The sequence below is a fragment of the Actinocatenispora comari genome (assembly GCF_017312725.1).
Taxonomy (GTDB): Bacteria; Actinomycetota; Actinomycetes; order Mycobacteriales; family Micromonosporaceae; genus Actinocatenispora; species Actinocatenispora comari.
Map to the genome: position 1 here is coordinate 1 of NZ_BOPO01000024.1, position 115,343 is coordinate 115,343.

Below are 115,343 nucleotides of genomic sequence, written 5' to 3' on the forward strand. Positions count from 1 at the left end.
GTGCGTGACGACCGACGTTCAGCCGACCCGGCACCGACACACCGACCCCGGCGCACACCGGCCCGGGTGCGTGGCGACCGGCGTTCAGCCGGTCGCCACGCCCATGGTGACGTCGGCGCCGAGCTGCACGGTGCGGCTGACGGTGCAGAGCCGGTCGTGCGAGGTGCGGATCGCCTCCGGCAGCAGCGCCCGCGCCTTGTCGCCGCCCTCGCCCGCCGGGAACGTGACCCGGAACGAGACCTCGATCCCGGTCAGGTGGTTGCCCTGCGCGTCACGCACCTTGTCGCCGCTGGACTCGATGTCGAACGAGGTCGGCTCGGCCCGCCGCGAGGTCAGGATGTCCACATCGATCGCGGTGCATCCGGCGATCGCGGCGAGCAGCAGCTCCACCGGGGTGAAGTCGGTGTCGCCGCCGGCGCCGATGCTGATCTGCCCGCCACGCTCGTTGCGGACCTGGTAGGTCTGGCTGCCGGTCCGATGCAGGGACACGGCGCGTTTCGTCTCGTCTGCCACCCCGCCAGCCTGCCACGCACCGGCCGGTACGCCACCCACCGGCGCCCGATTCAGCACGGCCGGTGCAGGACGAACGGTTCGGTGTGGGCGTAGACGCCCCATTCACCGCCGGACACGCCGAGGCCGGAGTCCTTCACCCCGGCGAACGGGTCGTCGAACGACATCGCCAGGTGCCGGTTCACCCACGCGGTACCGACCTCCAGCCGCGCCGCGACCTGCGCCGCGCGGTCGACGTCGGTACCCCAGACCGAGCCGCACAGGCCGTACCGGGTGTCGTTGGCGCGCTCGACCGCCTCGTCGACGGTGTCGTACCGCAGGACCGGCAGGGCCGGGCCGAACTGTTCCTCGGCCACGATCGGGTCGCCGTCGGTGCCGCCGGCCAGCACCGTCGGGGCGTAAAAGTACCCGTCCCGGTCCAGCGGCCCGCCGCCCGCCACCGCGCGGGCACCGCCGGCCAACGCCGCCGCCACCAGCTCGCCGACCCGCTCGTACTGCGGCTTCGTGGCGAGTGGGCCGAGCCGGGTGCCGGGGTCGGTCGGGTCGCCGACGACCACGTGCCGGGCCCGGTCGGCGAGCGCCTCGACCAGCTCGTCGTGCCGGGAGGCCGCGACGTAGACCCGCTTGACCGCCATGCAGATCTGGCCGCAGTTGGCGAACGCGGACCAGAACAGCGCGTCGGCGAGGGCCGGTACGTCCGCGTCGGGCAGCACGATCGCGGCGTCGTTGCCGCCCAGTTCCAGCGTGACCGGGCGCAGCCGGGGCGCCGCGGTGGCGGCGACCCGCCGGCCGGTACCGACCGACCCGGTGAACGTGACCTGCCTGATGCCGGGATGCTCGACCAGCCGCTGCCCCAGCGGTTCCGGCCCGGACACGACGTTGAGCACGCCGGACGGCAGCACCCCGGACAGCAGCCGGCCCAGCGCGAGCGTGGTCAGCGGCGTGTACGGCGAGGGCTTGAGCACCACGGTGTTGCCGGCGGCGAGGGCCGGTGCCAGCTTCGCCGTGGCCAACTGCACCGGGAAGTTCCACGGCGCGATCGCCGCGACCGGGCCGACCGGCCGCCAGTACACCTCGACCCGCTCGGTGCCGTCGTCGCGCAACACCCGCGGCTCGGCCCGCAGCGTGCCGGCGTGCCGCAGCCGGTCCGCGGCGCGCCGCAGCTCGGCCCGGGCGTCCGCGAGCGGCTTGCCCTGCTCGGCGGTGAGCAGCGGGGCGAGCCGGTCGGCCGCGTCGCGGACCGCGTCGGCGGCGGCGACCAGCGCGGCGGACCGCTGGTCGGCGTCGGCGCGCCAGCCCGACCAGGCGTGGTGGGCCGCGTCGACCGCGGCGTCGAGTTCGGCGTCGGTGCAGGCCGGAGCGGTCGCGAAGGCCCGACCGGTCGACGGGTCGACCACCTCGAACCGGTGCTCGCCGGCGACTGCCGCGCCGCCGATCGTCATCGGCTCGAACGTCGGCTCAGGCATCGAGCAGCCGTCCCGGGTTGACGACGCTGATCTGGTGCACCTGCTCGTCGGTGAGGCCGAAGGCGCGCATGTGCGCGCGGATCAGCCGCATCGCCTCCACCGTGTTCGGGAACAGCGGTTCGCCGGCGTCGCTGGACAGCGTCACGTGGTCGGTGCCGATCCGCCGGATGGCATCGGCCATCCGCTTCGGGTCGACCCCGAGCAGCGGCGAGATCTCGTCGTAGGTGAAGTTGAGGTACACGCCGGCGGCGGCGAGCTGCGTCAACTGCGCGACGGACAGGTCGATGAACGGGCTGAACGGGTGGTCCACCACCGCCCGGGTGATGCCGAGATCGCGCACCGCGTCGGCCATCGCGAAGATCTCCTCGTGCGTGCCGTGCGCGAAGGACACCATCACCCCGGCGTCGGCGGCCATCCGGAACACCTCGCGGTACTCGGGCTTGAGCCGGCCGCGCTCGTCCAGGGTGTACTCGCCGACGGCGAGCGCCCGGTCCCACGGCAGCGGGTCGCTCCAGTCCCCGGCCTCGCCCCACCAGGCCGGCGGGCCGCCGACCTTGCTCAGCGTGTTCGCGCTGCGAAACACCGGCATCCAGACGGCGGAGACACCGTCGTCGAGGTTGGCCCGGCAGGCCTCGAGCATGCCGCGACCGCGGGTGAAGCTGGTGATCCAGCCGGACCACAGTCGGGTCGGCGGCACGCCGGTCGACTCGGACCAGGCGGCCAGGTCCCGCTCGACCTCGCGGACCACGCCGGCGGGGCCGACCACGTCGGTCCGATCCCGGCCGACGATGCTCTTGAACAGCAGCCCGCCCATGCCGGACGCGGAGGCGAGCTGGGCGACGGCGAGCGCGTCCTGCTGGCCCTCGTGCGCGTGGCAGTGGATGTCGATCGCACCCTCGACGTCGGTGATCGCCGGCGGCGCCAGCGGTTCGGCGCGGTAGCCCATCCGGGCCCGGTACGAGGCGACGAACCGGTCGTGCGGCGCCCCGTTCGGCGCCCGCAGCGACGCCTCGGCAGCCAGCTCCGGATCCATTCCGTCCACCCTGCACACTCCTATCGGTTCGATTCGGCGGCGGCCTCGACCAGCGGCCGGCCGGCGGTCTCGGCGCCGGCCCGCCACAGCACCACCGCGGCCACCACCACCGGTACCGCGGAGACCAGGGCGAGGCCGGCGATGCGCGGTGCCGAGGTCAGCAGCAGCGGGCCGAACAGCCCACCGGCCTTGCCCGCCGCGGCCGCGACGCCGCTGCCGGAGGCGCGCAGCTCGGTCGGGTACACCTCCGTCGCGTACGGCGCGAGCAGCGCGATCATGCCGCCGGCGGCGGTGAGCAGCAGCGCGGTCAGCGCGATCAGCACCGCACCGGCGCCGGGACGTTCCGGCCGGGCGGCGGCGAAGCCGAGGAGCACCACGGCGGTGGCGAGCGCGTAGCAGACCATCGTGCGGCGCGAGCTCCACCGCGCGTAGAGCACCGCGGCGAGCAGCGTCGCCGGCACCGCGAACAGCGACGAGACGAACAGCAGCGTCGGGGCCCGGGTACCGGCACCGGCGGCGGTCAGGAACGTCGGCAGGAACGTGATGAAGCCCCAGTTGACGATCCCCCAGCCGAGCCCGAACAGCACGATCGCCCCGGTCTGCACCCGGTACGCGGCGGCGAACACCGCGGCGAGCCCACCGCGCGGCACGACCGGTACCGGAGCCGGCCGTTCGGGTGCCGCCGGTGCGGTGCGGATGCCGTACCGGGCCATCACCGCGGCGGCCTCGTCGGCGCGCCCGGTGGCGAGCAGGTAGCGCGGCGACTCGGGCACGAAGCGGCGCAGTACCAGCAGGATCAGCCCGGTGGGCACGCCGAGCAGCCAGAGCGCGCGCCAGCTGTAGGTCGGTACCAGCAGGGTCGCCGCACCGCTGGCCACCAGGTAGCCGAGCGCGGCGCCGATGCCGCTCTGCGCCACCACCAGCGCGCCGCGGCGCGAGGCCGGCACCGACTCGCTCATCAGCGCGTACACGGTCGGCAGCATGCCGCCGGCGGCCACGCCCATCGCCGCGCACATCACCAGGTTCCAGCCGAACGACGGCATGAACCCGCAGACCGCGGTCGCCACGTACAGCAGCGCGGACAGCAGGATGGTGGCGCGCCGGCCGTACAGGTCGGCCAGGGCTCCCCACAGCAGCGAACCGGCGACCGTACCGGCGATCGCGACGAGCGGCAGCACCGCGGACTGCCCGGCGGTCAAGCCGTACTCGGCGCGCATCCCGGGCACCACGAACCCGAGCGTCGCCGGCTTCATCGTGTCCACCACCAGCGCCACCGTCAGCACCGCGAGCAGTCGCCGGTGCGCCGGCGACAACCGGGCGGTGTCCAGCGCGGCGTAGCGCACCGCGGCGTCGGCGGCCCCGGCCCCACGGTGCACCGCCCCGGACGGCAGCAGACCCCAGGCCGCGGCGGCCAACCCCACCACCAGCAGCACCATCCCGACGTCCATCCGGGCGCTCATCGGCATGCCGACCATCCGGTACCCGTCCGACGCGGTCGTCAGGTAGTCCGGTACGTGCAGCGCCACGCCGGCGCAGACCAGCACGGCACCGAGCCAGTACGCGAGGCGCTTCATCGTTCACCTCCGGTCACCGGGCAGCCGCCGGCGCGCGGGCGGCCCTGCGTGTCGTGCGTGGCGAAGTAGGTACGGGCCAGGCCCTGCCGCCGCGCGTCGGCGACCAGGTAGCTGCCCAGTACCAGTTGCACGAGGCTGCGGGACACGTCCTCCCAGCGGTCCCGCAGCCGCATCAGCGCCAGCCGTGCCCGGACGCCACCGGGTACCGGGCCGTCGACCGGCACGGCGGGCGAGTCGTGGCCGGGCCGCACCGCCCGGTCGCCGGACCCCGCGGTGCCCGGCGCGCCCGGCTCGGCGCCGCGGGCGGCGAGCCGGTCGCGCGACACGAGCAGGCAGGGGCCGCGGTTGGGCACCGAGCGGGTGTGCGCGGCGGACGAGTACGGCAGGTACCGGGCCAGCACCTCGCGCACGACCACCCGCATCGTCACCGGCGCCACTCCGCGGGCCGGGCAGGGCCGGTTCGCGGTCACCCCGAACGGCAGGAAGTTCATGCTGCGGGCCGACTCCCGCTCCCACCGGTCCGGGTCGAACACGTCGGCGTCGGTCAGCCCGGCGGCGTGGAAGTCCGGGTAGCTGAAGCACAGCACGCTGCCGGCGGGCACCGTGCTGCCGGCCCGGTCGATGTCGGCGCTGGTGATCCGGTGCGCAATGCCGAACAGCGGGTACCGGCGCAGCGACTCGTCGATCACCCGGTCCAGGTAGTCGTCGTCCTCCGGGTCGGCGACCAGCCGGCGCCGGACCGCGGGGTGCTGCGCGATCGCCAGCAGCAGGTGGGCCATCGCCTCGGACATCTGCACGATCGCGGTGTTGAAGAACGCGCCCTGCAGGTAGCGGGCCTGGTCCAGCTCGGACAGCCGGTCCGGCAGCGGCTGCGCCGGCGGGCGGTGCCGGACCCGGTCGAGCAGGTAGTCGGTGAGCCGGTCCCGGCGGTCCAGGTGCCGCAGCCCGCAGCACTTCAGCGCGGTGATCACGTCGTCGGCGTTGGCCACGATCGCGTTCCGGACACCGGGCGGGCACGCCTCGTCGAACACCAGCCGGTGGTACACCTCGGCCCAGATCGGCATCATCGTGTCCCGCAGCCGTACCGTCGCGACCGGGCCGCCCACGCCGGACAGCACGGACTCGGCCGCGGCGCGGGTGATCTCGACCAGTTCCGGCTTCGGCCGGGCCAGGAACCGCCGGGTGGTCCGGGCCACCTGCTCGTACCGTTCCCCCGGTTCCAGGTGCTCCTGGTGCACCTCGGGCCCGGGCGCGAGCCAGTACCAGAACAGGTCGGACAGCCCGGCCCCGCGGCTGCGGCCGTCCGCCGCGGGATGCTCGTACAGGGCGCGCCAGTCGGTTACGTCGAACTCCGGCCCCGGTACCGGGATGCCCTCCGACCCGTTGATCCGGGCGAAGATGCGCATCCGCAGCGCGACCACCACCCGGGGCAGCCAGTACGGCAGGCTCACCACCAGCGCGACCGCCGCCACCACGATCCCGACGGTCACCATCGCGGGCCCGCCGGCAGCAGGTCACGGGACACCTCGGCCGGGCTGCCGCAGCCGCACAGCATCAGGGTGTGCGCGAGCTCGTCGCGCAGGATCTCCAGTACCCGGGTCACGCCCGCCTCACCGCCGACGGTGAGACCCCACACCACCGGGCGGCCGACGGCGACCGCGGCGGCCCCGTACGCGAGCGCCTTGACGACGTCGGTGCCGCGCCGGATGCCGCCGTCGAGCAGCACCGGCAGCCGGCCGGCGACCGCGTCGACGACGTCCGGCAGCGCCTCGATGCTCGCCATCGCGGTGTCCAGCTGCCGGCCGCCGTGGTTGGACACCACGATGCCGTCGATGCCGGCGTCCGCGGCGATCCGGGCGTCCTCCGGGTGCAGCACGCCCTTGAGCAGGATCGGCAGGTCGGTCAGCGACCGCAGTCGCTCGACGTGCCGCCAGGACAGCTCCGGCGACAGGTCCACCTGGCGCACGTGGCCGGGTTCGCCGGCGCGCAGCTCGCGCAGGTTCTCGCAGCGCATCCCGGCCGGCAGGTCGTGGAACCCGTGCCGGTCGTTGCGCTCGTGATGACCCAGCGCCGGCGAGTCGGCGGTGACCACCAGCGCCCGCACCCCGGCCGACTCGGCGCGGCGCACGACGGCCTCGGTGAACCCCAGGTCGCGCTGCAGGTACAGCTGGAACCACAGCACCGGGTCAACGGCGACCTTGCGCGCCTCGGCGGCGATGTCCTCGATCGCCACCGTGGACAGCATCGCCGCGATCAGCACCGTACCGGCCGAGGCGACCGCCCGCGCGGTGGCCCGCTCGGCATCCGGGTGCGCGAGCCGGTGGAACGCCGTCGGCGCGACGAGGATCGGCATGCTCGCCGGCGCGCCGAGCACCGCCGTTGCCAGTTCCGGCGTGCCGCGGCCCCGCAGGATGCGCGGCCGCAGCCGGATCCGGGCGAACGCCGACTCGTTGGCCGCCAGGGTGATCTCGTCGCGCGCGCCACCGGCGAAGTAGTCGTAGTGCACCGGGTCGAGCGCCGCGCGCGCCGGCGCCTCGAAGTCCGCGACCGTGAGCAGCTCGTCCATCGCGCAGCCCTACCGGCTCTGCGCGGCGAGCTGGTCGGTCAGGTACGACACCAGCGGCGCCCGGTGCGTCACCGGGTCGGTCCACTCGTTGTCGAGGTTCTCCTTGATCCGGTGCACCGCGACCTCGGTGCCGTCGACGAGCAGCCGGACCACCGGATGCAGGTACCGGTCGTCCCGGCCGTGCTGTGCCTCCCACGCCCGACCCGCCGCCACGTCGAACGGGTCCAGGTCCTCGTGCCCCGGCCCGTACTCCATCGTCAGGGTCAGTACCGTCGCGGCGTCCTCGATCCCGCCGTCGGCGAGGTAGTCGCGCGGCACCTCCTCCAGGTAGCGGGCGCCGTCGGCGGACAGGCACACCACGTCGGCGAGGAAGGTGAACTGCTGCCACAGCCCCGAGGTACGGTTCGCCCGGGCCAGCAGCGCGTCCGCGATCGCCGCCGGATCGCGCGGCACCGGCCGGCCCGGCCACGGCGTCCGCTCGTACCGCTGGTCGAGCATCCGGCTCAGCGCGCGCACCCCGTACCGGAAGCCGTGGATGAAGGCGCTGGTGAACTCCTTGAAGTCGCGGGACTGGGTGAGGGTGCCGGCGAAGTACAGGTCGGGCACGCTGACCGACTCCCACGCCGAGGTCAGCGCCGGGAACCGGTCGTTGATCGTGGTCGCCGGCCGGCAGTCCGGCGCGAAGAAGCTCGCGTCCATCCGGAACCCGGTGCAGCACAGCACCGCGTCGTAGCGGAACCGGACGGTCTCGTCCCGGCGGGCGTAGCTCATCGTCACCCAGTAGCCGCGCTCGTCCCGCTCGATCTTGTCGACGGTGGCGTCCAGCACCGAGTTCTGCGTCTTGAGCTGGTAGGTGTCCAGGAAGTTGTTGTTGACCGCCCGCAGGTGTCCGATGAAGTGCGTCTTCCAGGCCATCTTGAGCGAGTGCGGGCCGACCACGTGGATGACCGCGGCGCGTTCGGTCAGCGCGTCCGCGGTCTCGAACGCCGAGTTCGCCTTGCCGATGATCAGCACCCGCTGGTCGGTGTAGTCGTCCGGGTCGATGGACATGTCCGCGTACTGCCGGGCCAGCTCGATGCCCTCGATCGGCGGCACGTTCGTCGCACCGAACCCGATCGCGGCGATCACCCGGCGCGCCCGGTACTGCCCGCCGTGCTCGTCGGTGACCAGGAACCCGCCGCGGTCGTCGCCGGCGCGTGCCACCCGTACCACCCGGGTGTGGTAGCGGATCGCGAGGTCGAAGCGGCGAGCGAAGTCGGCCAGGTAGCGCAGGTAGTCGTCGGCGTCCGGGAAGTACCGGTCGGTGTAGCCGGTGAAGCGGAACCCGTCGTCGTCGCACAGCAGCGAGTTCCAGTCGACCCGCAGGTTCAGCTCCGGGTCGGCGCTGCCGGTGTGCGGCTTGTTGATCGAGATCATCTGCCGGTGCCGCGGCTGGTCGACGAAGAACGCCCCGGGCACGCCGCCGGCCTCCAGCACCAGGTGGTTGCGGCCGGCCCGGCCGAGCAGGTACGCCAGCTGCAGGCCGGCCGGGCCGGCCCCGATCACGAGATAGTCCACGTTCTCCGGCAACGGACACCTCCGAGACGTTCCGCTCCGGACGCCGACGCGACCACCTGTGCGTGCCCAGGCGCGACCGCCGCCGTCTCGGACCACTGGGGAGCAACCGCTCGGAGGAAATGGTGGCCGGCAAGTCTCAGAAAATTCTCAGACCACGCAGACAGCGGCAAAAGCCGCCTGACACGGCGGGTCGGGTTTCGCCGATCCCGGCGTTGCCTCGGCCGCGGTGCTTTGCTGACGGGGTGGCAGGCGGGTGTGTCCGGTCGGGGCGATCGGCTCCGACGTCTGTGGTGACGGCGGCCGTCGGGGCCGCCACGCACGTCGGGAGAAGACGATGAAGTACATGATCTTGCTGTTCGGCTCGCAGCGGGACTACGACGCGATGGCCGGCCGGCCCGGCGCCGAGCCCGCCTGGACCGGCGAGGACGTCGGCAAGCTGGCCGAGTTCATGGAGTCCTGGTGGGCCGAGGTGGTCGAGTCGGGCGAGGCGGTGGACGCGCAGGGGCTGACCGCGCCGGTGCACGCCCGCCGGGTGCACCTGGTCGACGGCGTACCGGTCGCGACCGACGGCCCGTACGCGGAGACCCAGGAGGTGCTGGCCGGCTACAACATCGTCGACTGTGCCAGCTTCGACCGGGCCGTCGAGATCGCCGCCCGGCTGGCTGCCACGCCGCACCCGGAAGGCGCCCTGGCCGGCCGCGAGTGGTACGTGGACGTGCGGCCGGTGGCGTCCGGCGCCGAGGAGTCGCTGGCCTGAGCCGGCACCGACAGGGTCGAGCCCGTGCCCGAGCGGATCGAGGACCTGCTGCGCCACCAGGCGCCGCGGGTCCTCGGTGCGCTGGTCCGCCGGTACGGGCACTTCGACCTCGCCGAGGACGCCGTGCAGGAGGCGCTGCTCGCGGCGGCGACCCGGTGGCCGGCCGAGGGCGTACCGGATCGGCCCCGCGGCTGGCTGCTGACGGTGGCGTCGCGCCGGCTCACCGACCTGCTGCGCGCCGAGTCGGCCCGGCGCCGCCGGGAGGATGCCGTGGCCCGGCGGGTGCTGCCGGACGAGCGGCTCGCGCCGGCCGCGGACCGGCCGCCGGCCGCCTCCGACGACACGCTGGTGCTGCTGTTCCTGTGCTGCCATCCGGCGCTGCCCCCGGCCGGGCAGATCGCGCTGACGCTGCGCGCGGTCGGCGGGCTGTCGACCGCCGAGATCGCCCGCGCCTTCCTGGTCCCCGAGGCGACGATGACCCGCCGGATCAGCCGGGCCAAGCAGCGCATCGCGGCCAGCGGCGTGCCGTTCGCCCCGCCGGTAGGCGCCGAGTACGCCGCCCGGCTCGGCGCGGTGCTGCGCGTGCTGTACCTGATCTTCAACGAGGGCTACGCGAGCACCGCCGGCCCACGGCTGGCCCGGACCGAGCTGACCGCTGAGGCGATCCGGCTGACCCGGCTGGTGCACCGGCTGCTGCCGACCGACGCCGAGGTGGCCGGGCTGCTCGCGCTGATGCTGCTCACCGACGCGCGGCGACCGGCACGCACCGGGCCGGACGGCGAGCTGGTACCGATGGCCGAACAGGACCGCGCTCGCTGGGACGCCGCCGCGATCGCCGAGGGGGTCGCGCTGGTCACCGCGGCGCTGCCGCGCGGGCCGACCGGGCCGTACCAGCTGCAGGCGGCGATCGCGGCGGTGCACGACGAGGCGGCGAGCGCCGCGGACACCGACTGGCCGCAGATCCTCGCCCTGTACGAGGTGCTGCTGCGCATCGACGACGGCCCGGTGGTGCGGCTCAACCACGCCGTCGCGGTGGCGATGGTGCGCGGCCCGCGGGCCGGGCTGGACCGGCTCGACGCGATCGACGCGCGCGGCCGGCTCGGCGACCACCGCCCGGACGCGGTCCGCGCGCACCTGCTGGAGCTCGCCGGCGACCGGGGCGCCGCGCGGCGGTACTACCTGGCCGCCGCGGCGCGCGCCACCAGCCTGCCGCAACAGCGGTACCTGCACGCCCGTGCGGCCCGCCTGCCGGCCCCGGCCGACCCCGGCACGGAGGCGTAGCGCGGCACCCCGCGAGCCGTACGGTGGGGGTCCGGCAGGTGACGGATCTCGCCGGGAGCCGGCCCCGTGCGCAGCGTTTCGACAGGTCGCTAGATTGGGCAGAAGATCACACCGGACGTACCCGGCCAGCCGAGTAGCGTCGAAGTTACTGGCACGTAACAGCGATTCGGGGAGCGGACCCCAGCAGGACCTTTACCGCCACAAGTGGTAGAGAGCGGATCGACGGACGCACACTCCCCGTCTTGAGGACGAAAGGCCTTCCATGACTGACCAGAGCAGCACCGTCCTTCGGTACCCGGACGGCGAGCTCGACATGCCGATCATCCCGGCGACGGAGGGAAACTCCGGGATCGACTCCTCCAAACTCCTCGCCACGACCGGTCTGGTCACGCTCGACACGGGGTTTGTGAACACGGCGTCGTGTAAATCGGAGATCACCTACATCGACGGCGGCGCCGGCATCCTGCGCTACCGCGGTTACCCGATCGACCAGCTGGCCGAGCAGTCGAGCTTCCTCGAGGTGACCTACCTGCTGTTGCACGGTGAGCTGCCGACCGCCGAGCAGCTGGCCGAGCTGGACGGGCAGATCCGCCACCACACCCTGCTGGACGAGGACCTCAAGCGGTTCTTCGACGGCTTCCCGCGCAACGCCCACCCGATGGCGGTGCTGGCCTCCGCGATCAACGCGCTGTCCACGTTCTACCCGGACGACCTCGACCCGTTCGACGCCGACGCGGTGAACCTGTCCACGATCCGGCTGCTGGCCAAGCTGCCGACGATCGCGGCCTACACGTACAAGAAGTCGGTCGGCCAGCCGCTGCTGTACCCGGACAACTCGCTGGACATGGTCTCCAACTTCCTGCGGATGACCTTCGGCGTGCCGGCCGAGCCGTACGAGGTGAACGAGACCGCGCGGGCCGCCCTCGACCTGCTGCTGATCCTGCACGCCGACCACGAGCAGAACTGCTCCGCGGCCACCGTGCGTACCGTCGGGTCGGCCCAGGCCAACCTGTTCGCCTCCATCGCGGCCGGCGTCAACGCGCTGTCCGGCCCCTCGCACGGCGGCGCGAACCAGGCGGTGCTGGAGATGCTGCGCGGCATCCACTCCTCCGGCGACGACGTCGCGGCGTTCGTGCGCAAGGTGAAGAACAAGGAGGCCGGCGTCCGGCTGATGGGCTTCGGCCACCGGGTCTACAAGAACTACGACCCGCGCGCCGCCCTGGTCAAGAAGATGACCGACGACGTGCTGACCAAGCTCGGCATCTCCGACCCGCTGCTTTCCATCGCGATCGAGCTGGAGCAGGTCGCGCTGTCCGACGACTACTTCGTCGAGCGCAAGCTGTACCCGAACGTCGACTTCTACACCGGCCTGATCTACAAGGCGCTGGGGTTCCCGGAGTCGATGTTCACCGTGCTGTTCGCGATCGGCCGGCTGCCCGGCTGGATCGCCCAGTGGCGCGAGATGATGAGCGACCCGAAGCTCAAGATCACCCGGCCGCGGCAGATCTACACCGGCCCGACCGCCCGCGACTACGTCGCGGTCGAGAAGCGCTAGTCTCGGCACCCTTCGATGCCCCGTCGGCCGCCCGGCCAGCGGGGCATCGTCGTGCCCGGCCCCGCGCGGGTGCCGGCGCGCTCGGGACCAGTGGGTCCGGCCGCTCACCTCGGGACCGGCACCCGCCGGCCCGTCAGCCGCGGTCGACGGCGAGCAGCCGGCGCTCGGCCGGCTCGGCCAGCGCGGCGTCGACCAGCATCGTCTGCGCGCCCCGGGTCGCCGCGAGCAGCACCGGATCCAGGTCGGCGACCAGTACCGTCTCGCCGGTGTCCGGCGCCCGCACCAGCGCCCGGCCCTCCGGGTCGTACACCGCCGAACCGCCGTTGAACCGCCACGGGTCGGCACCGCCGACCGCGTTGGAGAACACCACGAACATCGTGTTGTCCAGGGCGCGGGCCGGGTAGTAGAGGTCGCGGCGGTGCTCGCCCCCCACCACGTACGCGGTCGGGTAGAGCATCGCGTGCGCGCCGGCCCGGGCCGCGGCCCGGGCGTGCTCCGGGAAGCAGCCGTCGTAGCAGATGCCCACGCCCAGCCGCCAGCCGTGCACGGTCAGGGTGGTCGCCTCGGTACCGGGCACGAACAGGTCGGTCTCCTCCACCCCGCACAGGTGCCGCTTGTGGTACGCGTCCCGGATCGAACCGTCCGGGCCGACCAGCAGCGCCGCCAGGTAGCGACCGCCGTCCGCGGCCCGTACCGCGGCGCCGACCAGCACCGCGACCCGGTGCGTCGAGGCCGCGGTGGACAACCCGTCCAGCCGCGGATCGGTGACGGCACCGGCGTCGTCGGCGGCCACCTCGCACCGGCTCGGGTCGGCGGCGAGGGTCGGCGGGTGGTACCCGGGGAGGAACAGCTCGGGCAGCACCAGCAGCCGCACCCCGTCGGCGGCAGCGGTCGCCACCAACCGGGCCGCGGTGGCCGCGTTGCCGGCAAGATCTCCCGGCTCGGCGGCGGCCTGGCCGGCCCCGACCCGCAGCACGGTCTCCGGCAGCGCCACCGCCGGCTCGTTGGGCTCCGTCATCCGCACGCTCCGCTCCGCTCGCTCACCCGCCATGGTGCCAGCCGGCGCGCGGTGCGGTCGCGGGCGCCGGGCAGGATGGCGGTCTGGACGCGGATCGGGAGGCATTCGGATGCAGGGACCGTTGGCGGGATTCCGGATCGTGGAACTGGCCGGGATCGGCCCGGCGCCGTTCGCCGGCATGATGCTGGCCGACCTCGGCGCCGATGTGGTGCGGGTCGACCGGCCCGGCGGCCAACCGGTCCCGCTCGCGGCGGGCCACCAGGTGCTCGCCCGCAGCCGGCGCTCGCTCGCGGTCGACCTCAAGCAACCGGACGGGGTGGCCGTGGTGCGCCGGCTGGTGGCCGGCGCCGACGCGCTGATCGAGGGGTACCGGCCGGGTGTCGCCGAGCGGCTCGGCCTCGGCCCGGACGAGTGCCTCGCCGCCAACCCGCGCCTGGTGTACGGGCGGATGACCGGCTGGGGCCAGACCGGCCCGCTGGCCGACCGGGCCGGGCACGACATCGACTTCATCGCGCTGGCCGGGGCGCTCGGGCTGGTCGGGGACGCCGACGCGGCGCCGACCGTACCGCTGAACCTGATCGGCGACTTCGGCGGCGGCGGCATGCTCCTCGCGGTCGGCGTGCTCGCCGCGCTGCTCGGCGCCGGCCGGACCGGTCGCGGCCAGGTGGTCGACGCGGCGATGGTGGACGGCGCGGCGGTACTGCTGTCGATGACGCTCGGGATGCGCTCGGCCGGGATGTGGGGCGGCCGCCGCGGCCGCAACCTGCTCGACGGCGGCGCCCCGTTCTACGCCGTGTACCGCTGCGCGGACGGCGGCTACGTGGCGGTCGGCGCGCTGGAGGACCCGTTCTACGCGGCGCTGCTGGACGGTCTGGGGCTGGCCGACGACGAGACCGTCCCGGACCGCACCGATCGGTCGGCGTGGCCGCGGCTGCGGGAACGGTTCACCGCGGCATTCGCCGGCCGCACCCGGGACGAGTGGGCCGACCGCTTCGCCGGTACCGACGCGTGCGTGGCGCCGGTGCTCGACCCGGACGAGGCCGCCGCGCACCCGCACCTCGCGCAGCGCGGCACGTACCGGCGGGACGGCGGGGTGCTGCAACCGGCCCCGGCCCCACGGTTCTCGGCCACCCCGGCCGGTACCCCGACGCCGGCGCCGGCGGCCGGCGCGCACACCGACGAGATCCTCACCGAGCTGGGCTACCCGGATGCCGAGCGGGCCGCGCTGCGCGCCGTCGGCGCCGTCGCCTGACCTCGTCCGGAGCGCGCGGCGGGCCGGTGGCGGGCGCTCCGGACGGAGCGCGCGGCGGGCCGGTGGCGGGCGCCGGGCGGAACCCCACTGTCGCGCCGCACCGCCTAGGCTGGGCGGATGCACGAGACGGGATCGCTGGTGCCCTCCGACGACGACGCGACCGCGGTGCGGCAGCGGGCCTCGGACACCGACCGCAGCCGCTACGCCGAGGTGGTCCAGGCGGCGGTCGGCGACGGCCGGCTGGACCTGACCGAGGCCGACGAGCGGCTCACCCGGGTGTACGCGGCGCGCACCATCGACGAGCTGACCCGCATCGTGGCCGACCTCGGGGCGGCGCCGGGCCCGGGGGCCTCCCGGCGCTCGGTGCTGGAGCTGCGCACCCGCAGCGCCCGGGTGCGCCAGGACGGCCCCTGGGAGGTGCCGCCGCACGTGATCGCCGAGGCGGCCAGCGGTCAGGTCCGGCTGGATTTCACCGCCGCGGTGTGCCCGCACCGGGAGGTGCGGGTCGACGCGACCTGCCGCTCCGGCAGCATTCTGCTGATCGTGCCGCGCGGCTGGGAGGTCCGGATCGAGCAGCAGGAGACCCGCAGCGGCGCGGTGCGCAACAAGGTCACCGAGCCCTCCCGGCCGGGCGCCCCGCTGATCCGGCTGTACGCCAGCACCACCTCGGGCCGGGTGGTGGCGCGCCACCCGTACGGGCGGAAGGGGCGGGTCGGCCGGTGACGGTGCCGACCCTCGGCTAGCAATCCGTACGTACGGATTGCGATCGGCCGGATCGGCTGGCACGATCGACTGGTGCCCCGGGTCAGTCAAGAGCATCTCGACGCCCGCCGCCGGCAGATCCTCACCGGCGCGCGGACCTGCTTCGCCCGGCACGGCTACGAGGGCGCCACGGTGCGCCGGCTGGAGGACGCGATCGGGCTGTCCCGCGGCGCGATCTTCCACCACTTCCGGGACAAGGAGTCGCTGTTTCTCGCCGTCGCCGAGGACGACGCGGCGAACATGGTGGCCACCGTCGCTGACAACGGCCTGGTCCAGGTGATGCGGGACATGGCCGCGCACGCGCACGAGCCGGAGGTCAGCGGCTGGCTGGGTACCCAGCTGGAGGTGTCCCGGCGGCTGCGCACCGACCCGGAGTTCGCCCGCCGCTGGGCGCAGCGGTCCGAGGCGATCGCCGCGGCGACCCGGGACCGGCTGCTGCGCCAGTACGAGGCCGGGGTGCTGCGCGACGACGTACCGATCGAGACGCTGCAGCGGTTCCTGGAGCTGGCGCACGACGGGCTGGTGCTCTACCTCGCGATGGGCAGCTCGGTCGACGACATCGAACCGGTGCTCGACCTGGTCGAGGAGACCGTCCGCCGCCGCTGAGCGCCGGTCTCGCTGAAGGTTTCTGACATCCCATGCTGCGATGGGTGCATATTTCCGTGCGATTTCGCTAAGGTGCTCCCAACTCGCACGGAGGTGATCATGAACCACCCACCCCAGTGGTCTCGTCGGCGCGTCCTGATCGGCGGCGCGGTGGCCACCGCCGCCGCCACCGGGCTCGCCGCGCTCGGCACGCCCGGTGCCGCCGCGGCGGCGACCTACCCCGCCCCGGTACGGCTCGATCCGGACGCGTTCCGCCTCACCGCCGGGCCGCGCAACGACGCGCTGCTGCACGGCCTGGACCGCGACCTGCCCCGCGCCTCGGTACGGGAGGTGCTCGCGGCCGCCGACCGGGTCGGCGCCGCCGCCACCCCGCACGCCACCGGCCTGGCTGCCGCGTTCACCTGGAACGACGAGGACGGCGCCACCGCGGACTGGTACCCGCAGGGCATCTCCACCAGCGGCGACGCCTCCCCCAGCGGCCGGTACGACGGCAAGCGGATGCTGTTCTGCAGCTGGTACTCCAAGAGCACCGCCCCGGACAAGGGCTCTCGGGTGTCGTTCATCGACTACACCGACCCGGCCGCACCGCGCTACCGGCACGTGCTGCTGGTCGAGCCGTACGTCGGCGACGACGGCCGGCCGGACTTCCGCGCGGTGCCGGTGCACGCCGGCGGCATCGTCGTCTACGGCCACCTGCTGTTCGTGGTGGACACCTGGAACGGCTTCCGGGTCTTCGACCTGCGGCACATCTGGCGGGTGGACGACTCGGACGGCAACGCGGTCGGCCGCGCCGCCGACGGCAGCTACCAGGGCTTCGGCCACGCGTACGTGCTGCCGCAGTCGACCGCGTACCTGTCCTCGACCACCGGCGACGTGCCGCAGCTGCGGTACTCGTGCTGCGGGCTGGACCGCAGCGGCGAGGCACCGAGCATCGTGGTCGCCGAATACAACGTGGACGGTGAGGACACCACCGGCGCCGGCGCCCGGGTCGTGCGCTTCCCGCTCTCCGGCCCGACCTTCGCCACCGCCGGCGACGGGCAGGTGCACGGCACCGAGGCGTACCAGGTGTTCGTGCGCAGCATCCAGGGCGGCGTGGCACACGGCGACCGGTTCTTCCTGTCCCGCAGCAACGGCACCACGCACTACAGCGGGCTGGTCACCTTCACCGCCGACACCGCACCGGTACTGGCCGACGAGTCGATGCCGATCGGCACCGAGGACCTGTCGTACTGGCCCGGCCGCGACGAGGTGTGGACCCTGTGCGAGCATCCCGGCCTGCGGTTCGTCCTCGCGGTCGAGGCCGCCGCGTTCTGACCGGCCGGCGGCCCGGCCCGGCACCGTCCGGGCCGGGCCGGGCCGAGCCATTCGACGGCCGGGCGCCGGACCGAGCCCTCGACGGCCGGACCGCCGGTCGAGCCTTTCCACGGCCGGGCCGCCGGACCGAGCCTCTCGACGGCCGGACCGTCGCCCGGATCGCAACTGTGCGCCGGGCCGAACCCGACCGGTACCGGGCAGCGGCGTCGACCGGGATCTAGGCTCAGCCCATGGATCTCGGACTTTCCGGCCGGGTGTACCTGGTCACCGGCGGCAGCGCCGGCCTCGGCTTCGCGACCGCACGGGCGTTGGTCGACGACGGCGCCCGCGTCGTCCTCTCCTCCCGCGCGCAGGACAAGGTGGACCGGGCGGTGGCCGACCTCGGCGCCGACCACGCCGTCGGGCTCGCCGCCGACCTGGCCGACCCGGTCACCCCGCAACGGCTCATCGACACCGCCACCTCGACGTACGGGCGGCTCGACGGCGCGCTGCTGTCGGTCGGCGGGCCGCCACCGGCCACCGCCGCCGGCGCCACCGACGAGCAGTGGCGGCAGGCGTTCGAGACGGTCTTCCTCGGCGCGGTGCGCGCCGCCCGCACGGTCGCAGCGGCGCTGACCGACGGTGGCGCGATCGGCCTGGTGCTGTCCTCCTCGGTGCGCTCCCCCATCACCGGGCTGGGCGTCTCCAACGGCCTGCGGCCCGGCCTCGCCATGGTCACCAAGGACATGGCCGACGAGTACGGTCCGCGCGGGGTGCGGCTGGTCGGCCTGCTGCCCGGCCGGATCGCCACCGACCGGATCCTGGAACTCGACCACGGCACGCCGCAGTACGGCGGGATCCCGTTGGGCCGTTACGGAACGCCGGCGGAGTTCGGTGCGGTCGCCGCGTTCGTGCTCTCCCCCGCCGCGAGCTACCTGACCGGCAGCCTCGTCACCGTCGACGGCGGCGCCCTGCGCTGCCTCTGAGCCGCGCCGCGCCGCGACCGGGCGCGGGAAGTTGCGCGGCCGCCCCGACGGTACGGACCGGGGCGGCCGCAGGTACCCGGGCACAGCCGGACAGGCACCCGGGTAGCGCCCGTGAGGTTACGACCGCCACCGTTGCATCCGGGTTGCGCGCCGCGCGACACCGAGATCTGCGTCCAGCCGGGCCAACCGCACCGCGTACTCCCGGCGACGCGGCGAGTCCGCCGGCAGCGCGGCGAGGGTGGCGCGGACCACCTCGGTGTCGCCGACACCGAGGTCGCTGTCGGCGAACCGGACCAGCGCCGTCGCGTCCCGGCTGGCCAGGACGGCGGCACGCAGCTGCGCGGCGAGATCGGCCCGCAGCGCCACCACCTCCGGCGCCTGCGACCCGGCCAGTACCGGCAGGCCGGCCAGGGCCAGCGCCCGGCGCCAGGAACCGCGCGCGAGCAGCGCCCGCGCCTGCGCGAGGTCGGTGCGTACCGGCCGGCCCAACCGGTACGGCCGGGAGCGCAGCGCGAGCTCGGGCAGCAGGGCCCGCAGCCGGGACAGCTCCGCCCGCACCGTGACGGTCGCCGTGCTGTCGGGATACAGCGCGACCGCGAGCTGCTCGGCGCTGCGGCCGGCGGGGTGTTCGCTGAGTACCAGCAGCAGCTCCGCGTGCCGCGGGCTCAACTCGACGGTGCGGTGCGGCAGTCGCAGCCGGCCGCTCTCCCCGCACACGGTCAGCTGGGCCGGTTCCGGCGCCACCACCGGCCGCGGCCGGGCCAGCCGCTGCACCCGCAGCTCGGTCTCCACCGCCACCGCGGTGGCACGGACCAGGGCCAGCGTGTGCGGCGCAGCGACCTGGTCGCCGCCGGTGACGTCGACGAAGCCGAGTACCGCACCGGTGTCCGGGTCGTGGACCGGCGCGGCCGAACAGCTCCACGGCACGACCCGGCTGGCGAAGTGCTCGGCGCCGAAGACCTGCACGCTGTGGTCGACCGCGAGCGCCATGCCCACCGCGTTGGTACCGGCGTGCCGCTCACCCCAGTTCGACCCGGCCAGGAAGTGCATCGACTCGGCGCGGGCGCGCAGCTGCCGGTCGCCCTCCACCCACAGCAGCCGGCCGGCCGCGTCACCGACCGCGACGATCAGCCCGTCCACCCCGGCGCTGTCCACCAGCAACCGCCGCACGACCGGCATCGCCGCCGCGAGCTGGTGGTCGGCCCGCAGCTCGCGCAGCGCGTCCTCGGACAGCTCGACCGGCGTCTCGTGCCGGTCCGGGTCGATGCCGCTCGCCGCCGATCGCCGCCACGACTCGGCGACCACCCGCCGCACCGGCCCGGCGGCCGTACCGGTGCCGAGGAACCGGTCGCGGGCCCCGGCCAGCGCCCGACCCAAGACCCCCGGATCCGCCCCCACCGGCCACGCCAACCACTGCTCGACCATCCGCTGCTCACCCATCTGCGCCCCGCCCGCCGCATGAGCGTCCCCGTCGGCACGATCAACCAGCCTCGGCCCCACCAGGACATGCCCCGAACAGGTGACCATGTCCGCAACGACCCGACAATGCCGGCCAGACGCACCCGTTACCTGCGCAGTGTCCGGGAGAGGCAGGAACCGGTCAACGCGCGGCTACCCGTCCGGGTGCTGACGGATTTCCGTCACGTCCGGGTGGCGACCCGGCCGGACCCCCACGATCGCTACTCGCCGCGCCCGGCGAGATCGGCGATGCGGCGCACCTGGGCCTCCCGTTCGGCCGCCAGCTGTCCGGGCAGGTCGTTGCCGATCGCGGCCCGCAGCAGCGCCTTCGTCTCCACCGAGGCGGCGCGCGGTGCCGCTCGCAGCGCCGCGACCAGGTCACCGGTGGCGGTGTCCAGCTCGGCGAGCGGCACGCTGAGCGTCGCCAGACCCAGCCGGTACGCCTCGGCGGCGCCGACCCGCCGGCCGGTCACGCAGATCTCCAGCGCGTGGCTGTAGCCGACCAGCTCCACCAGATGCTTGGTGCCGCCGAGGTCGGGCACCAGCCCCAGGCTCGTCTCGGCCATCGTGAACTGCGCGTCGTCGGCGACGATCCGCAGGTCGCAGGCCAGCGCGAGCTGGAAACCGGCGCCGACCGCGTGGCCCTGCACGGCGGCGACCGACAGCAGGTCGGGCCGGCGCAGCCAGTCGAACGCCTGCTGGAACTCGGCGATCACGTCGGCGCACTGGTCGGCCGGCAACTCCGCCAGCCCGAGCAGACCGGGATCGTCGGGGGCGGAGCCGGCCAGTACCGCGGTGTCCAGGCCGGCGGAGAAGCCGCGGCCGGCGCCGCGCACCACCACGACCCGGACGTCACCGGCGAGCTCGCGACCGATCTCGCGCAGCTGCGCCCACATCTGCGGGGTCTGCGCGTTGTAGACCTCGGGGCGGTTCAGGGTCACGGTCGCCACGTCGTCGACGACCGACCACAGCACATCGCCGGACGTCGAGGGATCCTGCTGCGCGGGCACGCTCGTCCTCCAGCCGTCGGGAGTGTGTCACGCTACCGGTCGGCCGGCCTGCCGGACACCGGGGGCGGTGCGCAGGCTGACGGCTCGCGCCGCCGGCTGGTCGGAACGACGACCGACCAACCGGCTCCGCTCAAGAGGTCCCGGCACGAAGGCGCTGGACGACCGTCGAGGCTCAGGCGGGCTGCCAGGGCGGAGTCTCGAGCGCACACCGGTGTCGGGTGCACCCGTGCCGACGACGCGGGCAGCATCGTGCCGAGTCCGGCAGACGCCAACAGCCTCTCTGTCGGGACCGCTCAGGACTTCTTGCGGCGGCGGGCCCCGCCGCGCTGACGCAGTTGGACGCCGGACTCGGTCAGCACACGATGGATGAATCCGTACGAACGGCCCGTCGAGGCCGCAAGAGAACGGATGCTCTCCCCGCCGTTGTAGCGCTTGACCAGGTCCTTCGCCAGCGTCTGACGTTCGGCGCCGACGATCCGCCGCCCCTTCTCCGTGCTCGTGCTGGTGCCGGTGGCAGCCATATCGATCCCTCACGTTTCACGGTGAGTGGTCCAACGGCCCCCGTTGGACCGTCACAACGATCATGCGGCACGACCACCACTCTCGCCAACCGAACAGCCACCACCTGTCGCCTACCCGATACCGTGTCGGCCGTGACGGACAGCGAACGCCCGGGCCGGCGCGACCGGACGGCGACGGATCTGGGCGGTTGGCTGCTGCTCGTCGCAATCGGGCTCGCCGCGGTCGCGCTCGCCGGTACCCCGGCCGGCGGCGCCGTGCCACCCTTCCTCGACGGGTACCGGTTCGCCCCGTCGCCGTGGCTCGCCGCCGCGGTGGCGCTGGCCGCGGCGGTCGTCGGTGGCCAGGCGGTCCTGTCCCGGCTCGCGCGGCGGCCGCCGTTCGTCGCGGTCCAGGCGGTCGCCTACCTCGCCGCACTCGGCTGGGCGCTGGCCCTCGGGGCGGGCCGGCGCAGCGCGCCCGCCGACCCGGTCACCGGCGGCCCGGTCGACTACCTGCACGAGTTCGTCGACCGGCATGCCGCCGGTGGGCGCCCGCCCGGTGCCGGGCTGTTGCTGTGGGCGATCGACCGGCTCGGCCTGCCGGGCACCCTGACGCTCACCGCGCTCGGCGCGCTGGCGGTACCGCTGCTGCTCGGTGCCGCGCGCAACATCTGCGGTGAGACGGCGGCCCGCGGGTTCGCGCCGGTGCTGGTCCTCGCGCCGTACGGGGCGTTCTTCGCCGGCGGCACCGACGGCGTCGCGGCCGCGCTCGGCGCCGGGCTGGTCGCGGCCGGCGCGCGGGCGAGCGACCGGGGCCGGACGGGTTGGCGGGCCACCGGCTGGGCGCTGCTCGCCGGGCTGTTGCTCGGGCTGGCCGCGCTGCTGAGCTACCCGACGGTCTGGCTCGGCAGCTGCGTGGTGCTGCTCTACTTCGCTCGCCGCCGGGCCTTCCTGAACCTCGCCACCGGGCTGGGTGCGCTGGTGCTGCCGGTCGTCGCGACCGCCGGCGGGTACGCCTGGACCGCGGGGCTGGTCGCCGCCCGCGGCCGCGCCGTTCCGGCACTGTGGTGGGGCGCGATCGGGCTGGTCACGCTGCTGATCCTGACCGGGCCGCCGGTCGTCGCGAGCCTGCGCAAGGTGCGCAACACGCCGGGCTGGCCGGGGCTGGTCGGCGCCGGCGTCGCGGTCGCGTTCACCGTGCTCGGCGGGTTCGCCGCCGACGACGTGGCGACCGCCTGGCTGCCGTTCTTCGGTTGGTCGACGATCGCGGTCACCGCGCCGCGCCGGCAGGCCGGGCCGCCGGTGCCGGTACCGCTGCTGCTGACCGGTTCCGGCGCGCTGGTCGGCCTGCTCGTCGCGGCCGGCACCACCGCCTGACCGAACCCGGCGCTGCCTGAGCGAACGGCGCTGCCTGAGCGAACCCGGCGCTGCCTGCGCGGGCCGGGCGCGCGCTGTCGAGCTGCCGTACCCGGCGGCGCGGGCCCGCGTTCCGCCGCCGAGCCAACGGTGGCGGCAGGGTGTCAGGGCGCGGCGCCGGTCGGTACCACCGGGTCGGCGAGCCGGTCGCCCAGGGTGGTGCGGGTGTAGAGCACGCTGCGACCGCTGCGGGCCCGGGCGACCAGCCCGGCGGCGTGCAGGACCGACAGCTGCTGGCTGACCGCCGCCGCCGTGACGCCGAGCCGGTAGGCGAGCTCGGTGGTACTGGCCGGGTGGCGCAGCAGCGCGAGCAGCCGGGCCCGGGGCGCGCCGATCAACCGCGCCAGCGCCGCCTCGGTCGGCGGCGCCGCGGCCTCCCACAGCGTCGAGCGGCCGCGCGCCGGGTACGAGATGACCGGTGGCACGGCCGGGTCGACGACGGTCATCGCACCACGCGCGAACACGCTGGGTACCAGGGCGAGGCCGCGACCGGCGACCTCCACCGCGCTGTACTGGGGACGGCTGGCCTGCCGGATCGTGAGCACCCCGGCGGACCAGGACAGCCGGTCCTGCAGGTCGGCGAACAGCGCCCGGGCACCGCCGGCGGCGAGCCGCCGGCTGCGGTACACGATGTCGGCGTCCAGGATCGCGCGCAGCCGCGGCCACCAGGGCCGCACGCAGCGCCGCCAGTACCGGTCCAGCACGGTGGCGATCCGCTCGACCAGCGCGTCGGGGTCCGCACCCCCGTCGGCCAGTACCGGCGGCAACCGGTCCGGGCCGTAGACGGCGAGGATGTCGTGCCAGCCGAGCGCGCCCGGGGTGGCTCGGACGGTGGCGAGCTGGTCGGCGAACCGCGGTCCGGGCGCCTGCGGGCGCGGGGTGAGGAAGTCGGGCAGCCAGCGCCGCGGCGGCATCATCGCGTACAGCAGCTCCACGTCCTCGGGGTTGAGATGCTCGGCGACGTCGTCGTGCCAGGGCAGCCGCGGCGCGTACACGCCGGGCAGCACCAGCGCCCGGATGCTGTACACGGTCTCCTGCAGCGGCGAGTACGCGAACCACATCGACGCGAGGTCGGTCACGCCCAGTCGAAGCTCCAACATTAAGCGCCAGTCTAAATCCATTGGCCGGGTGCCCGGGGTGACATGGACTGGGAGCATGTTCAGCGCGGCACCGGACACCCGGGTCAAGACCACCGTCCGCCACCGGATCGCCGGCCTGGTGCCGGACGACACGGTGACCCGGCGGCTGGCCGTACAGACGCTGATCAACACGCTGGGCAACGGCCTGTTCATGACCGTCAGCGCGGTGTTCTTCACCCGCTCGGTCGGGCTGTCCGCGGTGCAGGTCGGGCTCGGCCTCACCATCGCCGGCGCCTGCGGGGTGGCAGCCGGGATTCCGCTGGGTCAGCTGGCCGACCGGCTCGGCGCGAAGCGGCTGTTGATCGGGCTCTACCTGGCCCAGGCGGTCGGCCTGAGCTGCTACGCCCTGGTCGGCTCGTTCCCGGCGTTCCTGGTGGTGGCCTGCCTGGTGACCGCGCTGGACTCCGGCGGCCGGTCGGTGAAGAACGCGATGCTCGCGACCGCGCTGCCCGCCGAGAGCCGGGTACGCAGCCGGGCCTACCTGCGCGCGGTCACCAACGTGGGCATCGGCGCCGGCTCCGCGCTCGCCGCGGTGGCGCTGTCGATCGACACCCGGACCGGCTACCTGAGCCTGATCGCGGTGGACGCCGCCACGTTCCTCGCCACCACGCTGCTGCTGCGCGGCATCCCGGCCGGTACGCCGGCGCCGCGACAGCCCGACGCACCGCGCGGCCGGCGGCTCGGCGCGCTGGGCGACCCGGCCTTCCTCGCCGTCACCGCGCTCAACGGGGTGCTGGCCATCCAGTTCAGCCTCATCGACGTGACCGTGCCGCTGTGGGTAGTCGGGCACACGCACGCGCCCGCCGCGGTGGTGTCCGCGATCATGATCACCAACACCGTGCTGATCGTGCTGTTCCAGGTGCGGGCCACCCGCAACATCGCCGACCCGGCACCGGCCGCCCGGGTCGCCCGGCGCGCCGGCCTGCTGCTCGCCGCCGCCTGCGCGGTGTACGGTCTGGCGCACGGCGTCGGCCCGCTGCCCGCGGTACTGATCCTGCTCGCGGCGACGGTGTTGCAGGCGGTCGCCGAGATGCTGTCGTCGGCGGCCGGCTGGGCGCTGAGCTACGAGCTCGCCGATCCGGCCGCGCCCGGCGCGTACCAGGGGCTGTACAACACCGGGTTCGCCGCGGCGAGCATGCTGGCACCGGCGCTGACCACCAACACCGCGATCCGGTTCGGGCTGGGCGGCTGGCTGGTGCTGGGCGCGCTGTTCGCGGTTGCCGGCGTGGCGCTGGTACCGGTCACCCGCTGGGCCCTGGCCACCCGACCGTCCACAGTGGAGGAAACGGCATGACTGACCTGACCGTACGGCGCGCGACCCGTGACGACGTGCCCGCGCTGGTGGCGCTGATCGCGGCCGACCAGCTCGGCGCCGGCCGGGAGACGCCGGACGACCCGACGCCCTACCTCGCCGCGTTCGACGCGATCGACGCCGATGCGAACCAGTACCTCGCCGTCGCCGAGCTCGACGGCGCGCTGGTCGGCACGCTGCAACTGACGTACCTGCCGGGGCTGTCGCATCGTGGCGGCTGGCGGTCCCAGATCGAGGCGGTCCGCATCGCCGAGCCGCACCGCGGCAGCGGCCTGGGCAGCGAACTGATCGGGTGGGCGATCGAGCGGGCGCGCGAGCGCGGCTGCCGGATGGTGCAGCTGACCTCGAACGCCAGCCGGGACGGCGCGCACCGCTTCTACACCCGGCTCGGCTTCGCACCCAGCCACGTCGGTTTCAAGCTCGCGCTCTGACCCGCAGCGCCGGGCCGGCGGCGGGCGCGGCTCGACGATCCGACCCGCACCCCGGTCCGACCGAGCAACCACGCCGGCCGATACCTCGGTGTACGGCGTCAGGCCAGCTCGACGAGCTCCAACAGGTCGTCGCTCCAGGCGTCCTCGTCGCCGTCGGGCAGCAGGATCGCCCGGTCCGGCCGCAGCGCCTGCACCGCGCCCGGGTCGTGGGTGACCAGCACGATCGCGCCGGGGAACCGGGAGATCGCGTCCAGCACCTGCTCCCGGCTGATCGGGTCGAGGTTGTTCGTCGGCTCGTCCAGCAGCAGCACGTTCGCGCCCGAGGTCACCAGGGTGGCCAGCGCCAGCCGGGTCTTCTCACCGCCGGAGAGCACCCCGGCCGGCTTGTCCACGTCGTCGCCGGAGAACAGGAACGCGCCGAGGATCTTGCGCAGGTCGGTGTCGGTCTGCTTGCCGCCGTTGGCCGAGTCGGCGGTGCGCATGTGCTCCAGTACCGACCGGTCGACGTCGAGTGTCTCGTGCTCCTGCGCGTAGTAGCCGATCCGCAGGCCGTGCCCGGGCACCAGCTCGCCGGTGTCGGGCTGCTCGTACCCGCCGATCAGCCGCAGCAGGGTGGTCTTGCCGGCGCCGTTGAGGCCGAGGATGACCACCCGGGAGCCGCGGTCGACGTTCACGTCGACGTCGACGAACACCTCCAGCGACCCGTACGACTTGGACAGGCCGCGGGCGGTCAGCGGCACCTTGCCGCACGGCGCCGGGTTGGGGAACCGCACTTTCGCCACCTTGTCGGCGACCCGGACCTCCTCCAGCCCGGACAGCAGCTTCTCCGCCCGGCGGGCCATGTTCTGCGCGGCGGTCGCCTTCGTCGCCTTGGCGCCGAGCTTCGCCGCCTGCGCCTGCAGCGCGCCGGCCTTGCGCTCGGCGTTGGCCCGCTCCCGGCGCCGGCGCCGCTCGTCGGTCTCCCGCTGCTCCTGGTACTTCTTCCAGCCCATGTTGTACGCGTCGACCACCGAGCGGTTCGCGTCCAGATACCAGACCTTGTTGACCACGTCGGCGAGCAGCTCGACGTCGTGGCTGATCACGATCAGGCCGCCCTTGTGCCCGGATAGGAAGCCGCGCAGCCAGGTGATCGAGTCCGCGTCCAGGTGGTTGGTCGGCTCGTCCAGCAGCAGGGTCCCGCCCGCGGCACCTTCGGAGAACAGGATCCGGGCCAGCTCGATGCGCCGGCGCTGACCGCCGGACAGGGTGCGCAGCGGCTGGGCCAGCGAACGGTCCGGCAGGGCCAGGTTCGCGCAGATCCGGGCGGCCTCGGCCTCCGCCGCGTACCCGCCGAGCGCGGCGAACCGGTCCTCCAGGTTGCCGTACCGGCGGACCAGCTTGTCGCGCTGGCCGTCGTCGGCCGCCTCGGCCAGCGCGGTCTGCAGCTTGGCCATCTCGGTCAGCAGGGTGTCCAGGCCCCGGGCGGACAGCACCCGGTCGCGGCCGGTGACATCGAGGTCGCCGGTACGGGGATCCTGCGGCAGGTAGCCGATCGGGCCGCGGCGGTCGACGGATCCCGCGTACGGGGTGGCCTCGCCGGCGAGCACCTTCAGCGTGGTGGTCTTGCCGGCACCGTTGCGGCCGACCAGGCCGATCCGGTCACCGGGTTGCACCCGCAGCGCGGTGTCGGACAGCAGGATGCGGGATCCGGCACGCAGTTCCAGACCGGAAACGGTGATCATGGGATGACGCTGCCTCTCTGAGGGAAAGGGGACCGACCGCGGGCACACGAAAGCACCGGCTGAGCGATCTCAGTCGGTGCTGGGCTGGTCAGTCTTCGCAGAGGAGCACTCGTCAAGTGTAGCGGAGCACGCCGGGTGAGCTGCCAGTGATTTACGGCAAGCCGGCCCCGCCGCCAGTACCGTGTGCACCGTCAGTCAGATCAACACCGCCGGGTCCGGCACGAGCGTCGGGCCCCGGGCTGTCCCAGCGACCAGCACGCGAGCGACCCGGAGCGCCGATGGGAATCAACGACGACGCCGACCTCGACACCGGGCAGGTGCAGGACCTGCGCGGATCGGGCGGGTCGGGCGCGTTCGGCCGGCTGCCCGGCGGTGGGTTCACCGCCGGCGGCGGCATCCTCGGGCTGATCGTGGTGATCGTGCTCGGCGTCCTCGGCGGAACCGGACATCTCGGGCTCGGCGGCGACGGCGGACAGGGGTCCGGCGGCGATCTGGCGAAGTCCTGCTCGGCGGCCGATCCGGACCGGTTCGAGCGCACCGACTGCCGCAACGTGCTCTACGTCAACTCGGTCCAGGCGTACTGGCGGGGCGCGCTGCCGGCCAGCTTTCACACCACCTACCGCACCGCGCCCACCCGGTTCTTCTCCCAGGTGGTACGCACCGGGTGCGGCCAGGCCGACTCCGGCGTCGGACCGTTCTACTGCCCCGCCGACGAGGCCGTCTACATCGACCTGAGCTTCTACGACCAGCTCGCCGGCCGCCAGTTCGGCGCACCCGGCGACTTCGCCCAGGCGTACGTGCTGGCACACGAGTACGGCCACCACGTGCAGACGCTGCTGGGCACCGAGCAGAAGGTGCGGGCGGCACAGCAGCGCGACCCGGGCAACGCCAACCGGTACTCGATCGCGCTGGAGCTGCAGGCGGACTGCTACGCGGGCGCGTGGGCCAGGCACGCCGCGCAGACCACCGACGAGAAGGGCAACCACCTGTTCACCGCAGTCACGCCGACCGAGATCGACCAGGCGCTCACCGCGGCCCAGGCGGTCGGCGACGACACCATCCAGTCCCGGTCCGGTGGCGGCATCCACCAGGAGTCCTGGACGCACGGGTCCGGCCAGCAGCGGCAGCACTGGTTCGCCACCGGCTACGACAGCGGCGACCCGACCGCCTGCCGCACCTTCGACTGACCGCTCGGATCGGTCGCCTGGCTCGACGAGCCGGGCCTCGGTCGCCCGGCCCGGTCCGCCGGACACGGACCTCGGTCGTCCGGCTCGGCCAGCCGGAGCCGGACGTCATCCGCCCGGCTCGGCCAGCCGGACACGGACCTCGGTCGTCCGGCCCGGTCAGCCGGATCCGGACGTCATTCGCCCGGCTCGGTGAGCCGGATCCGGACGTCGCGGTACCGGCGGGCCACCTCGACCAGCGTCGCGCGCCGCGGTTCCGGTACGTCCGGCAGCTCCACCCGGGGCAGCGCGGCGAACTGCCGCAGCCGGGGGTCGTCGAGCACCGCGGTCAGCAACGCCCGGTCGCCGCCCACCACCAGGCCGGACAACGACGTCTCGACCGACAGCAGCCGGGCGGCGTGGTCGGCCGCGGCGCCGGTCGACTCGCGGGTCTGCTTGTCCCGGCGGCGGGCGAACCGCTGCTGCGACCAGCCGCCCGCGGCGGTGCGACCCTGCACGTACCGGGTGTCCACCTTCGAGGCGACCAGCCGGTCGCCCGCCGCGACGCCGACCGCGTGCGCGCCGCGGCGGACCAGCAGCAGGCCGACCCGGCGGGTCGCGCCGGCGGCGGCGACCAGCGCCGCGCCACCGGCACCGGGCTCGGCGGCAGCAGCGCCGGGCGCCACGGGGGCGACTTCGGCGTCAGGTTCGGCGACAGCGGAGCCGGCACCGGGCTCGGCCGGCCAGCCGAACGGGAGATGGCACTCGGCGCGGGCGCCGTCCGGTGCCGAAGCGACCGCGCCGTCCGGAATGCCCGACCAGGTCAGCGGCGTACCGTGGCGCTCGCCGAACCCGGCCAGCCAGCGCGGCAGCCGGGCCGGGTCGAGCGGGATCCACCGGCCACCGCCCGCCGCCGGACGTGGTTTGGGCACCCGCGACCTCCCGACACGCCGATCCGACGATCTTCGCTTCCTGCCCGCCGACGGTACGCGATGCTGGATGCGTGGCCGACACCACGAGCGGGACCGAGCTGGCCGAACGGGTACTAGACCGGCTCGGCACCCTGTACGAGCCGGCGCGCGACGAGACGCGGGCGGCCGCGATGACCCGGTACATGCGCGGCGAGTTCCCGTTCCTGGGCATCCCGGCTCCGCGCCAGCGGATGCTCGCCCGGCAGGCCATCGGCACCCTGCCCCGGCCGGCGGAGCCGGACCTGGCCGCGGTCGCCGCCGCCTGCTGGGACCGCCCGGAGCGCGAGTACCAGTACTTCGCCTGCGGGTACCTGCGCCGCTACGTACGGCTGTGCTCCGCCTCGTTCGCCGGTACGGTGCAGCGACTGATCACGACGAAGTCGTGGTGGGACACCGTCGACCCGCTCGCCGCGCACGTGGTCGGCGGGCTCGTGGCGCGGCATCCGCGGCTGGGCACGCTGATGGACGACTGGGCGCTGTCCGACGACCGCTGGCTGGTGCGCACCGCGCTGCTGCACCAGCTGCACTACCGGGAGAACACCGACGCGAAGCGGCTGTTCCGGTACTGCACGGAACAGTCCGCGCATCCGGACTTCTTCGTCCGCAAGGCGATCGGGTGGGCGCTGCGCGAGTACGCGAAGACCGACCCGGGCGCGGTCCGCCGGTACGTGGCGGCGCACCGTGGCCGGATGTCGCCGCTGTCGGTGCGCGAGGCGCTCAAGCACTTCGCCGGCTGACCGCCTGCCCCACTCCCCCGGCTCCGCGCGCCACAAGGGGTCGGCGACGCCGAACCCGGCCGGCGGCCTGGGACGTCCAAGCACGGCCCGGTGGCCGGAGACGCCGCGACCCGGCCCGCACGGAGGCGGACCGGGTCGCGGTGACGGCGTCGACTCAGACGTTGAAGCCGAGCGAGCGCAGCTGCTCGCGACCGTCGTCGGTGATCTTGTCCGGCCCCCACGGCGGGATCCACACCCAGTTGATCCGCACGCCGCCGACCAGCGGGCTCGGCCCGCCGCACAGCGCCTGCTGCGCCTGGTCCTCGATCACGTCGGTCAGCGGGCACGCCGCCGAGGTCAGCGTCATGTCCACGATCGCGGTGTTCTCGTCGTCCACGTACAGGCCATAGATCAGGCCGAGGTCGACCACGTTGATCCCGAGCTCCGGGTCGACGACGTCCCGGAGCGCCTCCTCGACATCCTCGATCTTCGCCTTGGCGCCCGCGTCGGCGGCGGCCGGCGGGTCGGCCGGGGCCGGCTGCGGCGCCTGCTCGGTGGGTTCCGGCTCGGTCGCGCCGGCCAGTCCGGCCGGGTCGGCCGTGCGCGTCTGTTGCTCGCTCATCAGTTGCCTCCTGCGGTTTCCGCGGTGGCCCGCGCGGCGGCGTCCTTGAACGCCATCCAGGACAGTAGTGCGCACTTGACCCGGGCCGGGTACCGCGCGACGCCGGCGAACGCGACCGCGTCCTCCAGCAGCTCCTCGTCCGGTTCGACCTGACCGCGACCGGTCATCAGCTCGTTGAACGCCTCGTGCAGCCGCAGCGCCTCGTCCAGGGTGCGGCCCGACACCAGGTCGTGCAGCACGCTCGCGGACGCCTGGCTGATCGAGCACCCCATCCCGTCGTACGACACGTCGGACACCCGCGCCTTGTCGCCGTCGCCGGTCAGGTGCACCCGGACGGTCATCTCGTCACCGCAGGTCGGGTTGACGTGATGCGCCTCGGCCACGTGCGGCTCGGCCTGACCGGCCGCGGTGTCCGGCTCCCGCAGGCCACGCCCGTGCGGGTGCTTGTAGTGATCCAGGATGATCTCCTGGTAGAGCGAGTCAAGCTGCATCTCGGGTCATGATCCTCGGGTCGGTCTGGTCGGGTGAGACACGCTCAGGAAAACAGCTTCCGGACGCTGCCAATTCCTCGGACCAGCGCGTCGATCTCCTCGGTCGTCGTGTACAGGTAGAACGAGGCACGGGTGACCGCAGGAACGCCGAACCGGGCACAGGTGGGCCGGGCGCAGCCGTGACCCACCCGAACCGCGACCCCCTCGGCGTCCAGCACCTGGCCCACGTCGTGCGGGTGGATGCCGTCCAGCGCGAACGAGATCGTACCGCCGCGGCCGACCGGGACCTCCGGGCCGAAGATCCGCAGCCCCGGGATCTCGGTGAGCGCGTCCAGCGCGTACGCGGTGAGCTCCTTCTCGTGCCAGCGCACCGCGTCCATGCCGATCGAGGTCAGGTAGTCGACCGCCGCGCCGAGCCCGACGGCCTGCGCGATCGGCGGCGTACCCGCCTCGAACCGGGCCGGTGGCGGGGCGAAGGTCGAGCCCTCCATCTTCACCGTCTCGATCATCTCGCCGCCGCCCAGGAACGGCGGCATCGCGTCGAGCAGCTCCGCGCGGCCCCACAGCACCCCGATGCCGGTCGGGCCGCACATCTTGTGCCCGGTGAAGGCGAGGAAGTCGACGTCCAGGTCGACCACGTCGACCGGCGAGTGCGGCACCGCCTGGGAGGCGTCCAGCATCACCAGCGCGCCGACCTCGTGCGCCCGCCGGACGATCTCGCCCACCGGGTTGATGGTGCCGAGGATGTTCGACTGCAGCACGTACGAGACGATCTTGGTCTTCTCGTTGACCAGCTCGTCCAGGTTCGACGTGTCGAGCCGGCCGTTGTCGGTGATGCCGAACCAGCGCAGCGTCGCGCCGGTGCGCTGGCACAGCAGCTGCCACGGCACGATGTTCGAGTGGTGCTCCATCTCGGAGATCACCACCTCGTCACCGGGGCCCAGCCGGAACCGCGGATCGACCTCGGCGCCGGCATGGCCGAACGAGTACGCCACCAGGTTCATCGCCTCGGACGAGTTCTTGGTGAACACGATCTCGCCGGCGGTACTGGCGCCGATGAACCGGGCGATCTTCGCGCGGGCCCCCTCGTACGCCTCGGTGGCCTCGGTACCGAGGGTGTGCACGGCCCGGGCCACGTTGGCGTTGTGGTGCTCGTAGTGGTCGGCGAGCACCTCCAGCACCTGGCGCGGTTTCTGCGAGGTGTTGGCCGAGTCGAGGTAGACCAGCGGGTGACCGTCGATCTCCCGGGTCAGGATCGGGAAGTCGGCCCGGACCTTCGCCACGTCGAAGCGCGGCACGTCGGCGTACTGCGGCATACCGGTGTGCCGGCCCGCCGCGCGCGTGTCGCTGGTCATCTCGATCATCGCCTCATGCACCCACCTTGTTGACGAACCGCTCGTAGCCGGACGCCTCCAGGTCCTCGGCGAGCTCCTTGCCGCCCTCTTCGACGATCCGGCCGGCGACGAACACGTGCACGAAGTCGGGCTGCACGTACCGCAGGATCCGGGTGTAGTGGGTGATCACCACCAGGCCGGTCGAGCCGGCGTCCTTGACCCGGTTGATGCCCTGGCTGACCTCGCGCAGGGCGTCGATGTCCAGCCCGGAGTCGGTCTCGTCCAGGATCGCCATCTTCGGCTTGAGCAGCTCCAGCTGCACGATCTCGTGCCGCTTCTTCTCGCCGCCGGAGAAGCCCTCGTTGACGTTGCGCTCGGCGAACGCCGGGTCCATGCCCAGCTTCTCCATCGAGGTGCGCAGCTCCTTGACCCAGGTACGCAGCTTCGGCGCCTCACCGTCGATCGCCGTCTTCGCGGTACGCAGGAAGTTCGCCACCGACACGCCCGGCACCTCGACCGGGTACTGCATGGCGAGGAACAGGCCGGCCCGGGCGCGCGCGTCGACGCTCATCGACAGCACGTCCTCGCCGTCCAGCGTCACGCTGCCGCTGGTGATCTTGTACTTCGGGTGGCCGGCGATCGCGTACGCGGTCGTCGACTTGCCCGAGCCGTTCGGACCCATGATCGCGTGCGTCTCCCCGGACCGGATGGTCAGGTCGACGCCGTGCAGGATCGGCTTCAACTCGTCCTCGGACACCTGCACCGATGCGTGCAGGTCGCGGATCTCCAGAACGCTCACGTCAGTCCTTGCTCTTTCGTCGTTCGGCGGTCAGCCGTCTGGTCTCGCCGGCTGCTGCCGGCCGTCTCGTCTCGCCGGCAACCGCCGGCCGTGCCGTGCCGCCGGCTGCCGCCGGCCGTGTTCACTTCTTCGGTTCGGGGCACACGTAGATGTCGTCGTCGCGGATCTCGACCGGGTAGACCGGCACCGGCTCGGTGGCCGGCAGCCCGGTCGGCGCACCGGTGCGCAGGTCGAAGCGGGAGCCGTGCAGCCAGCACTCCAACGTGCAGCCCTCGATCTCCCCCTCGCTCAGCGGCACCTCGGCGTGCGAGCACACGTCGCGGATCGCGTACACCTCGCCGTTGTCGGTGTGCACCACCGCGATCGGCTCGTCGTCGATGTCGACGTGCACCGCGGTGCCCTTCTCGATCTCGTCGAGGCCGCAGATGCGCAGGTAGTCGGCCATCTCAGGCACCGGCCCTGGTCAGCCGCTGGTCGATCTCGCCCTCCAGCCGCTCGCGCAGCTCGCCGGCCGGGATCTTCTCCAGCAGTTCGACGAAGAAGCCGCGGACCACCAGCCGCCGCGCGGACAGCTCGTCGATGCCGCGCGACATCAGGTAGAACAGGTGCTCGTCCTCGAACCGACCGGTGGCGCTGGCGTGCCCGGCGCCGACGATCTCGCCGGTCTCGATCTCCAGGTTCGGCACCGAGTCGGCCCGCGCGCCGTCGGTGAGCACCAGGTTCCGGTTCACCTCGTACGTGTCGGTGCCGGTGGCGTTCGCCCCGATCAGCACGTCGCCGACCCAGACGGTGTGCGCGTCGGCGCCCTGCAGCGCGCCGCGGTAGGTGACCCGGCTGCGGCAGTCGTTGACCTGGTGCTCGACGAACTGGCGGTGTTCGAGGTGCTGCCCACCGTCGGCGAAGTAGACCCCGTAGGCCTCCAGGTCGCCACCCGGCCCCGCGTACTCCACCGAGACGTACTGCCGGACCAGGTCACCGCCGAGGTTGACGGCCACGTGCACGGCCCGGGCGTCCCGGCCCAGCCGCAGCTTCTGGTGCTGCGCCTGCACCGCGTCGCCGGCCCAGTCGGCCACCCACACCAGGGTCAGCCTGGCGCCGTCACCGACCACCACCTCGACGTTGTCGGCGTGGGTGGTGCTGCCGGTCTGGTCCACGATCAGGGTCACCTCGGCCAGCGCACCGACCTCGATGAAGGTGTGCCCGAACGACGCACCGTCGGCGCCGGCACCGGTCAGCCGCACCGTCACCGGCTCGGCGACCACCGCCTCGGCCGCCACGTCGACGACCAGCGTCTCGGTCGACCGCTGGTAGGCCAGCGCGCTGATCCGGTCGAACGGGGTCAGCACGGAGCCCTTGCGCGGTTCGTCGGACACCCGGCGGATGGTCACCCCGGCCGGCGGCTCGTCGAACCGCGCGGCCGGCGGCGTGCCACCGTCGGCGAAGGTGTCGTCGGTCAACCCGCGCAGCCGCTTGATCGGGGTGAACCGCCACTCCTCCTCGCGGCCGGTCACCGCCGGGAAGTCGGCCACCGCGAACGAGCGCAGTGCCTGTGCCTTGGTCTCCGCCGGCTTGGTCGCGGCCACCGCCGCCTCGCCCCCGTGGCTGTGCGGGCGCGACACGACGGGTACGTCAGTCGTCATCGTGCGAGTGTTCTCCTGCAATTCGTGGCCCGTACGGGCTCAGCTGGTCAGCATGGGTCGCGCCGGAGGCACCGCACCCCCGGCCGGCACGGCGCGCGGCGCCGACCGGGGCATCGGACCGGTCAGCCGACGGCGCCTTCCATCTGCATCTCGATCAGCCGGTTGAGCTCCAGTGCGTACTCCATCGGCAGCTCCTTGGCGATCGGCTCGATGAAGCCGCGGACGATCATCGCCATCGCCTCGTCCTCGGTCATGCCCCGGCTCATCAGGTAGAAGAGCTGGTCCTCGCTGACCTTGGACACCGTCGCCTCGTGGCCCATCTGCACGTCGTCCTCGCGCACGTCCACGTACGGGTAGGTGTCGGACCGGGAGATCGCGTCCACCAGCAGCGCGTCGCACTTGACCGTGCTCTTCGACTGCTCGGAGCCCTCCAGCACCTGCACCAGCCCGCGGTACGAGGTGCGACCGCCGCCACGCGCGATCGACTTGGAGATGATCGTCGAGGACGTGTTCGGCGCCTGGTGCACCATCTTCGCGCCGGCGTCCTGGTGCTGACCCTCGCCGGCCATCGCGACCGACAGCACCTCGCCCTTGGCGTGCTCGCCGAGCAGGTAGACCGACGGGTACTTCATCGTCACCTTGGAGCCGAGGTTGCCGTCGATCCACTCCATCGTCGCGCCCTCCTCGCAGGTGGCGCGCTTGGTGACCAGGTTGTAGACGTTGGTCGACCAGTTCTGGATGGTGGTGTAGCGGCAGCGGGCGCCCTTCTTGACGATGATCTCCACGACCGCCGAGTGCAGCGAGTCGGACTGGTAGATCGGCGCCGTGCAGCCCTCGACGTAGTGCACGTAGGCGTCCTCGTCGACGATGATCAGCGTGCGCTCGAACTGGCCCATGTTCTCGGTGTTGATCCGGAAGTAGGCCTGCAGCGGGATCTCCACGTGCACGCCCTTCGGCACGTAGATGAACGAGCCACCGGACCACACCGCCGTGTTCAGCGCGGCGAACTTGTTGTCGCCGGCCGGGATGACGGTGCCGAAGTACTCCTCGAACAGCTCCGGGTGCTCCTTGAGGCCGGTGTCGGTGTCCAGGAACAGGACACCCTGCTCCTCCAGGTCCTCCCGGATCTTGTGGTACACGACCTCCGACTCGTACTGCGCGGCCACACCGGCGATCAGCCGCTGCTTCTCCGCCTCCGGGATGCCGAGCCGGTCGTAGGTGTTCTTGATGTCCGCCGGCAGCTCGTCCCAGGTGGTCGCCTGCTTCTCGGTGGAACGCACGAAGTACTTGATGTTGTCGAAGTCGATGCCGGACAGGTCGGCACCCCAGTTCGGCATGGGCTTGCGGCCGAACAGCTTCAGGCCCTTGAGCCGCCGGGAGAGCATCCACTCCGGCTCGCTCTTCTTCGCCGAGATGTCGCGCACCACGGCCTCGGACAGACCACGCTTCGCCGCCGCGCCGGCCGCGTCCGAGTCGGCCCAGCCGTACTGGTAGCGGCCGATCCGCTCGAGCTCCTCGGCCTGCGCGGCCATCGGGTCGAGCACCTGCTCCGGCGCCTGGTTGGTCGTCTCTGCCGTCATCGCATCCTCACCGGATTCGGATCATCACTGTCGGGTTCGGCCACACCGTCGGCGCGGCCTGCTGGTTCGACCGCGGCGCGGCCGGATCGTTCTGGTGCCACGACCGCCGGACGGTCTGGTGGTTCGACCGCCGGGCGCTCTGGTGGCACCGGGTCCGCGAGCGTGCGGGCACGGCGCGGATCGGGAATGTAGGTGGTGCAGACCCCGTCGCCGTTGGCGATCGTGGCCAGCCGCTGCACGTGCGTGCCGACCAGGCGGCTGATCACCTGTGTCTCGGCCTCGCACAGCTGCGGGAACTCGGCCGCCACGTGCGCCACCGGGCAGTGGTGCTGGCACAGCTGCCCGCCGGCGGCCAGGGCCGAGGCGCTCGCCGCGTACCCCTCGCCGGACAGCGCGGTGGCCAGCGCGTTCGCCCGGGCGAGCGGATCGTCACCGGCGTCCTCCATGGCCGCGCGGCAGCTGTCCTCCAGCGCCGCCACCTGCTGGGCGACGAACGCGGAGACCGCGTCGGCGCCGCCGGAGGCGTAGATCCAGCGCAGCGCGGCGGCGGCCAGGTCGTCGTAGGTGTGCGGGCCGCAGCTGCCCCGACCGGAGTCGGTGAGCACGAACTCGCGGGCCGGCCGACCGCGCCGGCGCCGGCCCCGGATCACCCGGTCCCGGTCGGCGACCAGGCCGTCGGCGAGCATCGCGTCCAGGTGGCGGCGGATGGCGGCCGGACTGACCCCGAGCTCGGCGCCGAGCTCGGCGGCGGTCAGCGCGCCGCGCTCCAGCAGCAGCCGGGTGACCGCGTCACGGGTGCGGCCGTCCCGGGCGCGTGCGTCACCGACGGTGTCGCCGGGCCGACCGGCAGACCGTGGCTCCGGCACACCGCCCGCACGCGCCCCGAGATCCGGGGTCGAGCTGGCCGCGTTTTTCACAACATCAGTGTGACGTATTTCAGGGGGCCGGTGCAAACAGGGGTGGCGGTGAAACATGACACGAAGCCGAGCCTTACCTCAATTCACGCTCATCCGGCCGGCGACCAGCGCGCACACCCCGTCTACGACGCGTAGAACGTCCGCGCCTACGATGGCCGGGTGAGTCTGGAACGGGTGCGGGTCTCGGCCGCCACGGTGCGTCGACTGGCCCTCACGACGGTGGCACTCAACGTCGTCCTGGTGGTCACCGGCGGGGCGGTGCGGCTGACCGGTTCCGGCCTCGGTTGCCCGACCTGGCCGAAATGCACCGATGCGTCCTACCACAACACCCCGGCGTACGGCATCCACGGCTACATCGAGTTCGGCAACCGGCTGCTCACCTTCGTTCTGGTCGCCGCGGTGGTGCTGACGTTCCTCGCGGCGCTGGTGGCCAACCCACGGCGGCGCTCGGTGATCTGGCTGTCGGTGCTGTCCGGCGCGACCATCCCGGCCCAGGCGGTGCTCGGCGGCATGACCGTGCTGACCGACCTCAACCCGTACGTGGTGGCCGCGCACTTCCTGTTCACCGTGCTGATCATCGCCATCGCGTACTGGCTGTGGAAGCGCAGCCGGGAGGGCGACGAGCCGGCGCAGACGCTGGTCCGGTCGCCGCTGCGCGGGCTGACCATGCTGCTCGCCGGGCTGACCGTCGCGGTGCTCACCATCGGCACCGTGGTCACCGGCTCCGGGCCGCACGCCGGCGACCAGCACGCCCGCCGTACCGGGCTGGACCCGGGCATGGTGGCCCAGCTGCACGCCGACTCGGTGATGCTGCTGATCGGGGCGAGCGTCGCGGCCTGGTTCGCGTTCCGGGCGACCCGCGCGCCGGCGGCGGTGCAGCGCGCCGCGGTGACGTTGATCGCCGTCGAGCTGGCGCAGGGCGTGATCGGGTTCGTGCAGTACTTCACCCACCTGCCGATCGTGCTGGTCGGGCTGCACATGGCCGGCGCGGCCGCGGTGTGGCTCGCCGCGCTGGTCCTGCTGTTCGCCACCCGCAGCCGCGGCCCGGCGCCGGAGCCGGTGACGGTGACCGGCCCGGAGGTGGTCCCGCCCGACTCGGTGCCCGCCTGAGACAGGCCGACACCGCAGGTCATCGCGGCGTCGCGGTACGAATCGAGGCATCGTCACCCGGCCTGGAACACCGCGGGTGGCAACGTATAACGTGTCGGAGCCGACGGGATCGGCCGGCGACTGCCGGTACCGGGCCGCGGTGATGGCGATCGATCTGCCGGGGAGGGCGCAGGTGGCGGACGACCACAGCGGCGAGCACGTCGGTACGGGCGGGGAAGCTCGCCGGTTGGCCGGTGCGCACGTCTTGCTCACCGGGGCGACCGGCTTCCTGGGTCAGGCGACCCTGGAGAAGCTGCTGTCCGACTATCCGGACACGCGCGTCTCGGTGCTGATCCGGCGCAAGGGCAGCACGCCCGCCGTGGCACGGCTGGACAGCATGCTGCGCAAGCCGGTGTTCAACACCTGGCGCGAGCGGGTCGGCGAGGACGAGGCGGCCCGGATCGCGGCCGAGCGCGTCGACGTGGTCGAGGGCGACCTGGGCGGCAACCCGCCGAGCCTGCCCGACGACCTGGACGTGGTGATCCACTGCGCGTCCACGGTGTCGTTCGATCCGCCGATCGACGAGGCCTTCCGGACCAACGTGTCCGGCGTGGTCAACCTCTACCAGGCGATCGCGGCGACCGGCACCAGCCCGCACGTGGTGCACATCTCGACCGCGTACGTGGCCGGCGCCCGCAAGGGCGTGGTGCCCGAGGCGTCGCTGGACCACACCGTCGACTGGCAGACCGAGCTGGCCTCGGCGCTGGCCGCGCGGGACGAGGTGGAGCGCGACTCGCGCCGGCCGGAGGCGCTGCGCAAGGCGCTCGCCGAGGCCCGCGAGGAGCACGGCAAGGCCGGCCCGCAGTCGGCCGCGCTGGCCGCCGAGGAGGCCCGCAAGGAGTGGGTGTCCAAGCGACTGATCGACTACGGCCGGCTGCGCGCGCAGAGCCTCGGCTGGCCGGACGTGTACACGTTCACCAAGGCGCTGGGCGAGCGCGCCGCCGAGCAGCTGTGGGCCGGCGCCGGCCACCGGCTGACCGTGGTGCGGCCGGCGATCGTGGAGAGCGCCCTGAAGTACCCGTTCCCCGGCTGGATCGACGGCTTCAAGATGGCCGACCCGATCATCCTGGCGTACGGGCGCGGCGTGCTGCAGGAGTTCCCCGGCCTGCCGGACGGCGTGCTCGACGTGATCCCGGTCGACCTGGTGGTCAACGCGACGCTGGCCGCCGCGACCGCGCCGACCGAGCCGGGCGAGGCACAGTACTTCCACGTCGGGTCCGGGCACTCCAACCCGCTGCCGATCCGGGAGATGTACCGGACCATCCGGGAGTACTTCGAGGCGCACCCGATGCCCGACGGCGGGCGCGGCGAGATCAAGGTGCCGCTCTGGACGTTCCCCGGTTCGCAGGCGGTGGAGCGGCTGCTGCGCACCGGCGAGCGGGCGACCGGCTTCGCCGAGTCGGCGCTGTTGAAGATGCCCGCCTCGCCGCGCACCCGGGACTGGATGACCAAGGTCCACCGCAAGCAGCGCGAGCTGGAGTTCCTGCGCAAGTACTCCGACCTCTACGGGGTGTACACCGAGGCCGAGGTCATCTACACCGACGACCGGCTGCTCGCGCTGCACGAGTCGCTGCCGGCCGACGAGCGGGAGCGGCACGGCTTCGATCCGCGCGTCATCGACTGGGACTACTACCTCGAGGACGTGCACTACCCGGCGATCACCGCGGCGATGCGGGCGATCGGGTCGCGGCCCCGGTCGCGTAGCGTCGCCAAGCGCGAGACGCTGCCGGAGCGCACCGACGCGGTCGCGGTGTTCGACCTGGAGGGCACGGTCATCGCCTCCAACATGATCGAGGCGTACCTGTGGGCCCGGCTCGCCGGCCGCACCAAGTCCGGCTGGGTCGGCGAGCTGGCCGACCTCGCCACCTCGATGCCGAAGTACCTGCGGGCCGAGCGGCGCGACCGGGGCGACTTCGTCCGCACCTTCCTGCGCCGGTACGAGGGCGCCGACGAGCAGGCGCTGCGCCGGGTGGTGGCCGACCGGCTCGGTGACACGCTGCTGGCCCGGGCGCTGCCGGAGGCGGTCCGGCAGATCCGCCGGCACAAGGCCGCGGGGCACCGCACGCTGCTGATCACCGGCGCGATCGACATCCTGGTCGAGCCGCTGAACGGGCTGTTCGACGACATCGTGGCGAGCCGGCTGCACGTGGTGGACGGCCGGTTCACCGGCTACCTGGACGGGCCGCCGCTGGTCGGCGAGGCGCGGGCGGCGTTCCTGCGCCGCTACGCCCGGCTCAACGGGTTCGACCTGGCCAGGTCGTACGCCTACGGCGACAGCTTCTCCGACCGGCCGCTGCTGGAGGCGGTCGGTACCGCGAACGCGGTCAACCCCGACCCGAAGCTGTACCGGCACGCGAAGCGGAAGAAGTGGACAGTGCGCGAGTGGGGCAAGCACACCCGCGGCCCGGTGGAGGCGTTGATGGACGGCAGTCGCGACAGCCTGCTCGCCGGTAGTTGGGGGCAGGCCGCGGTGCTGCCGACCGGGACGAGCACCACCGCGCTGCCCGGCGCGCCGGTCCGATCGCTGCCCGCCGGCGGTTCGGAGGTGACCCGGTGATCCTGGCGCTGGAATACCATCGCTCCGCGGCCCGGTACATCGCGACCCGCACCGCGACCGGGACCAAGCTCGGCGGCCGGATGGCCGGCCTGCTGGTCGGCAACATGGCGCCGCTGCGGCTGACCAACAAGTCCGAGCCACGCCGGCCCAGCGACGAGTGGACCCGGCTCAAGCCGCTGCTGTCCGGCATCTGCGGCTCCGACCTGGGGCTGCTGTCCGGCTCGAACTCCCCGTACCTGTCGCCGATGATCTCGACGCCGTTCGTGCCCGGGCACGAGGTCGTCGCGGAGACCATGGACGAGCTGCCCGGCCTGCCGAAGGGCAGCCGGGTGGTGATGGACCCGGTGCTGTCCTGCCGGCCGCGCGGCGTCGAGCCGTGCGTCTGGTGCGCCACCGGCCGCGAGTCGCGCTGCGACCGGATCACCGGCGGCGCGGTGTCGTCCGGCCTGCAGACCGGGTACTGCGGCGACACCGGCGGCGGCTGGAGCAAGCAGTTCGTGGCACACGCGAGCCAGCTGCACCCGGTGCCGGACGAGCTGAGCAACGAGCGCGCGGTGCTGGTCGAGCCGATCGCCTGCGCGGTCCACTCGGTGCGCCGGGTGCACGTGCCGGCCGGCGCCTCGATCCTGCTGATCGGGGCCGGGACGGTCGGCCTGTTCACCCTGCTGGCGCTGCGCGAGTTCACCCAGGCCGGCCCGATCTACGTCGTCGCCAAGCACCGCCACCAGCGGGAACGTGCGATCCAGCTGGGCGCCACCGAGGTGTTCGAGCCGAAGCGGGCGGCCCGGGCGCTGCGCCGCGCCACCGGCGGTTCGCTGCAGCACCCGCAGATGGGTGCGGACTTCCTGCTCGGCGGCGCGGACATCGCGTTCGAGTGCACCGGCGGCACCGGCGGCCTGACCTCCGCGCTGCGGATGGTGCGAGCCGGCGGCACCGTGGTCGCCTCCGGCATCCCGGCCAGCGGCGTCGACCTGACCCCGCTGTGGTACCGGGAGCTGAGCCTGGTCGGCGCCTACGCCTCCGACCACGGCGGCCCGGAGAAGGTCACCGACGACGTGCCGAACGCGGCCGAGGAGCGTACCCGCGCCGACGGCCGGGCCGGTGACTTCACCGAGGCGGTGGCGCTGGCCGGTACCGCACCGCTGGACGGTTACGTGGACGCGGTCTACTCGCTGAGCCAGTGGCGGGACGCGATCGGGCACGCCTTCGCGGCGGGCCGGCTCGGTACCGTCAAGGTCGCCTTCGCGCCGGGCCAGCAGTGACGGGGGCGGTCATGACGAAGGCGACGCGCACGGGCGCGATGGACACGACATTTGTTGGTACCCAACGGGAGGCTGCGGCGTGAGCAGGCCAGGGTTCGTACTTGAGGTCGATGAGCGGACCCCACCGCTGCTGATCCACCAGGGCGAGGGGTTCCGGCTGGAGAATCTGCCGCTGGGCAGCAAGGTGATCTACGGGCCGGATCCGCTGCCCGGGCTGCGGGACGTGAACGCCGCGATCCGGCACGCGCTGCTGCACCCGCACGGGATGGAGCCGCTGCCGGAGCTGCTGAGGCCGGGCATGAAGCTGACGATCGCGTTCGACGACATCTCGCTGCCGCTGCCGCAGATGCAGACGCCGGACATCCGGCAGCGCATCCTCGAACACGTGCTCGAGCTCGCCGCCCGCAAGGGCGTCAACGACGTCGAACTGGTCGCGGCGAACGCGCTGCACCGGCGGATGACGCCGAGTGAGCTGAAGCGCGCGGTCGGCGAGCGGGTGTTCCGCGCGTTCTTCCCCGAGCACCTGCGCAACCACGACGCCGAGGACAAGGACAACATGGTCCACCTCGGCAAGACCGACCACGGTGAGGACGTGGAGCTCAACAAGCGGGCGATGGAGTCCGACCTGTTGATCTACGTCAACATCAACCTGACCCCGATGTCCGGTGGCCCGAAGTCGGTGTCGGTCGGGCTGGCCGGCTACAACAGCCTGCGCCACCACCACAACTCGCACGTGCTGAAGCACTCGCGGTCGTTCAACGACCCGCCGAACTCGGCGATGCACCACTCGTACAACCGGATGGCCGACCTGCTCGGCGGGCACGTCAAGGTGTTCACCATCGAGACGAGCGTCAACAGCGAGTCGTTCCCGTCCGCGATGGGCTTCCTGAACAAGCGCGAGTGGGAGTGGAACCTCAAGGACCAGGCGTCCTACCTCGCGGTCAAGCGGGCCAACGAGATGCTGCCGACCAAGATGCGGCGCAAGGTCTGGCAGAGCCAGTACGCGCCGTACAAGATGACCGGCATCAACGCCGGTGCGCCGAGCGAGGTGCACCCGCTGACCATGGCTAAGGTGCACGAGCAGCAGCGGGTCGAGGTCAACGGCCAGGCCGACATCGGCGTGTTCGGCGTGCCGTTCATCTGCCCGTACAACGTCAACTCGATCATGAACCCGATCCTGGTGACGTCGATGGGACTGGGCTACCAGTTCAACATGTACCTGAACAAGCCGATCGTGCGGCAGGGCGGCGTGGGCATCTTCTACCACCCGATGCCGAACGAGTTCCATCCGGTGCACCACCCGAGCTACATCGACTTCTTCGAAGAGGTGCTCGCCGAGACGACCGACCCGGCGCAGCTGGAAGCCAAGTACGAGAAGCAGTTCGCGACCGACGAGTGGTACATCCACCTGTACCGCAACTCGTACGCGTACCACGGCGTGCACCCGTTCTACATGTGGTACTGGGCGTCGCACGCCATGGACCACCTGGGCGACGTGATCTTCGTCGGCGCGGACCGCAAGACCGCCGCACGGCTCGGTTTCCGTACCGCGACGACGCTGGGCGACGCGCTGGAGATGGCCAAGCACACGGTCGGGTCCAGCCCGGAGATCAGTTACCTGCACATGCCGCCGCTGACCCTCGCGGATGTGAGGTAGTGCCATGGGTCTGATCAGCGAGGCGAAGCTGCTGTCGCGGGGACGGGACTGGCGTGGCCGGTCCCGCACCCCCCGCTCGGCCGAGCCGTGGGCGCCCAAGCACGAGCCGAAGGAGTTCCCGACCGCGTGGGCGCGCACCCCGGTCACCGGCATCGTGCGTACCGCGATCCAGCGTGGCGTGCTCAAGCCGGTGGCGTGGAGCCAGACCCGGGTCACCGTCGAGGGCCGGGAGTACCTGGACGGGCTGCGCGGCCCGGCGATCTTCATCGCCAACCACTCCAGTCACCTCGACACGCCGATGATCCTCGGCTCGCTGCCGCGCCGGTTCACCGACCGGCTGGCGGTGGGCGCCGCGGCCGACTACTTCTTCGACGCCCGCTGGCGCGCGTTCACCACCGCGCTGGTGTTCAACACCTTCCCGGTGGAGCGGTACGGGTCGCGCCGGCTGCGCGGGCTCGCCGGCCGGCTGGTCGACGACGCCTGGTCGCTGCTGCTGTTCCCGGAGGGCACCCGGTCGCAGGACGGCTGGATGAACCCGTTCAAGGTGGGTGCCGCGGCGCTGTGCATCTCCAAGGGCATCCCGTGCGTGCCGATCTCGCTGCGCGGCACGTACGGCGCGATGCCGCGCGGCCGCAACTGGCCGCGGCCGGGCCGACCGAAGGTCGTCATCCGGTACGGCCGGCCGATGCGTGCCGAGGCCGGCGAGGGCGTGCGTGACTTCAGCTTCCGGATGATGTCCGAGGTCACCCGGCTGTGGAACGAGGAGGAGCTCGGCTGGTACGAGGCGCTGCGCGCGTCCGCGGCCGGCCAGCTGTCCGCCCCGACCGGGCCGAAGGCCATCGGCGCCGAGGAGACGCCGGCGATCGAGGCGGCACCGGCCACCGGTACCGACATCGAGGCGGCGGCCGCCGGTACCGACGTGGTGCCGGCCGAGCCGGAGGACGCGTCCCGGTGGCGCCGGATCTGGGAGTCCACCCGGCCACTGGACGACGAGCGTCCCCGCCCGGTCTGGCCCGGCCGCTGAGTCACCGGCGGCCCGCCGCTGAGCCACCGGCGGCCCGCCGCTGAGCCACCGGCGGCCCGCCGCCGAGCGGCCCGGCCGCTGAGCCACGGCGGGTACCTGCCTCCCGGCAGGTACCCGCGCCCGCCAGGCCTGCCGTCCCCGGTACCGACCGGTTAGATTCTCGTTGCGGCGCCGGCTCGGCCACCAACCCCCCGCCGGTCCGGCGCCGCGGAGGCCACATGGGCACCGACGCGCTGCCGGTGCACCGCCTGGCGGTGCCGGATCCGGAGCTGCTGCCGTTCGCGATCGGCTCCTTCGACGAGATCGGCCCGCTGTCGCGGGCCCGCTTCGCCCATCGGCATCGCTTCCACGAGATCGTGTTCGTCACCGGCGGCCACGGCGAGCACCTGGTCGACTTCGTCCCCCACCCGGTGCGACCGCCGCAGCTGTGCGTGCTGGTACCGGGGCAGGTGCACGCCTGGGCGGCGACCGGGCTGACCGGCCAGGTGGTGCTGTTCGGCGACGAGTTCCTGCGCGACGCGCCCGGCGACCGGGCAGCGCTGCAGTGGCTGGGCCACCGGCCCGGGCCGACCCCGACCGGCGCCGACGCCGACCGGCTGGCCACCGTCCTCGCCGAGCTGACCGGCGAGTACCGGCAGCGCGCCGCCGGCCACGTCGACATCCTGCGCGCCCTGCTGCACGTGCTGATCCGCCGAGCACTGCGGCTGCCGGGCCACTCCCCTGCCGCGCCGGTGCTCGGCCCCCGGGCGACGCTGGCCCGCGAGTTCGCCCGGCTGCTCGCCGGTCCGGACCCGCTGCTCGGCCCGGTCGCCGGGTACGCGCACCGGCTGGGCGTGTCGCCCAGCGGCCTCGCCGAGGCGGTACGGCAGGCGACCGGCGCACCGCCCGGTACCTGGATCCGCCGGGCCCGGGTACTGGAGGCGAGGCGACTGCTCGCCGGTACCGACCTGACCGTGGCGGCGGTCGCCGCCCGGGTCGGGATCGCCGACGCCGCCTACTTCTGCCGGTTCTTCCGCCGGCAGACCGGGCAGAGCCCGGGCGGCTACCGGCGGCAGGTTCGCGCACCCGGCCGCGATCCCGCCGGCCCGGCGCCGCGTGCCGGTGGAAAGCACCACGATCACGGCGAGCAGTCCATCGACCGGGTGCCGCCGCGGCCCTAGCGTCGGCGGCGTCCCCCACCCCGCCCACCGGAGGTTCCGATGGCCGACGACGCTCCCCGCTCCCCCCGACTCAGCCGCAAGCAACTGCTCAGGGCCGCCGCCGTGGCGCTGCCCGCCACCGCGATCGCCGGTGTGGCGGTTCCGGCGCTGGCGGATCCGGCCCGGCGCGACACCGCCCGTACGCTCGATCCGACGCCGCAGTGCACCGACGGCGACGAGACACCCGAGCAGATCGAGGGCCCGTACTTCAAGCCGAACTCGCCGCTGCGCACCTCGCTGCGCGAACCGGGCCTGCCCGGCACGCTGCTCACCGCGTCCGGGTACGTGTTCGGGCGGACCTGCCAGCCGCTGGCCGGCGTGCTGCTCGACTGGTGGCAGGCCGACGACGACGGCGCGTACGACATGACCGGGTTCCGGCTGCGCGGCCACCAGCTGTCCGGCGACGACGGCAGCTACCACCTGGAGACGATCGTGCCGGGGCTCTATCCCGGCCGTACCAGGCATCTGCACGTCAAGCTGCAGGCGCCCGGCGAGCCGGTGCTGACCACCCAGCTGTACTTCCCGGGCGAGCCGCGCAACAGCACCGACAGCATCTTCGACGCCCGGCTGCTGATGACCATGCGCACCAGCGGCGACGAGCGGGAGGGGACGTTCGACTTCGTGCTGGACGTGACCGGCGGTGGCAGCCCGGCACCGACCCCGACCGGCACCTCGCAGCCGGGCGGGACGTGGACCGAGGGGGCGAGCTACCAGGTCGGCGACGTGGTCACCTACGCCGGTGGGCAGTACCGGTGCCGGCAGGCGCACACCGCCTTCGCCGGCTGGGAGCCGCCGAACGTGCCGGCCCTGTGGCAGCAGCTCTGACCCGACTCACCGGTACGGTCCCGTCGGCGCGACGCCGGCGGGACCGCCGTCGTTCAGCGGTTCAGCGGGCCAGCGCGGTGCGGCCCATCGAGCGCCACAGCGAAGGGCCGCCGTGCATGTTCTCGGTCAGTTCGCGCTCCCAGCCGTTCTCGACCGGCACGCCGGCCTCGCGGCAGGCGGCCCGGGCGACGTCGGTGGCGGGCGCGAGCTGGTCGCCCCAGGTGCCGTCCTCGCCGACCAGCACGATCCGCGCGCCGCGACGACCGACGTACTCGATCACGGCGGTCGCACCGTCGTGCTCACTGGTGAACGCCTTGAGTCCCGCCACGATCCCGGAGGGGACCTGTTCGGACTCCGTTGAAGCCATGGGGGTATCTGGCATGTCAGTGAGGCTAGGCAGTCGATGCGCACCCCGCGGCGGAACTCGTCAAAAGCTGTGATGCGACTTACTGTTCACCGGCCCGTTACCGCCGGTTTCGTCCGGTCCGCGAGCGCGTTCTCGACCACCACATCGATGGGCATGACATCCCTCACCCGGGGGCCCCGTTCGGTGCCCGCCACGGGAAGCCGCTACAGGAACGCGTCGACGGCCAGCGCGATGAACAGCAGCGTCAGGTAGGTGATCGACCAGTGGAACAGGTACATCGGCTTGATCTTCTGGCCGCGCTTCTCGCGGTGCAGCAGCCGGTGCACCTCGAACAGGAACAGCGCGCCGAGCACCACCGCGACCGCGCCGTAGACCCAGCTGGTCGCGAGCGGCCAGAGCGCGATCGAGCAGGCGACCATCAACCATGAGTAGATCGCCGACTCCACCAGCACCCGGCGCAGCGAGGCGACCACCGGCAGCATCGGCACCCCGGCGGCGGCGTAGTCCTTCTTGAACTTGATCGCCAGCGCCCAGAAGTGCGGTGGCTGCCAGAAGAACACCACCGCGAACACCAGCCACGGCGTGATGCCCAGGCCGCCGGTCACCGCCGCCCAACCGATCAGTACCGGCGCGCTGCCGCAGGCGCCGCCCCAGAACGTGTTGGCCGCGGTGCGCCGCTTCAGCAGCAGCGTGTAGACCACGTCGTAGTAGAAGATCGCGGCGAGGGTCAGCCCGCCGGCCAACCAGTTGGTGGTCAGCCCGATCAGCAGCACCGAGGTGACCCCGATGACCAGCCCGAACACCAGCGCCGAACGCGGCGAGACGGTGTGCCGCACCAGCGGGCGGGTGGAGGTGCGCCGCATCACCTGGTCGATGTCGCGGTCGATGTAGCAGTTGAGCGCGTTGGCGCTGCCGGCGGCGAGCGCGCCGCCCAACACCACGACCACCATCGTGACGATGCTCGGCAGCCCGTGCGCGGCGAGGAACATGGCCGGCACGGTGGTGATCAGCAGCAGCTCGATGATGCGCGGCTTGGTCAGCGCCAGGTAGGCGGAGAACACCGCCTTCGCGCGCGCGGCACGCGTCGGCGTCGAGGCGACGGCCGGGGCGGTCTCCGCGGACTGCTGCGCGTCGGAGGCTTCGCGGTCGGCGACCGTACTCACGCGGATCCAGCCACCTTCCGGCATCGGGACGAGGAGTGCTCCTGCGGACTGCACCGGAGCCGTACTACGTGTCGTAGAACAGACTAGTGCGGCTCGGTGCGCCGGCTGCGGCAGGGTGCCGGATTCGGCGCGCCCACCCCACCCCGGGGGACGGTGGCGAGCCGGTCACCCCCGGTACCGACCGACCCCCCGGGACACGGCCGCGAGTCGCGATGGGAAACGATGGACAAACGATTGCCGAACAGCGGCGTCGAAGACCGGCAGGGTGCGTTTCCCCTGTCTACAGGTTGACACGGGGTCCAGCAGGTGGCACGCGAGGGATCCCACCACGCTGCGTGCGCGGCGTGGGTAGGGTCGACCTGGTGGGTTTCAGGCGGGCACGTGCACGCACGCCGCACCCACCGGTTCGAAGCAACGTTGAGGACAGGAGAGCCATCCCGTGACGGACACCCCATTCGAATGGTCTGAGCTCGACCGGCGCACGGTGGACACGGTCCGGGTCCTCGCCGCGGACGCCGTCGAGCAGGCGGGCAGCGGTCACCCCGGTACCGCGATGAGCCTCGCGCCGGCCGCGTACCTGCTGTTCCAGCGGGTGATGCGGCACGACCCGGCCAACCCGAACTGGGCCGGACGAGACCGCTTCGTGCTGTCCGCCGGGCACTCCAGCCTCACCCTGTACATCCAGCTCTACCTGGCCGGATACGGCCTGGAGCTGGAGGACCTCAAGCAACTGCGGCAGTGGCAGTCCCGCACCCCGGGGCACCCGGAGCACGGCCACACCGCCGGGGTGGAGACCACCACCGGCCCGCTCGGCCAGGGGCTCGGCAACGCGGTCGGGATGGCGATGGCGGCCCGCCGCGAGCGCGGCCTGTTCGACCCGGACGCGGCGCCGGACGCCAGCCCGTTCGACCACTTCGTGTACGCGATCTGTTCCGACGGCGACATCGAAGAGGGCATCACGCACGAGGTCAGCGCGCTGGCCGGGCACCAGCAGCTGGGCAACCTGGTCGTGCTCTACGACGACAACTACATCTCGATCGAGGACGACACCAACGTCGCCAAGTCCGAGGACGTGCTGGCCCGCTACGAGGCCTACGGCTGGCACGTGCAGCGGGTGGACTGGACCACAGGTGGCGATTATCACGAGGACCCGGAGGCGCTGTACCGGGCGATCGAGGCCGCCAAGGCGGTGACCGACAAGCCGTCGTTCATCGCGCTGCGCACGATCATCGGCTGGCCGGCACCGAACAAGCAGAACACCGGCAAGATCCACGGCTCGGCGCTGGGCGCCGACGAGCTCGCCGCGACCAAGAAGGTCCTCGGCTTCGACCCGGAGCAGCACTTCGCGGTCGCCGACGACGTCCTGGCGCACGCCCGCAAGGCGCTGACCCGCGGCGAGGCCGAGCAGGCCGAGTGGGCCAAGGGCTTCGACGCCTGGGCGAAGGCCAACCCGGAGCGGCACGCGCTGTACGAGCGGCTGTCCCGGCGGGCGCTGCCGGACGGCTGGCACACCGCGCTGCCGGAGTTCCCGGCCGACGAGAAGGGCATGGCCACCCGCAAGGCGTCCAGCAAGGTGATCAACTCGATCGCCGAGGTGCTGCCGGAGCTGTGGGGCGGCTCGGCCGACCTGGCGGAGAGCAACAACACCACCATCGAGGGCGCCGAGTCGTTCCTGCCCGCGGTGCACGCGACGAAGATGTTCCCGGGCGACCCGTACGGCCGGGTGCTGCACTTCGGCATCCGCGAGCACGGCATGGGCTCGATCCTCAACGGCATCGTGCTGCACGGCGGAACCCGCCCGTTCGGTGGCACGTTCCTGGTGTTCAGCGACTACATGCGGCCGGCGGTGCGGCTCGCGGCGCTGATGCAGCTGCCGGTGGTCTACGTCTGGACGCACGACTCGATCGGGCTGGGCGGCGACGGCCCGACCCACCAGCCGATCGAGCACCTGACCGCGCTGCGCGCCATCCCCGGCCTGGACGTGGTCCGGCCGGCCGACGCGAACGAGACCGCGTGGGCGTGGCGGGGCGCGCTGGAGCACACCGACCGGCCGACCGCGCTGGTGCTGTCCCGGCAGAACCTGCCCACCGTCGACCGGTCGAACCACGGCTCCGCCGAGGGCACCGCCAAGGGTGGGTACGTGCTGGCCGAGGCGCAGGGCGCCGCACCCGAGGTGATCCTGGTGGCAACCGGCAGCGAGGTGCAGCTCGCGCTGCGCTCCCGAGACGCGCTGCAGGCCGAGGGGGTGCCGACCCGGGTGGTGTCGATGCCGTGCACCGAGTGGTTCGAGGCGCAGCCGCAGTCGTACCGCGACGAGGTGCTGCCGCCGTCGGTCAAGGCGCGCGTCTCGGTCGAGGCCGGCATCGCGCTGTACTGGCGGGGCATCGTGGGCGATCTGGGCGAGTCGGTGAGCATCGAGCACTACGGTGCGAGCGCTCCCGACACCGTCCTGTTCGAGGAGTTCGGCTTCACCGTGGACAACGTGGTGGCGGCGGCGCACCGCACCCGCGAGCGGGTGGCCGCCATCGGCTGACCGGGAACGTTTGACGTCGGGTTTCTCGTTGAACCCATAGAGGGAACAGACACGAACGCAGCCGCGCGCCCCGCCGGCGGGCATGGCGAGCGGCAGGAGGTGAAAGCGCATCATGACCGACCGACTCGCCGAACTGTCCGCAGCCGGGGTGGCGCTGTGGCTCGACGACATCTCCCGGCAACGGCTCGTCTCGGGCAACCTGGACGAGCTGCGCCGGGACAAGCACGTCGTCGGGGTCACCAGCAACCCGACGATCTTCGCCAAGGCGTTGGCGGGTGCCGACGCGTACGCCGCGCAGGTCGCCGACCTGGCTCGCCGCGGGGTCTCGCTGGACGAGGCCACCCGGATGATCACCACCTACGACGTGCGCTGGGCCTGCGACGTGCTGCGCCCGGAGTACGACGCGAGCGACGGGGTCGACGGCCGGGTCTCGCTGGAGGTCGACCCGCGGCTCGCGCACGAGACGGACAAGACCGTCGCCGAGGCCGCCGCGCTGTGGTGGCTGGTGGACCGGCCGAACCTGTTCATCAAGATCCCGGCGACGCCGGAAGGCGTGCCGGCGATCACCGCCACCCTGGCGCAGGGCATCAGCGTCAACGTGACGCTGATCTTCGGCCTGGAGCGGTACGCCGAGGTGATCGACGCGTTCTTCGCCGGGCTGGAGCAGGCCAAGGCGAACGGGCACGACCTGTCCACGCTGGCCAGCGTCGCCTCGTTCTTCGTCTCCCGGGTCGACACCGAGGTGGACAAGCGCCTGGACGCGATCGGCGGCCCGGAGGCGGACAAGCTGCGGGCGACCGCGGCGATCGCCAACGCCCGGCTCGCCTACCAGCTGTACGAGCAGAAGTTCGGCTCCGACCGGTGGAAGGCGCTGGCCGCGGCCGGGGCGAAGCCGCAGCGGCCGCTGTGGGCCTCCACCAGCACCAAGGACCCGAACCTGCGCGACACCCTGTATGTCGAGGAGCTCGTCGCGCCGGGCGTGGTGAACACCGCGCCGGAGAAGACCATCTTCGCCTACGCCGACCACGGCGAGACCCGCGGCGACACCATCACCGGCAACTACGCCGACGCGCAGCAGGTGATGGAGTCGCTCACGGCGCTGGGCGTCGACTTCGACGACGTGACGGCGGTGCTGGAGCGCGAGGGCGTGGAGAAGTTCGAGAAGAGCTGGCAGGAGCTGCTGGACAGCGTGTCCGACCAGCTCGGCCAGGCGAAGTGACCGCATCCGCGGACGAACCCGCGGCCGCCGGGCGCACCCGCCCGGCGGCCACCGATGCAGGGAGGGCACCAGTGAGGCGGTCCGCCGCCACCGAGCCTGTCAAGGCTCGCAACCCGCTGCGCGATCCGCAGGATCGCCGGCTGCCGCGGGTACCGGAGCCGTGCGCGTTGGTGATCTTCGGGGTCACCGGCGACCTGGCCCGCAAGAAACTGATTCCGGCCGTCTACGACCTCGCGAACCGGGGGCTGCTGCCGCCCGGTTTCGTCATGCTGGGCTTCGCCCGGCGTGACTGGGGGCACGGCGACTTCGAGTCCATCGCCCGGGACGCGGCGCAGCAGCACGCGCGTACCCCGTGGCGGGAGCAGGTGTGGGCCCGGCTGTCGGGCAGCATCAAGTTCGTCCCGGGCTCGTTCGACGACGACGAGGCGTTCGACACGCTCGCCGCCACCCTGGACAAGCTGCGCGAGACGCACGGCATCCCGGGCAACGCGGCGTTCTACCTGTCGATCCCGCCGCCGGCGTTCCCGACCGTGCTCAAGCAGCTGGAGCGCACCGGGATGGCCGACAACGAGAAGTCCGGCGGCTGGCGCCGGGTGGTGGTGGAGAAGCCGTTCGGGCACGACCTGGACTCGGCGCGGGAGCTCAACGGCCTGGTGGACAACGTGTTCACCCCGACCGACGTGTTCCGCATCGACCACTACCTCGGCAAGGAGACGGTGCAGAACATCCTGGCACTGCGCTTCGCGAACACGCTGTTCGAGCCGGTCTGGAACTCGCACTACGTCGACTCGGTGCAGATCACGATGGCCGAGGACGTCGGCATCGGTACCCGCGCCGGGTTCTACGACGCGGCCGGCGCCGCCCGGGACGTGCTGCAGAACCACCTGCTGCAGCTTCTGACGATGGTGGCGCTGGAGGAGCCGGTCAGTTTCGACTCCGAGTCGCTGCGGGTGGAGAAGCTCAAGGTGCTGCGGGCGATCACGCTGCCCGACGACAAGAAGCGCTACGCCATCCGCGGCCAGTACAGCCAGGGGTGGGTCGCCGGTGAGCGGGCGATCGGCTACCACCAGGAGAAGGACGTCCCGCAGGACTCCACCACCGAGACGTACGTGGCGGTCCGGCTCGGCGTACAGAACCGCCGGTGGGCCGGGGTGCCGTTCTACATCCGGGCCGGCAAGCGGCTGCCGCGGCGGGTCACCGAGATCGCGGTGTCGTTCAAGACCGCGCCGCACCTGCCGTTCGCCAAGACCGACACCGAGGAGCTGGGCCACAACCAGCTGGTGATCCGGGTGCAGCCGGACGAGGGCGTCACGCTCAAGTTCGGTTCGAAGGTGCCCGGCAGCGCCATGGAGGTCCGCGACATCGCGATGGACTTCCTGTACGGCGAGGCGTTCACCGAGTCCTCCCCGGAGGCGTACGAGCGGCTCATCCTGGACGTGCTGATCGGCGACAAGACGCTGTTCCCGAACTCCCAGGAGGTCGAGGAGAGCTGGAAGATCGTCGACCCGCTCGAGGACTACTGGACCAACACCACGCCGTACCACTACCGGGCCGGTGAGTGGGGCCCGCGCGAGGCCGACGAGATGCTGGCCCGCGATGGTCGGACCTGGAGGCGGCCGTGATCGCACTGTGGGACACCACCGGTCAAGAGGTGGTCAAGGCACTGGCCGCGGAGCGGCGCAGCGCGGGCGGCGTGACCAGCGGCCTGGCGTTGACGCTGATCGCCGTGGTCGACGAGCGGCACGTGCGCGACACCGAGCAGGCCGCGATGATCGCCGCGCAGCAGCACCCGTGCCGGCTGATCATCGTGGTCCGGCGCAACGTGCTCGACCAGGACTCCCGGCTGGACGCCGAGATCATGGTCGGTGGGCGGCTCGGCCCGTGCGAGGCGGTCATCATGCGCATGCACGGCCGGCTGGCGCTGCACGCCGAGTCGGTGGCGCTGCCGTTGCTGGCCCCGGACGTGCCGGTGGTCACCTGGTGGCACGGCGACCCGCCGGAGAAGATCGCGTACGACCCGCTGGGGGTGGTCGCCGACCGGCGCATCACCGACGCGGCTCAGGCGCCCGACCCGGACGTCGCGCTGAAGTGGCGGGCCGAGGACTACGCGCCGGGCGACACCGACCTGGCCTGGACCCGGCTCACCCCGTGGCGCACCACGCTGGCCGGCGCGTACGACACCGCCGACGGCGCGGCCGCCGACAAGGTGACGATCAAGGGCGACCGGCACGACCCCAGTGTCCGGCTGCTGGGCGGCTGGCTGCAGGCGCGGCTGGGTGTCAAGCCGACGTACGCGGACGGGGACGGCAAGGCGATCGCCTCGGTCGAGGTGGCGATGGCGACGGGCGGAACGCTGAGCGTCACCGCCGACGACGGGACGGCCGTGCTCAGCCGCACCGGTTTCCCGGACCGGACGATGCCGCTGCTGCGGCAGCCGCTCGGCGAGGAGCTGGCCGAGGAGCTGCGCCGGCTCGACCCGGACGAGCCGTACGCGGCCGCCCTGTCGTCGACCACCGGCATCAAGGGCCTCAACGACCGGGAGAGCCAGCGGGTGCACATCTGGCACGACCCGGCGCTGGCGGAGAAGCCGGAGCCGGACGAGCCGGACACGCCGCCACCGGCGGCGCGCAGGAAACCGGCGAAGTCCGCCGGGAAGTGAGCCGGGACTCGGGGCGCGTCGCCATGGCGCGCCCCGAGTCGTCTCGGCGTCGGATCGGCCGCGACCCGTCGACGCACCGCCGGGCCGCCCAGCGACAGGAACGGAGAGATCGGTGAGTTCAAGGGTGATCGTGCACGCCGACGCCGAGGTGCTGGCGGAGGCGGTCGCGGCCCGGCTGGCCACCCGGCTGCTGGACGCGCAGGCGGCCCGCGGGGTGGCGACCGTGGTGCTGACCGGCGGGCGGATCGCGGACGCGGTGCACCGTGCGGTGGCGGCGTCCCGGGCGCGGGACGCGATCGACTGGTCCCGGGTCGACGTGTGGTGGGGTGACGAGCGGTTCCTGCCGGCCGGCGACCCGGAGCGCAACGAGACGCAGGCGCGCGCCGCGCTGCTCTCGGCGGTACCGCTGGATCCGGCCCGGGTGCACCCGATGCCGGCCAGCGACGGCCCGGACGGTGACGACGCGCAGGCCGCGGCGGAACGGTACGCGGCGGCGCTGGCCGCGGCGGCCGGCCCCGGCCACCAGACGATCCCGTTCTTCGACGTGCTGATGCTCGGGGTCGGCGAGGACGGGCACGTGGCGTCGCTGTTCCCGGAACACCCGGCGGCGCACCCGGACTCGTACGGTGAGGCGACGGTGATCCCGGTGCACAACGCGCCGAAGCCGCCGCCGACCCGGTTGAGCCTGACTCCCCCGGTGCTCGACTCCGCCGAGGAGGTGTGGCTGGTGGCGTCCGGCGCCGGCAAGGCACGCGCGGTCGAGCTGGCGCTGGCCGGTCCAGGCCCGGTGCAGCTGCCGGCCGGTGGGGTGCACGGCACCCAGGACACGGTGTGGCTGCTCGACCAGGCCGCGGCGGCGGGCGTCCCCGCCCGGTTCCGCTCCCCGCTTCGTTAGGTCCCTGCCCCGGCAGCCGATCCCGCCGGGCACGGCAACGGCCGGCACACCATCCGGTGTGCCGGCCGGCTCGTGACTAGGCGCGTCCGCTGCGAAGCCGGGCGAGCGCCTCGGCGAGGATCGCCTCGCCGTCGGTGTCGCTGCGGCGTTCCTTCACGTACGCGAGGTGGGTCTTGTACGGCTCGGTGCGCGGACGCTCGGGCGGGTTGTCCCGGTCGCGTCCGGCCGGCAGGCCGCACCGCGGGCAGTCCCAGGTGTCGGGTGCCGCCGCACCCGCCGAGAACAGCGGCCGAGCCTCATGGCCGTTCGCACACCAGTAGCTGACGTGCTGCCGGGGGGCCGGTTCGGCGTGATCGGCCCAGCGTGCCGGGCCGGCGCCGACTCGTGTTCCGCGGATGGCGCTGTTGCCAGTGGCCACGGTTCCTCGCTCCTGTCTTCGCGCTGGGGGGTGCAGAACGCAAGACACCACGCGAGTCCGCCACGACGGGCCGGGACAGACTCAGCGCGCGGCCGCACATTGCGGCCGCGCGCTGAGTTTATGACGAATCCCCTGTTCAGGCACCTGCCCGGGGGTGATTTTCACATTACGACTTAGCTTGGAACACTTTCAGCAACAATCCGAGGCCGACAATGCAGGCGAACCACAGCACGCCGCAGATGACGGTGAACCGGTCCAGGTTCTTCTCCGCGACCGACGAACCGGACAGGCTCGACGACACGCCGCCACCGAACATGCTGGACAGCCCGCCGCCCTTGCCGCGGTGCAGCAGGATCAGCAGCACCATCACGCCGCTGGTGGCGAACAGGAGGCCGGTCAGGACGTACACCAACCAGTTCATGCGGGGCGAATCCTCTCGGGTACATCGGGCGGTCCGGTCGGCGCCGGGTCGACACGTCGTGTGGACCGCCCGCACGAGGACAGGGCGCCGCACACCGTGACCGGTGTCCCAGCATAACCGGCCATCGGCGCACGACCACGGGCAGACCCGTACCGAAGCGCGCCGGCCGGCGGGCTCGACGGTACCCGTCGGTCACGCTCGGCGCAGGCCCAGGCCCAGCACGTCCGGTTCGCCGTAGACCGGCTGCATGACCGCACCGCCGACGTCGCCGCCGTACATGGCGAGGCCCCGCTCGTACAGGATCGGCACCACGGCGCCGCGGGCCCGGACGGCGGCGTCCACGGCGGCCCAGTCGGCGTCCTGCTGGCCGCGGCTGGTGGCGGCCTCGGCGGTGTCGATCATGTCGTCCACGGCCGGATCGTCGAGCTGGGACAGGTTGTAGTTGCCGCCGGTGGCGTTCTGCGCCAGCAGCCGCCCGTCGAACAGCGTCGGCAGGTACGAGGAACCGTTCGGCCAGTCCGGCACCCAGGCCGCGAGGACCAGGTCGTGCTCGGCCCGGGGGTCGCCGACCACGTCGTAGAACCGGGACTTGGGGATCGGGTTGGGGTGCACCTGGACGCCGATGCGCTGCAACGAGTCGACGATGGTCTGCGCCGCCCAGCGGAAGCTCGACACGTCCTGGTAGTCCAGCGTCAGCTGGTCCGGGCAGCGGCCGGTACGGCCGATCAGCGACACCGCCGCGGACAGGTCGCCGGCCGGGTCGGCGACCGCGGGATGCCGGACGGTCGGCGCGATGTCGCGCGGCAGCATCGTGGCGGCGTAGTCGCCGGCGACGAACCCGCCGACCGCCATCCGGTACGCCTGCTTGTCCAGCACGTGCCCGATCGCCTGCCGGCAGCGCAGGTCGGTGACCCGCCGGGTGTTGATCGCGAGGTAGCGGATCGCGCCGGTCGGCCCGGACACGGTGCGGGCGCTCTGCTGCGGGTCGTTGATGACCTGCTGGACGAAGTTCGCCGGCACGTTGTAGTCGAGCTGGATCGAGCCGCGGGCGCTGCCGCGGTCGGTGACCAGCGCGTCGGTCGACCAGCCGGGGTCGGCGCCGAACCGCACCACGAACCGGTCCGGGTACGCCGGCCGGATCGGGTCGCTGGCCGCGCGCCAGTACCGGTTGCGGGTCAGCACCAGCTCGCTGTCGGTGCGCCGGGCGATCCGGTACGGGCCGTCGGAGGCGGGCCGCGCGTCGTAGTCGCCGCGGGCGTCCAGGTCCGGCCGTACCGGCGCGAACACCGGCATCGCCACCACGTCGCCGAAGTCCCCGCACGGCTGCCGCAGGTGGAAGGTGACGGTCCGGCCGGCACAGCGCACCGACGACAGTCCCGGTGCCGACGCGTCGCCCGGCGCCGGCCCGTGGTACCCGGCGGTGTCGGCGAGCAGCTGCCGCGGGTAGCTCGGGCCGCCGGCCGCGGCGGGCGCGAAGCTGCGCTGCACGCCGTACTTCACCTGCGCGCAGGTGACCGGCTCGCCGTCGGCCCAGCGGGCACCGGTACGCAGGGTGAAGCGCCAGGTGCGGTTGCCGTCCGACGCCCGGCCGAGGTCGGTGGCGAGGTCCGGGTGCAGCGTCACCCCGGCGCCGTCCGGGTTGGTACGAAACGCGGTCAGGGTGCGGTAGATCAGCCGGCTGACGTTGAGCGCGGCCGTGGTGAAGGTGCGCTGCGGGTCCAGGTGCGCGAAGCCGTTGGACTCGGCCAGCAGGTAGACGGTCCCGCCGCGGCGCAGCCCGCCGGCCGGCTCGGCGTGGCCGGCCGGCCCCGAGCAGCCAGCGGCCATCGTGAGCACCGTCGCGCCAACCGCGACGACCCCCGCCGTCCGCACATTGTGTAGTCGTACCAGTACACCGTGCACATTGAGAAGATAGCCTCGGCCGGGCCGCGACCACCGAGCAGGGCACGGACGCCGCGACCGGTACGAGGTCGGGGGAAACGGAGAGGACGGCACCGTGACGATCGGCTCGGCCCGTACCGCCGTACGGGTGGCACTCGGGGTGTTCGTCGGCGCCGCCGCGCTCGGCCTCGTCGCGCTGTCCCCGCTGCTGCTGTGGCCGCTGCTGCACGCCCACACCGACGCCGACTGGCGGCGGCTCGGCGCCGTCGGCGACACGTACGGCGGGGTCGCCGCGATCGTCTCCGGTGTCGCGCTGCTCGGCGTGGCCGGTTCGCTCGTCCTGCAGCGGCGGCAGAGCCGGATCGAGCGCGAGTACGCGTTCCGCGAGTACCACCGCGAGATGCTGCGGATGTCGATGGACGACCCGGCACTCGCCGCGTGCTGGGGGCCGCGGCGCGACACCGGCCTCGACACCGATGTCGACCTCTACGTGACGCTGATGATCGGTTACTGGCACGCCGGCTGGCTGGTCGGCGCGTTCAACGAGCAGCGGCTGCGGCTGAGCCTGCGGACGTTCTTCGCCGGCGACGTCGGCCGGCGTTCCTGGCGCGAGCACGACAGCCAGCGCATGATCGGCCGCTCCCGGCGCAGCCGCCGCTTCTTCCGCATGGTCGACCAGGAGTACGACGCCGCGGTCGCGGCCGGGCCACCGGTCACCGTGCGACCGCGGCTGCGCGCCGGGCGGCCGGAGTACGACGCCACGGGCGGGTCGGCGGTCACCGTACGACCGCGGCTGCGCACGGGCCGGCCGGGCCCGGTACCGCCGCGGCCCGACGACGCGCTGCCCCACCGCGCGCGGCCCGCCACCGGATCGGACGCGGGGCCGGCCCGGGCGGGCACCGGCGCCGGGACGCCACCGGTACGGCGGGGCGGTCCGGCCGGTCGCACGGTCGCCGCAGGGGTGGGAGCGCTCGTGCTGGGCGCCGCGATCGGGTGGTGGGCACGCGAAAGGGGCGGGCGCCACGGCACCCGCCCCTGAACCGTTCGACCGGCGTCAGCCGAACAGGTCGCGGTACCGGCAGATCAGCACGAACTCCTCGACGTCCAGGCTGGCGCCGCCGACCAGGGCGCCGTCGATGTCCGGCTGCGCCATGATGCCCGCGATGTTCTTCGACTTCACCGAACCGCCGTAGAGGATTCGGATCTGGTCCGCCAACTCCGGCGAGTACAGCTCGGCCAGCTTGGCCCGCAGCGCCGCGATGACCTCCTGCGCGTCCTCGGGCGTCGCGGTCTCGCCGGTGCCGATCGCCCAGACCGGCTCGTACGCGACCACCAGCGACTCGGCCTGCTCGGCCTTGACGCCCTTGAGCGCCGCGGTCAGGTGCTCGGTGCAGTGCGCGACGTGCTCGCCGGCCTTGCGCACGTGCAGACCCTCACCGACGCACAGGATCGGCGCGATCTCGTACTTGATCGCCGCCCGCAGCTTGGCGTTGACGACCGCGTCGTCCTCGCCGTGCAGCTCCCGCCGCTCCGAATGCCCGACCAGCACGTACGAGCAGCCGAGCTTGGCGAGCATCGCGCCGGAGATGTCCCCGGTGTAGGCACCCGAGTCGTACGGCGAGAGGTCCTGCGCGCCGTAGCCGAGCAGCAGCTTGTCGCCGGCCACCAGGGTCTGCACGCTGCGGATGTCGGTGAACGGCGGCAGCACCACCGTCTCCACCGCCGACAGCTGCTTCTCGGTCAGCGAGAACGCGAGCTTCTGGGTCAGCGCGATGGCCTCGAGATGGTTGAGGTTCATCTTCCAGTTGCCCGCCATCAGCGGCCGGCGGCCCGGCACCGCCTCGGACTTCTTCGCCATCGGTTCAGGCCTCCAACGCCGCGACACCGGGCAGGGTCTTGCCCTCCAGATACTCCAGCGAGGCGCCGCCACCGGTGGAGATGTGCGAGAAGCTCGCCTCGTCCACGCCCAGCGCGCGCACCGCGGCGGCCGAGTCGCCGCCACCGACCACGCTGAACCCGGCACCGGCCACCGCCTCGGCGACCGCCTTCGTGCCGGCCGCGAACGGCTCGTACTCGAAGACGCCCATCGGGCCGTTCCAAAACACGGTGGCCGCGTCGGCCAGCTTCGCCGCGAACGCCCGCGTGGTCTCCGGCCCGATGTCGAGCCCCTTGTCGCCGGCGCCGATCGCGTCGACCCCGACCACCCGGGTGGCCGCGGTCGCCGACAACTCGCCCGCCACCACCACGTCGGTGGGCAGCACGATCTTGGCGCCCGCCTCGGCCAGCAGCTGCTTGCAGGTGTCGATCTGGTCGGCCTCCAGCAGCGAGTCGCCGACCCCGTGCCCCTGCGCGGCCAGCAGGGTGAAGCACATCCCGCCGCCGATCAGCAGCGCGTCGACCTTGGGCAGCAGGTTGTTGATCACGCCGAGCTTGTCGGAGACCTTCGCCCCGCCCAGCACCACCACGTACGGCCGCTTCGGGTCACTGGTCAGCGTGGACAGCGTGTCCAGCTCGCGCACCACCAGCCCACCGGCGAAGTGCGGCAGCAGCTTCGGCACGTCGTACACGCTGGCGTGCTTGCGGTGCACCGCACCGAACGCGTCGTCCACGTACGCCTCGCCGTAGCGGGCGAGCTTCGCCGCGAACTCGCCGCGCTGCGCGTCGTCCTTGCTGGTCTCCCCGGCGTTGAAGCGCAGGTTCTCCAGCAGCGCGACCTCGCCGGCGGCGAGCGAGGCGGTGACCGTGTCGGCCGACTCCCCCACCGTGTCGGTCGCGAACGCCACCGGCGCCCCCAGCAGCTCGGAGAACCGGGCCGCGACCGGGGCCAGCGAGTACTTCGGGTCCGGGGCGCCCTTCGGGCGGCCCAGGTGCGAGCAGACCACCACGTGCGCGCCGGCCTCGGCCAGCGCCCGGATCGTCGGCAGCACCGCACGGATCCGGCCGTCGTCGGTCACCGTGACCGACTCCTCGGTGTGCCGCAGCGGGACGTTCAGGTCGGCGCGCACCAGCACGCGCCGACCGGAGACGCCCTCCGCGAGCAGATCGTCCAGGGTTCGCATGAACGTCCTTACAGGTCGGCGCCGACGAGCTCGACCAGGTCGACCAGCCGGTTGGAGTAGCCCCACTCGTTGTCGTACCAGCCGAGGACCTTGACCTGGTTGCCGATGACCTGGGTCAGCGGCGCGTCGTAGATGCAGGACGCCGGGTCGGTGACGATGTCGCTCGACACGATCGGGTCCTCGTTGTACCGCAGGTAGCCGGCCAGCGGGCCGGACTCGGCGGCCGCCTGGTACGCCGCGTTCACCGCCTCGACCGTCGGGGCCTCGCGCAGCAGCACGGTCAGGTCGGTGGCCGAGCCGGTGGGCACCGGCACCCGCAGCGCGGCACCGGTGAGCTTGCCGTTCAGCTCCGGCAGCACCAGGCCGATCGCCTTCGCCGCACCCGACGAGGCCGGTACGACGTTGATCGCCGCCGCGCGCGCCCGGCGCAGGTCCTTGTGCGGCCCGTCCTGCAGGTTCTGGTCCTGGGTGTAGGCGTGGATCGTGGTCATCAGACCGCTCTCGATGCCGAACGCGTCGTTCAGCACCTTCGCCAGCGGGGCCAGGCAGTTGGTGGTGCAGGAGGCGTTCGAGATCACGTGGTGCTTGGCCGCGTCGTACTGGTCGTCGTTGACGCCCAGCACCACGGTCAGGTCCTCGCCCTTGGCCGGGGCGGAGATCACGACCTTCTTCGCGCCCGCGTCCAGGTGGCCGCGCGCGTCCTCGGCCTTGGTGAACCGGCCGGTGGACTCGACCACCACGTCGGCGCCCAGGTCCTTCCACGGCAGGCCGGACGGACCGACCTTCTCCGCCAGCGCGACGATGCGCTTGCCGTTCACCGTGATCGACTTCTCGTCGTGGCTGATCTCGGCGGGCAGCCGGCCCAGCACCGAGTCGTACTTCAGCAGCTGCGCGATCGTGGCCGTGTCGCCCAGATCGTTGTAGCCCACGACCTCCACGTCGGCGCCCTGTTCGAGCGCGGCACGGAAGAAGTTGCGGCCGATCCGGCCGAAGCCGTTGATGCCAACGCGGATGGTCACGCGACCCATCTCCTCACCAGAATGTCCGCCGGCCGAAGCCGGCCCGTCGTTGTCACAGGTGTGGGACCGCCTCGCCGCCGGTCCACGGGCACCCGGCACGCCGCCACCGTCGGCGGCGACGCTCGGACACCACCACCGCCGGCGGGGAGCGAGCCGTCGGCCTCGTCGCCGAACACACCCGACCCTATCGTTGCGACCCGCGCCGGCCGTGAGCGGCCGGCGCTACGGCCAGCAGACACCGACCCGGGCGCAGCCGAACCCCGAACCGCGAACCGGTGACGCTGCTCATGCCTCGCTGGCGAGCATCTCCGCGGTCACCGCCGACTCGGTGTCCGGAATCGACCGGTCGTGCGCCTGCTTGTCCGCCAACGCCAGCAGCCGCCGGATGCGTCCCGCTATCGCGTCCTTGGTCAGCGGCGGGTTGGCGAGCGCACCCAGCTCCTCCAGCGACGCCTGCCGGTGCTCCAACCGGAGCCGGCCGGCGACCACCAGGTGGTCCGGCGCCTCCGCGCCGAGGATCTCCAGCGCCCGGGTGACCCGCGCCGCGGCCGCCACCGCGGCCCGTGCCGACCGGCGCAGGTTCGCGTCGTCGAAGTTGGCCAGCCGGTTCGCGGTGGCCCGCACCTCTCGGCGGACCCGGCGCTCCTCCCACGCCAGCACGCTGGCGTGCGCGCCGAGCCGGGTCAGCATCGCGCCGATCGCGTCGCCGTCCTTGACCACCACCCGGTCGATGCCGCGCACCTCCCGGGCCTTGGCCATGATGCCGATCCGCCGGGCCGCGCCGACCAGCGCCAGCGCCGCCTCCGGCCCCGGGCAGCTGACCTCCAGCGAGCAGGACCGGCCCGGCTCGGTCAGCGAACCGTGCGCGAGGAACGCGCCCCGCCACGCCGCGACCGCGCAGCACACGCTCGCCGACACCACGTGCGGCGGCAGCCCGCGCGCCGGCCGGCCACGCAGGTCCAGCAGACCCGTCTGGCGGGCCAGCGCCTCGCCGTCCCGGACCACCCGGACGATGTAGTGGCTTGCCTTGCGCAGCCCACCGGACGCGAGCACGTGGATCTCGCTCGGATAGCCGTACACCTCGGCGATCTCGCGGCGCAGCCGGCGCGCCGCGGCGCCGGTGTCCAGCTCCGCCTCGACCACCACGTGGCCACCCATGATGTGCAGGCCGTCGGCGAAGCGCAGCATCGCCGCCATCTCCGCCTTCCGACAGCACGGCTTGGTGACATCGACCCGGCTCAGCTCGTCCTTCACGGCCCCCGTCATGGCCATCGTGTCGCTCACCTCACGTCCACTCGGTCCACCTGGGAACCGAGGATCGGCTTGTTCGAACCGAGAATGCCCTCGAGTGCCGCGGCCAGCGCGGCCGGATCGTGGCGCGGCGCACCGTCGGCGGCGGCCACTCGCGCCGTGACCAACCGGGCACCCAGTGATTCTGCCGCAACCCCCAACGGCGCCTGCTCCCCCATCGCCCGTACGTCGGCCAGCACCACGTCGGCCCGCAGTTGCGGCAGGTAGCGGGTCAGCTCTGCCAGGTGGTCGGCGGCCGACAACCCGCTGGTCTCCGACTCGGTCGCGAGATTCAGCGTCACCAGCCGCCGGGCCGGACTCGCCACGATCGCCGACCGCAGCTCCGGCACCAGCAGGTGCGGGATCACGCTGGTGTACCAGGAGCCCGGACCGAGCAGCAGCCAGTCGGCGGCGCCGATCGCCGCCACCGCCTCGGCGCAGGCAGCCGGCGAACCCGGCACCAGCCGTACCTCCCGGACCGCTCCGGTGCTCACCGCGAGCTCGTGCTGTCCCCGTACGGTCACGGTCCGGTCCGGGTGGGCCGGGTCGGCGCCGCGCACGCTCGCCTCGATCGACAGCGGGGTGCGCGACATCGGCAGTACCCGGCCGGTCGCGCGGACCAGCTCCGCGGCGTGATCCAGCGCCGCCACGGGATCGTCGAACACCTCGAACAGCCCGAGCAGCAGCAGGTTGCCCACCGCGTGCCCGGCCAGCTCGTCGTCGCCGGCGAAGCGGTGCTGCATCAGCCGCGCGTTGGTCGCGCTGGTGTCGTCGTCGGCGGCCAGCGCGGCCAGCGCCTGCCGCAGGTCGCCGGGCGGCAGGATCGGGCGGGACCGGCGCAGCCGGCCGCTCGAGCCGCCGTTGTCGGCGACCGTCACCACCGCGGTCGGCGCGCAGCCCAGCCGGCGCAGCGCCCGCAGCGTGGCGGACAGGCCGTGCCCGCCGCCGAACGCCACCACATTGCCGATCGACGGCTGCCGCTGCTCGGCGATGGCGTGCTCCGCCGCCGTCATTCGCGCCCCAGATCGCGATGCTGGGCGTGCGCGGCCAGACCGGCGTCGCGCAGCCGGCCGGCCAACGCCTCGCCGATCGCGACGCTGCGGTGCTTGCCGCCGGTGCACCCCACCGCGACCGTCAGGTACCGCTTGCCCTCCCGCTCGAAGCCACCGGCGGACGCCTCGATCAGGTCGGCGTACCCGGAGACGAAGGTCTGCGCGCCGGGCTGACCCAACACGTACGCGCTGACGTCGGGCTGCAGGCCGGTGTGGTCGCGCAGCTCCGGCACCCAGAACGGGTTGGGCAGGAACCGCGCGTCGACCACGAAGTCGGCGTCCGGCGGCAGGCCGTACTTGAAGCCGAACGACAGCACGGTGATCCGCAGGGTGCGCACGTCCGGGGTGCCGAACAGCTCCTCGACCCGGGCCCGCAGCTGGTTGACGTTGAGCTGGCTGGTGTCGATGAGCACGTCGGACTCGGCCCGGGCGCCGGCGAGCAGCGCGCGCTCGGCGGCGATCCCGTCCGCCAGCCGGCCGTCGCCCTGCAACGGGTGCGACCGCCGGACCGACTCGAACCGGCGGATCAGCACCTCGTCGTCGGCGTCCACGAACACCACGTGCGGCCGGAACCCGCGCTCGCGCAACGCCCGGACCGCGCCGGCCAGGTCGGTGGAGAACGCGCGGCTGCGCACGTCCAGCACCATCGCGGTGCGCCGGGTCGCGCCGCCCGAGCGGTACGCCAGCTCGGCCATGGTGACCATCAACGCCTGCGGCAGGTTGTCGACCACGTAGTAGCCGACGTTCTCCAGTGCCCGGGCGACCGTGGACCGGCCGCCGCCGGAGACGCCGGTGACGATCACCAGCTCCATCTCGGCGTGCCGCGGACCGTCCCGTTCGCCGTCGCCGGTCGCGCCGTCGGCGCGGTCGGCCGTCACGGCCTGCTGGTTGTTCACTCGCCCCCCTCGTGACCGGCCTGCCGGTCACCGGTCCGGTCGGCATCGCCGACCACTCCCCCGTCCGCCGGTGCGGCCGCCACCCCGGAGGCTACGTCGCCGGTACCCGGATCGGGGCCGGTGTCGACGCCGTGTCCGACGGTCGTGTCGTGCACCGGCGCCCCGTCCGGCGATGCCGCCCCGTTCGGTGCCGCCGCGTCGTCCGGGTGCAGGGCGTGGAAGACCAGCGCCGCGGTGCGCGGACCGATGCCGGACACCTCCGCGATCTCCTCCACCCGCGCCGAACGCAGCCGCTTCACCGAACCGAACTGGCGCAGCAGCGCCTTGCGCCGCACCTCGCCCAACCCCGGCACGTCGTCCAGCGCCGAGGTCGTCATCCGCTTCGAACGACGCTGCCGGTGGTAGGTGATGGCGAACCGGTGCGCCTCGTCCCGGACCCGCTGCAGCAGGTAGAGGCCCTCGCTGGTGCGCGGCAGGATCACCGGGTACTCGTCGACGGTGCTCGGCAGCCACACCTCCTCCAGCCGCTTGGCGAGGCCGCACACGGCCACGTCGTCGATGCCCAGCTCGGCGAGCACCCCGGCCGCGGCGTCCGCCTGCGGCTGCGCACCGTCCACCACCACCAGCTGCGGCGGGTACGCGAAGCGGCGGGGCCGACCGGTCGTCGGGTCGATGCCCGGCAGCGGCCCGGCCACCGCGTCACCGGTACTCGCGTCCTCGGAGGCCTCGTCGCCGACGTCGTCACCGCCGATCGGGTCACCCGACTGCGCCCGCGCCTCCAGGTAGCGGGAGAACCGGCGACGCAGGATCTCCGCCATCGCCGACACGTCGTCGGTACCGGTGCCGTCCGGGTTGCCGCGCACCGCGAACCGGCGGTACTCGCTCTTGCGGGCCAGGCCGTCCTCGAACACCACCATGCTCGCCACCACGTCGGTGCCCTGGATGTGCGAGATGTCGTAGCACTCGATCCGCAGCGGCGCGGTGTCCATGCCCAGCGCGTCGGCGATCTCCTGCAGCGCCTTGCTGCGCGCGGTCAGGTCGCTGGACCGGCGCAGCTTGTGCTGCGCGAGCGACTGACCCGCGTTGCGCTCGACCGTCTCGTACAGGGCGCGCTTGTCGCCGCGTTGCGGCACCCGCAGCCGCACCCGCGACCCGCGCCGCTCGGACAGCCACTCGGCCAGCGTGTCGGCGTCCGCGGGCAGCTCCGGCACCAGCACCTCGCGCGGGATGTTCGCCGACTCCGGCGAGTCGGTCGCGCCGTACACCTGGGTGCAGAACTGCTCGACCAGCTCGGCGGTGCTCAGGTCCTCGACCTTCTCCACCACCCAGCCGCGCTGGCCGCGCACCCGGCCGCCGCGCACGTGGAACACCTGGACCGCGGCCTCCAGCGGATCCTCCGCGAACGCCACCACGTCGGCGTCGGTACCGTCCGGCAGCACCACCGCCTGCTTCTCCACCGCGCGGCGCAGCGCCGCCAGGTCGTCCCGGATCCGCGCCGCCCGCTCGAACTCCAGCTCCTCGGACGCCGCGGCCATCTCGCGCTGCAGCCGCCGGTCCATCTTGTCGGTGTGCCCGGCCATGAAGTCGCAGAAGTCGTCGACGATGGCCCGGTGCTCCTCGGCGCTGACCCGGCCGACGCACGGCGCGGAGCACTTGCCGATGTAGCCCAGCAGGCACGGCCGGCCGATCTGCCCGGACCGCTTGAACACCCCGGCCGAGCAGGTGCGCGCCGGGAAAACCCGCAGCAGCAGGTCGAGCGTCTCGCGGATCGCCCAGGCGTGTGAGTACGGCCCGAAGTAGCGCACCCCCTTGCGCTTGGCGCCGCGCATCACCTGCAGCCGCGGGTACTCCTCGTCGAGGGTGACCGCCAGGTAGGGGTAGCTCTTGTCGTCGCGGTACTTGACGTTGAACCGCGGGTCGAACTCCTTGATCCAGTTGTACTCCAGCTGCAGCGCCTCGACCTCGCTGGACACCACCGTCCAGTCGACCCGAGCCGCCGTGGTGACCATCTGGAACGTGCGCGGGTGCAGCCCGGCCGGATCGGCGAAGTACGAATTGAGCCGGTTGCGCAGGCTCTTCGCCTTGCCGACATAGATCACCCGACCGCTCGGGTCACGAAACCGGTACACCCCGGGCGCATCGGGAATCGTGCCCGGCGCTGGGCGGTAGCTCGACGGATCCGGCACCTGCCAAGCCTATCCATCGGTGCCGACAGCCCCACAGCTGCACGCCGCCGTCCGGTACCGCGGCCAGCGTTGTCCGGGCTGGTTAGGGTCGGGGACGGCAGCCCGGCGAGTACGGGTCCCGGGCGAGGCGGGTGAGGAGCAGCGGTGAGCATGCCACCGGCCGGGCCCACGCCGCCCGGGTACGACCCGACCGGCGCGGCGCCGCCCCCGTCGATGCCCGACCCCGCGGCCTCCGGCGCGCCGTCTGACCCGGTCGCCGCGTGGCAACCCGACCCGCCCGCCGCCGACCCGACGCCGGCCGACCCGGTACCGGGTGGCTGGACGTCGGGCGGATCGCCGCCAGGCACGGCGCCGGAGGCAGCGGCGCCGGGTGCGAATCCGTACGCGTCCCGGGCCCGGTGGGCCGACGGCCGGGTCACCGAGGGCGGCACCCCGCCGCCGGCCTGGCGGCGACCGGAGCGGATCCGGCGCCGCCGGTGGCCGGTTCTCGTCGGCGTCGCGGCCACCTGCGTGCTGTTCCTGCTGGCCGGTGTGGTGGTGGTCGGCCTGCTCTGGACCCGGGCCGCGACACCGGATGCGACCGGCGGCGACGTCGACCACGGTCCGCTGCGGCAGTCGAACTACCACGACTGGCACTTCACGCTCGACGACGTGAAGCTCGACGCCACCAAGACCGGCGGCCGCGACCTGCACAGCTGCACGCCGGTCGAGCACGACCGGGCGCTCACCGCACAGGGCTGTCGGTCGGGCATCGAGCTGGACTACCGCACCGCCGGCGACCGGATCCGGCTGGAGCAGTTCGTGCTGGTGTTCGACACCGCCGCGCACGCCAGGAGGACGGGCCGCGAGCTGACCGGCGACCAGCTCCAGCTCCGCCGGTCGAAGCTGCACCCGCACGCCGAGGGCACCATGGTGCGGCAGTCCACCGGGCAGTACCTGGTGATCACCGTCGGGACCGCGGCGAACGGCGCGGACGACGATCGGCGGGACACGTTCGTGCACTACGCGAACGCCGACATGGCGGCCGCGATGATCTGGCGCGACTGACCGCGGCGCTGACCGGCGCGATCCCGACCGGGCCGGTCAGCGACTCTTCGTCGTCGACTTCGCCCGGGCGCCGCGGCTCGTTCCGGCCGTCTTCGCCGCCCCGGTCTTCGCTTCGGACTTCGCCGTGGCCGACTTCGCCCCGGACTTCGCCGTCGCCGACTTCGCCCCGGACTTCGCCGTCGACGTCGAGCCGTTCGCCGCGCTCTTGGCCGGTGCCGCCGCGCTCGACTTGACGGTGTTCGACTTCGCGGTGGCTCGGGAGGTGGCCGAACCGGTGCCGGCGCGCCGCGTCGAACCGGCCGCGACCGTGCGCTTGCCGGCGTCGGCGTGCCCGCCACCGGCCGCGAGGATCGGCTGCAGGAACCGGCCGGTGTGGCTCTGCTCGTCCGCCGCGACCTGCTCCGGGGTACCGGTCACGAGGACGGTGCCGCCCTTGTTGCCCCCCTCCGGGCCCATGTCGATCAGCCAGTCGGAGGTCTTGATGATGTCGAGGTTGTGCTCGATCACCACGACCGTGTTGCCCTTGTCGACCAGGCTCTGCAGCACGTGCAGCAGCTTGCGGATGTCCTCGAAGTGCAGCCCGGTGGTCGGCTCGTCCAGCACGTAGACGGTGCGCCCGGTGGAGCGCTTCTGCAGCTCGCTGGCGAGCTTGACCCGCTGCGCCTCGCCGCCGGACAGGGTCGGCGCCGGCTGGCCGAGCCGCACGTACCCGAGGCCGACCTCGACGAGCGTCTTGAGGTGCCGGTGGATCGAGGTGATCGGCTCGAAGAAGCCCGCCGCCTCCTCGATCGGCATGTCGAGCACCTCGGCGATGGTCTTGCCCTTGTAGTGCACCTCGAGGGTCTCCCGGTTGTACCGGGCGCCGTGGCACACCTCGCAGGGCACGTACACGTCGGGCAGGAACTGCATCTCGATCCGAATGGTGCCGTCACCGGCGCACGCCTCGCAGCGCCCACCCTTGACGTTGAACGAGAACCGCCCCGGGGTGTACCCGCGGACCTTCGCCTCGGTGGTCTCGGCGAACAGCTTGCGGATGTTGTCGAACACCCCGGTGTAGGTGGCCGGGTTGGACCGCGGCGTCCGCCCGATCGGCGACTGGTCGACACCGACCACCTTGTCGACCTTGTCGATGCCGGTGATGCGGGTGTGCCGGCCGGGCACCAGCCGCGCGCCGTTGACCTGGTTGGCCAGCACCGCGTAGAAGATGTCGTTGATCAGCGTCGACTTGCCGGAGCCGGACACCCCGGTCACCGTCACCAGGCAGCCCAGCGGGATGGTCACGTCGATGTTGCGCAGGTTGTGCTCGCGGGCGCCCTTGATGACCAGCTCGTGGCCCTTCGTCGGGGGCCGGCGCACCGCCGGCATCTCGATCGCGGTACGCCCGGACAGGTACGCGCCGGTCAGCGAGTCGGCGTTGGTCAGCAGCCCGGACACCGAACCGGAGTGCACGATGTGGCCGCCGCGCTCACCGGCACCCGGGCCGATGTCGACCACCCAGTCGGCGGACCGGATGGTGTCCTCGTCGTGCTCCACCACGATCAGCGTGTTGCCCAGGTCGCGCAGCCGGGTCAGCGTCTCGATCAGCCGGTTGTTGTCGCGCTGGTGCAGCCCGATCGACGGCTCGTCCAGCACGTAGAGCACGCCGACCAGGCCAGAGCCGATCTGCGTGGCCAGCCGGATGCGCTGTGCCTCGCCGCCGGACAGCGTCGCGGACGGGCGGTCCAGCGACAGGTAGTCCAGGCCGACGTCGAGCAGGAACCGCAGCCGAGCCTGGATCTCCTTCAGCACCGCCTCGGCGATCAGCTTCTGCCGCTTGGTGAGGTTCAGCCCACCGATCAGCGCCGCGCACTCGTCGATCGGCAGCGCGCACACCTCGGCGATGTTGTGGCCGGAGATGGTGACCGCGAGGATCTCCGGCTTGAGCCGGGTGCCGCCGCAGGCCGGGCACGGGATGTCGCGCATGTATCCCTCGTACCGGTCGCGGCTCCACTCGCTCTCGGTCTCCGCGCGACGCCGCTCCAGGAACGGGATGACACCCTCGAACGCCGCGTAGTAGGACCGCTGCCGTCCGTACCGGTTGCGGTACTTGACGTGCACCTGCGCGTCGGAACCGTGCAGCACCGCCTTCTGCGCGCGGGCCGGCAGCTTGCGCCACGGCGCGTCCAGGTCGAAGCCGAGCTGGTCGGCCAGGCCCTGCAGCAGCCGCTGGAAGTACTCCATGTTGTGGCCGGTGGACCAGGGCTGGATGGCGCCGTCGGCCAGCGACTTCTCCTGGTCGGGCACCACCAGCTCCGGATCGACCTCCTTGCGGGTGCCGATGCCGGTGCAGGTGGGGCAGGCGCCGTAGGGGGCGTTGAAGGAGAACGACCGCGGCTCCAGCTCCTCGATGCTGAGCGGGTGGTCGTTCGGGCAGGCGAAGTGCTCGGAGAAGCGGCGCTCCCGGCCCTCGTCGTCGGCGGGCAGGTCGACGAAGTCGAACACCACCCGGCCCTCGGCGAGCCCGAGCGCGGTCTCCACCGAGTCGGTCAGCCGCTGCTTGCTGGTCGGTTTGACAGCGAGCCGGTCGACCACCACCTCGATGGTGTGCTTCTCCTGCTTCTTCAGGGTCGGCGGGTCGGTCAGCTGGTGCACCGAGCCGTCCACCCGGGCCCGCGCGTAGCCCTTGGACTGCAGCTCGGCGAACAGGTCGACGTACTCACCCTTGCGGCCGCGCACCACCGGCGCGAGCACCTGGAACCGGGTGCCCGCCGGGTAGCCGAGGACGCGGTCGACGATCTGCTGCGGGGTCTGCCGGCTGATCGCCTCACCGCAGATCGGGCAGTGCGGGGCGCCGATGCGGGCGAACAGCAGCCGCAGGTAGTCGTAGATCTCGGTGATGGTGCCGACCGTCGACCGGGGGTTGCGCGAGGTGGACTTCTGGTCGATCGACACCGCCGGGGACAACCCCTCGATGAAGTCGACGTCCGGCTTGTCCATCTGGCCGAGGAACTGCCGCGCATAGGCCGACAGGCTCTCGACGTACCGCCGCTGCCCCTCCGCGAAGATCGTGTCGAACGCCAGGCTCGACTTGCCCGAACCGGACAGCCCGGTGAACACCACCAGGGCGTCCCGGGGCAGGTCGAGGCTGACGTCTCGCAGGTTGTGCTCGCGCGCACCGCTGATGATCAGGCGATCGGCCACTGTCTCCCGCTTCCGCTCTGTCGGGCCTGCTGCACGGCCCACCCCCACGACATCCGCGCCTCGACCAACGAGACACCGGCGAGAACGGTGTCTCGCCGCGGGTCGGTGTCGGGTCCGCCACCCGGCGGCCACCCACCGGAAACACGCCGCCACGCCCCGGCTCTCGAGCCCCGTGGCCGGCGACCGCCCACCGGCGGCAGACGCACACGGCAACTCTAACCGGGGCCCCCGACATTCCCGGCGCGACGACGGTCACGCCACCAGGCACCGACCACGTCTCGGCGGCGCCCACTCCACCCGCTGGATCGACCCCGACGGGCGGCCACCAACCGGTGCCGATCGGACGACCGCGGGCCGGGTCACGGCGCAAATTCAAACACATGTACGACGGCATTGCCAGTGCCGGGGTCCGCGGTTCGGGATGGTGTCGCCGGCGTCAGGACGGGTCGTGCCGGTCGCCGCGCCGATCCAGCGCGCGGGCCCGGCGGGCGGCGGCACGCCGCGCGGCCGCGACCCGGGCGCCGCGCCGGTCGTACTGCCAGGCCAGCTCCGCGGCGAGCTTGTGCCAGCTGGCCAGCCGGCGGGCCGGCAGGCTACCGTCGGCGACCGCGGCCAGTACCGCGCAGCCCGGCTCCTGCTCGTGCCGGCAGTCCCGGAACCGGCACTCCGCCGCCAGCGCCGCCACGTCGGCGAACGCGGCGCGCAGGCCGTCGTCGGTGTCGTCCAGGCCGACCGACCGGACGCCGGGAGTGTCGAGCACGGCGCCACCGCCCGGCAACGGGACCAGGGCGCGAAACGTGGTGGTGTGCCGACCGCGGCCGTCGGCACGCAGCGCCCGGGTGACCAGCACGCTGGTCCCCACCAGGGCGTTGACCAGGCTGGACTTGCCCACACCGGAGGCGCCGAACAGCCCGAGCGTGCGCCCGTGGCCCACCCGCTGCGCCAGCTCGGCCATCGCGGCCGGATCGCGCGAGCTGACCGGCAGCACCTCGACACCCGGCGCCGAGCGCCGCAGCTGCGCCACCAGCCCGGTCACGTCCGGTACCAGATCGGCCTTGGTGAGCAGCACCAGCGGCTCGGCGCCGGACTGCAGGACCAGCGCGACCAGCCGCTCGATCCGGCCGGCGTCCGGATCCGGGTCGAGCGCCTCGACCACGGCGGCGACGTCGACGTTGGCGGCGAGGATCTGGCCGAGCGAGTCGCGCCCGGCGCTGTTGCGGACCACCGAGGTGCGTCGTGGCAGGACCGCCTCGACGGTGGTGTGGCCGTCCGGCCAGTCGCGCAGGGCGACCCAGTCGCCGGCGACCGGCAGGGTGGACAGGTCGGCCGCGGCGGCGGCGAGCAGCCGGCCGGCGGCGGTGGTGCGCATCGCGCCCTCGGCGGTGAGGACGGCGTAGACGCCGCGATCGACTCGGCTGACCCGGGCCGGCCGGCAGCCGGATCGGGCGTAGGAGGCGAAGGAACGGGCCCGCTCGGCGTCCCAGCCCAGTGACCCGAGGTCGACCGGCGCGGGATGCGCGGCAGCGAGGTTGCTCGACATGTACGACGACACCCTTGGCTCGAGGCGGGCGCCGTGCCGCGGTCAGCCGCGGACGGACACCCGGGACACGACGGTCGGACGGCAAGCCCGACACCAGTGACTGCTGCGCACCGTCACCTCCCCGAGATTCCGTCGAACCGCATCTGCTCTGGCCCCGACCGTACGGCCCGGCGACACGCCGACGCCACCCAATATCCCGACCACCGCGGTCCGGATGCCGCCCGGCCCGGGGCAGTACCGTGCCGGCATGACCTACACCGGACAGGTCCGGCCCGGTGGGCCGGCCGCCACCCGCTCGCTGGACCGGTTGGCGATCACCAAGGTCTCCGTCGGCCCGATGGACAACGACGCCTACCTGCTGCGTTGCCGGGCCACCGGGGCGCAGGTGCTGATCGACGCCGCGGCCGATCCGGACGTGCTGCTCGACCTGGTCGACGACCATCCGCTGGACACCGTGGTGACCACCCACCGGCACGCCGACCACTGGCAGGCCCTCGCCGCGGTGGTCGCCGCGACCGGCGCCCGCTCGGTGGCCGGGGTGCGCGACGCCGCCGCGCTGCCGGTACCGACCGAGGGTGTCGCCGAGGGGACCTCGGTGCCGGTGGGCGACTGCGTGCTGGAGGTGATCGAGCTGGTCGGGCACACCCCCGGGGCGATCGCGCTGCTCTACCGGGACCCCACCGGGCACCCGCACCTGTTCACCGGCGACTCGCTGTTCCCGGGTGGGCCCGGCAAGACCACCGACCCGGCCGACTTCACCGACCTGATGGACGATCTGGAGGCGAAGGTGTTCGGCCGGCTGCCGGACGACACCTGGGTCTACCCGGGACACGGGGACGACACCACCCTCGGCGCGGAGCGGCCGCACCTGGCCGAGTGGCGCCAGCGCGGCTGGTGACGGTCACGCCGGCGGCGCCGGGATGGCATGCTCGGCGGCCCGGCCGACCCGCTCCCGCTCGGCCCACACCGCCAGCCGCTGGCCGCCGAGCTCCCGGCAGGCAGGATGCCGGCGTTGTTGACCACGACGTCGAGCCGGCCGAACCGGGCGGGCGCCTGCGGCACCGTGGCGAACACGGCGGAACGGTCGGTGACGTCGACGGGCCGGGCGGCTGCCCGCCGACACCGATCTCGACCTCGCCGTCGACCTGGTCCGGGGCGTGCGCGCACGAGCTGGCTGGAGCGGACCCGGCCGCTGACCGACGAGTACGCCGACCGCATCGTGCACCCCGCGGTGCCCGGCTTGCAGGCGCCGATGCGGTGATCGCGGGCCCGCGCCACGCACCGGCTAGGGTGCTGGCGTGGCTTCGGTTTCCACCCCCCTCCGCGGGCCCGACACCCTCGCGCCCCCGGGCCGGGACCGGGCACCGGTCGTGGTCTACGCGACGCTCGGCATCCTGCTGCTCGCACTACTGACAGTGACCTCGACGTACGGAGAGTGGGTTTCCGACTCCTGGATCCACGCCGGGACGCTCGTCGAGGTCGCCCGGCATCCGCTGCATCCGGTCGAACCGCTCACCGGCGAGCACGTACCGTTCGCCTACTTCTCGCCCTGGGCGATGAGCCTCGGCTGGCTGATGCACCTGACCGGTTGGTCGGTCTGGGTGGTCCTGACCCTCGCCGGGCTGATCGGCACCGCCCTGATGCTGCTCTGCTGGTACCGGCTGGTGCGGGCGCTCACGCCGGCCCGCTGGGCGCCCGTACTGGCGCTGCCGTTGCTGCTGCTGCTGTGGGGCACCGGGGCGTGGTTCTGGTCCGGGTTCCCGGTACTGGGGTCGTTGAGCGTCGGGTTCGTCTGGCCCAGCGTGTTCGCGGCGGCGTGCTGGTTCGAGACCTGGCGCACCGCGCTGCGCGTCGACCGGGTCGGGCGGGTGCACCTGATCGCGGTGTTCCTGGTGCTGCCCGGGCTGATGCTGCTGGTCCATCCGTTCACCGCGGTGATCGCCGCCGTCTCGGTGCTGATCACGCTGGCCGGACGGCTGCGGCGCGGCTCGACGGCGGTACCGGTCGCGGCAGCGGCGGCGGTCGCGTCCGGGCTGCTGGCGCTCGCCTGGCCGTGGATCAGCCTGCCGGCGATGATCGGCGACCAGGCCGGCTTCGACACCATCCACCACGCGCTGTACCGGCAGCCGATGATGAAGTGGGCGCTGCTGCCGCTGATCGTACCGGCGCTGGTCGTCCGGGTGGTCCGGGATCGCAAGGACCCGCTGTTCTGGACCGCGGTGGTGTGCGCGGCCGGCTGCGCCGCCGGTGGGCTGACCGGGTCCTGGTCGCTCGCCCGGCTCGGCCCCGGCGTCGCGCTGCCCGGCCAGGCCGCGCTCGCCGTCCTGCTCGCGGAGGGCTGGCAGCACCGGGCTGCGCTGCGCCGGTGGCGGCCGACCGCACTGCGCCGGTGGCGGCGGGCCGGCTTCGCCCTGCTGGCCGTGCTGAGCTGCGTGGCCCTGGTCGTCGGCGGGTACGCCAACGCCTGGGCGCTGGCCCGCGCGGTGCCGGGCGAGGCCCGCCGGGCCCGGGCGGAGGCGGCGACCGACGCGCAGGCCAGGTATCCGCAGTTGGGGTGGATCGCCGGGCGGGTGCACGCCGGCGACACCGCGGTGTCGAACTTCTGGTGGTCCCGGCGCGAGCTGCCCGCCTACGGGTTGCGCTCGGTGCGGACCCAGTGGCCGTCGCCGGCGGTACCGGACGAGGCCCGGCGCGCCGCCGACGAGGACCGCATCCTCGGCTGGCGGCCGGCGACCCGGGCGCAGCGCACCGCCCTGCTGTCCCGCTACCGGGTGCGGTGGATCGTGTGGCATCCGACCGCGCGCACCCCGATGTGGCCGTTCCCGGGTGCCCGGCTGGTCGGCTGCGGGCCGGACGGCACCGCGCTGCTGCGGGTCGACCCGCAGCAGCCGACCCGGCCGCGGGCCTGCCGGTGAGCGGGCGCAAGCACCGGCCGGTACGCCTCGCCGCACCGACCCCGGCGGATCTCGGGCCGATCCTCGCCGACCACGACCGGTACTGGGACGGGCGGGATCTGCGGTCGCTGCACCACCCGATCTACTGCCGGCAGTTCGCCGACACCGGCCTGGTGGCCCACGGCGACGGCGTCCTCGGGTACCTGTTCGGGTTCGTGGCGCCGGCCGGCGAGGGCTACGTGCACCTGGTCGCGGTGCGCGACGACGCCCGCGGCACCGGGCTGGGCCGCACCCTGTACGAGCGGTTCGGCGAGCTCGCCGCCGCCCGCGGCGCCGACCGGGTGACCGCGATCACCACGCCGGGCAACGCCGGCTCGATCGCGTTCCACCGGACGCTGGGCTTCACCGCCGAGACCGTCGCGGGCTACTCCGGCCCCGGCGCCGACCGGGTGGTGCTGCACCGCCGGCTCGACCGCGAACCGGTACGGATCGGGCCGGCGCGGGCAGCCGACGCCGGCGAGGTGCTCACGGTGCAGCAGGCCGCGTTCGTCGCCGAGGCGCTGGCGTACCAGGCGGCGATCCCGCCGGTACGCGAGAGCGTGACCGACGTGGCGGCGGCGATCACCGCGGGCCGGGTACTGGTGGCCCGGGACGGGGCCAGGATCGTCGGCAGCGTTCGCGTCACACCCACCGGAGACGGGACCGAGGCGGAGATCGGTCGGTTGGCGGTGGCGCCGGACCGGCAGGGCGAGGGTCTGGGCAGCCGGCTGCTCGCCGCGGCGGAGGCGCACGCCGGCCCGGTCGAGCGGTACGTGCTGTTCGCCGGTCACCGCAGCGAGCGCAACCTGGGCCTGTACCGGCGGCGCGGGTACACCGAGACGCACCGCACTCTCGACCCGGTCGGGGTACCGGTCGTCCAACTGGCCAAACCACGCCATACCGGTTGATTGCTCCGCCCCGGTCGCGCGGTTCTCCTCCCCGCCGCAGCGCCGCCGAGCCGGGCACGGGAGGATGGTGTCATGGCAGTTCGCACCGACCTCCGCAATGTCGCGATCATCGCGCACGTCGACCATGGCAAGACGACCCTCGTGGACGCGATGCTCCGGCAGTCCGGCGCGTTCGGCGCCCACCTCTCCGCGCACGAGGCCGAGGACCGGGTCATGGACTCGATGGACCTCGAACGCGAGAAGGGCATCACGATCCTGGCCAAGAACACGGCCGTGCACTACAGCCCGCCGGACGGCGGAGACCCGGTGACGATCAACATCGTCGACACCCCGGGCCACGCCGACTTCGGCGGCGAGGTGGAGCGCGGACTGTCCATGGTGGACGGTGTGGTGCTGCTGGTGGACGCCAGCGAGGGCCCGCTGCCGCAGACCCGGTTCGTGCTGCGCAAGGCGCTCGCGGCGAAGCTGCCGGTGGTGCTGGTGATCAACAAGGTGGACCGCTCCGACGCCCGGATCGCCGAGGTGGTGGACGCCACCTACGAGCTGTTCTTCGACCTGGACGCGAGCGACGAGCAGATCGACTTCCCGATCGTGTACGCGTCGGCCCGGTCCGGGCGGGCCAGCCTGGAGCGTCCCGCCGACGGCGGCCAGCCCGACTCCGCCAACCTCGAACCGCTGTTCCGCACGATCCTGGACACCGTCCCCGCCCCGTCGTACACCGAGGGCGCGCCGCTGCAGGCGCACGTGACGAACCTGGACGCGTCGCCGTTCCTCGGCCGGATCGCGCTGTGCCGGGTGCACGAGGGCACCATCCGCAAGGGCGAGACGGTCGCCTGGTGCCGGCACGACGGTACGGTCGAGCGGGTCCGGATCTCCGAGCTGCTGATGACCGAGGCGCTGGAGCGCAAGCCGGCCGAATCGGCCCGGCAGGGCGACATCATCGCCATCGCCGGGATCTCCGACATCATGATCGGTGACACCCTCGCCGACCCGGAGGACCCGCGTCCGCTGCCGCTGATCACCGTGGACGAGCCGGCCATCTCGATGGTCATCGGTACCAACACCTCGCCGCTGGTCGGCCGGGTCAAGGGTTCGAAGGTCACCGCGCGGCTGGTCAAGGACCGGCTGGACCGGGAGCTGGTCGGCAACGTCTCGCTGCGGGTGCTGCCGACCGAGCGTCCGGACGCCTGGGAGGTGCAGGGCCGCGGCGAGCTGGCCCTGGCGATCCTGGTGGAGATCATGCGCCGGGAGGGCTACGAGCTGACCGTCGGCAAGCCCCAGGTGGTCACCCACACCGTCGACGGCAAGGTGCACGAACCGACCGAGCGGCTCACGGTGGATGCGCCGGAGGAGTACCTGGGCACCATCACCCAGCTGCTCAACCTGCGCAAGGGCCGGATGGAGAACCTCGTCAACCACGGCACCGGCTGGGTCCGGATGGAGTGGATCGTGCCGTCCCGCGGCCTGATCGGCTTCCGCACCGAGTTCCTCACCGAGACCCGCGGCACCGGCATCGCCCACCACGTCTTCGAGTCGTACGAGCCGTGGTTCGGCGAGCTGCGCACCCGCAACACCGGCTCGCTGATCGCCGACCGGGCCGGGGTGGCGGTCGCGTTCGCGATGCACAACCTGCAGGAGCGCGGCACCCTGTTCGTCGAGCCGACCACCGAGGTGTACGAGGGCATGATCGTCGGCGAGAACTCGCGCGCCGACGACATGGACGTCAACATCACCAAGGAGAAGAAGCTCACGAACATGCGCTCCTCCACCGGTGACGAGCTGGAGCGGCTGGTGCCGCCGCGCAAGCTGTCGCTGGAGCAGGCGCTGGAGTTCTGCCGCGGCGACGAGTGCGTCGAGGTCACGCCGGAGACGGTCCGGATCCGCAAGGTGGTGCTGTCGGCCGCCGAGCGGGGCCGCGCCCGCGGCCGCGCCAACCGCAGCTGACCGCGCCGTCCGGGCGCCGGCACGCGGTCGACGCATGCTGGTGCCCGGACGTCGTCGGACCCGGTCGGGCCCGGAGGGGCGGCGACGCCCGGGCGGCGCGATGATCTCGGTGCCGTTAACCTCGGCGGTATGACCGCCTCGCACCTGCCCGCGCTGACCGACACGCTCGACGCGGCCGGCGGCACCGTCTCGGTGTACGTCGGGCCGCTGGCCGGCCCGCCGGTGTTCACCCGGCTGCCGGACGAGCCGCACTACGCCGCCAGCACGATGAAGGCGGCGGTGCTCGCGACCGCGTACCGGCTGGTCGAGGCCGACGCCGTCGACCTCGACGAGGACCTCGCGGTGCACGACGAGTTCGCCTCGGCGGCGCCCGGAGACGGCCGGTTCGCGATGCGCCACTCGTACGACAACGACGACGAGGTGTGGGCGAGGCTCGGCGGGACCGCACCGCTGCGCTGGCTGCTGCGGCGCATGATCATCCGCTCCTCGAACCTCGCCACGAACCTGGTGCTGGAACGCATCGGTACCCAGGCGATCGCGCACACGCTGCGCGACGCGGGCGCGACCCGGATGGTGGTGTGCCGCGGAATCGAGGACGCCGCCGCGGCCGCCGCCGGGCTGGACAACCTGGTCACCGCCGGCGACCTGGCCCGGCTGCTCGCCGCGATCGCGGACCACCGGATCGCCGCGCCGGCGCACTGCGACGAGATGATGGCGATCCTGCTCGACCAGGAATGCACCGAGGATCTGGCCGCCGGCCTGCCGGCGGGTACCCGGATCGCGCACAAGAACGGCTGGGTGGAGCGGATCCGGCACGGCGTCGGCGTGGTGCTGCCGGACGACGCCCCGCCGTACGCGATCGCGGTGTGCACCACCACCGACCTGCCCGACACCGAGGCGTGCGCCCTGCTGGCCCGGGTGTCGGCCGCGGCGTGGGCCGACCGGCACGACATCGGCCACGGCTGAGGCCCGCCCCGCCCGGGCGGGGCACTGCGGTCGGGTCAGTCCGGTACCCGGGAGCGGTGCGGCGGGCTGAGCCGATAGTGCTGCCGCCCGTCCCGGTCGCTTACCACCACGCCGAGCGCGGCGAGTTCGCTCCGCAGTTCCGCGGCGTCGTCCGCGTCCTTGCCCACGACCCTCGCACGGGCCTTCAGCAACGCGTCGGCTCCGGCCGGCAGCTCGGGCAGCCCGGGCACCCAACGCCGGTACCGCTCGCGGTGCGGGTCACCGTCGGCGTGCCACGGGTAGCCGTGCCGGACGAACGCCGCGCGCAGCTTCCCGGTGTCCAGATCGACGCTCTGCCGGGCCAGCTCCTCGGTACCGGCGCCGAGCAGCACCAGGTCGCCGTCGGCCACGAAGACCGCGCCGACCTCGGCCCGGGGCACCGTGCGTACCGACTTGTCCCGGGTGATCGTGACCGCGGCGTCGCCGACCCGTACCGTGACCTCCTCGGCGGCGGCGACCATCGCCAGCAGCAGGCCCACCAGCACGCCCAGCAGCACCGCACCGATCGTCGTGTACGGCTCGGGCAGCCGCGCGACCAGCCGGAACGGGCCCTGCAGGGGCGCCCACGGCAGCCCGGCGACGGCCGGCGCGAGCAGGTTGACCGCCTCGGCCACCGCCGCGGCGAGCACCGGCAGGCCGATCGCGAGCAGCAGCCGTTCGCCGGTCGAGCGGGCCACCAGGGTGCCGTCGAGGGGGGCGGTGGTCATCGGACGGTCTCCTTTCCTCGCGCGTCGTGGCGACGGCCGCCGGCCCGACCGGCCGCCGCGGTACGCCCGCGCGCGGGTGCGGCGGTGTCGGTCAGCCAGCCGACGATCGCGTGCAGTTCGGCGGTCTGGGCGGCGGCGTCGAAGTCGTCCTCGCCGGCAGACAGGTAGCTCGCGTCGACGACGGTCTGGATCCAGCCGGCGGCCCGGTCCGGCGGGAAGGCGAGACGGTGGCCGGCGTCGGCCAGCCGGGCCAGCAGCGTGGTCAGCGCGGCGCGGGTGGCCGCGTCGTCGGCGCTGATCATCGCGGCGAACTCGGGGTCCTCGTTGACCTGCAGCACCAGTACCGCGGCGAGGCCGGGGGCGAGCGGATCGGCCAGCTCGGAGATCAGGTGCGACACCAGCCGGGCCAGCCCCGCCGCCGGGTCGGGGTCGGCGAGCGCCGCGGCGCGCACCTCCTGGTTGCCGGGCAGGTCGGCGGCGAACAACGCGTGCACCAGGTCGCGCTTGGTGGCGAAGTAATGGAACAGCGTGCCGGAACCGATGCCGGCGCGGCGGCAGATGCTCGCCGTGGAACTGCCGGCGACACCGTGCTCGGCGAACTCGGTCGCGGCCGCGGCGAGGATCTGCGCGCGCCGTCGGGCGTGCTGCTCGGGGTCGACGGTACGCATGCGGGGCAGTCTAGCGCATTACTGGAGTGGCTGCTCCATTAAACGAGCAGCGCGTCGACCAGCGCCGCACGGGTCGCCGTGGTCAGCCCGAGCCCGCGCGCCAGGAACCCGTCGACATCGCCGAAGTCGCGCGCCACCTGGTCGTAGGCCGCGGCGAGGTAGTCCTCCCGTACCTCCAGCAGCGGTACCAGCAGCTCCGGCTCGGCCATCAGGTGACCCTTCCGCAGACCCGCCAGGATCGCCGCGGTCGCCGCCCGGGCTCCCTCGTTGGACGCCAGGTAGTCCGCGACGATGGTGGCCCGGTCGACGCCGAGGATCTCCAGCAGGATCGCGGTGGCCCAGCCGGTGCGGTCCTTGCCGGCCGTGCAGTGGTACAGCAGCGGCAGCCGCGCGCCGTCCGCCAACCGCGTCAGCAGCGTCGCGAACCGCGCCCGGGCACCCGCGTCGGTGACGAACCAGCGGTACAGCCGCGCCATGAACCGCTCCGCCCCGCCGTCGCCGAGCCGGTCGCGCTGCTGCTCCGCGTCGCGCTCGCCGATCAGCTCGGCCATCAGCCGGTACAGGTCCATCGAACCGTCCAGGATGGACAGTTGGTCGGCGGTCACCCCGGGCGGCAGCCGGTCGGCGCCCAGCTGCGCGACCTCGCTGTCGCCGCGCAGATCGACCACCGCGCGCAGCCCGGTGTCGGCCAGCCGGGCGAGGTCGTCGTCGGTGAGCCGGCCGAGCGCCTCGGACCGGAACACCCGCCCGGTGCGTACCGACCGGCCAGCGGCGCCAGGCATGCCGCCGACGTCCCGGGCGTTCGGCGCCCCGGACAGTCCCAACCACCGCGGCTGCGCCATCACCACTCCCTGCCCACGCTGTCTGGAACCTCACCCTAGGCGTCCATCACCTGCGGCTGCCGGTACCGGCGCGCCGGGTAGGGTGCGCATCGTGCCGATCATCGACGTCACCACCCAGGTGGTCTCCGCCCCGCTGCACACCCCGTTCGTGACCGCGCTGCGCCGCACGACGACCACCGACACGGTGGTGGTGACGGTCACCGACTCCGACGGGCACCACGGGTACGGCGAGGCGCCGCAGGTGTGGCAGGTGACCGGTGAGTCGCTGGCCGGCGCCCGCGCCTGCATCGACGGCCCGCTGCGCGCCGCGATCATCGACCGCGACCCGGACGACCTGCAGGAGCTGCTGCGGGCGGTGCGCGGCGCGGCGGTCGCCAACCACGGCGCGAAGGGGGCCGTGGACGTGGCGCTGCACGACCTCGCCGCCCGCCGGGCCGGCCTGCCGCTGGCCCGTTACCTCGGCGGCGCGGCCCGGACGGTCCGCACCGACGTGACGCTGTCGGTGGACGAACCGGACCGGCTGGCCACCGCGGCCCGCGCACGCGTCGCGGCCGGCTTCGACGTACTCAAGATCAAGGTCGGCACCGACCCGGTCGGTGACGTCGCCCGGGTCGCCGCGATCCGGGCCGCGGTCGGCCCGAACGTGCAGATCCGGCTGGACGCCAACCAGGGCTGGACGCCGCGGCAGGCGGTCCGCGCGATCCGCGCGATTGAGGACTCCGGTGCCGGCGTCGAACTGGTCGAGCAGCCCGTCGCCGGCCACGACATCGCCGGCCTCGCGCACGTCACCGCGCACGTCGACACCCCGACCCTGGCCGACGAGGCGGTGTACGGGGTGCGTGACCTGCTCGCCGTGATCGAGCAGCGCGCCGCCGACATGGTCAACGTGAAGCTGGCCAAGAGCGCCGGCCTCGGCCCGGCCCGTACCCTGCTGGAGCTCGCCGCCGCGGCGGGCATCGGCACCATGGTCGGCTCGATGATGGAGACGCACGTCGGGCTGGGTGCCGCCGCGAGCCTGGTCGCCGCGTACGGCACCACCGCGGTCAGCGACCTGGACGCCGCCTGGTGGATCTCCGACAGCCCGGTCGTCGGCGGTATCCGGTACGACGGGGCGACCGTGCACCTGCCCGATGCGCCCGGTCTTGGCATAGATGGGGTGGTCGACCGCTGATGATCACCGAACCGTGACGCTCGCGCAACCGGCCCGGTGCGGTACGAACCGGGCCGGTTCCGTATTCTCGTAGCCCACAGGTACCGCGGGGTGGACGCCGGTGGGGTCCATGGGGGAGGTGCACCGCGGGCCGTCTCGCGCGTCGTCTGCCGCACGGCCCCAGCCACCTGTCCATGCACACCGGCGCATCGGTAAGGGGGCTGAAAGACTCGTGAGCGGCAAGATCTTCGCACAGCGGACCGCACCGACGGCCGGCCGCACGGCGACCGTCGCGGTGTCGGTGGCGACAGTGTGGACCAGACCGGAGGCGGTGCGCGAGATCGACGCGCCGGCGATCGCCGAGGTGCCGGACGTGCGCCGGTGGGTCGCGTCGATGAGCAAGCAACAGCTGCTCGATCTCGACGGCCGTACCCTCACCCAGCTGCTGCTCGGCGAGCAGGTGCTGGTCGAGGAGGTGTCCGGCGACTGGACCCGGGTGATCGCGATCGAACAGCCGGCCGGCAAGCTCGACGAGCGCGGCTACCCCGGGGTGGTGCGCACCGCACACCTGACCGGCGGTGAGCCGCCGCAGGGCGTACGGGAGGTCGTGGTCGACGCGACCGCCACCGCACTGTGCGACGAGCCCAACGGCGACGTGCTGCTGCGCGGGGTCGTGATCGGTACCCGGCTCGCGGTCGCCGGTGAGCGGGAGCGCGGCTGGCTGCCGGTGCTGGTGCCGGCGGCCGACGGGCCGCTGTGGGTGCGGGAGGCCGACGTCGCGACCGCCCCGACCGGTACCCCGTCGGCGAAGGACCTGCTCGCGGTCGCCGAGCGGCTGCGCGACGTGCCGTACGTGTGGGGTGGACTGTCGGCCTACGGCATCGACTGCTCCGGGCTGGTGCACCTGGCACACCGGCGGTTGGGCGTCACCGTGCCGCGCGACGCCGACGACCAGTCGGTGGTCGGCGAGCAGATCGAGCTCGGCCACGAGCAGCCCGGTGACCTGTACTTCTTCGCCCGGCCGGGCAAGTCGCCGCACCACGTCGGGCTGGCCGCCGGACCGGACCGGCAGATGCTGCACGCCTCCGGTCAGGAGTCGGCCGGCAAGGTCGTCAACGAGCCGATGACCGAGGACCGCAGCGCCACCCTGGTGGCCGCCCGCCGCACCCTGACCTGACCGCCGCCGGGCCCGAGCCGGACCGACCCGGGCCCGAGACCGCCGCGCCGGACCCGCCCGCGGCATCGCGCCGGCCCCGCCGCACCGGGCCGGTACGGCCACCGCAGGTCGGGGTGCGGGGCCGGTCGGGGTGCGGGGCCGGTCGGGGTGCGGGGCCGGTCGGGTCAGTGCTCGGCGTGCGCGGCACGGCGCGCGTCGACCCGGGTCTTGGCCAGGCTCGCCACCGTGGTCACCGCCAGCGCGCCCACCACCACCGCCAACGACAGCCAGGTCGGCACCTCCGGTACCGCCTCGAACGGCGCGCCGCCGTGCACGAACGGCAGGTCGTTCTGGTGCACCGCCTCCAGGATCAGCTTCACACCGATGAAGCCGAGGATGATGCCGAGCCCGTAGTTGAGGTAGACCAGCCGCTCCATCAGCCCGCCGAGCAGGAAGTACAGCTGGCGCAGGCCCATCAGTGCGAACACGTTGGCGGCGAACACCAGGTAGGCCTGCTTGGTGATGCCGAAGATCGCCGGGATCGAGTCGAGCGCGAACAGCAGGTCGGTGGTGCCGATGGTCAGGATGACGATCAGCATCGGGGTGAACAGCCGCCGGCCCTGCTTGACGACGGTCATGCTGCCGTCGTGGAAGTCCTTGGACAGCGGCAGCGCCCGGCTGGCCCAGCGCACCAGCGCGTTCTCCTTGAAGTCCGCCGGGTCGTCCTCGTGCGTGGCCGTCTTGATCGCGGTGTAGATCAGGAACGCGCCGAAGATGTAGAACACCCAGGAGAACCGGTCGATCACCGCGGCGCCGGCGGCGATGAACGCGCCCCGCATGACCAGCGCGATCACGATCCCGATCAGCAGCACCTTCTGCTGCAGCGCACGCGGCACCGCGAACCGGGACATGATGATCATGAAGATGAACAGGTTGTCCACCGACAGGCTGTACTCGGTGATCCAGCCGGTGAAGAACTCGGTCGCCGGGTTCGCCCCGGCCAGCAGGAACAGCCCTAGACCGAACAGACCGGCCAGAGCGACGTAGAACACCACCCACATGGTGCATTCGCGCAACGAGGGCACATGCGGGCGCCGACCCACGATCGCCAGGTCCGCCAGCAGGATGGCGAGCAACCCCACGATGGTCGCCACCCACACCCAGTCATGCACCACCACGATGTGGCCTTCCGGTAGAGACGGTGATCTACCGGAGGTCTCTTCCACCGTGGCAGGACCACAGCCACCGGCCCCGGGGCACCACGGCTCGCGCCGCGGCGCACCGTGTTGACGGAACCGGCGCGTCGGGAGTACTCCCCTCCTTGCCCCTATTCTCACCCCGGCACCCCGCCGCCGCGAGCCGGGGTGACCGAGTTCGCAACGTCTTTTTCGCCCGACCGGACGACCGCCCCCGCCGTACCGGCCCCACCGGCGCTCGGCATACTGGCCGGCATGGTGCTGGAGGTAGGGCTGATCGACGTCACCGCAGGCAGCGAGGACGATTTCACCACCGCGTACCGCACGGCGCGGGAGCTGCTGACCGGCACGCCCGGCTGCCGTTCGGTGCGGATGACCCGCGGGGTGGAGAGCCCCTCCCGGTTCGTCCTGCTCGTCGAGTGGGACTCGGTCGAGGCGCACGAGCATAACTTCCGCGCCAGCGAGCGGTACGGCACCTGGCGCGGCCTGATCGGCCCGTACTTCGCGCAGCCGCCCCGGGTGGAGCACTTCACCGACCTGCACTGATCCGGGTGGCGCCGCTCGCCCGGAGCACCCACCGGCGGGCTGCCCCCTGGGCCCGAGCAGCCGAAGCGAGACCACTCCTGACCGCAGCGGTACGCCGTCCCGGCTCCGGTCAGCCGAGCGGCTCGGCGAAGTCCCAGGTCAGTACGCCGTCGCAGGCGGCGGTGGCCGCGTCGAGGCGCGCCGGCAGCGGCCCGGTCAGCTCGACGACCGGCGCCGGCTGCTCGGCCAGTACCTGCCGGAACCGCTCGGTCATCCACGGCCGGACGTGCTCCCCGTCGCGCAGCCCGTCGTCGGCGAACGGCACCCCGACGTGGTCGGTCAGCAGGTACAGGTCCGGGCGGCGGGCCTGCGCCGTGACCGCGGCCGACGACGAACCGAGGTAGCGCTGCTCCCACACCGCGGTCGCGAACGCGTCGGTGTCGCACACCAGCAGCGGCGAGGAGTTGCGGGCCGCCGCGTCCTCGCGCTCGTTCTGCCGCCGGGCCACCTCGACGAAGTCGTTCCGCTGCCAGGTCACGTCGAACACCGACGCGGCCGGGTCGGCCCCGCGCAGCGCCGCGAGCTTCTCCTCGGTCCGTTCCCGCCCATACTCCGGCACCCAGCGGGTACGCGCCCAGACGCCGCCGCGCCGCCGGTACCGGTGCGCCAGCGATCGGGCGAGAGTGGTCGTGCCGGTGGACTCCGCGCCCAGCACGACCACCCGGCGCGCCAACCCGGCCCGTACCGGCGCGGCCAGCAGCGACCAGTGCGCCACCGGATCGGCCCGAACCGCCGTTCCCGAGACCGGCACGACGCGCCGGTCCGGGTCGACCGGCACGTGCCGGGCGGCGAAGCGCCGGGCGAGCTCCGGCCCGTACGACTCGGAGCTGAACACCGCGTCGATCTCCGGCGCGGCCCCGTCGGCCGCCGCGGCCTTCGCCACCAGGGTGCGGGTGATCTCCACGTGCGCCGCCCACACCGCGTCGTCGTGGTAGTCGATCGGCACGTCGTCGTACCCGCCGACGACCCGCACGGGTGGCTGGCCGGCATGGATCTCCCGCAGCCAGGCCAGCCGGTCCGCCAGCGGGATCGACTCCACGGTGGACGGCGCACAGACCACGGTGACTCGGGCACAGGCGGCCGCGGCGGTGTCGATCAGGTACCGGTGGCCGGCGTGCGGCGGGTAGAACTTGCCCAACACCAGCCCGTGCCGGTAGCGGGCGGCACCGCTCACGACCGCTCCGGGTCGATCGGGCCGCTCGCCTGTCGCGAGCCCGCCGTCGCCGGTGGCCCGCCCGCCGCTCCGGCGGCCGCCGGGGCGGGAACCGGAGCCGGCCGGCTGGCGCCGGCGCGGCGCAGGTCGGCCAGCCAGCCGCGCAGACCGAACAGGCACAGCGCGAGGAACAGCACGTACAGCAGCGCGGTCAGCCACAGCTGCTTGTAGGCGTACAGCGGGATGTAGACCAGGTCCGCGGCGATCCAGAACAGCCAGCTCTCCCACCTCTTGCGCGACTGCCCGTACGTGGCGAGCAGCGACAGCACCGTGGTGACCGCGTCACCGGCCGGCACGGTCGAGTCGGTGAGCCGGGACAGCAGCAGCCACAACCCGGCGGTACCGGCAAGGCCGCAGCCGGCGAGCCAGCACCACTCGACCCGGGTGGTCCGGGTGACCGGCAGCTCGACCCGGCGACCGGCGCCGTACACCCACTGCCACCAGCCGTAGCCGGCCAGCGCGATGTAGACGACCTGCAGCCCGGCGTCCGCGTACAGCCCGGAGCCGGCGAACAGCACGATGAAGAACACGTTGTTGGCGATGCCGATCGGCCAGTTCGCAAGGTGTTGCCGCGCGACCAGCCACACGCACAGCGCACCGGTGACGAACCCGAACGCCTCCGCGGAGCTCACCGACGTGCCCAGCGCGGTGAACAGCGGCGCGTTCAGCGCCGCCAGGATCGATCCGAACACCCACCCTCCCCCACCGAACCGGCCGGGCACACGCTACCGGTCGGGGCGACGGGCGAGAAGTCAGGCCGGCGACATCCGGAACATCGAGGCCACGTCGAACAGGGTGTCGATCCGCTCGTTGAGACCGGCGCGCTCGTCACCCCAGACCCGCATCAGCACCTCGTCCTCGGACGCTCGCGCCATCACGACCACCAGCCGCGCGACGCCGCCGAGGATGGGGTGCGTGTACCACGAGCCGGTGGCGTCGTCGGTCTGCTGCAGCGCCAGCTCGGCGGCCGCCCACTCGGTCGGGTCGAAGCCGCTGCCGGCGTACATGGTGAGCAGCTCCAGCAGCGGCCGGGTGTTGCCGGCCGGCAGCCGACCACCGCCGAGCAGCGTCATGTCCTCGGCGTCCGGGGGCACTGGCGAACCGGTGCGGCGCCCGACGGTCATCGGCTGTCCACCTCACTTCACGCCGGCGGCGTCCATGCCGCGCAGCTCCTTCTTCAACTCCGCTATCTCATCACGAATTCGCGCGGCGAGCTCGAACTGCAACTCGCGGGCGGCCGCGAGCATCTGGTCGTTGAGCTGCTGGATCAGGTCGGCCAGCTCGGCGCGCGCCATCCCGGCGCCGGTCGGTTCGCCCGAGCCGGCCCGCGACCGGTTGCGGCTGCGCGCCTCCGGCACCGGTGCCTTGCCCCGGGACTGCTGCCGGCCACCGCCACCGACCAGCGACTCCGCGTCGTCGGCGGCCCGGTAGATGTCGTCCAGGATGTCGCCGATCTTCTTGCGCAGCGGCTGCGGGTCGACGCCGTGCTCGGTGTTGTACGCGACCTGCTTCTCGCGCCGCCGGTCGGTCTCCTCCAGCGCGTGCCGCATCGACGGGGTGATCGCGTCGGCATACATGATCACCTGGCCGGAGACGTTGCGGGCGGCGCGGCCGATGGTCTGGATCAGGCTGGTGCCGGAGCGCAGGAACCCTTCCTTGTCGGCGTCCAGGATCGCCACCAGCGACACCTCGGGCAGGTCGAGCCCCTCCCGCAGCAGGTTGATGCCGACGAGCACGTCGTACTCCCCCTGACGCAGCTCGCGCAGCAGCTCGACCCGGCGCAGCGTGTCGACCTCCGAGTGCAGGTAGCGCACCCGGATGTTGTGCTCCAGCAGGTAGTCGGTGAGGTCCTCGGCCATCTTCTTGGTCAGCGTGGTGACCAGCACCCGCTCGTTGCGCTCGGTGCGCTCGTTGATCTGCGCCATCAGGTCGTCGATCTGCCCCTTCGTGGGCAGCACCACCACCTGCGGGTCGACCAGCCCGGTCGGCCGGATCACCTGCTCGACGAACTCGCCGCCGGAACGCTCCAGCTCCCACGGGCCGGGCGTGGCCGACATGTACACCGTCTGGCCCACCCGCTCGGAGAACTCGTCGAACCGCAGCGGCCGGTTGTCGGCCGCCGACGGCAGTCGGAAGCCGTGCTCGATCAGGGTGCGCTTGCGCGACGCGTCGCCCTCGTACATCCCGCCGATCTGCGGCACGGTGTTGTGCGACTCGTCGATGATCGTCAGGAAGTCGTCCGGGAAGTAGTCGAGCAGCGTGTGCGGCGGGGTGCCGGGGCGCCGGCCGTCGAAGTGCATCGAGTAGTTCTCGATGCCGGAGCAGAAGCCCACCTGCCGCATCATCTCGATGTCGTACTGGGTGCGCATCCGCAGCCGCTGCGACTCCAGCAGCTTGCCCTGCCGGTCCAGCTCGGCGAGCCGCTCACCCAGCTCGGTCTCGATGTCGCGGATCGCCCGCTCCATCCGCTCCGGGCCGGCCACGTAGTGGCTCGCCGGGAAGATCATCAGATCGGTCGCCTCCCGGATCACCTCACCGGTCAGCGGATGCAGGTAGTACATCTTCTCGACCTCGTCGCCGAAGAACTCGATGCGCACCGCGAGCTCCTCGTACGCCGGGATGATCTCCAGGGTGTCACCACGGACCCGGAACGTGCCGCGCTGGAACGCCACGTCGTTGCGCGCGTACTGGTCGTCGACCAGCCGGCGCAGCAACGCGTCCCGGTCGTACTCGGTGCCGACGGTCAGCCGCACCGCCCGCTCGATGTACTCCTGCGGGGTGCCCAGGCCGTAGATCGCCGACACGGTGGCCACCACCACCGTGTCGGAGCGGGTCAGCAGGTTCATCGTCGCGGCGTGCCGCAGCCGGTCGACCTCCTCGTTGATCGAGGAGTCCTTCTCGATGTAGGTGTCGGTCTGCGGGATGTACGCCTCGGGCTGGTAGTAGTCGTAGTAGCTGACGAAGTAGCCGACCGCGTTGTTCGGCAGCAGCTCGCCGAGCTCCTTCGCCAGCTGCGCGCACAGCGTCTTGTTCGGCGCGAGCACCAGGGTCGGCCGCTGCAGCCGCTCGATCAGCCAGGCCGCGGTGGCGCTCTTGCCGGTGCCGGTGGCGCCGAGCAGCACGGTGTGCCGCTCCCCCGACTTGACCCGCCGCTCCAGCTCGTCGATCGCGGCGGGCTGGTCACCAGCGGGCTGGTAGTCGCTGATCACCTGGAAGGCGCCCTCGCGACGGGGGATCTCACGCGTCATGCATCCAGGCTACGACGGGCCTCCGACAGTTCGCGGCGCCCGACGCGGCGCCGTCGCGCAGCCCGGGCGGTCGCACCGAAACCGGCACGAATCTCGCCGTTCGACCACTCGGCCGGAACGGGTTGTGTGGCCCATCCCACCGGTCTACCGTTCGTGGCAGCAGGCCGCTTGCGGCACCGACCGGGGAAGACGAGCGAGGCCGATCCACTCACGGTCTCGTACCGCATCCCCGGTGCGGGGGTAGCAGCCCCGGCTACGGCCGGTGAGGCGCGCCCGAGGCAGGTCGGGGGTTGAGCCCGACCGCCCACCGCAGGCGACCTGCCCGGCGAGGCTCCGGTCGCGAGGCCGGGGCCTCGCCGCGCGAGCACCGGCGACCGCGGGCCCAGCCCGGGCAGCGGCGAAGCCGGCCGTGGTCGCCGCGATCCGGCCGCGGTTCAGAGCCGACCGTTGCCGCCGGCGAGCCGGGTCGCAGTGGGAGCCGACCGTCGCCGCCGGCGGGCCGGGCCGCAGTTCACAGCCAGCCGTTGCCGCCGGCGGGCCGGGCCGTTGATCGGAGCCGACCGTTGCCGCGGGCGAGCCGGGCCGCAGTTCACAGCCAGCCGTTGCCGCCGGCGGGCCGGGCCGTTGATCGGAGCCGACCGTTGCCGCGGGCGAGCCGGGCCGCAGTTCACAGCCAGCCGTTGCCGCCGGCGGGCCGGGCCGTTGATCGGAGCCGACCGTTGCCGCGGGCGAGCCGGGCCGCAGTTCACAGCCAGCCGTTGCCGCCGGCGGGCCGGGCCGTTGATCGGAGCCGACCGTTGCCGCGGGCGAGCCGGGCCGCGGTTCACAGCCAGCCGTTGTCGCGGGCGATCCGGGCCGCCTCGGTGCGGTTGCGGGCGCCGGTCTTCCCGATCGCGCTGGACAGGTAGTTGCGCACGGTGCCGCCGGACAGCGCTAGTACGTCGGCGATCTGCGCGACCGAGGCGCCGTCCGCGCCGGCCGCCAGCACGTCACGCTCGCGTTCGGTCAGCGGGCTCGGCCCGGCGCCGAGCGAGGCGACCGCGAGCGCGGGGTCCAGTACCACCTCGCCGGCGGCGACCCGGCGGATCGCGGCGGCGAGCTCGGCCGGCGGGGAGTCCTTGACCACGAAGCCGCGCGCGCCGGCGTCCATCGCCCGGCGCAGGTAACCGGGGCGGCCGAACGTGGTCAGGATCAGCGCCCTGGTCTCCGGTACCGCGGCGCGAAGCTGCTCGGTCGCCTCGATCCCGGACAGGACCGGCATCTCGATGTCCAGCAGCGCCACGTCGGGGCGGTGTTCGCGGGCGGCGGCCACCGCGGCGGCCCCGTCCGCGGCCTCGGCCACGATCGTCAGGTCCGGTTCCAGGCCGAGCAGCGCCGACAGCGCGCCGCGTACCAGGTGCTGGTCCTCGGCCAGCAGGATCCGGATCACGAGGCCCCGGCCGCGGCGGTCACCCGGCCGCCCGGCAGGGCGACCGGCAGTTCGGCGCGCAGCCGGTACCAGCCGTCGACCCGTTCGGTGTGCACCGCGCCGCCGAGCGCGGTGACCCGCTCGCGCAGCCCGGTCAGCCCGTTGCCGTACGGGCTGCCGGCGTCGCCGCGTCCGTCGTCGGCCACCTCCACCACCACCGGGTCGGCCGAACGCACGGTGATGCGCGCGGTACCGGCGCGGGAGTGCCGGACGACGTTCGTGACGCCCTCCCGGACCACCCAGCCGGCCACGTCGGCGAGCGGGGCCGGCACCGAACCGGCGTCCGGGGCGGACAGCACGCAGCCGATGCCGGCCGCCGCGAGCAGCGCCTGCGCGGTGGACAGCTCCCCGGTCAGCGACGTGTCCCGGAACCCGGACACGGTGGCCCGAACCTCCTCCAACGCCTCCCGGGCGAGCCGTCCGGCCTCCGCGCTCTGCTGCCGGGACCGTTGCGGGTCGGTCCCGGCCAGCCGGCCGGCCAGGTCGGACAGCAACGCCACCGCGGCCAGCCGCTGGCCGAGCACGTCGTGCAGGTCCCGGGCGATGCGCAGCCGTTCCTCGCTGACCGCCAGCCGGGCCATCTCGGCGCGGGCCATCCGCAGCTGCACCATGGTGCGCAACAGCCAGAAGAACATCGAGGTGAACAGCGCGACCGCGGCCACCGAGGCGACGTAGCCGATCAGGCCGCCACCGCGATCGCCGTACCCGATCGCCACCAGCGTGGTCGCCGCCAGCGTGCCGACCTGGCTCGGGAGCCACCACCGCGGCGGCAGCTGCCCGGGCAGGATCGCGACCAGGTAGTACGGGAACGCGTACCGCCAGGTCGACCCGATCGGGATCATCAGCAGCACGCCGACGGCGATCAGCCCGACCAGCGCGTACGGCGCGGCCAGCCGGAACGGACACCGCATCCCGACGTGGATCAACCGGACGAAGCACAGCACGTAGCCGGCCAGGCCGACGATGGTGAACGCCAGCATCGGCGCGCTCGGCGGCTGCTGGGCGACCGACACGCAGATCGGGATCAGGTACCCGAGCCAGGCGCAGGTCAGCAGGGTCGCCGCGCGCCGCCGGCCCGGCGTCCAGTCGAAGTCGTGCTGCGTCGCCACACCAGACATGGTGCCTCACCTCCCGCTCGCCGCACCGGTCCGGCCGCCGCGCAGCGATCCGGCCGCCGCGCAGCGGGGGCCGCCCGGCGGCCGGACCGGACCGGTCAGGACGCCTTCCGGAACCGCCAGCCGGCGAACCCGAGCAGTACCACCAGCCAGGCCGCGAACAGCAGCGCGCCACTGCCGAACGGCTGCTGCCCGTCGAGCAGCCGCCAGCTCAGCTCCCCCGCCCGGTACGACGGGAGCACCCGGGCCACCTGCGCGAGCCAGTGCGGAAACACCTGTACCGGCATCCACAGCCCACCGCCGATGGACAGCACGAACAGCAGCGCCACCGAGATGCCGCTCGCGACCTCGTCGCGCAGGCTGTAGCCGATCGCCACGCCCAGCGCGATGAACGGGATCGTGGCGAGCCACAGCAGCGGCACCAGTGCGAACCAGGTACCGACCGGCAGTCGTACCCCGTTGACGACGAACCCGCACGCCATCACCAGCAGGATCACCGGCAGCGTCAGCAGGATCGAGGCGCCGAGCTTGATGCCGAGGTAGCCGATCGGCCGCAGCGGGGTCAGCGCGAGCGTCCGGGTCCAGCCGCGGGTGCGTTCGGTCGCGATGCGGGCACTGACCCCCGTCAGCCCGGCGCCCATCGCCCCGTACAGCGCCATCGACACCATGTACTGCGCCGACCAGTCCTTCGCGCTGCCGCTGCCGAAGACCTGCGTGAACAGCAGGTAGAAGCCGACCGGAAAGCAGATCGTGTAGGCCAGGAACGGCACGTTGCGCAGCGTGCGCCGGATCTCCATCACCAGGTACCGGCCCATCAGGCCACCTCCGCCGGTGCGTCGGGTCGGGTCAGGGCCAGGAACGCGTCGGTCAGCGCCGCCGCGGCCACCTCGAAGTCGCGCGCCTGCGGGTACCCGGCCACCAGCGCGCGCAGCGTCGCGTCCGAGTCGGTGGTACGCACCAGCACCGCGTCGCCGTGCACCTCGACGCTCGCCGCGCCGGGCAGGTCCGCCAGCGCCACCGGATCCGCGCCGGGCAGCGTGCACCGTACGTTGCGGGCCGCCGCCATCGCGCGGATCGCGGTCGTCGAGCCGTCCGCGACGACCCGGCCCTGGTCGATCAGCACGATCCGGTCGGCGGTCTCGTCCGCCTCTTCCAGGTAGTGCGTGCTGAACAGCACCGTGCGGCCGGCCGCCGCGAACCCCCGGACCGAGGTCCAGAAGTCGCGCCGCGCCGCCACGTCCAGCCCAGCCGTCGGCTCGTCGAGTACCAGCAGGCTCGGGTCACCGAGCAGCGCCAGCGCGAACCGGACCCGCTGCGTCTGCCCGCCGGAGAGCCGGTCGGTGCGGCGTGTCAGCAGGTCCGCGACGCCGGCCGTCGCGGCGACCTGGCCGATCGGCAGCGGATGCGGCTGCAGCGCGGCGATCGCGGTGAGCAGCTCGCCGACCCGGGCGCCCGGGATCAGCTCACCGGTCTGCAGGACGGCACCGACCGAACCGGCGTCCAGCGCCGCCCGCGGGCGGGTGCCGAACAGTTCGGCCCGCCCGGCGTCCGGCGCCCGCAGGCCCAGCATGATGTCGACGGTGGTGGACTTGCCGGCGCCGTTGGGCCCCAGCAGCGCCACCACCTCGCCCGAGCCGATCGTCAGATCGACCCCGGCGACGGCGGTCACCGCTCCGTACCGCTTGCGGATGCCGCGCAACGACACGGCATCGGGATGCTTCAGCTCAGTCACCAGTACAGGGTCGCGGGGGCGCGAACGCGCCGGTAGTGCCGTTCGAGCAGCGTTCCGTCATGACATTCGTCAGTGCCCACGCCGGCGTCGTGCCGTCGCCCTCGCGCGGCCCGGGCCGTCGCCGCCGGACCAGCGCTCCGGGACGTCTCCGCCGGACCGGCGCTCCGGGACGTCTCCGCCGGACCGGCGCTCGGGCGGAGGGTGGCCGGCGGCACCGCTCCTACTGCTGCCTAGGTAACTGGATCTTTGTCGGGGCGCCAGCCGGTGTCGGCGATCCAGCGGTCCAGTCGCGGCAGCGCCTCGTCGAACCAGGGGCCCTTGAGCTCGGCGTACGCCGAGGTCGTCGCCCCGGAGTCGGCCAGCCGCTGCTTCAGCGCCGCGTAGCCGTCCCGCATCACCGGCTGCGCGCGCAGCCAGTCCCGGAACGCCAGCGCGTACCGCCAGGCCGGGCTCGGCTGCGTCCGTACGTGCAGGTGCACCAGCCGGCCCGGGTCGGCCGACCCGTGAAACCGTTTCACCAGCACGGACTCCGGCGCACCGGCCTGCGGGTCGTCCCACCAGTCCCCGCCGTACCGGGGCAGGCCGGCCGCGGCCAGCGGTTCGGCGAGCGCGTCGGCGGTGGCCAGATCCGGCACCACCAGCTGCAGATCGAGCACGTCCTTGGCGGGCAGGCCCGGCACCGAGGTCGACCCCACGTGGTCCAGTCGCAGGTACCTCTCCCCCAGCGCGTACCGGATCCGCCCGGCGACGCGCTCGTACTGGACCGGCCAGCTCGGATCCGGCGCGGCGATGTGCAGCCGCTCGGGCCGGCGCACCGGCCGCCGCGCCCGGACGTTGCGCTCGTAGTCGAGCAGCCGGCCCGACCACAGCTGGTCGACGGCGGCGGCCAGCGCGTCCCGGCCACCGGAGTTGTCGAGCACCACGTCGGCCGCGGCGCGGCGCCGCTCGTCGCTCGCTTGCGCGGCGACCCGGGCCCGGGCGTCGGCCTCGCTCATGCCGCGCGCCACCAGCCGCTCCCGGCGTACCGCGGGATCCGCCTCGACCACCACGACCAGGTGGTAGGTGGGCGTCAGCCCCACCTCGACCAGCAGCGGTACGTCGTTGACCACCACCGCGTCGGCCGGTGCGGCGGCCATCAGCTCCTCGGACCGGGCCCGGACCAGCGGGTGGACGATCGCCTCCAGCCGGCCCCGCGCGGCCGGATCGGCGAACACGATCCGCGCCAGCCGGGCGCGGTCCAGCCCCTGCGCACCGACGACGTCCGGCCCGAACTCGGCCGCCACCGCGGCGAGCCCCGGCGTACCGGGGGCGACCACCTCGCGCGCCAGCACGTCCGAGTCGACCAGCACCGCGCCGCGCGCCACCAGCAGCCGGGCCACCTCACTCTTGCCGGCGCCGATCCCGCCGGTCAGTCCCACCCGAAGCACGGCCGCAAGTCTGCCAGCCGGGCCCCGGCCCGCCGCCGCCCGGGCACGACAACGGCGGCGCCCCGGGTACGGCACCAACCGCGCCCGGGGACGACGCCGCAGCGGCATCCGGACACGGCACGCTCGCGACGTCCGGGTACGGCACCGGCCACGCGCGGTACGACGCCGGAGCAGCGCCCGGGGACGACGAAGCCCCGCCGGGAAACCCGGCGGGGCTCGGTCGTGCTATCCGGTGTGGCGCAGCCCGGTCAGGACTTGCCGCCGGCCAGCTTCTCCCGCAGCGCGGCCAGCGCCTCGTCGGTGGCCAGCGTGCCGGCCGGCTCCTGCCCGCCACCGCTGGTGGCCGGCGCCGACTGGGTCTGCGTGCTGCCGGAGCTCACCGGCGCGCCGCCCGCGGGCGCCTCGGCGGCCGCGGCCGCCTCGGCCTCGCGCGACTCCGTGATCTGCTTCATGTGCTGCTCGAACCGCGTGTGCGCCTCGGCGTACTCCCGCTCCCAGGCCTCGCGCTGGCTGTCGTAGCCCTCCAGCCACTCGCCGGTCTCCGGGTCGAAGCCCTCGGGGTACTTGTAGTTGCCCTCGGCGTCGTACTCGGCGGCCATGCCGTACAGCGTGGGGTCGAAGTGCTCCTCGCCGGTGTCGGCGAAGCCCTCGTTGGCCTGCTTGAGCGACAGCGAGATCCGGCGGCGCTCCAGGTCGATGTCGATGACCTTGACCATGACCTCCTTGCCCACGGTCACGACCTGCTCCGGCACCTCGACGTGCCGCTCGGCCAGCTCGGAGATGTGCACCAGGCCCTCGATGCCGTCGTCGACGCGCACGAACGCACCGAACGGAACCAGCTTCGTGACCTTGCCGGGCACGATCTGGCCGATCTGGTGGGTCCGGGCGAACTGACGCCACGGGTCCTCCTGGGTCGCCTTGAGCGACAGCGACACGCGCTCGCGCTCCAGGTCGACGTCCAGCACCTCGACCTCGACCTCCTGGCCGACCTCGACGACCTCGGACGGGTGGTCGATGTGCTTCCAGGACAGCTCGGAGACGTGCACCAGGCCGTCCACGCCGCCCAGGTCGACGAACGCACCGAAGTTGACGATCGAGGACACGACGCCCTTGCGGACCTGCCCCTTCGCCAGCTTGTTGAGGAACTCGGTGCGCACCTCGGACTGGGTCTGCTCCAGCCAGGCACGACGGGACAGGACCACGTTGTTGCGGTTCTTGTCCAGCTCGATGATCTTCGCCTCGAGCTCGCGCCCCACGTACGGCTGGAGGTCGCGCACCCGGCGCATCTCCACCAGCGAGGCGGGCAGGAAGCCACGCAGCCCGATGTCGAGGATCAGGCCGCCCTTGACCACCTCGATGACGGTGCCGCGCACGACGCCGTCCTCGTCCTTGATCTTCTCGATCGTGCCCCAGGCCCGCTCGTACTGAGCGCGCTTCTTGGACAGGATCAGGCGGCCTTCCTTGTCCTCCTTCTGGAGAACCAGGGCCTCGATGTGGTCACCGACGGACACGACCTCGTGTGGATCGACGTCGTGCTTGATCGACAGCTCGCGCGAGGGGATGACACCCTCGGTCTTGTAGCCGATGTCGAGCAGGACCTCGTCCCGGTCGACCTTGACGACGGTACCTTCGACGATGTCGCCGTCATTGAAATACTTGATCGTCTCGTCGATGGCCGCGAGGAATGCTTCCTCGGAGCCGAGGTCGTCAACGGCGATCTGGTTGCCGGCGGCCTTGCTGGCCGCGGCGATGTTCGAGGTGGCCTCGACACTGCTCGTCATGTGGGAGAGTGCTCCGTCGGTGGATGATCTTCTCGGTCTGCGCGCGGCGGGATCAGCTCACCCGGGCGGAGGCAGCAGCCGTGAAGAAGATCAAGATGACGAGGATCCCCTGTTGTGACCACCGGACCGGCTCCGGATGATGGCGGGCCTGCTCCCTGCTGAGACACGCAGACCCCGAGCGCACCGGCAAGCCTACCGTGCGCCATACCATAAGGTCCAACCCTCCCCCAAACCACGGCGGTACGCCGCGTGCCGCGCCCGGAATCGACCGGTTCGCGCCGTCGGTGGCCGATCGTGCCCGCGCCGCTACAGGACGGTGAGGTCGACGGTCGCGGCGAGGGCGGCGTAGCCGGCGTCGCTGGGGTGCAGGTGGTCACCGCAGTCGTAGTCGGGGGCGAGCCGGCCCGGGTCGGTGGGGTCGCGCAGCGCCGCATCGGCGTCGAGCACCGCGTCGAACACGCCGCTGGTGCGGATCCACGAGTTGACCCGCACCCGTACCGCGTTGCCGGCCGGAGACCAGGCGCGGGCTCCGGCGTACGGCAGCAGGGTCGTGCCGACCACCCGCAGTCCGCGGGCGTGCAGCGAGGCGACCATCGTGCGGTAGCCGGCGATCAACGCGGCCGCGTCCACCCCGCGGTCGAACTGGATGTCGTTGATCCCCTCCAGCAGGATCACCGTGCGCACCCCGAGCCCGGCCGGCACGTCGGCACCCACCCGGGTCAGCGCCGCCACCCCGGAGGTCGGCGGGCCGTCGCGCAGCAGCCGGTTGCCGGCGATCCCGGCGTCGAGCACCGCGTGCCGCTTCCCCGGCGGTCGACCGGCCAGCCGGTCGGCGAGCAGGTCCGGCCAGCGCCGGTTGGTATCGCCGCTGGAACCGGTGCCGTCGGTGATCGAGTCGCCCAGCGCGACCACGGTGCCGACCGCGTCTGCGGTGCGCACGTCGACGCCGGCCAGCAGGTACCAGTGGGTGGTGGTGTGCCGGAACGCGGTGGCACCGGCGGTGGTGGCGTCGCCACCGGCGAGGTAGTTCGTCTGGTGCGCGGACGGGTGGTAGCTGACCGCCAGCCTGCTGTGCCGGGGCAGGTACAGGCTGACCAGCAGGTCCCGGCCGCCGGTCACGGTCAGCGGCACCGGGTCGGAGGAGACCGCCGCGCCGGCCGGCACCCGGACCGAGCGGGCGCCGGCGAAGGTGACCTCGCGCAGCAGCGCCGGCGCCGCCGTCGCGCCCGGCTGGGCCGGCAGCGCCACGGTCGCGTGCCCCACCGTCACCGACCCCGTCCCGTACGTGTTGGCCAGCCGGATGCGCACCGCGGTGCCGCCGACGCTGAGGTGCACCACGTTGCGCACCGTGCAGGAGCCGCACGGCAGCCGGCCGGCGGTCGCCTGCGCGGTACCCCAGCCACCCAGCCAGTGCCCGGCCCGGGCCGGCGTGGTCTGCCGGTGTTCCAGTCCGGCCCGCCGCACCAGCACCGCCGGGGTCACCACCAACGCCGTCAACACGACGGCGAGCAGGGCGGCAGGCAGCAGCCGACGCGAACCCATCCGGGTCCTCCAGCGGTGACGAGGGGTGTTGCATCCAGGCTAAGGCGGGTCCGCACGGGTTCCGGCACGCTGTGGCTCTACCGTGATGTGATGTCGAACGACCGGGTCGCCCGCCGCCCGCTGGACAGCGACGCCACCCGCCGGGCCGCGCGGCACTGGTGGGACTCCGACGCCGACGACTACCAGCGCGAGCACGGCGCGTTCCTGGGCGACGCGGACTTCGTCTGGTGCCCGGAGGGGCTGCGCGAGTCCGACGCCCGGCTGCTCGGCGACGTGTCCGGCCGGCGCGTTCTCGAACTGGGCTGCGGGGCGGCGTCCTGTTCGCGCTGGCTGGCCCGGCAGGGTGGGCGTCCGGTCGCGTTCGACCTGTCCGCCCGGATGCTCGCGCAGGCCCGGGCCGGCGCCCGCCGCTCCGGTACCGACGTGCCGCTGGTGCAGGCCGACGCGCTGGCGCTGCCGTTCGCCGACGGCGCGTTCGACCTCGCGGTGACCGCGTTCGGGGCGATCCCGTTCGTGGCCGACTCGGCCCGGCTGATGCGTGAGGCGTACCGGGTGCTCGTTCCCGGCGGCCGGTTCGTGTTCGCGGTGACGCACCCGATGCGGTGGATCTTCCTGGACGACCCGGGCGAGCGCGGGCTGGTGGCGGTGCACTCGTACTTCGACCGCACCCCGTACGTGGAGTACGACGAGCGTGGCGTACCCAGCTACGCCGAGCAGCACCGCACCCTGGGCGACCGGATCCGGGAACTGGTCGGCGCCGGGTTCGTGCTCGACGACCTGATCGAGCCGGAGTGGCCGGACGGCCACGACCAGCTGTGGGGGCAGTGGAGCCCGCTACGCGGCCGGCTGTTCCCCGGTACCGCCATCTACGTCGCGCACCGCTGAACCGCCGGCCGGCGGAGGTTCGGCCGATTGCGCCCGGTACGGGCGTCGTCGTCGTTAGCGTGAGCACGTGACTGCCGACAGTGCGACAGCGGCCGACGCCGGACCGGTCGAGGTGACCGGCAGCCGCCGCTGGCTGATCATCAGCGGTCTGCTCGCCTGCATGCTGCTCGCCGCGCTGGACCAGACCATCGTGGCCACCGCGCTACCCACGATCGTCTCCGACCTCGGCGGCGTGGCGCACCTGTCCTGGGTGGTCACCGCGTACCTGCTGGCGGTCACCGCGACCACCCCGCTGTGGGGCAAGCTCGGCGACCTGTTCGGCCGCAAGCGGCTGCTGCAGATCGCCGTCACGGTCTTCCTCATCGGCTCCGCCCTCGCCGGTACCAGCCAGGACATGCTGATGCTGATCGCGTTCCGGGCCATTCAGGGGCTCGGCGGCGGCGGGCTGATGGTGCTGTCCCAGGCCACCGTCGCCGACGTGGTACCGCCCCGCGAGCGGGGCCGGTACCAGGGTGTGTTCGGGGCGGTGTTCGGCGCCTCCAGCGTGATCGGGCCGCTGCTGGGCGGGTTCTTCGTCGACAACCTGTCCTGGCGCTGGGTGTTCTACGTCAACCTGCCGATCGGCGCGGCGGCGCTGGTGATCACCGCCCTGGTGCTGCCCGCCGCGCTGCCGCGGGCCAAGCCGTCGATCGACTACCTGGGCATCGTGCTGGTCGCCGCGGCCGCGGTGGCGCTGGTGCTGTTCACCAGCTGGGGCGGCACCACCTACCCGTGGTTGTCCTGGCAGGTGATCGGGCTCGCGGTGCTCGGGGTGGTGTTGATCGTCGCGTTCGTCGCCGTCGAGCGCCGCGCGGCCGAGCCGGTGATGCCGCTGCGCCTGTTCACCACCCGGGTGTTCTCGGTCGCCTCGGTGGTCGGCTTCGTCGTCGGCTTCGGCATGTTCGGCGCCATCACGTACCTGCCGATCTACCTGCAGGTGGTGACCGGCGTCGGGCCGACCGAGTCGGGGCTGCGGATGCTGCCGATGATGCTCGGGGTGCTCGTCACCTCGATCGGCAGCGGCCAGCTGATCACCCGCACCGGCCGGTACAAGATGTTCCCGGTCCTGGGGACCGCGGTGATGACGGTCGGGCTGTACCTGCTCTCCCGGATGGACCAGCACACCGGGTTCTGGGCCGCGTCGGGCGCGATGCTGGTGCTCGGTGCCGGGCTGGGCATGGTGATGCAGGTGCTGGTGCTCGCCGTGCAGAACGGCGCCGAGTACCGCGATCTCGGCGCGGCGACCTCAGGGGCGACGTTCTTCCGGTCCATCGGCGGGTCGTTCGGGGTGGCGGTGTTCGGCGCGATCTTCGCCAGCCAGCTGACCAGCAACCTGGCCCGCTACCTGCCGCCCGGCGCACTGCCCGGCAACGCCACGGTCGCCGCCGGCCCGTCCCGCGAGTCGCTGGGCAAGCTGCCCCCGGAGATCCTCGGCGACGTGGTGCACGCGTACGCCCGGAGCATCCACACCGTGTTCCTGTGGGCGGTGCCCGTCGCGGCGCTGGCGTTCCTGCTCACGTTCCTGCTGCCGGCGGTCCCGCTGCGCAGCACCAGCCGGGCCACCGATCCGGGCGCCCCGCCGAGCGGCCGCGACTCGTGGGCGGAACTGGAACGGGCGCTGACCCTGCTGGTACACCGGCAGGACGCGGTCAAGGTGTACGGCTGGCTGGCCGAGCGGGCCGGCGTACCAGTCGGCGCCGGCGCCTGCTGGCTGCTGTGCTGGCTGGGCCGCAACCCGGCACCGGCACCGGCCGACCTGCCCCGCCGCGAGGGCATCGGCGCCGGGCTGGTCACCCAGTGGCTCGGCGAGCTGCGCGACGCCGGGCTGGCCCGCATCGGTACCTCCGTGACGTTGACCCCGGACGGCCGCGACGCGCTCGACCGCCTCGCCCAGGCACGCTGCGAGGGGCTGGAGCGGCTGCTCGACGGCTGGCAGCCCGACCTGCATCCGGACCTGCACGAGCGCCTGGTCCAGCTGGCCCGCGAACTGCTGGGCACCGAACCCGGCCGCGAGGTCCGGACCGGCTGAGCCCCACCGGTCCACCACGCTCGGGCCGGCCGGCCTCGGCTCGCCAGGTGCGGGCCGGTCAGGCCGAGTCGGGCCGCGTCGGGCCACGTCGGGCCACGTCGGGCCACGAGGTACGGCCGAGCCGGGCCGCAACCCTGCGGTGCGGGGCCGGTCGGGCGGCGGCGGACGAACGCCTGCCCGGTTGGCCCCCGGGCGGTCGGGGCCGGCAGACTGGCTGGTCGGAGGTGGTCATGAAGGTATACGTGTCGGTGGACCTGGAGGGCGTCTCGGGCATCGTCGACTGGGCCCAGTGCACCCGCGGCGGGGAGGACTACGAGCTCGGTCGGCAGCTCGCGCTGGCGGAGGTGAACGCCGCGATCGAGGGGGCGCAGGCCGCCGGCGCCACCGAGATCCTCGTCAACGACGCGCACTCGGTGATGCGCAACCTCGCCCCGGACCGGCTCGCCGGGCACGCGAGCTATCTGTCCGGCCGGTTCAAGCCGGACTACATGATGCAGGGCCTGGACGACAGCTTCGACGCGATCCTGTACCTCGGGTACCACGCGGCGATGCCGACGGCGGGGATCCTGTCCCACACGTACAACCCCGGCGCGATCCTGGACGTCCGGATCAACGGCACGATGGCCGGCGAGTCCGGCATCAACGCGCTGGTGGCGCAGCATCACGGGGTGCCGGTCGCGGTGGTCACCGGCGACCAGTACGTGGGGCCGGAGGCGGCGCCGTTCTGCCCGGGCATCCGGGCCGCGGTGGTGAAGCAGTCGGTGAGCCGGTCGGCGGCGAACAACCTGCACCCGGAGCGGGCCCGGGCGCTGATCGCCGAGCAGGTCACCGCCGCGCTGCGGGAGCTCGACACGCTGAGCCCGCCGGCCATCGAGCTGCCGGTGACCATCGAGGTCGACCTCGCCAGCCCGGACATGGCCGAGCAGGCGTCCTGGATCCGGTCGGTGCGGCGTACCGGCGGGAACACCGTGCGGTTCGCCGACGACGACCCGCTGCGCGCGTTCCGCACGTTCATGACCGTGGTGTTCCTGACCCGCTCGCTGGTCGAGTCGCGCTGAGCCCCGCCCGGGCCGTGGCACGCGAACGGGCCCGGGTGCGGCGCACCCGGGCCCGTCGTGCTGTCGTTGCGACCGTCAGGCGGTGGCGCCCGCCTCCTCGACGGCGACCTCGTCGTGCGGGGTCTGCTCGATCATCTCTTCCATCCGCTGCTTCGACATGCGGGTGGACCAGCCCAGCCAGTAGATGACCGCGGTCAGCACCGCGCAGGCCACGAAGCCCCAGATCAGCCACGAGTCGCCGGCACCCTTGTTGATCATGCTGCCGACGAAGCTGACGATGGCCAGCCCGGCCAGCCAGATCAGGGTCCAGTAGCCGTGCTTGAAGTCCAGCCCACCGACCGACTTGATCTGGCCGGTCGCCTGGAACACGGCCAGCAGGATCAGGCCGACGATGATCGCGACGAAGAACTTCCAGTTGGTGTCCCAGCCGGCCCAGAACACGATCAGGTTCGACGAGTAGAACGCCAGCACCGGGATCACGTGCCCGCCGGGGATCCGGAACGGACGCTTGCGGTCCGGCATCTCCTTGCGCATCGCGGCCCACACCAGCGGACCGGAGCCGAACGAGAGCACCGTCGCCGAGGTGACCAGGCCGACCAGCTGCTGCCAGCTCGGGAACGGCAGCAGGAAGATCACGCCCAGCACGAACGTGATGATCGTCGACACCCACGGCACGCCGGTCTTGGTCAGCTTGGCGATGCCGGCCGGCGCGTTGCCGTTGCGGGCGGTCACGTAGCCCAGCCGCGAGGTGACCGCGGTGTAGATCAGGCCGGTGTCGCCGGGCGAGACGATCGCGTCGATGTAGAGCACGACCGCGAGCCAGGTCAGCCCGATCGCCTCGGCGATCGCGGCCAGCGGGCCGAAGTCGTTCTTGAACGCCAGGTCGGTCCAGCCGTGCGAGGTGACCAGGTCGTGCGGGTTGACCGCGGCGATGAACGCGATCTGCAGCAGGATGTAGATGATCATGGTCAGCACGACCGACCCGATGACCGCGAACGGCACGTTGCGCTTCGGGTTGTTGGTCTCACCGGCCAGCTCGATCCCCTGCCGGAAGCCGAGGAACGAGAACGTGATGCCGGCCGTCGCGATCGCGGTGAAGATGCCGGACGGGCCCGCCGGCGCGAAGCCGTGGCTGGTGAAGTTGGCGCCGTGGAACGCGGTGATCAGGAACATCACGATCACCAGCAGGATGACCACGAGCTTCCACCACACCAGCACGTTGTTGATCTGCGCGAAGTAGCGCACACCCAACACGTTGATGATGCAGAAGACCGCGAGCAACGCGATCGCCACCACGATGCCGACTGGCTTGAGGGTGAACACGCCGCCGGCGTGCGCCTCGGTGAAGCCCGCGTAGTACTTCGTCGCGTACTGCAGGACGCCGGTGACCTCGATCGGCGCGACCACCGCCGCGGCGAGCCAGGTGATCCAGCCCAGCGTGTAGCTGGCGAACGTGCCGAACGCGTACTGCGGGAAGCGGATCACCCCGCCGGTGACCGGGAACATCGTGCCGAGTTCGGCGAACGTCAGTCCGATCAGGATGATCATGACGCCGCCGATCAGCCACGAGAAGATCGCGGCCGGACCGGCCTGCTGGGAGGCGCGCAGCGCGCCGAACAGCCAGCCGGAGCCGATGATCGAGCCCACACCGGTGAACAGCAGGCCGATCATGCCGATGTCGCGCCTCAGATGGCGCTTTTCCACCGGGCTGGAGCCCGGCGTCTGTCCTGTCGCGGCACTCAATCCACGACCTCCTTGTCCGTCACCGACCGGGGCGCGAGGGCGGCCACCGATCCGTACCTGCCGCAGTCGGGACCGGCGTCCCAGGCCGCTCCGATGCTCGACACCCGAGAAGACGTGCGGATGATCAACAGGCACATTACTTCTGCTTAAGACAACTGAGAGTTATACGACTCCGCGTGTTCCTCCGCGACCACGGATCTTGCCCCGGTTGGCACCCCCACCTGTACGCTCCGGAGCCAAATTACGATGTTTATGGGAGCCTGATCGTATATTTCGGGCGCACACGGCACACGCGGTGACCACATGTACGATCTACAACGAGTAGGTAACGCGGCCGTTATCCGACCGACAACGGAGGACAAGAAGCGCACGGGACGACACCGACAGTGGCGATGGTCGCCATCACCCGGCCGGCGCCGAACGGCGCGAACCGGCTCGGGCCGCCCCGATCGCGGTGCTGGTCGGCCCGAGCCCCGCGATCAGTGACCGGCGGTCGACCAGTCCAGCCCGACCCCGACCGACACCGACAGCGGCACCGACAGGGTCTGCGCCTGCCCCATCTCGGTGCGCACCAGCTCCTCCAGCGCGGCCCGCTCTCCCGGCGCGACCTCGAACACCAGCTCGTCGTGCACCTGCAGCAGCATCCGCGAGGCCAGCCCCTGCGCCCGCAAGGCGGCGTCGACCCGCAGCATCGCCAGCTTGATGATGTCGGCCGCCGACCCCTGGATCGGCGCGTTCAGCGCCATCCGCTCGGCCATCTCCCGCCGCTGCCGGTTGTCGCTGGTCAGGTCGGGCAGGTAGCGACGACGACCGAGCATCGTCTCGGTGTACCCGTCCCGCCGGGCCGCGTCGACCAGCCCCCGCAGGTAGTCACGCACCCCGCCGAACCGCTGGAAGTACTCGTCCATCAGCCCGCGGGCCTCCTCGGCGGTGATGCCGAGCTGGCTGGACAGCCCGTACGCGGAGAGGCCGTAGGCGAGACCATAGTTCATCGCCTTGATCCGGCTGCGCTGCTCGCCGTCGACCGTCTCCGCCTCGACCCCGAACACCCGCGCCGCGGTCGCCGCGTGGAAGTCGGCGCCGGACACGAACGCCTCGATCAGCGCCTCGTCGGTGGACAGGTGCGCCATGATGCGCATCTCGATCTGGCTGTAGTCGGCGGTCAGCAGCTGCTCGAACCCCTCGCCGACGACGAACGCGCGGCGCAGCCGCCGCCCCTCCTCGCTGCGGATCGGGATGTTCTGCAGGTTGGGATCGGTGGACGACAGCCGGCCGGTCGCCGCCACCGTCTGCTTGAACGTGGTGTGGATGCGGCCGTCGGCGCTGACCGACTTGAGCAGCCCCTCCACCATCGACCGCAGCTTGGACACGTCGGCGTAGCGCAGCAGGTGCGGCAGCACCGGATGCTCGCTCTGCGCGTACAGCGACTGGAGGGCGTCGGCGTCGGTGGTGTAGCCGGTCTTGGTGCGCTTGGTCTTCGGCAGCCCCAGCTCCTCGAACAGCAGCTGCTGCCGCTGCTTGGGCGAGCCGAGGTTGAACTCGCGGCCGACCACGTCGTACGCCGCCTGCGCGGTCGACTTGACCTCGCCGGCGAAGTGCGCCTCCAGCTCGGACAGGTAGTCGGTGTCGGCGCCGATGCCGGTGCGTTCCATTCCGGCCAGTACCCGGCTCAGCGGCTGCTCCAGCCCCACCAGCAGTTGCACGCTGCGGCCGTCGGCGTCGGTCGCCTCGGCCGCCACGGCGACCGGGTCCGACCCGGCCGGCTGCGCCTGCCCCGCCGGCTCCGCTGCCTCGCCGCGCGCCGCCAGCTCGGCCAGCAGCGCCGGCGCGAGGTCGAGCGTCGCCCGGGCCCGCAGCATCAGCTGCTGCTCGGCGGCCCGCTCCCCCAGCGCGTCGGCCAGCCCGTCCAGGGTGAGCTGACCGTTGTCCGGCTCGTCCGCCCGCAGCTCGCGGTGCAGGTAGCGCACCGACAGGTCTTCCAGGTCGTAGCTGCGCTGGTCCGGCCGGGCCAGGTAGGCGGCGAGCGCGGTGTCGGTGGCCAGGCCGGCCAGCTCCCACCCGTGCGCCTGCAACGCCAGCAGCACCGGCTTCGCGTCGTGCACGATCTTCGGCCGGTCGGGGTCGGCGAGGAACGCGGCGAGCGCCGCGTCGTCGGCCGCGTCCAGCTTCGTCGGGTCGAGGTGGCAGGCGGCGGCGCCCTCGTCGACCGCGAGCGACAGCGCGGTGAGGCTGCCCGTGCCCCGGCCGAACGAACCGGACACCGCCAGCCCGACCGGCACCCCCGGGCTGGTGTGCGCCGCCAGCCAGTCGGTCAGCCCGCCGGTCGACAGCACCGAACCGGCGACGTCGAAGCCCTCCTCGGCCTCCGGCTCCGGCGCGGCCAAGTAGCTGTAGAGCCGGTCCCGCAGCACCCGGAACTGCAGCGTGTCGAACACCTGCGCGACCTGCTCACGGTCCCACCCGTGCCAGGCCAGATCGTCCGGCTGCACCGGCAGCGGCAGGTCGCGGATCAGCTCGTTGAGTTCGTGGTTGCGGATCACGTCGGCCAGGTGCGCCCGCAGCGACTCACCCGCCTTGCCCTTGAGCTGGTCGGCCGCGGCCACGATGCCCTCGACCGACGAGTACTGCCCGATCCACTTCGCGGCGGTCTTCGGGCCGACGCCCGGCACCCCGGGCAGGTTGTCGGAGGTCTCGCCGACCAGCGCGGCAAGGTCGCGGTAACGCTCCGGCAGCACGCCGTACTTGTCCTCGACCGCCGCCGGGGTCATCCGGGCCAGCTCGGACACGCCCTTCTTCGGGTACAGCACCGTGACGCCGTCACCGATCAGCTGGAACGAGTCGCGGTCACCGGAGCAGATCAGCACCTCGAAGCCGGCGCCGGCGGCCTCGGTGGCCAGCGTCGCGATCACGTCGTCGGCCTCGAAACCCTCCTTGCTGACCTGCACGATGCGCAGCGCCGCGAGCACCTCGCCGATCAGGCTGACCTGGCCGTGGAAGTCGGCCGGCGTCTCGGCCCGCCCCGCCTTGTACTCCGCGTAGCGCTCGGTGCGAAACGACCGTCGGGACACGTCGAAGGCCACCGCGATGTGCGTCGGCTGCTCGTCGCGCAGCACGTTGATCAGCATCGAGGTGAACCCGTACACCGCGTTGGTGGGCTGGCCGGTGCTGGTGGAGAAGTTTTCCACCGGCAGCGCGAAGAACGCCCGGTATGCGACCGAATGGCCGTCGATCAGCAGCAGGCGGGGGCGCCCCGACCCGGCGGATCCGGTCGCGGGTGCGGGGCTCGGCGCGGAACTCTTCGTGCTCGCAGTCACCTGAGTGACTGTAGCGTCGGGCACCGACAAAACCGACGGCGCCCGCCGCCGCCGGGAGGCCCGGACAGAACGGCGTCCGGCAGGCGCCGGCCGCCCTTCCGGCCGGGACCTCTAGAGCACCTTCGACAGGAACAGCTTGGTCCGCTCCTGCTGCGGGTTCTCCAGCACCTGGGAGGGCGGCCCGGACTCGACCACCACCCCGCCGTCCAGGAACACCACCGTGTCGGCCACCTCGCGGGCGAACCCGATCTCGTGCGTGACCACCACCATCGTCATGCCCGACGCGGCCAGGTCGCGCATCACCTGCAGCACCTCGCCGACCAGTTCCGGATCCAGCGCGCTGGTCGGCTCGTCGAACAGCATCAGTTCCGGATCCATCGCCAGCGCCCGGGCGATCGCCACCCGCTGCTGCTGCCCGCCGGACAGCTCCGCCGGGTACGCGCCGCCCCGGTCGCCCAGGCCGACCCGGGTCAGCAGCTCGCCCGCGCGGGTCCGGGCGTCGGCCCGGCGGATCCGGCGCACCCGGCACGGCGCCTCGATCAGGTTCTGCTCCGCGGTCAGGTGCGGGAACAGGTTGAACCGCTGGAACACCATGCCGATCCGGCTGCGCTGCGCGGCGACCTCCTTCTCCCGCATCTCGTGCAGCCGGTCGCCGACCTGCCGGTACCCGACGAGCTCGCCACCGACCCAGATCCGCCCGGCGTCGATCTTCTCCAGGTGGTTGATGCAGCGCAGGAACGTCGACTTGCCGCCGCCCGAGGGGCCCAGCACGCAGGTCACCTCGCCCGGCGCGACCGCCAGGTCGATGCCGCGCAGCACCTGGCTGCGGCCGTACGACTTGTGCACGTTGTCGGCGACCACCATGTACCGGTCCGGGTCGGCCGGCACCTGCGCCTGCGCCACGCCGCCGGCGTCCTCGTCGCTCACGTGTCCACCTCCGTACCGACCGCGCCGCCGGCACCCGCCGAGCGCGCACCCCGCAGCCGGATCGCCCGCGGCCCGTGCCCGCGGGAGAACCGCTTCTCCAGGAAGTGTTGCCCGATCATCAGCACCGAGGTCATCGCCAGGTACCAGATGCAGGCGGCCACCAGCATGGGGAAGATCGCGTAGGTGCGGGCACCGATGTGCTGCAGCTGGAAGAACAGCTCGTTGGTCACCGGCACGTACGCCACCAGCGAGGTGTCCTTGAGCATCGCGATCGTCTCGTTGCCGGTCGGCGGCACGATCACCCGCAGCGCCTGCGGCAGCACGATCCGCCGCAGCAGCAGCGGCCGGCGCATCCCGAGGGCCTGCGCCGCCTCGGCCTGGCCCGGGTCCACCGACTGGATGCCGCCGCGCACCACCTCGGCCATGTACGCGCCCTCGGACATCGCGAGCGCGAGCAACCCGGCGGTGAACCCGCTCAGCAGCGTCACCGCGTTCACCCCGAACAGCCGCGCGTTCAGATCGATGCCGAACAGCGCACCGAGCTGGTGGTCGAACGGCAGCCCGAACTCCAGCCGGCTGTACAGGATGCCCAGGTTGCCGAACAGCACGCACAGCACCAGCCTGGGCACACCCCGGAAGAACCAGATGTACATCCAGGCCGCGGCGGCCAGGATCGGGTTCGGCGACAGCCGCATCACCGCGAGCACCACGCCCAGCGCGATGCCGATGATCATCGCCAGGATGGTCAACTCGATCGAGGTCACCGCACCGCGCACCACCGGCACGGACAGGATGTTGTCGAACAGCATCGGCCACTGGAACGCCTTGTTCGTCACCACCATGTGGACGAACATCGCCGCCAGCACCGCGAGCACCACGACCGCCACCCAGCGGCCGGGGTGGCGCACCGGCACCGCCCGGATCGGCTCCGGCCGTCCCCGGCCGGAGCCCGTCACATCGCTCGACATCGTCGACTACTGCGACACCGACGGGTTCACCGTCGGATTGTCGATCTTGCCGACCTGCACGCCCCAGTTCTTCAGGACCTTCTCGTAGGTCCCGTCGGCGATCAGCGCCTGCAGGGCGCCCTGGACGGCCTGCGCGAACGCCAGCTGGTCCTTCTTGATCACGTACCCGTACGGCGCCGCCTCGTAGATCTTGCCCAGCGACTCCAGCTGCCCCTTGGACTGCTTCAACGCGTACGCCACGATCGGCGAGTCGGCCAGCATCGCGTCGTCCTTGCCCGACGCGACCGCCGCGGTCGCCTGGTCCTGGCCCTCGTACTGGTCGATCTTGATCGCCGGCTTGCCCGCCGAGGTGCACTTCTTCGACCGCGCCGTGATGTCGTCGACCTCGACGGTGTCGGTCTGCACCGCCACGGTCTTGCCGCACGCCGCGTCCGGCTGCACCTTCTGCGGGTTGCCCTTCTTGGTCGCCCACCAGATGCCGGCCGAGTAGTACGTGACCATGTTGGCCTGCTTCATCCGGTCCGCGTTGACCGTGAACGACGACACGCCCGCGTCGTACTTGCCCGACTCGACGCCGGCGATGATCGTGCCGAACTTCGCCGACTCGTACGTCGCCTTCAGGCCCAGCTTCGCCAGCACCGCGTTGTACAGGTCGACGTCCCAGCCCTCGACGGTCTTGCCGTCGGTGGCGAGGAACTCGTTCGGCGCGTACGACGAGTCGGTACCGATCTTGAGCGTGCCCTTGCTCTTGATCGCCGCCGGCACCTTCGCGGCCAGCGCCTTGTCCACCGCCACCTTCGGCGTCGGCGACGGCTTGCCCGTCCCCGAGCCGGAGCCGTCGCCGCCACTGCCGCTACCGCAGGCAGCCAGCGTCACCGCCAGCACGGCCGCGACCGCGCCGGTACACGCCCAGCGGACGCCCGACCTGCCAACCATCCTCATGACACCCTCCAGATTTGCCGTCCTGGTCCGACCCGGGCAGTTACGCGACGCCCAGGTAGGCCTCCTGGACCGTCGGGTCGGCGAGCAGCTCCGCGCCCGTGCCGGTGCGTACGATACTTCCGGTCTCCAGGACGTACGCGCGGTGCGCCAGGGAGAGCGCCTGTTGTGCATTCTGCTCCACCAGCAGGATCGTCGTACCCTGCGTGTTGATCTCCGCGATGATCGCGAAGATCTGCTGGATCAGCATCGGCGCCAGCCCCATCGACGGTTCGTCGAGCAACAGCACCTTCGGCCGCGCCATCAGCGCCCGGCCGATCGTGAGCATCTGCTGCTCGCCACCAGACATCGTCCCGCCGAGCTGCTTGCGCCGCTCCGCCAACCGCGGAAACAGGTCGAACACCCGAGCCCGGTCCTGCGCGATGCCCGCCGCGTCCTTGCGCGTGTAGCAGCCCAGGTCCAGGTTCTCCTCGACCGTCATGCCCGGGAAGATCCCGCGACCCTCCGGCGCCTGCGAAATGCCCGACACCACCCGCTGATCGGCCCGCATCCGGGTGATGTCGCGGCCCTGCAGCCGGATCCGGCCCTGCTGCGCGGCGCGCAGCCCCGAGATCGCCCGCATCGTGGTCGTCTTCCCGGCGCCGTTCGCGCCGATCAACGCCACGATCTCGCCCTCCTCGATGCCCAGGCTGATGCCGTGCAGGGCCTCGATCCGACCGTAGGCGACGACCAGGTCTTCCAACTCAAGCAGCATCGTCCGGCACCCCCAGATACGCAGCGACCACCTTCGGATCCGACCGCACCTCCGCCGGCACCGCGTCGGCGATCTTGCGACCGAACTCCAACACCACGATCCGGTCGGTCACCCCCATCACCAGCCGCATGTCGTGCTCGATCAGCAGTACCGTCTGGCCCCGGTCCCGGATCCGCCGGATCAGCTCCAGCAGCTCCTCCTTCTCCGCCGGGTTGAACCCGGCGGCCGGCTCGTCCAGGCACAGCAACGCCGGCTCGGTCGCCAGCGCCCGGGCGATCTCCAGCCGCCGCTGGTCGCCGTACGGCAGGTTGCGGGCCAGCTGGTTCGCGGTCGACCCGATACCCATGAAGTCCAGCAGCTCGTGCGCCTTCGCCCGACCCGCCCGCTCCTCCCGGCGGTGCCGCGGCAGCCGCAGCAACGCGCCGGGCACGCTCGTACGGTGCCGCGCGTCCGTACCGACCAGCACGTTCTCCAGCGCCGTCATCTCCGGGAACAGCCGGATGTTCTGGAACGTACGGGCGATGCCCAGCCGGGTGATCTGGTGCCGGCTGCGGCTGACCAACGGCCTGCCGTTGAGCCGCACCTGACCGGTGGTCGGCCGAAACACCCCGGTCATCACGTTGAAGCAGGTCGTCTTGCCGGCGCCGTTCGGGCCGATCAACCCGAGGATCTCGCCCTCGTTGACCGCGAAGCTGACATGGTCGAGCGCGGTGACACCGCCGAAGCGCATCACCACGTCGTCGACCTCCAACAACGGACGCGTCTGCCGTGCCGCCGCACCACCGCCGGCAGCACCCTGGACCGGCTCGCCGGTCGTGTCCACCTCAGACATTCGCGGTCGCCTCCTCCGCAGCCTCGCGTTTGCGGTCTTCCAACTCCACCGCGCGCCGGCGGCTCGGGATCAACCCCTGCGGCCGGAAGATCATGATCACGATCAGCGCGAGACCGAACACCAGGAACCGCTTGTCGGCGAACCCCCGGAACCGCTCCGGCAGGTACGAGATGAGCACCGCACCGAGGGTCACCCCGGCCAGGTTGCCCGACCCGCCCAACACCACCGCCGCGACGAACAGCATCGAGGTCAGCACGTCGAACGAGTTGGAGTTGATGAACCCCTGCCGGCTGGCGAACAGCGCGCCGGACAGGCCACCCAGGCCGGCACCGATCGCGAACGCCCACAGCTTGAACTTGAACGCCGGCACACCCATCAGCTCCGCGGCGTCCTCGTCCTCCCGGATCGCGAGCCAGGAGCGGCCCACCCGGCTGGACTCCAGCAACTTGACACCGAACATGCAGATCAGCACCACCGTCAGCGCCAGCCAGTAGAACGGCCGGGTGTCGATGATGCCGAAGATCGGATCGCCGTTGCCCCAGTGCCCCGGCGGCGCCGGCACGCTCGGAATGCCGATCTGGCCCTTCGTGATCGACCAGTTGACCGCGATCAGCCGGACGATCTCCCCGAAGCCCAACGTCACGATCGCCAGGTAGTCACCGCGCAACCGCAGCGTCGGCCCGCCCAGGATCACCCCGGACACCATCGACAGCGCGATCGCGATCGGGATCAGCATCAGCCACGGGTACTTCGTCGCGAGCGGCGACGCGGGCGACCCGAAGATCGCCACCGAGTACGCACCGACCGCGAAGAACCCGATGTAACCCAGATCCAGCAGACCGGCCAGCCCGATCACCACGTTCAGGCCGACCCCGACCAGCACGTACACCGCGACCGTGAACAGCACCGAGGCGAAGTTCGTGTCCGGCGTCGGGATCAACGGAATCGCCAGGTTCGGCAGCAGGTAGAAGAACACCGCCACCGCCACCCCGAACAGGATCCGCACCGGCCGCGGAATCGCCCGCCAGCGCGACCGCATCGCCGACAGCCCGGCCAGCCGCCGGTTGTCGGCCGTCCGCAACGCCGACATGACCGGGTTGCCCTGCCGCGCCTTGCCCCCACCGGGGCCCGTGCTCGTCATGCCCGCGCCTTTCCGAGCGACTCACCCAACAGGCCGGTCGGCCGGAACATCAGGATGACCACCAGCACCACGAACGCCACCACGTCCCGCCAGGACGTACCGAACAGCGCCGAGCCGTAGTTCTCCACCAGCCCCAACGCGAGACCGCCCAGCAGCGCAC

General features: G+C 72.8%; 96 protein-coding genes and 3 pseudogenes (1 of these 99 running past the window's edge). 38 read left to right on the forward strand and 61 right to left on the reverse strand.

Going from position 1 to position 115,343, the window contains the following annotated elements:
- Window positions 1–84: 84 nt before the first annotated feature.
- Genes NUM_RS08595 through NUM_RS08625 form a run of 7 tightly spaced genes read right to left on the reverse strand, consistent with a single transcriptional unit; the run spans window position 85 to window position 8,718 of the window.
- Entirely contained in the window at window positions 85–513 is a 429-nt protein-coding gene (locus NUM_RS08595; RefSeq protein WP_207124271.1) for an OsmC family protein, read from the reverse strand.
- A 50-nt stretch (window positions 514–563) separates the two neighbouring features.
- Window positions 564–1,976 carry an aldehyde dehydrogenase family protein gene (locus NUM_RS08600; RefSeq protein ID WP_225918425.1) on the reverse strand — a complete coding sequence of 471 codons (1,413 nt, stop codon included), beginning with the start codon at window positions 1,974–1,976 and terminating at the stop codon, window positions 564–566.
- Entirely contained in the window at window positions 1,969–3,009 is a 1,041-nt protein-coding gene (locus NUM_RS08605) for a DUF6282 family protein (RefSeq protein ID WP_207124272.1), read from the reverse strand. The genes NUM_RS08600 and NUM_RS08605 overlap by 8 nt, the downstream gene beginning before the upstream one ends.
- Window positions 3,010–3,029: 20 nt before the next feature.
- Window positions 3,030–4,583 (reverse strand): MFS transporter, encoded by a 1,554-nt coding sequence (locus tag NUM_RS08610; protein ID WP_207124273.1) that lies wholly within the window; start codon window positions 4,581–4,583, stop codon window positions 3,030–3,032.
- The gene (locus NUM_RS08615; RefSeq protein WP_207124274.1) at window positions 4,580–6,076 is read right to left on the reverse strand and encodes a cytochrome P450; all 1,497 of its coding nucleotides are present in this window, start codon (window positions 6,074–6,076) and stop codon (window positions 4,580–4,582) included. The genes NUM_RS08610 and NUM_RS08615 overlap by 4 nt, the downstream gene beginning before the upstream one ends.
- Window positions 6,070–7,149 (reverse strand): alpha-hydroxy acid oxidase, encoded by a 1,080-nt coding sequence (locus NUM_RS08620; protein WP_207124275.1) that lies wholly within the window; start codon window positions 7,147–7,149, stop codon window positions 6,070–6,072. The genes NUM_RS08615 and NUM_RS08620 overlap by 7 nt, the downstream gene beginning before the upstream one ends.
- 9 nt (window positions 7,150–7,158) lie before the next feature.
- Window positions 7,159–8,718: an NAD(P)-binding domain-containing protein gene (locus tag NUM_RS08625; protein WP_207124276.1), complete on the reverse strand. Its 1,560-nt coding sequence runs from the start codon at window positions 8,716–8,718 to the stop codon at window positions 7,159–7,161.
- A gap of 322 nt (window positions 8,719–9,040) precedes the next feature.
- On the opposite strand from NUM_RS08625, the gene NUM_RS08630 reads away from it, so the two are divergent.
- The 3 genes from NUM_RS08630 (at window position 9,041) to NUM_RS08640 (ending at window position 12,299) form a co-directional block, all read left to right on the forward strand.
- Window positions 9,041–9,463 carry a YciI family protein gene (locus NUM_RS08630; RefSeq protein ID WP_207124277.1) on the forward strand — a complete coding sequence of 141 codons (423 nt, stop codon included), beginning with the start codon at window positions 9,041–9,043 and terminating at the stop codon, window positions 9,461–9,463.
- A gap of 24 nt (window positions 9,464–9,487) precedes the next feature.
- A complete protein-coding gene (locus tag NUM_RS08635) occupies window positions 9,488–10,744 on the forward strand; it encodes an RNA polymerase sigma factor (RefSeq protein ID WP_225918426.1) in 1,257 nt (418 codons plus the stop codon).
- 262 nt (window positions 10,745–11,006) lie between these two features.
- Window positions 11,007–12,299 (forward strand): citrate synthase, encoded by a 1,293-nt coding sequence (locus tag NUM_RS08640; RefSeq protein WP_207124278.1) that lies wholly within the window; start codon window positions 11,007–11,009, stop codon window positions 12,297–12,299.
- A gap of 133 nt (window positions 12,300–12,432) precedes the next feature.
- Here the strand turns inward: NUM_RS08640 and NUM_RS08645 are convergent, their stop codons facing one another.
- The gene (locus NUM_RS08645) at window positions 12,433–13,317 is read right to left on the reverse strand and encodes a carbon-nitrogen hydrolase family protein (RefSeq protein ID WP_207124279.1); all 885 of its coding nucleotides are present in this window, start codon (window positions 13,315–13,317) and stop codon (window positions 12,433–12,435) included.
- 109 nt (window positions 13,318–13,426) lie between these two features.
- On the opposite strand from NUM_RS08645, the gene NUM_RS08650 reads away from it, so the two are divergent.
- The 5 genes from NUM_RS08650 (at window position 13,427) to NUM_RS08670 (ending at window position 18,216) form a co-directional block, all read left to right on the forward strand.
- Window positions 13,427–14,569: a CaiB/BaiF CoA transferase family protein gene (locus NUM_RS08650; RefSeq protein WP_207124280.1), complete on the forward strand. Its 1,143-nt coding sequence runs from the start codon at window positions 13,427–13,429 to the stop codon at window positions 14,567–14,569.
- A gap of 117 nt (window positions 14,570–14,686) precedes the next feature.
- Window positions 14,687–15,292, forward strand: coding sequence for a DUF1707 SHOCT-like domain-containing protein (locus NUM_RS08655; protein WP_207124281.1), 606 nt, complete (start codon window positions 14,687–14,689; stop codon window positions 15,290–15,292).
- A gap of 72 nt (window positions 15,293–15,364) precedes the next feature.
- Window positions 15,365–15,937: a TetR/AcrR family transcriptional regulator gene (locus tag NUM_RS08660; RefSeq protein WP_207124282.1), complete on the forward strand. Its 573-nt coding sequence runs from the start codon at window positions 15,365–15,367 to the stop codon at window positions 15,935–15,937.
- A gap of 99 nt (window positions 15,938–16,036) precedes the next feature.
- Window positions 16,037–17,251, forward strand: a complete 1,215-nt coding sequence (locus tag NUM_RS08665) for a hypothetical protein (RefSeq protein ID WP_207124283.1) — start codon at window positions 16,037–16,039, stop codon at window positions 17,249–17,251.
- A 230-nt stretch (window positions 17,252–17,481) separates the two neighbouring features.
- Complete coding sequence (locus NUM_RS08670) at window positions 17,482–18,216, forward strand: SDR family oxidoreductase (protein WP_207124284.1); 735 nt, start codon at window positions 17,482–17,484, stop codon at window positions 18,214–18,216.
- Window positions 18,217–18,333: 117 nt separating this feature from the next.
- Here the strand turns inward: NUM_RS08670 and NUM_RS08675 are convergent, their stop codons facing one another.
- The 3 genes from NUM_RS08675 to NUM_RS08685 form a co-directional block, all read right to left on the reverse strand.
- Window positions 18,334–19,656, reverse strand: a complete 1,323-nt coding sequence (locus tag NUM_RS08675; RefSeq protein ID WP_207124285.1) for a GAF domain-containing protein — start codon at window positions 19,654–19,656, stop codon at window positions 18,334–18,336.
- Window positions 19,657–19,895: 239 nt separating this feature from the next.
- The gene (locus NUM_RS08680; RefSeq protein ID WP_225918427.1) at window positions 19,896–20,684 is read right to left on the reverse strand and encodes an enoyl-CoA hydratase/isomerase family protein; all 789 of its coding nucleotides are present in this window, start codon (window positions 20,682–20,684) and stop codon (window positions 19,896–19,898) included.
- Window positions 20,685–20,977: 293 nt separating this feature from the next.
- Window positions 20,978–21,205, reverse strand: coding sequence for a helix-turn-helix domain-containing protein (locus tag NUM_RS08685; RefSeq protein ID WP_030447508.1), 228 nt, complete (start codon window positions 21,203–21,205; stop codon window positions 20,978–20,980).
- A 132-nt stretch (window positions 21,206–21,337) separates the two neighbouring features.
- Between NUM_RS08685 and NUM_RS08690 the strand changes: the two genes are divergently transcribed.
- Window positions 21,338–22,561 (forward strand): hypothetical protein, encoded by a 1,224-nt coding sequence (locus NUM_RS08690; protein WP_207124286.1) that lies wholly within the window; start codon window positions 21,338–21,340, stop codon window positions 22,559–22,561.
- Window positions 22,562–22,704: 143 nt separating this feature from the next.
- Here NUM_RS08690 and NUM_RS08695 read toward each other — a convergent pair whose 3' ends face one another.
- Window positions 22,705–23,700, reverse strand: coding sequence for an ArsR/SmtB family transcription factor (locus tag NUM_RS08695; RefSeq protein WP_225918428.1), 996 nt, complete (start codon window positions 23,698–23,700; stop codon window positions 22,705–22,707).
- A gap of 37 nt (window positions 23,701–23,737) precedes the next feature.
- Between NUM_RS08695 and NUM_RS08700 the strand changes: the two genes are divergently transcribed.
- Together NUM_RS08700 and NUM_RS08705 are read left to right on the forward strand one after the other, a co-directional pair.
- Complete coding sequence (locus NUM_RS08700) at window positions 23,738–25,033, forward strand: MFS transporter (protein WP_207124287.1); 1,296 nt, start codon at window positions 23,738–23,740, stop codon at window positions 25,031–25,033.
- The gene (locus NUM_RS08705) at window positions 25,030–25,482 is read left to right on the forward strand and encodes a GNAT family N-acetyltransferase (protein ID WP_207124288.1); all 453 of its coding nucleotides are present in this window, start codon (window positions 25,030–25,032) and stop codon (window positions 25,480–25,482) included. The genes NUM_RS08700 and NUM_RS08705 overlap by 4 nt, the downstream gene beginning before the upstream one ends.
- A gap of 98 nt (window positions 25,483–25,580) precedes the next feature.
- On the opposite strand, the gene NUM_RS08710 is transcribed toward NUM_RS08705, so the two are convergent.
- A complete protein-coding gene (locus NUM_RS08710) occupies window positions 25,581–27,203 on the reverse strand; it encodes an ABC-F family ATP-binding cassette domain-containing protein (RefSeq protein ID WP_207124289.1) in 1,623 nt (540 codons plus the stop codon).
- Between the two features lie 278 nt (window positions 27,204–27,481).
- On the opposite strand from NUM_RS08710, the gene ypfJ reads away from it, so the two are divergent.
- A complete protein-coding gene (gene ypfJ, locus NUM_RS08715) occupies window positions 27,482–28,390 on the forward strand; it encodes a KPN_02809 family neutral zinc metallopeptidase (protein ID WP_207124290.1) in 909 nt (302 codons plus the stop codon).
- 173 nt (window positions 28,391–28,563) lie between these two features.
- Here the strand turns inward: ypfJ and NUM_RS08720 are convergent, their stop codons facing one another.
- Window positions 28,564–29,298, reverse strand: coding sequence for an acVLRF1 family peptidyl-tRNA hydrolase (locus NUM_RS08720; protein ID WP_207124291.1), 735 nt, complete (start codon window positions 29,296–29,298; stop codon window positions 28,564–28,566).
- 71 nt (window positions 29,299–29,369) lie between these two features.
- Between NUM_RS08720 and NUM_RS08725 the strand changes: the two genes are divergently transcribed.
- Window positions 29,370–30,074 carry a DNA alkylation repair protein gene (locus tag NUM_RS08725; protein WP_225918429.1) on the forward strand — a complete coding sequence of 235 codons (705 nt, stop codon included), beginning with the start codon at window positions 29,370–29,372 and terminating at the stop codon, window positions 30,072–30,074.
- A gap of 154 nt (window positions 30,075–30,228) precedes the next feature.
- Here the strand turns inward: NUM_RS08725 and NUM_RS08730 are convergent, their stop codons facing one another.
- From NUM_RS08730 to NUM_RS08765, 8 genes and pseudogenes are all read right to left on the reverse strand, one after another.
- On the reverse strand, window positions 30,229–30,675 hold the full coding sequence (locus NUM_RS08730) for a metal-sulfur cluster assembly factor (RefSeq protein WP_207124292.1): 447 nt from the start codon (window positions 30,673–30,675) through the stop codon (window positions 30,229–30,231).
- Entirely contained in the window at window positions 30,675–31,166 is a 492-nt protein-coding gene (gene sufU / locus NUM_RS08735) for a Fe-S cluster assembly sulfur transfer protein SufU (protein ID WP_207124293.1), read from the reverse strand. Before sufU ends, NUM_RS08730 begins: the two co-directional genes overlap by 1 nt.
- A gap of 44 nt (window positions 31,167–31,210) precedes the next feature.
- Complete coding sequence (locus tag NUM_RS08740) at window positions 31,211–32,521, reverse strand: cysteine desulfurase (RefSeq protein WP_308440558.1); 1,311 nt, start codon at window positions 32,519–32,521, stop codon at window positions 31,211–31,213.
- 13 nt (window positions 32,522–32,534) lie between these two features.
- Complete coding sequence (sufC, locus tag NUM_RS08745; protein WP_030447519.1) at window positions 32,535–33,299, reverse strand: Fe-S cluster assembly ATPase SufC; 765 nt, start codon at window positions 33,297–33,299, stop codon at window positions 32,535–32,537.
- A 121-nt stretch (window positions 33,300–33,420) separates the two neighbouring features.
- Window positions 33,421–33,744: a non-heme iron oxygenase ferredoxin subunit gene (locus NUM_RS08750; RefSeq protein ID WP_207124356.1), complete on the reverse strand. Its 324-nt coding sequence runs from the start codon at window positions 33,742–33,744 to the stop codon at window positions 33,421–33,423.
- A gap of 1 nt (window position 33,745) precedes the next feature.
- Window positions 33,746–34,939, reverse strand: a complete 1,194-nt coding sequence (gene sufD / locus NUM_RS08755) for a Fe-S cluster assembly protein SufD (RefSeq protein ID WP_207124295.1) — start codon at window positions 34,937–34,939, stop codon at window positions 33,746–33,748.
- A gap of 122 nt (window positions 34,940–35,061) precedes the next feature.
- A complete protein-coding gene (gene sufB, locus NUM_RS08760; protein ID WP_440588070.1) occupies window positions 35,062–36,519 on the reverse strand; it encodes a Fe-S cluster assembly protein SufB in 1,458 nt (485 codons plus the stop codon).
- Window positions 36,520–36,701: 182 nt separating this feature from the next.
- Window positions 36,702–37,436, reverse strand: a pseudogene (locus tag NUM_RS08765) (helix-turn-helix transcriptional regulator); the annotation flags it as partial.
- 159 nt (window positions 37,437–37,595) lie between these two features.
- On the opposite strand from NUM_RS08765, the gene NUM_RS08770 reads away from it, so the two are divergent.
- The 7 genes from NUM_RS08770 (at window position 37,596) to NUM_RS08800 (ending at window position 47,109) form a co-directional block, all read left to right on the forward strand.
- Entirely contained in the window at window positions 37,596–38,546 is a 951-nt protein-coding gene (locus NUM_RS08770) for a COX15/CtaA family protein (protein ID WP_225918430.1), read from the forward strand.
- 91 nt (window positions 38,547–38,637) lie between these two features.
- Window positions 38,638–41,142, forward strand: coding sequence for an HAD-IB family hydrolase (locus NUM_RS08775; protein WP_207124297.1), 2,505 nt, complete (start codon window positions 38,638–38,640; stop codon window positions 41,140–41,142).
- Window positions 41,139–42,404 (forward strand): zinc-dependent alcohol dehydrogenase, encoded by a 1,266-nt coding sequence (locus NUM_RS08780; protein WP_207124298.1) that lies wholly within the window; start codon window positions 41,139–41,141, stop codon window positions 42,402–42,404. Before NUM_RS08775 ends, NUM_RS08780 begins: the two co-directional genes overlap by 4 nt.
- 79 nt (window positions 42,405–42,483) lie before the next feature.
- Window positions 42,484–44,061, forward strand: a complete 1,578-nt coding sequence (gene larAH / locus NUM_RS08785) for an NPN-dependent hydroxyacid isomerase, LarAH14/15/16 family (RefSeq protein ID WP_207124299.1) — start codon at window positions 42,484–42,486, stop codon at window positions 44,059–44,061.
- A 4-nt stretch (window positions 44,062–44,065) separates the two neighbouring features.
- A complete protein-coding gene (locus tag NUM_RS08790) occupies window positions 44,066–45,085 on the forward strand; it encodes a 1-acyl-sn-glycerol-3-phosphate acyltransferase (protein ID WP_207124300.1) in 1,020 nt (339 codons plus the stop codon).
- A 218-nt stretch (window positions 45,086–45,303) separates the two neighbouring features.
- Window positions 45,304–46,245: an AraC family transcriptional regulator gene (locus tag NUM_RS08795; RefSeq protein WP_207124301.1), complete on the forward strand. Its 942-nt coding sequence runs from the start codon at window positions 45,304–45,306 to the stop codon at window positions 46,243–46,245.
- Window positions 46,246–46,284: 39 nt separating this feature from the next.
- Entirely contained in the window at window positions 46,285–47,109 is an 825-nt protein-coding gene (locus NUM_RS08800; protein WP_207124302.1) for a dioxygenase family protein, read from the forward strand.
- 61 nt (window positions 47,110–47,170) lie between these two features.
- Here the strand turns inward: NUM_RS08800 and NUM_RS08805 are convergent, their stop codons facing one another.
- Complete coding sequence (locus tag NUM_RS08805) at window positions 47,171–47,491, reverse strand: hypothetical protein (protein ID WP_207124303.1); 321 nt, start codon at window positions 47,489–47,491, stop codon at window positions 47,171–47,173.
- Window positions 47,492–47,679: 188 nt separating this feature from the next.
- Entirely contained in the window at window positions 47,680–48,639 is a 960-nt protein-coding gene (locus NUM_RS08810; protein WP_225918431.1) for a heme o synthase, read from the reverse strand.
- Between the two features lie 439 nt (window positions 48,640–49,078).
- On the opposite strand from NUM_RS08810, the gene tkt reads away from it, so the two are divergent.
- From tkt to pgl, 5 genes are all read left to right on the forward strand, one after another.
- The gene (tkt, locus tag NUM_RS08815; protein WP_207124304.1) at window positions 49,079–51,172 is read left to right on the forward strand and encodes a transketolase; all 2,094 of its coding nucleotides are present in this window, start codon (window positions 49,079–49,081) and stop codon (window positions 51,170–51,172) included.
- Between the two features lie 112 nt (window positions 51,173–51,284).
- Window positions 51,285–52,391 (forward strand): transaldolase, encoded by a 1,107-nt coding sequence (gene tal, locus NUM_RS08820; protein WP_207124305.1) that lies wholly within the window; start codon window positions 51,285–51,287, stop codon window positions 52,389–52,391.
- A gap of 71 nt (window positions 52,392–52,462) precedes the next feature.
- Window positions 52,463–54,013 carry a glucose-6-phosphate dehydrogenase gene (gene zwf, locus NUM_RS08825; RefSeq protein ID WP_207124306.1) on the forward strand — a complete coding sequence of 517 codons (1,551 nt, stop codon included), beginning with the start codon at window positions 52,463–52,465 and terminating at the stop codon, window positions 54,011–54,013.
- Window positions 54,010–55,050, forward strand: a complete 1,041-nt coding sequence (locus tag NUM_RS08830; RefSeq protein WP_207124307.1) for a glucose-6-phosphate dehydrogenase assembly protein OpcA — start codon at window positions 54,010–54,012, stop codon at window positions 55,048–55,050. Before zwf ends, NUM_RS08830 begins: the two co-directional genes overlap by 4 nt.
- A 112-nt stretch (window positions 55,051–55,162) precedes the next feature.
- Entirely contained in the window at window positions 55,163–55,945 is a 783-nt protein-coding gene (gene pgl / locus NUM_RS08835) for a 6-phosphogluconolactonase (RefSeq protein WP_207124308.1), read from the forward strand.
- A 76-nt stretch (window positions 55,946–56,021) separates the two neighbouring features.
- Here pgl and NUM_RS08840 read toward each other — a convergent pair whose 3' ends face one another.
- From NUM_RS08840 to NUM_RS08850, 3 genes are all read right to left on the reverse strand, one after another.
- Entirely contained in the window at window positions 56,022–56,363 is a 342-nt protein-coding gene (locus NUM_RS08840) for an RNA polymerase-binding protein RbpA (protein WP_207124309.1), read from the reverse strand.
- Between the two features lie 166 nt (window positions 56,364–56,529).
- A complete protein-coding gene (secG, locus tag NUM_RS08845; protein WP_030447537.1) occupies window positions 56,530–56,784 on the reverse strand; it encodes a preprotein translocase subunit SecG in 255 nt (84 codons plus the stop codon).
- A 192-nt stretch (window positions 56,785–56,976) separates the two neighbouring features.
- Window positions 56,977–58,611 carry an ABC transporter substrate-binding protein gene (locus NUM_RS08850; RefSeq protein ID WP_207124310.1) on the reverse strand — a complete coding sequence of 545 codons (1,635 nt, stop codon included), beginning with the start codon at window positions 58,609–58,611 and terminating at the stop codon, window positions 56,977–56,979.
- A gap of 169 nt (window positions 58,612–58,780) precedes the next feature.
- On the opposite strand from NUM_RS08850, the gene NUM_RS08855 reads away from it, so the two are divergent.
- The gene (locus tag NUM_RS08855; RefSeq protein ID WP_207124311.1) at window positions 58,781–59,704 is read left to right on the forward strand and encodes a DUF6082 family protein; all 924 of its coding nucleotides are present in this window, start codon (window positions 58,781–58,783) and stop codon (window positions 59,702–59,704) included.
- Window positions 59,705–59,719: 15 nt separating this feature from the next.
- Here the strand turns inward: NUM_RS08855 and tpiA are convergent, their stop codons facing one another.
- The 7 genes from tpiA to uvrC all read right to left on the reverse strand — a co-directional run bounded on the left by tpiA (window position 59,720) and on the right by uvrC (window position 68,167).
- Window positions 59,720–60,523 (reverse strand): triose-phosphate isomerase, encoded by an 804-nt coding sequence (tpiA, locus tag NUM_RS08860; protein WP_207124312.1) that lies wholly within the window; start codon window positions 60,521–60,523, stop codon window positions 59,720–59,722.
- A 4-nt stretch (window positions 60,524–60,527) separates the two neighbouring features.
- Window positions 60,528–61,724, reverse strand: coding sequence for a phosphoglycerate kinase (locus NUM_RS08865; RefSeq protein ID WP_207124313.1), 1,197 nt, complete (start codon window positions 61,722–61,724; stop codon window positions 60,528–60,530).
- Between the two features lie 8 nt (window positions 61,725–61,732).
- Window positions 61,733–62,743 (reverse strand): type I glyceraldehyde-3-phosphate dehydrogenase, encoded by a 1,011-nt coding sequence (gene gap / locus NUM_RS08870; RefSeq protein ID WP_207124314.1) that lies wholly within the window; start codon window positions 62,741–62,743, stop codon window positions 61,733–61,735.
- A gap of 285 nt (window positions 62,744–63,028) precedes the next feature.
- Entirely contained in the window at window positions 63,029–64,015 is a 987-nt protein-coding gene (gene whiA / locus NUM_RS08875; protein ID WP_030447543.1) for a DNA-binding protein WhiA, read from the reverse strand.
- Window positions 64,016–64,023: 8 nt separating this feature from the next.
- Window positions 64,024–65,046 (reverse strand): gluconeogenesis factor YvcK family protein, encoded by a 1,023-nt coding sequence (locus NUM_RS08880; protein WP_207124315.1) that lies wholly within the window; start codon window positions 65,044–65,046, stop codon window positions 64,024–64,026.
- On the reverse strand, window positions 65,043–65,897 hold the full coding sequence (rapZ, locus tag NUM_RS08885; protein WP_207124360.1) for an RNase adapter RapZ: 855 nt from the start codon (window positions 65,895–65,897) through the stop codon (window positions 65,043–65,045). Before rapZ ends, NUM_RS08880 begins: the two co-directional genes overlap by 4 nt.
- A gap of 80 nt (window positions 65,898–65,977) precedes the next feature.
- Window positions 65,978–68,167 carry an excinuclease ABC subunit UvrC gene (gene uvrC / locus NUM_RS08890; protein WP_207124316.1) on the reverse strand — a complete coding sequence of 730 codons (2,190 nt, stop codon included), beginning with the start codon at window positions 68,165–68,167 and terminating at the stop codon, window positions 65,978–65,980.
- A gap of 144 nt (window positions 68,168–68,311) precedes the next feature.
- Between uvrC and NUM_RS08895 the strand changes: the two genes are divergently transcribed.
- Entirely contained in the window at window positions 68,312–69,214 is a 903-nt protein-coding gene (locus NUM_RS08895) for a hypothetical protein (RefSeq protein ID WP_207124317.1), read from the forward strand.
- A 297-nt stretch (window positions 69,215–69,511) separates the two neighbouring features.
- Here NUM_RS08895 and uvrA read toward each other — a convergent pair.
- Window positions 69,512–72,394: pseudogene (gene uvrA, locus NUM_RS08900) on the reverse strand (excinuclease ABC subunit UvrA); the annotation flags it as partial.
- Window positions 72,395–72,830: 436 nt separating this feature from the next.
- Entirely contained in the window at window positions 72,831–73,934 is a 1,104-nt protein-coding gene (rsgA, locus tag NUM_RS08905) for a ribosome small subunit-dependent GTPase A (protein WP_207124319.1), read from the reverse strand.
- A 247-nt stretch (window positions 73,935–74,181) separates the two neighbouring features.
- Between rsgA and NUM_RS08910 the strand changes: the two genes are divergently transcribed.
- A complete protein-coding gene (locus tag NUM_RS08910) occupies window positions 74,182–74,832 on the forward strand; it encodes an MBL fold metallo-hydrolase (protein ID WP_207124320.1) in 651 nt (216 codons plus the stop codon).
- 92 nt (window positions 74,833–74,924) lie between these two features.
- On the opposite strand, the pseudogene NUM_RS37125 reads toward NUM_RS08910, so the two are convergent.
- A pseudogene (locus tag NUM_RS37125) lies at window positions 74,925–75,050 on the reverse strand (SDR family NAD(P)-dependent oxidoreductase); the annotation flags it as partial.
- A gap of 182 nt (window positions 75,051–75,232) precedes the next feature.
- Here NUM_RS37125 and NUM_RS08920 point away from each other — a divergent pair.
- From NUM_RS08920 to NUM_RS08940, 4 genes are all read left to right on the forward strand, one after another.
- Window positions 75,233–76,849: a hypothetical protein gene (locus NUM_RS08920; RefSeq protein ID WP_207124321.1), complete on the forward strand. Its 1,617-nt coding sequence runs from the start codon at window positions 75,233–75,235 to the stop codon at window positions 76,847–76,849.
- Window positions 76,846–77,775: a GNAT family N-acetyltransferase gene (locus NUM_RS37130; RefSeq protein ID WP_225918432.1), complete on the forward strand. Its 930-nt coding sequence runs from the start codon at window positions 76,846–76,848 to the stop codon at window positions 77,773–77,775. Before NUM_RS08920 ends, NUM_RS37130 begins: the two co-directional genes overlap by 4 nt.
- A gap of 72 nt (window positions 77,776–77,847) precedes the next feature.
- Window positions 77,848–79,719 (forward strand): translational GTPase TypA, encoded by a 1,872-nt coding sequence (gene typA, locus NUM_RS08935; protein ID WP_207124322.1) that lies wholly within the window; start codon window positions 77,848–77,850, stop codon window positions 79,717–79,719.
- 129 nt (window positions 79,720–79,848) lie between these two features.
- Entirely contained in the window at window positions 79,849–80,685 is an 837-nt protein-coding gene (locus tag NUM_RS08940) for a serine hydrolase (RefSeq protein WP_207124323.1), read from the forward strand.
- A 35-nt stretch (window positions 80,686–80,720) separates the two neighbouring features.
- Here NUM_RS08940 and NUM_RS08945 read toward each other — a convergent pair whose 3' ends face one another.
- From NUM_RS08945 to NUM_RS08955, 3 genes are read right to left on the reverse strand one after another with little or no spacing between them, the layout of a single operon-like run.
- Window positions 80,721–81,431 (reverse strand): YqeB family protein, encoded by a 711-nt coding sequence (locus NUM_RS08945; RefSeq protein ID WP_207124324.1) that lies wholly within the window; start codon window positions 81,429–81,431, stop codon window positions 80,721–80,723.
- Window positions 81,428–82,099, reverse strand: a complete 672-nt coding sequence (locus NUM_RS08950; protein WP_207124325.1) for a TetR/AcrR family transcriptional regulator — start codon at window positions 82,097–82,099, stop codon at window positions 81,428–81,430. The genes NUM_RS08945 and NUM_RS08950 overlap by 4 nt, the downstream gene beginning before the upstream one ends.
- Window positions 82,100–82,137: 38 nt before the next feature.
- The gene (locus NUM_RS08955; protein WP_225918433.1) at window positions 82,138–82,941 is read right to left on the reverse strand and encodes a tyrosine-protein phosphatase; all 804 of its coding nucleotides are present in this window, start codon (window positions 82,939–82,941) and stop codon (window positions 82,138–82,140) included.
- Between the two features lie 91 nt (window positions 82,942–83,032).
- Here NUM_RS08955 and NUM_RS08960 point away from each other — a divergent pair, with 91 nt between their 5' ends.
- Together NUM_RS08960 and NUM_RS08965 are read left to right on the forward strand one after the other, a co-directional pair.
- Complete coding sequence (locus tag NUM_RS08960; RefSeq protein WP_225918434.1) at window positions 83,033–84,112, forward strand: mandelate racemase/muconate lactonizing enzyme family protein; 1,080 nt, start codon at window positions 83,033–83,035, stop codon at window positions 84,110–84,112.
- Between the two features lie 211 nt (window positions 84,113–84,323).
- The gene (locus NUM_RS08965; protein ID WP_225918435.1) at window positions 84,324–85,268 is read left to right on the forward strand and encodes a C40 family peptidase; all 945 of its coding nucleotides are present in this window, start codon (window positions 84,324–84,326) and stop codon (window positions 85,266–85,268) included.
- Window positions 85,269–85,432: 164 nt separating this feature from the next.
- Here NUM_RS08965 and NUM_RS08970 read toward each other — a convergent pair whose 3' ends face one another.
- Window positions 85,433–86,425: a TerC family protein gene (locus NUM_RS08970; protein WP_370466946.1), complete on the reverse strand. Its 993-nt coding sequence runs from the start codon at window positions 86,423–86,425 to the stop codon at window positions 85,433–85,435.
- Window positions 86,426–86,698: 273 nt separating this feature from the next.
- Here NUM_RS08970 and NUM_RS08975 point away from each other — a divergent pair, with 273 nt between their 5' ends.
- Window positions 86,699–86,989 carry an antibiotic biosynthesis monooxygenase family protein gene (locus NUM_RS08975; protein ID WP_207124329.1) on the forward strand — a complete coding sequence of 97 codons (291 nt, stop codon included), beginning with the start codon at window positions 86,699–86,701 and terminating at the stop codon, window positions 86,987–86,989.
- Between the two features lie 109 nt (window positions 86,990–87,098).
- On the opposite strand, the gene NUM_RS08980 is transcribed toward NUM_RS08975, so the two are convergent.
- From NUM_RS08980 to NUM_RS09030, 11 genes are all read right to left on the reverse strand, one after another.
- Window positions 87,099–88,202 (reverse strand): AAA family ATPase, encoded by a 1,104-nt coding sequence (locus NUM_RS08980; RefSeq protein ID WP_225918436.1) that lies wholly within the window; start codon window positions 88,200–88,202, stop codon window positions 87,099–87,101.
- Window positions 88,199–88,933 carry a nicotinamide riboside transporter PnuC gene (gene pnuC, locus NUM_RS08985; RefSeq protein WP_225918437.1) on the reverse strand — a complete coding sequence of 245 codons (735 nt, stop codon included), beginning with the start codon at window positions 88,931–88,933 and terminating at the stop codon, window positions 88,199–88,201. The genes NUM_RS08980 and pnuC overlap by 4 nt, the downstream gene beginning before the upstream one ends.
- Before the next feature lie 60 nt (window positions 88,934–88,993).
- Window positions 88,994–89,365, reverse strand: coding sequence for a hypothetical protein (locus NUM_RS08990; RefSeq protein WP_207124330.1), 372 nt, complete (start codon window positions 89,363–89,365; stop codon window positions 88,994–88,996).
- Window positions 89,366–89,377: 12 nt separating this feature from the next.
- Window positions 89,378–91,489, reverse strand: coding sequence for an excinuclease ABC subunit UvrB (gene uvrB / locus NUM_RS08995; RefSeq protein WP_207124331.1), 2,112 nt, complete (start codon window positions 91,487–91,489; stop codon window positions 89,378–89,380).
- Between the two features lie 823 nt (window positions 91,490–92,312).
- Window positions 92,313–92,918, reverse strand: coding sequence for a response regulator transcription factor (locus NUM_RS09000; RefSeq protein ID WP_207124332.1), 606 nt, complete (start codon window positions 92,916–92,918; stop codon window positions 92,313–92,315).
- Complete coding sequence (locus NUM_RS09005; protein WP_207124333.1) at window positions 92,915–94,075, reverse strand: sensor histidine kinase; 1,161 nt, start codon at window positions 94,073–94,075, stop codon at window positions 92,915–92,917. Before NUM_RS09005 ends, NUM_RS09000 begins: the two co-directional genes overlap by 4 nt.
- Window positions 94,076–94,170: 95 nt before the next feature.
- Window positions 94,171–94,887 carry an ABC transporter permease gene (locus NUM_RS09010; RefSeq protein ID WP_207124334.1) on the reverse strand — a complete coding sequence of 239 codons (717 nt, stop codon included), beginning with the start codon at window positions 94,885–94,887 and terminating at the stop codon, window positions 94,171–94,173.
- The gene (locus NUM_RS09015; protein ID WP_225918438.1) at window positions 94,887–95,804 is read right to left on the reverse strand and encodes an ABC transporter ATP-binding protein; all 918 of its coding nucleotides are present in this window, start codon (window positions 95,802–95,804) and stop codon (window positions 94,887–94,889) included. Before NUM_RS09015 ends, NUM_RS09010 begins: the two co-directional genes overlap by 1 nt.
- A 230-nt stretch (window positions 95,805–96,034) precedes the next feature.
- The gene (gene coaE, locus NUM_RS09020) at window positions 96,035–97,231 is read right to left on the reverse strand and encodes a dephospho-CoA kinase (RefSeq protein WP_207124335.1); all 1,197 of its coding nucleotides are present in this window, start codon (window positions 97,229–97,231) and stop codon (window positions 96,035–96,037) included.
- 248 nt (window positions 97,232–97,479) lie between these two features.
- Window positions 97,480–99,012 (reverse strand): 30S ribosomal protein S1, encoded by a 1,533-nt coding sequence (rpsA, locus tag NUM_RS09025; RefSeq protein WP_207124336.1) that lies wholly within the window; start codon window positions 99,010–99,012, stop codon window positions 97,480–97,482.
- 306 nt (window positions 99,013–99,318) lie between these two features.
- Window positions 99,319–100,554 (reverse strand): SGNH/GDSL hydrolase family protein, encoded by a 1,236-nt coding sequence (locus NUM_RS09030; RefSeq protein ID WP_207124337.1) that lies wholly within the window; start codon window positions 100,552–100,554, stop codon window positions 99,319–99,321.
- 90 nt (window positions 100,555–100,644) lie between these two features.
- On the opposite strand from NUM_RS09030, the gene NUM_RS09035 reads away from it, so the two are divergent.
- The 3 genes from NUM_RS09035 to NUM_RS09045 all read left to right on the forward strand — a co-directional run bounded on the left by NUM_RS09035 (window position 100,645) and on the right by NUM_RS09045 (window position 104,565).
- The gene (locus NUM_RS09035; protein ID WP_207124338.1) at window positions 100,645–101,439 is read left to right on the forward strand and encodes a class I SAM-dependent methyltransferase; all 795 of its coding nucleotides are present in this window, start codon (window positions 100,645–100,647) and stop codon (window positions 101,437–101,439) included.
- A 67-nt stretch (window positions 101,440–101,506) separates the two neighbouring features.
- A complete protein-coding gene (locus NUM_RS09040; RefSeq protein WP_225918439.1) occupies window positions 101,507–103,507 on the forward strand; it encodes an MDR family MFS transporter in 2,001 nt (666 codons plus the stop codon).
- Between the two features lie 230 nt (window positions 103,508–103,737).
- Window positions 103,738–104,565, forward strand: coding sequence for a M55 family metallopeptidase (locus NUM_RS09045; RefSeq protein WP_207124339.1), 828 nt, complete (start codon window positions 103,738–103,740; stop codon window positions 104,563–104,565).
- 75 nt (window positions 104,566–104,640) lie between these two features.
- Here the strand turns inward: NUM_RS09045 and NUM_RS09050 are convergent, their stop codons facing one another.
- The 9 genes from NUM_RS09050 to NUM_RS09090 all read right to left on the reverse strand — a co-directional run.
- A complete protein-coding gene (locus tag NUM_RS09050) occupies window positions 104,641–106,308 on the reverse strand; it encodes an APC family permease (protein ID WP_207124340.1) in 1,668 nt (555 codons plus the stop codon).
- 479 nt (window positions 106,309–106,787) lie between these two features.
- Complete coding sequence (gene polA / locus NUM_RS09055; protein ID WP_225918444.1) at window positions 106,788–109,547, reverse strand: DNA polymerase I; 2,760 nt, start codon at window positions 109,545–109,547, stop codon at window positions 106,788–106,790.
- Window positions 109,548–109,733: 186 nt separating this feature from the next.
- Entirely contained in the window at window positions 109,734–110,486 is a 753-nt protein-coding gene (locus tag NUM_RS09060) for an amino acid ABC transporter ATP-binding protein (protein ID WP_207124368.1), read from the reverse strand.
- A gap of 59 nt (window positions 110,487–110,545) precedes the next feature.
- Window positions 110,546–111,517 (reverse strand): amino acid ABC transporter permease, encoded by a 972-nt coding sequence (locus NUM_RS09065; RefSeq protein WP_207124342.1) that lies wholly within the window; start codon window positions 111,515–111,517, stop codon window positions 110,546–110,548.
- A 6-nt stretch (window positions 111,518–111,523) separates the two neighbouring features.
- Complete coding sequence (locus NUM_RS09070; RefSeq protein ID WP_207124343.1) at window positions 111,524–112,453, reverse strand: ABC transporter substrate-binding protein; 930 nt, start codon at window positions 112,451–112,453, stop codon at window positions 111,524–111,526.
- A 46-nt stretch (window positions 112,454–112,499) separates the two neighbouring features.
- The gene (locus NUM_RS09075; protein WP_207124344.1) at window positions 112,500–113,210 is read right to left on the reverse strand and encodes an ABC transporter ATP-binding protein; all 711 of its coding nucleotides are present in this window, start codon (window positions 113,208–113,210) and stop codon (window positions 112,500–112,502) included.
- Window positions 113,200–114,042 (reverse strand): ABC transporter ATP-binding protein, encoded by an 843-nt coding sequence (locus tag NUM_RS09080; protein WP_207124345.1) that lies wholly within the window; start codon window positions 114,040–114,042, stop codon window positions 113,200–113,202. Before NUM_RS09080 ends, NUM_RS09075 begins: the two co-directional genes overlap by 11 nt.
- Complete coding sequence (locus NUM_RS09085) at window positions 114,035–115,081, reverse strand: branched-chain amino acid ABC transporter permease (protein WP_370466947.1); 1,047 nt, start codon at window positions 115,079–115,081, stop codon at window positions 114,035–114,037. The genes NUM_RS09080 and NUM_RS09085 overlap by 8 nt, the downstream gene beginning before the upstream one ends.
- A gap of 98 nt (window positions 115,082–115,179) precedes the next feature.
- Window positions 115,180–115,343: the 3' end of a branched-chain amino acid ABC transporter permease gene (locus tag NUM_RS09090; RefSeq protein ID WP_207124346.1), read on the reverse strand. It continues 787 nt past the right edge of the window; 164 of the gene's 951 nt are visible here — the last part of the coding sequence; the start codon falls outside the window, past its right edge; it ends in the stop codon at window positions 115,180–115,182.

Coding starts and splice junctions, on each gene's coding strand:
- NUM_RS08600 (WP_225918425.1), bottom strand. CDS start 1,976: ATGCCTGAGCCGACGTTCGAGCCGATGACGATCGGCGGCGCGGCAGTC.
- NUM_RS08605 (WP_207124272.1), bottom strand. CDS start 3,009: ATGGATCCGGAGCTGGCTGCCGAGGCGTCGCTGCGGGCGCCGAACGGG.
- NUM_RS08610 (WP_207124273.1), bottom strand. CDS start 4,583: ATGAAGCGCCTCGCGTACTGGCTCGGTGCCGTGCTGGTCTGCGCCGGC.
- NUM_RS08615 (WP_207124274.1), bottom strand. CDS start 6,076: ATGGTGACCGTCGGGATCGTGGTGGCGGCGGTCGCGCTGGTGGTGAGC.
- NUM_RS08620 (WP_207124275.1), bottom strand. CDS start 7,149: ATGGACGAGCTGCTCACGGTCGCGGACTTCGAGGCGCCGGCGCGCGCG.
- NUM_RS08630 (WP_207124277.1), top strand. CDS start 9,041: ATGAAGTACATGATCTTGCTGTTCGGCTCGCAGCGGGACTACGACGCG.
- NUM_RS08640 (WP_207124278.1), top strand. CDS start 11,007: ATGACTGACCAGAGCAGCACCGTCCTTCGGTACCCGGACGGCGAGCTC.
- NUM_RS08645 (WP_207124279.1), bottom strand. CDS start 13,317: ATGACGGAGCCCAACGAGCCGGCGGTGGCGCTGCCGGAGACCGTGCTG.
- NUM_RS08650 (WP_207124280.1), top strand. CDS start 13,427: ATGCAGGGACCGTTGGCGGGATTCCGGATCGTGGAACTGGCCGGGATC.
- NUM_RS08655 (WP_207124281.1), top strand. CDS start 14,687: ATGCACGAGACGGGATCGCTGGTGCCCTCCGACGACGACGCGACCGCG.
- NUM_RS08665 (WP_207124283.1), top strand. CDS start 16,037: ATGAACCACCCACCCCAGTGGTCTCGTCGGCGCGTCCTGATCGGCGGC.
- NUM_RS08670 (WP_207124284.1), top strand. CDS start 17,482: ATGGATCTCGGACTTTCCGGCCGGGTGTACCTGGTCACCGGCGGCAGC.
- NUM_RS08675 (WP_207124285.1), bottom strand. CDS start 19,656: ATGGGTGAGCAGCGGATGGTCGAGCAGTGGTTGGCGTGGCCGGTGGGG.
- NUM_RS08685 (WP_030447508.1), bottom strand. CDS start 21,205: ATGGCTGCCACCGGCACCAGCACGAGCACGGAGAAGGGGCGGCGGATC.
- NUM_RS08695 (WP_225918428.1), bottom strand. CDS start 23,700: ATGTTGGAGCTTCGACTGGGCGTGACCGACCTCGCGTCGATGTGGTTC.
- NUM_RS08705 (WP_207124288.1), top strand. CDS start 25,030: ATGACTGACCTGACCGTACGGCGCGCGACCCGTGACGACGTGCCCGCG.
- NUM_RS08710 (WP_207124289.1), bottom strand. CDS start 27,203: ATGATCACCGTTTCCGGTCTGGAACTGCGTGCCGGATCCCGCATCCTG.
- ypfJ (WP_207124290.1), top strand. CDS start 27,482: ATGGGAATCAACGACGACGCCGACCTCGACACCGGGCAGGTGCAGGAC.
- NUM_RS08730 (WP_207124292.1), bottom strand. CDS start 30,675: ATGAGCGAGCAACAGACGCGCACGGCCGACCCGGCCGGACTGGCCGGC.
- sufU (WP_207124293.1), bottom strand. CDS start 31,166: ATGCAGCTTGACTCGCTCTACCAGGAGATCATCCTGGATCACTACAAG.
- NUM_RS08740 (WP_308440558.1), bottom strand. CDS start 32,521: ATGACCAGCGACACGCGCGCGGCGGGCCGGCACACCGGTATGCCGCAG.
- NUM_RS08750 (WP_207124356.1), bottom strand. CDS start 33,744: ATGGCCGACTACCTGCGCATCTGCGGCCTCGACGAGATCGAGAAGGGC.
- sufD (WP_207124295.1), bottom strand. CDS start 34,939: ATGACGACTGACGTACCCGTCGTGTCGCGCCCGCACAGCCACGGGGGC.
- sufB (WP_440588070.1), bottom strand. CDS start 36,519: ATGACGGCAGAGACGACCAACCAGGCGCCGGAGCAGGTGCTCGACCCG.
- NUM_RS08790 (WP_207124300.1), top strand. CDS start 44,066: ATGGGTCTGATCAGCGAGGCGAAGCTGCTGTCGCGGGGACGGGACTGG.
- NUM_RS08795 (WP_207124301.1), top strand. CDS start 45,304: ATGGGCACCGACGCGCTGCCGGTGCACCGCCTGGCGGTGCCGGATCCG.
- NUM_RS08800 (WP_207124302.1), top strand. CDS start 46,285: ATGGCCGACGACGCTCCCCGCTCCCCCCGACTCAGCCGCAAGCAACTG.
- NUM_RS08805 (WP_207124303.1), bottom strand. CDS start 47,491: ATGCCAGATACCCCCATGGCTTCAACGGAGTCCGAACAGGTCCCCTCC.
- tal (WP_207124305.1), top strand. CDS start 51,285: ATGACCGACCGACTCGCCGAACTGTCCGCAGCCGGGGTGGCGCTGTGG.
- secG (WP_030447537.1), bottom strand. CDS start 56,784: ATGAACTGGTTGGTGTACGTCCTGACCGGCCTCCTGTTCGCCACCAGC.
- NUM_RS08850 (WP_207124310.1), bottom strand. CDS start 58,611: ATGGCCGCTGGCTGCTCGGGGCCGGCCGGCCACGCCGAGCCGGCCGGC.
- tpiA (WP_207124312.1), bottom strand. CDS start 60,523: ATGGCGAAGAAGTCCGAGGCGGTGCCGGGCCGCCGGCCGCTGATGGCG.
- NUM_RS08865 (WP_207124313.1), bottom strand. CDS start 61,724: ATGCGAACCCTGGACGATCTGCTCGCGGAGGGCGTCTCCGGTCGGCGC.
- whiA (WP_030447543.1), bottom strand. CDS start 64,015: ATGGCCATGACGGGGGCCGTGAAGGACGAGCTGAGCCGGGTCGATGTC.
- NUM_RS08880 (WP_207124315.1), bottom strand. CDS start 65,046: ATGACGGCGGCGGAGCACGCCATCGCCGAGCAGCGGCAGCCGTCGATC.
- rapZ (WP_207124360.1), bottom strand. CDS start 65,897: ATGGAGCTGGTGATCGTCACCGGCGTCTCCGGCGGCGGCCGGTCCACG.
- rsgA (WP_207124319.1), bottom strand. CDS start 73,934: ATGTCGAGCAACCTCGCTGCCGCGCATCCCGCGCCGGTCGACCTCGGG.
- NUM_RS08910 (WP_207124320.1), top strand. CDS start 74,182: ATGACCTACACCGGACAGGTCCGGCCCGGTGGGCCGGCCGCCACCCGC.
- typA (WP_207124322.1), top strand. CDS start 77,848: ATGGCAGTTCGCACCGACCTCCGCAATGTCGCGATCATCGCGCACGTC.
- NUM_RS08940 (WP_207124323.1), top strand. CDS start 79,849: ATGACCGCCTCGCACCTGCCCGCGCTGACCGACACGCTCGACGCGGCC.
- NUM_RS08945 (WP_207124324.1), bottom strand. CDS start 81,431: ATGACCACCGCCCCCCTCGACGGCACCCTGGTGGCCCGCTCGACCGGC.
- NUM_RS08950 (WP_207124325.1), bottom strand. CDS start 82,099: ATGCGTACCGTCGACCCCGAGCAGCACGCCCGACGGCGCGCGCAGATC.
- NUM_RS08955 (WP_225918433.1), bottom strand. CDS start 82,941: ATGGCGCAGCCGCGGTGGTTGGGACTGTCCGGGGCGCCGAACGCCCGG.
- NUM_RS08975 (WP_207124329.1), top strand. CDS start 86,699: ATGGTGCTGGAGGTAGGGCTGATCGACGTCACCGCAGGCAGCGAGGAC.
- NUM_RS08990 (WP_207124330.1), bottom strand. CDS start 89,365: ATGACCGTCGGGCGCCGCACCGGTTCGCCAGTGCCCCCGGACGCCGAG.
- uvrB (WP_207124331.1), bottom strand. CDS start 91,489: ATGACGCGTGAGATCCCCCGTCGCGAGGGCGCCTTCCAGGTGATCAGC.
- NUM_RS09005 (WP_207124333.1), bottom strand. CDS start 94,075: ATGTCTGGTGTGGCGACGCAGCACGACTTCGACTGGACGCCGGGCCGG.
- NUM_RS09010 (WP_207124334.1), bottom strand. CDS start 94,887: ATGGGCCGGTACCTGGTGATGGAGATCCGGCGCACGCTGCGCAACGTG.
- rpsA (WP_207124336.1), bottom strand. CDS start 99,012: ATGACGAGCAGTGTCGAGGCCACCTCGAACATCGCCGCGGCCAGCAAG.
- NUM_RS09030 (WP_207124337.1), bottom strand. CDS start 100,554: ATGGGTTCGCGTCGGCTGCTGCCTGCCGCCCTGCTCGCCGTCGTGTTG.
- NUM_RS09035 (WP_207124338.1), top strand. CDS start 100,645: ATGTCGAACGACCGGGTCGCCCGCCGCCCGCTGGACAGCGACGCCACC.
- NUM_RS09045 (WP_207124339.1), top strand. CDS start 103,738: ATGAAGGTATACGTGTCGGTGGACCTGGAGGGCGTCTCGGGCATCGTC.
- NUM_RS09060 (WP_207124368.1), bottom strand. CDS start 110,486: ATGGTGGTCGCCGACAACGTGCACAAGTCGTACGGCCGCAGCCAGGTG.
- NUM_RS09065 (WP_207124342.1), bottom strand. CDS start 111,517: ATGTCGAGCGATGTGACGGGCTCCGGCCGGGGACGGCCGGAGCCGATC.
- NUM_RS09070 (WP_207124343.1), bottom strand. CDS start 112,453: ATGGTTGGCAGGTCGGGCGTCCGCTGGGCGTGTACCGGCGCGGTCGCG.
- NUM_RS09075 (WP_207124344.1), bottom strand. CDS start 113,210: ATGCTGCTTGAGTTGGAAGACCTGGTCGTCGCCTACGGTCGGATCGAG.
- NUM_RS09080 (WP_207124345.1), bottom strand. CDS start 114,042: ATGTCTGAGGTGGACACGACCGGCGAGCCGGTCCAGGGTGCTGCCGGC.
- NUM_RS09085 (WP_370466947.1), bottom strand. CDS start 115,081: ATGCGGTCGCGCTGGCGGGCGATTCCGCGGCCGGTGCGGATCCTGTTC.